At 48.9% G+C, this 115,343-nt stretch carries 110 protein-coding genes, 1 tRNA gene, 2 pseudogenes and 1 riboswitch (1 of these 114 running past the window's edge); of the genes and pseudogenes, 25 read left to right on the top strand and 88 right to left on the bottom strand.

Features of this window, described 5'->3' with window-relative positions; all coding sequences use genetic code 11:
• Positions 1-45: 45 nt before the first annotated feature.
• The 11 genes from upp to prfA form a co-directional block, all read right to left on the bottom strand.
• The gene (upp, locus tag M3193_RS08460; RefSeq protein ID WP_251626273.1) at positions 46-675 is read right to left on the bottom strand and encodes a uracil phosphoribosyltransferase; all 630 of its coding nucleotides are present in this window, start codon (positions 673-675) and stop codon (positions 46-48) included.
• A gap of 369 nt (positions 676-1,044) precedes the next feature.
• A complete protein-coding gene (glyA, locus tag M3193_RS08465; protein ID WP_251626276.1) occupies positions 1,045-2,298 on the bottom strand; it encodes a serine hydroxymethyltransferase in 1,254 nt (417 codons plus the stop codon).
• 44 nt (positions 2,299-2,342) lie between these two features.
• The gene (locus tag M3193_RS08470; protein ID WP_251626279.1) at positions 2,343-2,906 is read right to left on the bottom strand and encodes a TIGR01440 family protein; all 564 of its coding nucleotides are present in this window, start codon (positions 2,904-2,906) and stop codon (positions 2,343-2,345) included.
• Positions 2,907-2,923: 17 nt separating this feature from the next.
• Positions 2,924-3,361: a ribose 5-phosphate isomerase B gene (gene rpiB / locus M3193_RS08475; RefSeq protein WP_251626280.1), complete on the bottom strand. Its 438-nt coding sequence runs from the start codon at positions 3,359-3,361 to the stop codon at positions 2,924-2,926.
• A 105-nt stretch (positions 3,362-3,466) separates the two neighbouring features.
• The gene (locus M3193_RS08480) at positions 3,467-4,747 is read right to left on the bottom strand and encodes a methyl-accepting chemotaxis protein (protein WP_251626293.1); all 1,281 of its coding nucleotides are present in this window, start codon (positions 4,745-4,747) and stop codon (positions 3,467-3,469) included.
• On the bottom strand, positions 4,744-5,190 hold the full coding sequence (locus M3193_RS08485; protein WP_251626308.1) for a low molecular weight protein arginine phosphatase: 447 nt from the start codon (positions 5,188-5,190) through the stop codon (positions 4,744-4,746). Before M3193_RS08485 ends, M3193_RS08480 begins: the two co-directional genes overlap by 4 nt.
• Before the next feature lie 59 nt (positions 5,191-5,249).
• Positions 5,250-5,750, bottom strand: coding sequence for a manganese efflux pump (locus M3193_RS08490; RefSeq protein WP_251626320.1), 501 nt, complete (start codon positions 5,748-5,750; stop codon positions 5,250-5,252).
• Between the two features lie 188 nt (positions 5,751-5,938).
• Positions 5,939-6,976 (bottom strand): L-threonylcarbamoyladenylate synthase, encoded by a 1,038-nt coding sequence (locus M3193_RS08495; RefSeq protein ID WP_251626329.1) that lies wholly within the window; start codon positions 6,974-6,976, stop codon positions 5,939-5,941.
• A gap of 61 nt (positions 6,977-7,037) precedes the next feature.
• Complete coding sequence (locus tag M3193_RS08500; protein ID WP_251626331.1) at positions 7,038-7,607, bottom strand: stage II sporulation protein R; 570 nt, start codon at positions 7,605-7,607, stop codon at positions 7,038-7,040.
• A 43-nt stretch (positions 7,608-7,650) separates the two neighbouring features.
• Positions 7,651-8,499: a peptide chain release factor N(5)-glutamine methyltransferase gene (prmC, locus tag M3193_RS08505; protein WP_251626334.1), complete on the bottom strand. Its 849-nt coding sequence runs from the start codon at positions 8,497-8,499 to the stop codon at positions 7,651-7,653.
• The gene (gene prfA, locus M3193_RS08510; RefSeq protein WP_251627258.1) at positions 8,492-9,568 is read right to left on the bottom strand and encodes a peptide chain release factor 1; all 1,077 of its coding nucleotides are present in this window, start codon (positions 9,566-9,568) and stop codon (positions 8,492-8,494) included. Before prfA ends, prmC begins: the two co-directional genes overlap by 8 nt.
• Before the next feature lie 95 nt (positions 9,569-9,663).
• Here prfA and M3193_RS08515 point away from each other — a divergent pair, with 95 nt between their 5' ends.
• Positions 9,664-9,996 (top strand): hypothetical protein, encoded by a 333-nt coding sequence (locus M3193_RS08515; protein ID WP_251626337.1) that lies wholly within the window; start codon positions 9,664-9,666, stop codon positions 9,994-9,996.
• 32 nt (positions 9,997-10,028) lie between these two features.
• Here the strand turns inward: M3193_RS08515 and M3193_RS08520 are convergent, their stop codons facing one another.
• The 10 genes from M3193_RS08520 to M3193_RS08565 form a co-directional block, all read right to left on the bottom strand.
• Positions 10,029-10,964, bottom strand: coding sequence for a nuclease-related domain-containing protein (locus M3193_RS08520; protein ID WP_251626340.1), 936 nt, complete (start codon positions 10,962-10,964; stop codon positions 10,029-10,031).
• A gap of 633 nt (positions 10,965-11,597) precedes the next feature.
• Positions 11,598-12,617 (bottom strand): VanW family protein, encoded by a 1,020-nt coding sequence (locus tag M3193_RS08525; protein WP_251626342.1) that lies wholly within the window; start codon positions 12,615-12,617, stop codon positions 11,598-11,600.
• Positions 12,618-12,743: 126 nt separating this feature from the next.
• Positions 12,744-13,346, bottom strand: coding sequence for a thymidine kinase (locus M3193_RS08530; RefSeq protein WP_251626344.1), 603 nt, complete (start codon positions 13,344-13,346; stop codon positions 12,744-12,746).
• A 244-nt stretch (positions 13,347-13,590) separates the two neighbouring features.
• Positions 13,591-13,806 (bottom strand): 50S ribosomal protein L31, encoded by a 216-nt coding sequence (rpmE, locus tag M3193_RS08535; RefSeq protein ID WP_147054073.1) that lies wholly within the window; start codon positions 13,804-13,806, stop codon positions 13,591-13,593.
• 254 nt (positions 13,807-14,060) lie between these two features.
• Complete coding sequence (gene rho, locus M3193_RS08540) at positions 14,061-15,344, bottom strand: transcription termination factor Rho (RefSeq protein WP_251626346.1); 1,284 nt, start codon at positions 15,342-15,344, stop codon at positions 14,061-14,063.
• A gap of 142 nt (positions 15,345-15,486) precedes the next feature.
• Positions 15,487-16,452, bottom strand: coding sequence for a class II fructose-bisphosphatase (glpX, locus tag M3193_RS08545; RefSeq protein WP_251626348.1), 966 nt, complete (start codon positions 16,450-16,452; stop codon positions 15,487-15,489).
• Positions 16,453-16,642: 190 nt separating this feature from the next.
• Positions 16,643-17,920 (bottom strand): UDP-N-acetylglucosamine 1-carboxyvinyltransferase, encoded by a 1,278-nt coding sequence (locus M3193_RS08550; RefSeq protein WP_251626351.1) that lies wholly within the window; start codon positions 17,918-17,920, stop codon positions 16,643-16,645.
• A 20-nt stretch (positions 17,921-17,940) separates the two neighbouring features.
• A complete protein-coding gene (gene fsa, locus M3193_RS08555) occupies positions 17,941-18,588 on the bottom strand; it encodes a fructose-6-phosphate aldolase (protein WP_251626364.1) in 648 nt (215 codons plus the stop codon).
• Positions 18,589-18,938: 350 nt separating this feature from the next.
• Positions 18,939-19,796, bottom strand: a complete 858-nt coding sequence (locus tag M3193_RS08560; RefSeq protein ID WP_251626366.1) for a class II fructose-bisphosphate aldolase — start codon at positions 19,794-19,796, stop codon at positions 18,939-18,941.
• Positions 19,797-19,930: 134 nt separating this feature from the next.
• Positions 19,931-20,296 (bottom strand): response regulator, encoded by a 366-nt coding sequence (locus M3193_RS08565; RefSeq protein ID WP_285851862.1) that lies wholly within the window; start codon positions 20,294-20,296, stop codon positions 19,931-19,933.
• Between the two features lie 171 nt (positions 20,297-20,467).
• Between M3193_RS08565 and M3193_RS08570 the strand changes: the two genes are divergently transcribed.
• Positions 20,468-20,989, top strand: coding sequence for a DUF2529 family protein (locus M3193_RS08570; RefSeq protein ID WP_251626383.1), 522 nt, complete (start codon positions 20,468-20,470; stop codon positions 20,987-20,989).
• 421 nt (positions 20,990-21,410) lie between these two features.
• Here the strand turns inward: M3193_RS08570 and M3193_RS08575 are convergent, their stop codons facing one another.
• The 25 genes from M3193_RS08575 to M3193_RS08695 form a co-directional block, all read right to left on the bottom strand.
• Positions 21,411-23,021: a CTP synthase gene (locus tag M3193_RS08575; protein WP_251626385.1), complete on the bottom strand. Its 1,611-nt coding sequence runs from the start codon at positions 23,019-23,021 to the stop codon at positions 21,411-21,413.
• A 171-nt stretch (positions 23,022-23,192) separates the two neighbouring features.
• Complete coding sequence (gene rpoE, locus M3193_RS08580; RefSeq protein WP_353056375.1) at positions 23,193-23,771, bottom strand: DNA-directed RNA polymerase subunit delta; 579 nt, start codon at positions 23,769-23,771, stop codon at positions 23,193-23,195.
• A 66-nt stretch (positions 23,772-23,837) separates the two neighbouring features.
• Positions 23,838-24,002, bottom strand: a complete 165-nt coding sequence (locus tag M3193_RS08585; RefSeq protein WP_251626387.1) for a hypothetical protein — start codon at positions 24,000-24,002, stop codon at positions 23,838-23,840.
• Positions 24,003-24,152: 150 nt separating this feature from the next.
• On the bottom strand, positions 24,153-27,443 hold the full coding sequence (gene icmF / locus M3193_RS08590) for a fused isobutyryl-CoA mutase/GTPase IcmF (RefSeq protein ID WP_251626389.1): 3,291 nt from the start codon (positions 27,441-27,443) through the stop codon (positions 24,153-24,155).
• A gap of 360 nt (positions 27,444-27,803) precedes the next feature.
• A complete protein-coding gene (locus M3193_RS08595; protein ID WP_251626391.1) occupies positions 27,804-28,430 on the bottom strand; it encodes a TetR/AcrR family transcriptional regulator in 627 nt (208 codons plus the stop codon).
• Between the two features lie 13 nt (positions 28,431-28,443).
• Entirely contained in the window at positions 28,444-29,583 is a 1,140-nt protein-coding gene (locus M3193_RS08600) for an acyl-CoA dehydrogenase (protein WP_251626393.1), read from the bottom strand.
• Positions 29,584-29,778: 195 nt separating this feature from the next.
• On the bottom strand, positions 29,779-30,915 hold the full coding sequence (locus M3193_RS08605) for an acyl-CoA dehydrogenase (protein WP_251626395.1): 1,137 nt from the start codon (positions 30,913-30,915) through the stop codon (positions 29,779-29,781).
• A 208-nt stretch (positions 30,916-31,123) separates the two neighbouring features.
• Complete coding sequence (locus M3193_RS08610; protein WP_251626398.1) at positions 31,124-31,972, bottom strand: 3-hydroxybutyryl-CoA dehydrogenase; 849 nt, start codon at positions 31,970-31,972, stop codon at positions 31,124-31,126.
• 201 nt (positions 31,973-32,173) lie between these two features.
• Positions 32,174-33,361: an acetyl-CoA C-acetyltransferase gene (locus M3193_RS08615; RefSeq protein ID WP_251626401.1), complete on the bottom strand. Its 1,188-nt coding sequence runs from the start codon at positions 33,359-33,361 to the stop codon at positions 32,174-32,176.
• A gap of 160 nt (positions 33,362-33,521) precedes the next feature.
• Positions 33,522-35,693 carry a (Fe-S)-binding protein gene (locus tag M3193_RS08620; RefSeq protein WP_251626403.1) on the bottom strand — a complete coding sequence of 724 codons (2,172 nt, stop codon included), beginning with the start codon at positions 35,691-35,693 and terminating at the stop codon, positions 33,522-33,524.
• Between the two features lie 364 nt (positions 35,694-36,057).
• Positions 36,058-36,759 carry a hypothetical protein gene (locus M3193_RS08625; protein WP_251626406.1) on the bottom strand — a complete coding sequence of 234 codons (702 nt, stop codon included), beginning with the start codon at positions 36,757-36,759 and terminating at the stop codon, positions 36,058-36,060.
• Entirely contained in the window at positions 36,756-37,241 is a 486-nt protein-coding gene (locus M3193_RS08630) for an ECF transporter S component (protein WP_251626408.1), read from the bottom strand. The genes M3193_RS08625 and M3193_RS08630 overlap by 4 nt, the downstream gene beginning before the upstream one ends.
• A gap of 2 nt (positions 37,242-37,243) precedes the next feature.
• Positions 37,244-37,825, bottom strand: a complete 582-nt coding sequence (locus M3193_RS08635) for a cob(I)yrinic acid a,c-diamide adenosyltransferase (RefSeq protein WP_251626412.1) — start codon at positions 37,823-37,825, stop codon at positions 37,244-37,246.
• The gene (locus M3193_RS08640; RefSeq protein WP_251626415.1) at positions 37,822-38,220 is read right to left on the bottom strand and encodes a bifunctional adenosylcobinamide kinase/adenosylcobinamide-phosphate guanylyltransferase; all 399 of its coding nucleotides are present in this window, start codon (positions 38,218-38,220) and stop codon (positions 37,822-37,824) included. Before M3193_RS08640 ends, M3193_RS08635 begins: the two co-directional genes overlap by 4 nt.
• The gene (locus M3193_RS08645; protein WP_251626418.1) at positions 38,172-38,771 is read right to left on the bottom strand and encodes a histidine phosphatase family protein; all 600 of its coding nucleotides are present in this window, start codon (positions 38,769-38,771) and stop codon (positions 38,172-38,174) included. The genes M3193_RS08640 and M3193_RS08645 overlap by 49 nt, the downstream gene beginning before the upstream one ends.
• Entirely contained in the window at positions 38,744-39,508 is a 765-nt protein-coding gene (gene cobS / locus M3193_RS08650) for an adenosylcobinamide-GDP ribazoletransferase (RefSeq protein WP_251626420.1), read from the bottom strand. The genes M3193_RS08645 and cobS overlap by 28 nt, the downstream gene beginning before the upstream one ends.
• Positions 39,505-40,434 (bottom strand): cobyric acid synthase, encoded by a 930-nt coding sequence (locus M3193_RS08655; protein WP_251626421.1) that lies wholly within the window; start codon positions 40,432-40,434, stop codon positions 39,505-39,507. Before M3193_RS08655 ends, cobS begins: the two co-directional genes overlap by 4 nt.
• Entirely contained in the window at positions 40,323-40,910 is a 588-nt protein-coding gene (locus tag M3193_RS08660; protein WP_251626423.1) for a bifunctional adenosylcobinamide kinase/adenosylcobinamide-phosphate guanylyltransferase, read from the bottom strand. The genes M3193_RS08655 and M3193_RS08660 overlap by 112 nt, the downstream gene beginning before the upstream one ends.
• 188 nt (positions 40,911-41,098) lie before the next feature.
• On the bottom strand, positions 41,099-42,169 hold the full coding sequence (cobD, locus tag M3193_RS08665) for a threonine-phosphate decarboxylase CobD (RefSeq protein ID WP_251626425.1): 1,071 nt from the start codon (positions 42,167-42,169) through the stop codon (positions 41,099-41,101).
• Positions 42,156-43,112, bottom strand: coding sequence for an adenosylcobinamide-phosphate synthase CbiB (gene cbiB / locus M3193_RS08670; protein WP_251626434.1), 957 nt, complete (start codon positions 43,110-43,112; stop codon positions 42,156-42,158). The genes cobD and cbiB overlap by 14 nt, the downstream gene beginning before the upstream one ends.
• Before the next feature lie 43 nt (positions 43,113-43,155).
• Complete coding sequence (locus tag M3193_RS08675; protein ID WP_251626437.1) at positions 43,156-44,619, bottom strand: adenosylcobinamide amidohydrolase; 1,464 nt, start codon at positions 44,617-44,619, stop codon at positions 43,156-43,158.
• Between the two features lies 1 nt (position 44,620).
• Positions 44,621-45,613, bottom strand: a complete 993-nt coding sequence (locus tag M3193_RS08680) for a FecCD family ABC transporter permease (RefSeq protein ID WP_251626440.1) — start codon at positions 45,611-45,613, stop codon at positions 44,621-44,623.
• Positions 45,606-46,577 (bottom strand): ABC transporter substrate-binding protein, encoded by a 972-nt coding sequence (locus M3193_RS08685; RefSeq protein WP_251626444.1) that lies wholly within the window; start codon positions 46,575-46,577, stop codon positions 45,606-45,608. The genes M3193_RS08680 and M3193_RS08685 overlap by 8 nt, the downstream gene beginning before the upstream one ends.
• Before the next feature lie 126 nt (positions 46,578-46,703).
• Positions 46,704-46,888, bottom strand: a riboswitch (cobalamin riboswitch).
• A 207-nt stretch (positions 46,889-47,095) separates the two neighbouring features.
• A complete protein-coding gene (gene argS / locus M3193_RS08690) occupies positions 47,096-48,763 on the bottom strand; it encodes an arginine--tRNA ligase (RefSeq protein WP_251626447.1) in 1,668 nt (555 codons plus the stop codon).
• Positions 48,763-49,185 (bottom strand): DUF1934 domain-containing protein, encoded by a 423-nt coding sequence (locus tag M3193_RS08695; RefSeq protein ID WP_251626450.1) that lies wholly within the window; start codon positions 49,183-49,185, stop codon positions 48,763-48,765. The genes argS and M3193_RS08695 overlap by 1 nt, the downstream gene beginning before the upstream one ends.
• A gap of 172 nt (positions 49,186-49,357) precedes the next feature.
• Between M3193_RS08695 and M3193_RS08700 the strand changes: the two genes are divergently transcribed.
• A complete protein-coding gene (locus M3193_RS08700; protein ID WP_251626453.1) occupies positions 49,358-51,418 on the top strand; it encodes a transglycosylase domain-containing protein in 2,061 nt (686 codons plus the stop codon).
• 284 nt (positions 51,419-51,702) lie between these two features.
• On the opposite strand, the gene M3193_RS08705 is transcribed toward M3193_RS08700, so the two are convergent.
• Positions 51,703-52,230 carry a YwhD family protein gene (locus tag M3193_RS08705; protein ID WP_251626456.1) on the bottom strand — a complete coding sequence of 176 codons (528 nt, stop codon included), beginning with the start codon at positions 52,228-52,230 and terminating at the stop codon, positions 51,703-51,705.
• Between the two features lie 68 nt (positions 52,231-52,298).
• On the opposite strand from M3193_RS08705, the gene M3193_RS08710 reads away from it, so the two are divergent.
• Positions 52,299-52,487: a 2-hydroxymuconate tautomerase gene (locus M3193_RS08710; RefSeq protein ID WP_251626460.1), complete on the top strand. Its 189-nt coding sequence runs from the start codon at positions 52,299-52,301 to the stop codon at positions 52,485-52,487.
• Positions 52,488-52,967: 480 nt separating this feature from the next.
• On the opposite strand, the gene M3193_RS08715 is transcribed toward M3193_RS08710, so the two are convergent.
• Both M3193_RS08715 and M3193_RS08720 read right to left on the bottom strand, forming a co-directional pair.
• A complete protein-coding gene (locus M3193_RS08715; RefSeq protein ID WP_251626463.1) occupies positions 52,968-53,477 on the bottom strand; it encodes a YwgA family protein in 510 nt (169 codons plus the stop codon).
• Position 53,478: 1 nt separating this feature from the next.
• The gene (locus M3193_RS08720) at positions 53,479-54,774 is read right to left on the bottom strand and encodes an HD domain-containing protein (RefSeq protein ID WP_251626465.1); all 1,296 of its coding nucleotides are present in this window, start codon (positions 54,772-54,774) and stop codon (positions 53,479-53,481) included.
• Positions 54,775-54,961: 187 nt separating this feature from the next.
• On the opposite strand from M3193_RS08720, the gene M3193_RS08725 reads away from it, so the two are divergent.
• Positions 54,962-55,597, top strand: a complete 636-nt coding sequence (locus M3193_RS08725) for an RsfA family transcriptional regulator (RefSeq protein ID WP_251626467.1) — start codon at positions 54,962-54,964, stop codon at positions 55,595-55,597.
• A 164-nt stretch (positions 55,598-55,761) separates the two neighbouring features.
• On the opposite strand, the gene M3193_RS08730 is transcribed toward M3193_RS08725, so the two are convergent.
• Positions 55,762-56,598: a lipoate--protein ligase family protein gene (locus M3193_RS08730; protein WP_251626470.1), complete on the bottom strand. Its 837-nt coding sequence runs from the start codon at positions 56,596-56,598 to the stop codon at positions 55,762-55,764.
• A gap of 187 nt (positions 56,599-56,785) precedes the next feature.
• Between M3193_RS08730 and hemQ the strand changes: the two genes are divergently transcribed.
• Entirely contained in the window at positions 56,786-57,535 is a 750-nt protein-coding gene (gene hemQ / locus M3193_RS08735; RefSeq protein WP_251626472.1) for a hydrogen peroxide-dependent heme synthase, read from the top strand.
• Here the strand turns inward: hemQ and M3193_RS08740 are convergent.
• From M3193_RS08740 to M3193_RS08750, 3 genes are all read right to left on the bottom strand, one after another.
• On the bottom strand, positions 57,525-57,962 hold the full coding sequence (locus M3193_RS08740) for a hypothetical protein (RefSeq protein WP_251626475.1): 438 nt from the start codon (positions 57,960-57,962) through the stop codon (positions 57,525-57,527). The genes hemQ and M3193_RS08740 overlap by 11 nt on opposite strands.
• Positions 57,963-58,058: 96 nt before the next feature.
• Positions 58,059-58,832 carry an alpha/beta fold hydrolase gene (locus M3193_RS08745; protein ID WP_251626478.1) on the bottom strand — a complete coding sequence of 258 codons (774 nt, stop codon included), beginning with the start codon at positions 58,830-58,832 and terminating at the stop codon, positions 58,059-58,061.
• Positions 58,833-59,147: 315 nt separating this feature from the next.
• Positions 59,148-59,999, bottom strand: coding sequence for an aminopeptidase (locus M3193_RS08750; RefSeq protein WP_251626481.1), 852 nt, complete (start codon positions 59,997-59,999; stop codon positions 59,148-59,150).
• Positions 60,000-60,153: 154 nt separating this feature from the next.
• Here M3193_RS08750 and M3193_RS08755 point away from each other — a divergent pair, with 154 nt between their 5' ends.
• Positions 60,154-60,507: a spore coat protein GerQ gene (locus M3193_RS08755; protein WP_251626484.1), complete on the top strand. Its 354-nt coding sequence runs from the start codon at positions 60,154-60,156 to the stop codon at positions 60,505-60,507.
• 20 nt (positions 60,508-60,527) lie between these two features.
• On the opposite strand, the gene M3193_RS08760 is transcribed toward M3193_RS08755, so the two are convergent.
• From M3193_RS08760 to M3193_RS08785, 6 genes and pseudogenes are all read right to left on the bottom strand, one after another.
• Positions 60,528-61,586 (bottom strand): beta-carotene 15,15'-monooxygenase, encoded by a 1,059-nt coding sequence (locus M3193_RS08760; protein WP_251626487.1) that lies wholly within the window; start codon positions 61,584-61,586, stop codon positions 60,528-60,530.
• 250 nt (positions 61,587-61,836) lie between these two features.
• Positions 61,837-62,217: a DUF423 domain-containing protein gene (locus M3193_RS08765; protein WP_251626490.1), complete on the bottom strand. Its 381-nt coding sequence runs from the start codon at positions 62,215-62,217 to the stop codon at positions 61,837-61,839.
• A 60-nt stretch (positions 62,218-62,277) separates the two neighbouring features.
• Complete coding sequence (locus M3193_RS08770; RefSeq protein WP_251626493.1) at positions 62,278-62,541, bottom strand: YwdI family protein; 264 nt, start codon at positions 62,539-62,541, stop codon at positions 62,278-62,280.
• Positions 62,542-62,750: 209 nt separating this feature from the next.
• Positions 62,751-63,416, bottom strand: a pseudogene (locus M3193_RS08775) (uracil-DNA glycosylase); the annotation flags it as partial.
• 5 nt (positions 63,417-63,421) lie between these two features.
• The gene (locus tag M3193_RS08780; protein ID WP_251626497.1) at positions 63,422-64,180 is read right to left on the bottom strand and encodes a DUF4230 domain-containing protein; all 759 of its coding nucleotides are present in this window, start codon (positions 64,178-64,180) and stop codon (positions 63,422-63,424) included.
• 65 nt (positions 64,181-64,245) lie between these two features.
• Positions 64,246-64,443 (bottom strand): hypothetical protein, encoded by a 198-nt coding sequence (locus tag M3193_RS08785; RefSeq protein ID WP_251626505.1) that lies wholly within the window; start codon positions 64,441-64,443, stop codon positions 64,246-64,248.
• Between the two features lie 93 nt (positions 64,444-64,536).
• Here M3193_RS08785 and thiD point away from each other — a divergent pair, with 93 nt between their 5' ends.
• The 4 genes from thiD (at position 64,537) to M3193_RS08805 (ending at position 68,452) form a co-directional block, all read left to right on the top strand.
• Positions 64,537-65,370 (top strand): bifunctional hydroxymethylpyrimidine kinase/phosphomethylpyrimidine kinase, encoded by an 834-nt coding sequence (thiD, locus tag M3193_RS08790; protein WP_251626508.1) that lies wholly within the window; start codon positions 64,537-64,539, stop codon positions 65,368-65,370.
• 507 nt (positions 65,371-65,877) lie between these two features.
• The gene (locus tag M3193_RS08795) at positions 65,878-66,228 is read left to right on the top strand and encodes a YojF family protein (RefSeq protein ID WP_251626510.1); all 351 of its coding nucleotides are present in this window, start codon (positions 65,878-65,880) and stop codon (positions 66,226-66,228) included.
• A gap of 28 nt (positions 66,229-66,256) precedes the next feature.
• Positions 66,257-66,928, top strand: coding sequence for a bacillithiol biosynthesis deacetylase BshB2 (gene bshB2, locus M3193_RS08800; protein ID WP_251626513.1), 672 nt, complete (start codon positions 66,257-66,259; stop codon positions 66,926-66,928).
• A 171-nt stretch (positions 66,929-67,099) separates the two neighbouring features.
• Entirely contained in the window at positions 67,100-68,452 is a 1,353-nt protein-coding gene (locus M3193_RS08805; protein WP_251626516.1) for a YjiH family protein, read from the top strand.
• Positions 68,453-68,622: 170 nt separating this feature from the next.
• Here the strand turns inward: M3193_RS08805 and M3193_RS08810 are convergent, their stop codons facing one another.
• The gene (locus M3193_RS08810) at positions 68,623-69,567 is read right to left on the bottom strand and encodes an L-threonine 3-dehydrogenase (RefSeq protein ID WP_251626518.1); all 945 of its coding nucleotides are present in this window, start codon (positions 69,565-69,567) and stop codon (positions 68,623-68,625) included.
• Between the two features lie 189 nt (positions 69,568-69,756).
• Here M3193_RS08810 and M3193_RS08815 point away from each other — a divergent pair, with 189 nt between their 5' ends.
• Positions 69,757-70,413 carry a hypothetical protein gene (locus M3193_RS08815; protein ID WP_251626521.1) on the top strand — a complete coding sequence of 219 codons (657 nt, stop codon included), beginning with the start codon at positions 69,757-69,759 and terminating at the stop codon, positions 70,411-70,413.
• Between the two features lie 77 nt (positions 70,414-70,490).
• Here the strand turns inward: M3193_RS08815 and M3193_RS08820 are convergent, their stop codons facing one another.
• The 7 genes from M3193_RS08820 to M3193_RS08850 form a co-directional block, all read right to left on the bottom strand.
• The gene (locus tag M3193_RS08820) at positions 70,491-70,775 is read right to left on the bottom strand and encodes a DUF6958 family protein (protein ID WP_251626523.1); all 285 of its coding nucleotides are present in this window, start codon (positions 70,773-70,775) and stop codon (positions 70,491-70,493) included.
• Between the two features lie 156 nt (positions 70,776-70,931).
• Positions 70,932-72,122: a glycine C-acetyltransferase gene (locus M3193_RS08825; protein WP_251626525.1), complete on the bottom strand. Its 1,191-nt coding sequence runs from the start codon at positions 72,120-72,122 to the stop codon at positions 70,932-70,934.
• Positions 72,123-72,194: 72 nt separating this feature from the next.
• On the bottom strand, positions 72,195-73,301 hold the full coding sequence (locus M3193_RS08830) for a nucleotide kinase (RefSeq protein ID WP_251626527.1): 1,107 nt from the start codon (positions 73,299-73,301) through the stop codon (positions 72,195-72,197).
• 238 nt (positions 73,302-73,539) lie between these two features.
• Positions 73,540-74,178 (bottom strand): YczE/YyaS/YitT family protein, encoded by a 639-nt coding sequence (locus tag M3193_RS08835; RefSeq protein ID WP_251626529.1) that lies wholly within the window; start codon positions 74,176-74,178, stop codon positions 73,540-73,542.
• An 88-nt stretch (positions 74,179-74,266) separates the two neighbouring features.
• Positions 74,267-74,758, bottom strand: coding sequence for a Cys-tRNA(Pro) deacylase (ybaK, locus tag M3193_RS08840; RefSeq protein WP_251626531.1), 492 nt, complete (start codon positions 74,756-74,758; stop codon positions 74,267-74,269).
• A 58-nt stretch (positions 74,759-74,816) separates the two neighbouring features.
• Entirely contained in the window at positions 74,817-75,416 is a 600-nt protein-coding gene (locus M3193_RS08845) for a hypothetical protein (RefSeq protein ID WP_251626534.1), read from the bottom strand.
• Positions 75,417-75,616: 200 nt separating this feature from the next.
• Positions 75,617-77,785: a DNA topoisomerase III gene (locus M3193_RS08850; RefSeq protein WP_251626536.1), complete on the bottom strand. Its 2,169-nt coding sequence runs from the start codon at positions 77,783-77,785 to the stop codon at positions 75,617-75,619.
• Positions 77,786-77,835: 50 nt separating this feature from the next.
• On the opposite strand from M3193_RS08850, the gene M3193_RS08855 reads away from it, so the two are divergent.
• On the top strand, positions 77,836-78,234 hold the full coding sequence (locus tag M3193_RS08855; protein WP_251626539.1) for a hypothetical protein: 399 nt from the start codon (positions 77,836-77,838) through the stop codon (positions 78,232-78,234).
• Between the two features lie 3 nt (positions 78,235-78,237).
• On the opposite strand, the gene M3193_RS08860 is transcribed toward M3193_RS08855, so the two are convergent.
• Both M3193_RS08860 and M3193_RS08865 read right to left on the bottom strand, forming a co-directional pair.
• A complete protein-coding gene (locus tag M3193_RS08860; RefSeq protein ID WP_251626541.1) occupies positions 78,238-78,801 on the bottom strand; it encodes an NADPH-dependent FMN reductase in 564 nt (187 codons plus the stop codon).
• 76 nt (positions 78,802-78,877) lie between these two features.
• Positions 78,878-80,812: a cation:proton antiporter gene (locus M3193_RS08865; RefSeq protein WP_251626545.1), complete on the bottom strand. Its 1,935-nt coding sequence runs from the start codon at positions 80,810-80,812 to the stop codon at positions 78,878-78,880.
• Between the two features lie 141 nt (positions 80,813-80,953).
• Between M3193_RS08865 and M3193_RS08870 the strand changes: the two genes are divergently transcribed.
• Both M3193_RS08870 and M3193_RS08875 read left to right on the top strand, forming a co-directional pair.
• On the top strand, positions 80,954-82,009 hold the full coding sequence (locus M3193_RS08870; protein WP_251626548.1) for a PseG/SpsG family protein: 1,056 nt from the start codon (positions 80,954-80,956) through the stop codon (positions 82,007-82,009).
• Positions 82,010-82,033: 24 nt separating this feature from the next.
• Positions 82,034-82,222, top strand: a complete 189-nt coding sequence (locus M3193_RS08875) for an SE1832 family protein (RefSeq protein WP_251626551.1) — start codon at positions 82,034-82,036, stop codon at positions 82,220-82,222.
• 178 nt (positions 82,223-82,400) lie between these two features.
• Here the strand turns inward: M3193_RS08875 and M3193_RS08880 are convergent, their stop codons facing one another.
• From M3193_RS08880 to M3193_RS08890, 3 genes are all read right to left on the bottom strand, one after another.
• A complete protein-coding gene (locus tag M3193_RS08880) occupies positions 82,401-83,855 on the bottom strand; it encodes a phospholipase D family protein (protein WP_251626554.1) in 1,455 nt (484 codons plus the stop codon).
• A 102-nt stretch (positions 83,856-83,957) separates the two neighbouring features.
• Positions 83,958-84,503, bottom strand: a complete 546-nt coding sequence (locus M3193_RS08885) for an RNA polymerase sigma factor (protein WP_251626558.1) — start codon at positions 84,501-84,503, stop codon at positions 83,958-83,960.
• A 143-nt stretch (positions 84,504-84,646) separates the two neighbouring features.
• On the bottom strand, positions 84,647-85,894 hold the full coding sequence (locus M3193_RS08890; protein ID WP_251626573.1) for a hemolysin family protein: 1,248 nt from the start codon (positions 85,892-85,894) through the stop codon (positions 84,647-84,649).
• Positions 85,895-86,059: 165 nt separating this feature from the next.
• Between M3193_RS08890 and M3193_RS08895 the strand changes: the two genes are divergently transcribed.
• The gene (locus M3193_RS08895) at positions 86,060-87,457 is read left to right on the top strand and encodes a dipeptidase (protein WP_251626576.1); all 1,398 of its coding nucleotides are present in this window, start codon (positions 86,060-86,062) and stop codon (positions 87,455-87,457) included.
• 1 nt (position 87,458) lies between these two features.
• The gene (locus M3193_RS08900; RefSeq protein WP_251626579.1) at positions 87,459-87,752 is read left to right on the top strand and encodes a hypothetical protein; all 294 of its coding nucleotides are present in this window, start codon (positions 87,459-87,461) and stop codon (positions 87,750-87,752) included.
• Positions 87,753-87,940: 188 nt separating this feature from the next.
• Here the strand turns inward: M3193_RS08900 and M3193_RS08905 are convergent, their stop codons facing one another.
• Entirely contained in the window at positions 87,941-88,534 is a 594-nt protein-coding gene (locus M3193_RS08905) for a nitroreductase family protein (protein WP_251626581.1), read from the bottom strand.
• Positions 88,535-88,716: 182 nt separating this feature from the next.
• On the opposite strand from M3193_RS08905, the gene M3193_RS08910 reads away from it, so the two are divergent.
• Positions 88,717-89,562, top strand: a complete 846-nt coding sequence (locus M3193_RS08910) for a DegV family protein (RefSeq protein ID WP_251626583.1) — start codon at positions 88,717-88,719, stop codon at positions 89,560-89,562.
• A 59-nt stretch (positions 89,563-89,621) separates the two neighbouring features.
• Here the strand turns inward: M3193_RS08910 and M3193_RS08915 are convergent, their stop codons facing one another.
• Both M3193_RS08915 and M3193_RS08920 read right to left on the bottom strand, forming a co-directional pair.
• Positions 89,622-90,590 carry an NAD(P)-dependent alcohol dehydrogenase gene (locus M3193_RS08915; RefSeq protein ID WP_251627260.1) on the bottom strand — a complete coding sequence of 323 codons (969 nt, stop codon included), beginning with the start codon at positions 90,588-90,590 and terminating at the stop codon, positions 89,622-89,624.
• A gap of 113 nt (positions 90,591-90,703) precedes the next feature.
• On the bottom strand, positions 90,704-91,189 hold the full coding sequence (locus tag M3193_RS08920) for an amidase domain-containing protein (protein WP_251626585.1): 486 nt from the start codon (positions 91,187-91,189) through the stop codon (positions 90,704-90,706).
• A 285-nt stretch (positions 91,190-91,474) separates the two neighbouring features.
• Here M3193_RS08920 and M3193_RS08925 point away from each other — a divergent pair, with 285 nt between their 5' ends.
• Positions 91,475-92,545 carry a type I restriction endonuclease gene (locus M3193_RS08925; protein ID WP_435372037.1) on the top strand — a complete coding sequence of 357 codons (1,071 nt, stop codon included), beginning with the start codon at positions 91,475-91,477 and terminating at the stop codon, positions 92,543-92,545.
• A gap of 249 nt (positions 92,546-92,794) precedes the next feature.
• Positions 92,795-93,760, top strand: coding sequence for a c-type cytochrome (locus M3193_RS08930; RefSeq protein WP_251626589.1), 966 nt, complete (start codon positions 92,795-92,797; stop codon positions 93,758-93,760).
• Positions 93,761-93,853: 93 nt separating this feature from the next.
• On the opposite strand, the pseudogene M3193_RS08935 reads toward M3193_RS08930, so the two are convergent.
• The 5 genes and pseudogenes from M3193_RS08935 to M3193_RS08950 all read right to left on the bottom strand — a co-directional run bounded on the left by M3193_RS08935 (position 93,854) and on the right by M3193_RS08950 (position 98,842).
• Positions 93,854-94,636 (bottom strand): annotated as a pseudogene (locus M3193_RS08935) (alpha/beta fold hydrolase).
• Between the two features lie 535 nt (positions 94,637-95,171).
• Positions 95,172-95,297, bottom strand: a complete 126-nt coding sequence (locus M3193_RS16715; protein WP_285851867.1) for a hypothetical protein — start codon at positions 95,295-95,297, stop codon at positions 95,172-95,174.
• A 476-nt stretch (positions 95,298-95,773) separates the two neighbouring features.
• Positions 95,774-96,337, bottom strand: a complete 564-nt coding sequence (locus M3193_RS08940; protein WP_251626591.1) for a hypothetical protein — start codon at positions 96,335-96,337, stop codon at positions 95,774-95,776.
• Between the two features lie 552 nt (positions 96,338-96,889).
• Positions 96,890-98,068 (bottom strand): helix-turn-helix domain-containing protein, encoded by a 1,179-nt coding sequence (locus tag M3193_RS08945; RefSeq protein ID WP_251626594.1) that lies wholly within the window; start codon positions 98,066-98,068, stop codon positions 96,890-96,892.
• Between the two features lie 701 nt (positions 98,069-98,769).
• A tRNA-Ala gene (locus tag M3193_RS08950) sits at positions 98,770-98,842 on the bottom strand.
• A 67-nt stretch (positions 98,843-98,909) separates the two neighbouring features.
• Here M3193_RS08950 and M3193_RS08955 point away from each other — a divergent pair.
• Entirely contained in the window at positions 98,910-99,929 is a 1,020-nt protein-coding gene (locus M3193_RS08955) for a DUF2804 domain-containing protein (RefSeq protein WP_353056377.1), read from the top strand.
• A 525-nt stretch (positions 99,930-100,454) separates the two neighbouring features.
• Positions 100,455-100,925 carry a YusW family protein gene (locus tag M3193_RS08960; protein ID WP_251626597.1) on the top strand — a complete coding sequence of 157 codons (471 nt, stop codon included), beginning with the start codon at positions 100,455-100,457 and terminating at the stop codon, positions 100,923-100,925.
• A gap of 55 nt (positions 100,926-100,980) precedes the next feature.
• Here the strand turns inward: M3193_RS08960 and M3193_RS08965 are convergent, their stop codons facing one another.
• From M3193_RS08965 to M3193_RS08975, 3 genes are all read right to left on the bottom strand, one after another.
• Entirely contained in the window at positions 100,981-102,810 is a 1,830-nt protein-coding gene (locus M3193_RS08965) for an ABC transporter ATP-binding protein (protein WP_251626600.1), read from the bottom strand.
• The gene (locus M3193_RS08970) at positions 102,791-104,533 is read right to left on the bottom strand and encodes an ABC transporter ATP-binding protein (RefSeq protein WP_251626603.1); all 1,743 of its coding nucleotides are present in this window, start codon (positions 104,531-104,533) and stop codon (positions 102,791-102,793) included. Before M3193_RS08970 ends, M3193_RS08965 begins: the two co-directional genes overlap by 20 nt.
• Positions 104,534-104,702: 169 nt before the next feature.
• Positions 104,703-105,626 carry a DMT family transporter gene (locus M3193_RS08975; protein WP_251626605.1) on the bottom strand — a complete coding sequence of 308 codons (924 nt, stop codon included), beginning with the start codon at positions 105,624-105,626 and terminating at the stop codon, positions 104,703-104,705.
• Positions 105,627-105,758: 132 nt separating this feature from the next.
• Here M3193_RS08975 and M3193_RS08980 point away from each other — a divergent pair, with 132 nt between their 5' ends.
• Complete coding sequence (locus M3193_RS08980) at positions 105,759-107,408, top strand: sensor domain-containing protein (protein WP_251626609.1); 1,650 nt, start codon at positions 105,759-105,761, stop codon at positions 107,406-107,408.
• 242 nt (positions 107,409-107,650) lie between these two features.
• On the opposite strand, the gene M3193_RS08985 is transcribed toward M3193_RS08980, so the two are convergent.
• A complete protein-coding gene (locus M3193_RS08985) occupies positions 107,651-109,564 on the bottom strand; it encodes a beta-propeller domain-containing protein (protein WP_251626622.1) in 1,914 nt (637 codons plus the stop codon).
• A 139-nt stretch (positions 109,565-109,703) separates the two neighbouring features.
• On the opposite strand from M3193_RS08985, the gene M3193_RS08990 reads away from it, so the two are divergent.
• Positions 109,704-111,017, top strand: a complete 1,314-nt coding sequence (locus M3193_RS08990; protein WP_251626624.1) for a short-chain fatty acid transporter — start codon at positions 109,704-109,706, stop codon at positions 111,015-111,017.
• A gap of 45 nt (positions 111,018-111,062) precedes the next feature.
• Here M3193_RS08990 and M3193_RS08995 read toward each other — a convergent pair whose 3' ends face one another.
• The 4 genes from M3193_RS08995 to M3193_RS09010 form a co-directional block, all read right to left on the bottom strand.
• On the bottom strand, positions 111,063-112,370 hold the full coding sequence (locus tag M3193_RS08995; RefSeq protein ID WP_251626625.1) for a glycosyltransferase family 2 protein: 1,308 nt from the start codon (positions 112,368-112,370) through the stop codon (positions 111,063-111,065).
• Complete coding sequence (locus M3193_RS09000) at positions 112,367-113,146, bottom strand: hypothetical protein (RefSeq protein WP_251626627.1); 780 nt, start codon at positions 113,144-113,146, stop codon at positions 112,367-112,369. The genes M3193_RS08995 and M3193_RS09000 overlap by 4 nt, the downstream gene beginning before the upstream one ends.
• Before the next feature lie 167 nt (positions 113,147-113,313).
• A complete protein-coding gene (locus M3193_RS09005) occupies positions 113,314-113,544 on the bottom strand; it encodes an ATP-dependent Lon protease (protein ID WP_251626628.1) in 231 nt (76 codons plus the stop codon).
• Between the two features lie 116 nt (positions 113,545-113,660).
• Positions 113,661-114,698 carry an IS1595 family transposase gene (locus M3193_RS09010; RefSeq protein ID WP_251626631.1) on the bottom strand — a complete coding sequence of 346 codons (1,038 nt, stop codon included), beginning with the start codon at positions 114,696-114,698 and terminating at the stop codon, positions 113,661-113,663.
• A 181-nt stretch (positions 114,699-114,879) separates the two neighbouring features.
• On the opposite strand from M3193_RS09010, the gene M3193_RS09015 reads away from it, so the two are divergent.
• Positions 114,880-115,343: the 5' portion of an SDR family oxidoreductase gene (locus tag M3193_RS09015; protein ID WP_251626633.1), read on the top strand. 415 nt of this gene lie beyond the right edge of the window; the window shows 464 of its 879 coding nt (coding positions 1-464); its start codon is at positions 114,880-114,882; its stop codon lies beyond the right edge, outside the window.

A 115,343-nucleotide genomic window follows, 5' to 3' on the forward strand; every position in this document is an offset into this window, starting at 1 on the left:
TCTTTTTCAATCCATTCACGCCTTCCAAATTATTGTGTTCCTTTATTATTTAGTTCCAAATAGGCGGTCGCCTGCGTCACCGAGTCCAGGAACGATATATCCTTTTTCATTCAGTTTTTCGTCCATTGCGGCAATGTATACGTCGATGTCAGGATGTGCTTCCGTGAACACCTTTACGCCTTCAGGAGCTGCAATCAAGCACATGAAGCGGATGTTTTTTGCACCGCGTTTTTTTAATGAATTCACTGCCTCTACCGCCGTGCCGCCTGTTGCAAGCATCGGGTCGATAAGGATGAATTCACGCTCTGATACGTCGGAAGGTAGTTTCACAAAATACTCGACCGGCTGCAGTGTTTCCGGATCGCGGAACAAGCCGATATGCCCGACTTTCGCTGCCGGAATCAATTTTAGAATGCCATCGACCATGCCGATGCCTGCACGCAGAATCGGTACGATCCCCAGTTTTTTTCCTGCCAATACGTTAGATTTTGCTGTCCGGACCGGTGTTTCCACTTCCACTTCCGTCAGCGGAAGGTCGCGGGTGATTTCATACGCCATCAGCGTCGCCACTTCGTCGACGAGCTCGCGGAACTCCTTCGTTCCCGTATTCACGTCACGGATATGTGTCAATTTATGCTGGATAAGCGGATGATCGAATACATGTACTTTTGCCATTGCTAATCGCTCCTTTTCGGAATGTCCTGTACATTATAACAGAAAGCTACAGATTCAAACATTGTGGAGTGAGAATTATGATGGATGTTGTTGAATAGGGAATTGTTTGAGGATTGGATTAGTTAACACCATTAAAAATAGAAGAGAAATCCACTTTACATATCGCGGATGACTTCTAGTAGCTGGCTTCTTCATATCGCGCTAAGTGCTTTTGACAATTAGTAGCACTTTGACGGGGGCAGATTCGTGTTCTTGAGCGAGAGCGTGGACTTCTTGAGCGCGAATCCAATTTCTTGAGCGCGCCCACTATTTAACCATGAAAAAATCCCCGTTCTCGCGCAGAGAGCGGGGATTTCCTCAATGAATCAATTATGCATACAACGGGAAGCGGTCTGTCAACGCTTTGACGCGCTCAGCAGCTTCTTTTTTCGCAGCTTCGTCTTCGTGGTTTTTCAATAGGTTTGCAATGATGGAACCGATCTCCTTCATTTCTTCCTCTTTGAAGCCGCGTGTTGTGACGGCTGGAGTTCCGATACGGATGCCGGATGTGACGAATGGGCTTTCCGTGTCGAATGGAATTGTGTTTTTATTGACAGTGATGCCGACTTCATCTAAAACGTGTTCAGCGATCTTGCCTGTGATGCCGAGCGATTTCAAGTTGACGAGCAACAAGTGGTTGTCCGTTCCGCCTGATACGATGTCGACGCCTTCAGCCTTTAAGGATTCCGCAAGGGCCGCAGCATTTTTCTTCACTTGCTGGATATGCGATTTAAACTCAGGCTTTAGGGCTTCGCCGAATGCAACCGCTTTTGCAGCGATAACGTGCATCAATGGACCGCCTTGGATGCCAGGGAAGATCGTTTTGTCGATCTTTTTGCCGAATTCTTCAGCGAATTCCTCGTTGACGAGGATCAAGCCGCCGCGTGGTCCGCGCAATGTTTTATGCGTAGTTGATGTAACAAAGTGCGCGTACGGTACCGGATTCGGATGCTCGCCGACTGCGACGAGGCCGGCGATATGCGCCATGTCGACCATCAAGTATGCACCGACTTCATCCGCGATTTCACGGAATTTCGCGAAGTCGATTTCACGCGGATATGCGCTTGCGCCTGCAACGATCAATTTCGGCTTATACTCAAGCGCTTTTTGACGGACGTCTTCGTAATCAATGCGCTCGTCCTCTTTGCTGACGCCGTACTCGACGAAATTGTACAGCTTACCGGAGAAGTTCACCGGGCTGCCGTGCGTCAAGTGACCGCCGTGGGAAAGGTTCATGCCGAGGACAGTGTCGCCCGGCTCAAGAATTGTGAAATAGACAGCCATGTTCGCTTGCGCACCGGAGTGGGCTTGGACGTTTGCATAGCCTGCGCCGAAAATTTCTTTCACACGGTCGCGCGCGATGTTTTCAACGACGTCGACGTGTTCACAGCCGCCGTAGTAGCGTTTGCCCGGATAGCCTTCAGCGTATTTGTTCGTCAAATAAGAGCCTTGCGCTTCCATGACCGCTTCCGTCACAAAGTTTTCGGATGCGATCAATTCGATATTGGCGTTCTGGCGGTTCTTTTCCGCCATGATTGCTTCGTAGACAGCTGTATCTTCACGTTTCACATTGCTTAAATCCATGATTCCATTTCCCCTTTTCTAAGTTAATTTTATCTGCAGATCCATCAGTCTTCCACAGGAAGTTTGTAGATCGCCCGCTCGCCGCCGATCAATTTCGGACGGGTTGTCGCCACGGTGACGACTGCATCCCCGATCTTGTCGATGGACGTGCGCAGCGGAACGGCGACCGGCTTCAAGTGCATGCCGATCAACGTCTGGCCGATGTCTATCCCTGCATTCGCACGGATGGACTCGACGACGACCGCGTCTTCTAAATGCTCGAATGCATATGTAGACATCGATCCGCCCGCATGCACCGCCGGAATGACGGATACGGAGTCGAGATTCGCTTTGTCCGCGGCTATGCGTTCGATTGTCAAGGCGCGGTTGATATGCTCGCAGCCTTGGAATGCCAACGATAGGGCATGCTTCTTTGCGAATGCTTGCAGCGGTCCGAATAAAGCTTCGGCGACTTCAAGCGCACCGCCTGTCCCGATTCGTTTGCCGGCGATTTCGGATGTCGAGCAGCCGACGACGAAGAATGTGCCGGGCGTAAAAGTTGTCTGCTCTTCCATTTCCGATAGAAGCTGTTCAAGCTGAAGCTTCCATAAATTCAATACATCATCCATTGGCTTGCTCACCTCACTTAATTTTCAAGTTCTGACAATTTGGCGATGCGGCGCTCGTGGCGGCCGCCTTCGAATGAAGTGTCTAGCCAAGCTGTCGCGACTTCCCTTGCCAGGCCCGGTCCGATGACGCGTTCTCCCATGGCAAGGATATTCGAGTCATTATGCCCTCTCGTCGCCTTCGCGCTGAAGACGTCGTGGACGAGTGCACAACGGATACCTTTCACTTTGTTCGCAGCGATCGACATGCCGATCCCTGTGCCGCAAATGAGGATGCCCCGGTCGAACTTCCCGCTTGCGACGCCATCCGCTACAGGTTTGGCGAAATCCGGATAATCGACCGATTCATCGGAGTTCGGACCGAAATCTTCATAGGCCAGCCCGAGTTCCGATAATAAGTCCATGATTTCATGGCGCAGGCGGTTGCCGCCATGATCCGAAGAGATTGCGATTTTCATTGCGTCCCCTCTTTTCTTAATTTACTCACAAGTCATTTTACCATTGTTCCATAAAAAAACACAGCCCCGGTTGACTATTTCGGGCTGTGAATGAATTGCTTCTTCTCAGGAGCGATCGAATTGGCTGATTACTTTATAAAGGTCTTCGGACTGTTTCTTCAATTGGATTGCCATAAGGTCGGTCTGCTCGATCGATTTGACTTGTTCTTGCGTGGCGGCGTGCACTTCTTCTGCGCCAGCGGAGGTCTGTTCCGCAATTGCCGCGACTTCCTGCGATTGCAAGGCTGTCGTTTCGATGTTGGATAGCTGGTGTTCCACGAGCTCCGAGATTTTGACGACGGATTCGGCCATGCCGTTCACTTTCGACGCCATCGCTTCGACGTTGCCGCTTGTAGCATCTGCGCGGTTCGCTTCGTTTGCCGCCGTGTTCACTTGCTTTTCCATTTCCTTCACGACTTTTGAGACGTCGGACTGGATCATTTTCACAAGTTCGTCGATGCTGTGAACCGCCTTCGCACTTTCATCCGCCAACACACGGACTTCCTCCGCGACGACCGCGAAGCCTTTTCCATGCTCACCGGCACGCGCCGCTTCAATGGATGCGTTCAATGCAAGCAGATTCGTCTGGCCCGCGATGCTGCCGACAAGCTGGACGATTTCACCGATCTTCTGCGCATTTTGGTCAAGTTCACGGATCGTGCCGAGCGATTGTTCGCTTTGATTGGACATGTCCCGAATCCCTTTGACGAGCGTCCGGAATACTTCCGTCGTGCGCGCGAGTTCCGCCAGCATCTCTTTCGACTGCTCAGAGGAATCCTCCGCACGGCTGCTCACTTCAGCGGCTAGCATCCGCACATCCTCGATCGCCTCTGCCGTTTCCTGGATTGCGACTGCAGAAGCTTCCGCACCCGAGGAAATTTCCATGATCGTCGAAGCGACCGCGTCTGCCTGTAATGCTGCACTGCTTGTCTCACCCGATAACCGGTTGACCGTCTGAGCCGTTTTCTCGAAGTTCGTCTCGATCTCCGTAACAATCGTCCGCAAATTGATGACGAGCTGCTGGAACGCTTCCGCAACGGAGCGGATTTCGTCGGACGACTTCGGCAAGATGATCTCTGTGCCAATCTTGCCGTCCGCTACTTTGATTGCCGCCTTCTCCAAGTTCTGCAGCGGCTTCGTCAAAATCGTGCCGAACAATGCCGCCAAAATGCCTGACCAAATTATCCCCATTGCATATGTACTGATTTCAAATACAAACGGCTGAACGTCCGGAAAGAACTCCGGCCGGATATAATTGATGAACAAGGCGCTCGTCGAATACGTGATAACTGCAAGCACCGTAACAAATAAAACCATCTTTTTGCGCAAACCGAACTTCTTCTTCATTCCCCATCCTCCATCAACTTCAACTTCAATTGCTCGATCAGCCTGTCCAACTCATCGAATGTCGTACGGTAAGTGGCAAGGCTGCCGCCGTACGGATCGTGCACATCCCCGAATTCCCCGGGCGCCGCGTACTCTTTCAACGTAAACGTCTTCTCAGCGGCTTCCGGAAATGAATGCAGCAGCAACCCCTTATGTGACATCGTCATCGTCAACACGAGGTCCGCCCATGCCAGATCTTCCGCGTTGACCGCGTTGGACACGTCCGTGTACGGCATGTCCGCCTCTTCGATCAGCGTCTTGGCGTTCGTTGCAATCGGCAACCCGTCAATCGCACTGACCCCAGCCGACCGGACCTTGACGCCTTCTATTGCCTTTGAACGGAGAATCGCCTCCGCCATCGGACTCCTGCAAGTATTTCCTGTGCAAATAAAATAAATATTCATTCATGATCACCTACCTTAAGAATACCTGATATCCGTGAAGAAAGAAATAGATAATTTCATCAAAAACATGACATTATCCCCATGGCCAATAAAGCCAAGCCCGCAATGATGCGAAGCAGCCTGCCGTTTTTAATGCTTAAGAATCTTCCGAAATAAAGTGCCAAGCACGAAAAAATGAACGAAAGGAATCCGGATGCCAAGATGAACAGTATTTTATTCAAATGGAGCATTCCGAAAGAAACGCTGATTGAAAAAGTGTCCAGACTGACAGCAAGTGCAATGATGCCCGGGTGGAGCTGCTTTTTCAGCATGCTGTTGTCATCGTCATGGAGAAGCATGTGGATGCCGATCAACGCAAGCAGGACGCCGGACAGCATATGACTCCATACCGAAAATAGCTCGGCGGACCAATCCCCCATGACGAAGCCCGCAAACGGCAGCAAAATATTCAGGAACGTTATCCACAGAGCGAGGACGAGCCTACCTTTCCGCAACTGTAATAACGATAATACAACGACGACATCAATTGTCGTAACGCTTGCAGCGAATATTTCCAACAATGAATTGACCTCCCAACTTCCGCATCCATCCATCTTATGCGCACGTTTAGGAGGTCATTCATGTCCGAATATCCGTTTTTTTCGATTAGCCGAGTTTCGATTAGCCGATTTTTTATTACCTAATTTTCTAAAGCAGCTTGCCTAAAAATTGATCGCTTTCGGATTGCTGTTGAATTGTCCGCTACGCCTTATCCATCATACCGTTTGCCATCCGCCGCTTTCAGGAGGCGATTCATGACCGCTTGGCCGACGCCTTCATAATCCGTTTCCGCAGCGAGGATGAGATCAGCATCCGTCAGATCGCATTGACGGAGCGCACTGTATAGATTCACCGCCATTGCCTCGTTGTCATGAAGCGGACCTGCTGCGAAATACCAATCCGCCTCCGTGATGTCGAACTCGTCGGGACCGATGACCGCAACCCGCTTCCCTTCGGCGTGAAGTTGCTTGACCGCTTCCCGGATTGCCGCAGCGTCACGCCGGATGACGAACAGCGGCGACTCCGGGGCGTAATGCATGTATTTCATGCCAGGTGCACGCGGCGCTTCCTCATCGGCCACGCCTGGCGATTTGTCTTCAGCGCGGACGGGACCGATCACTTCCTCGATCATCTCGCGCGTCACGCCCCCTGGCCGTAGAATTTCCGGTGGATTCGCCGTCATGTCGAGCACGGTCGATTCGACGCCGACACCGGTGCGGCCGCCGTCGACGATTAGCGGAATCCGTCCATCGAGATCGGTCATCACATGCGCCGCTTCCGTCGGGCTCGGTTTTCCGCTGCGATTCGCGCTCGGCGCGGCAAGCGGGCCGTCAAGCGTGCGGAGCAAGTTAAGCGCGACTGGATGATCAGGCATCCGGATGCCGACCGTGTCGAAGCCCGGTGTGACATTTTCTGCAATGACACCGGGCTTCTTATGGAAGACGAGCGTCAGCGGGCCCGGCCAAAATGCATCCATCAGCTTGCCGGCGTTTTCCGGCACATCCACCGCATAGTTATTCACATCTTCTTTATTACCAATATGTACGATGAGCGGGTTGTCAGACGGGCGCCCCTTCGCTTCGAAGATCCGCTGCACGGCAACCGCATCCGTCGCAAGCGCTCCGAGGCCATACACCGTTTCGGTCGGGAACGCGACAACGCCTCCATCTTTCAAAATATCCACAGCCCGTTGATAACTAACCGAGTTATCCATATCGTTATCCACTGAAACAATTTCAGTTTCCAAGGTTCAAACCCCCATTTATACACAGTTTCATCCACTTATCCACAATCGTCAGTGGATAACTTTATTCAAATAACGACTTTATCCACTCCCAAATGAAGAAAGTGACCTTCTCATCGTCTGATTCTTCCACATCTTTGTCAGGAAAACAGACTCTCGGGAATAAAGAACACCACCAATTGTCGCCACGCCCGCTTCCGATTGTTAAAATATACGCGTCATACGGCGCTTGCGGCGTGATGACCAACCCGGAACGCTTCGGCGGGAACAAGGCTGCCGTTTGCTCTAAGCTTACCTCTTTCCCATCCGCCATCGATTGCGCAGTCTCTAAAACAGTCGCTTCTATCGCCTTCAAATTATCCACAATTTCTGATTTCGACTCTGCTTGCGAAATCGCTTGATTGATCATCGGCTCGATGACAACCCGGATTTCTTCTTTCAACTTCTGGTCTGCAGGCGCATTCGAATGCGCAAGAATCCGGAATCTGATCTCTTCTTCCTGTTCAGCCTGTCCCGTAAATAACAGCAACGCGGATTGGATGAGGAACAGCACGAGAATGAACTCGACGACCGCCTTCACACGCTCCATCCGCTTAGTAGGTTTTAGATTCGTAATTTCATAGTCTTGCAACATATCGATCCCCTCCTGACCACATTGTCGCCAGGGTTAGAGGGTTTTATTCACCAATCTCACAAAATATCATTCGATCTTTTCCGTTCACGTCTTTTTCAATAGAAACCCGCGCGTCCGGAAACGCCTTCTGGAACAATTCGCTCACTTGCGGCCCCTGCAGATAGCCGATCTCGACACCGATGAGCGATCGGCTTTCCATAAGCGCCGGTAATTCTTGCGCAAGCTTCTTATAGAAAAACAGCCCGTCATCATCCGCGAAAAGTGCATTATGCGGCTCGAAATCGAGGACGGTCTTCGACATCTCCTGCGATTCTTCCATTGCGATATACGGCGGGTTCGACAGGACGACATCCCATTTTTCCGTTTTTATCGGCTCCGTCAGATTGCCGAGCCTGAAATCGATATCGGCTCCATTTCTTATTGCATTCCGCTTCGCGACGTCGAGCGCCGCTTCACTGATGTCCGTCGCCGTGACAAGCGCTTCAGGCCGTTCTTTTTTGTAGGCAATCGCGATCGCGCCGCTCCCTGTACCGATATCCGCCACGCGGCATTTTCCAGGGATCCTGCGGCTCTGTTCAAGTGCGCCAAGGACGAGCTCCTCTGTTTCAGGCCGCGGGATGAGCACATATTCATTCACCTCGAACGACAGTCCGTAAAACTGTTCCGTGCCGATAATATGCTGGACAGGCCTGCCCGTAAGCAGCTCTTCGGTTTTATTCCAGAAAGCGGTTTGCTGTTCGGGTGTGAGCGGTTCACGTAAATCCGCCAGCAAGGTCGCGCCGGATTTTTGTGTCACATGCTCCATGAGCAGCTGCGCGGCGTGCGCGTCCAAGTCTTTCGATTCGAGAAGGGATTTCGCTTTATTCAACGCTTCATGGATTTTTTCAGTCATTCTGATCCAAGCTTTCCAACCGTCTCGCCTGGTCCTCGACGATGAGCGCGTCGATCACTTCGTCGAGCTTCCCTTCAATGATCTGGTCGAGTTTTTGGATCGTCAGCCCGATTCGGTGATCCGTCACCCGGTTTTGCGGGAAGTTATATGTGCGGATCCGCTCGGAGCGGTCGCCCGTCCCGACGGCGGATTTCCGCTTTTCATCGTATTCGGCCTGCGCTTCCTGCATGAATTTATCGTAGATGCGGGCGCGCAGGACTTTCATCGCTTTCTCTTTGTTTTTGATCTGCGATTTTTCATCCTGGCACGAAACCGTGATCCCTGTTGGCAAATGCGTCAGGCGGACAGCGGACATCGTCGTGTTGACGGATTGCCCGCCCGGTCCGGAAGATGCGAATGTGTCGGTGCGGATATCCTTATCGTGGATGTCGATTTCGACTTCCTCCGCTTCCGGCAGCACCGCGACAGTGGCGGTCGACGTATGGATCCGGCCGCCTGACTCCGTTTCAGGAACACGCTGGACGCGATGCGCGCCGTTTTCATATTTCAGTTTGGAGTACGCGCCATTCCCATTGATCATGAAAATGATTTCCTTGAAGCCGCCTAGCTCGGTCGGCGAGGAATCCATCACTTCAACTTTCCAATGGTTCATCTCTGCAAACCGGCTGTACATCCTGTACAAGTTCCCCGCAAACAGCGCCGCTTCGTCGCCGCCCGCCGCCCCGCGGATTTCCATAATGACGTTCTTGTCATCGTTCGGATCTTTCGGTACAAGCAATAGCTTCAGTCTCTTTTCAAGCGACTCGATCTGATCATCGAGCTCGGACATCTCCATTTTGACGAGTTCTTTCATTTCATCGTCAAGATGCTCTTCCAACATTTCCTTCGCATTGTCATACTGCGTAGTTGCGCTTTTATATTCGCGGTACGCATCAACGGTATCCTGTAAATCGGACTGCTCCTTCGAATACGTCCGCAGCTTGGTCATATCACTCACAATATCCGGATCGCTCAGCAATTCATTCAAACGCTCATAACGATCCTCCACGGCTTGAAGCCTATCAAACATAGTCATTGCACCTCTTCGTCCTCAGTCTTTTGTATGTTTATTGTACGGGAATAGAGCGCTGAAATACAGTGATTTCTTCGGGGGAGTGGTGTGTTTTGGACGTGGAGCGGCTTGCTTTAGGCGCGGAGCGACTTGCTTTAGGCGCGGAGCGACTTGCTTTAGGCGCGCGGCGACTTGCTTTGGGCGCGGACTGGCTTGCTTTAGGCGCGCGGCGACTTGCTTTGGGCGCGGACCGGCTTGCTTTGGGCGCGGACTGGCTTGCTTTAGGCGCGGACCGGCTTGCTTTAGGCGCGCGGCCGCTTGCTTTGGGCGCGGACTGGCTTGCTTTAGGCGCGCGGCCGGCTTGCTTTGGGCGCGGAGCGACATGCTTTAGGCACGCGGCAGATCGCTTTAGGCGCGGAGCGAAAGATCAAGCATGGCGCGATTAAAAAAAACGCTTTTTGACAAAGCGTTCGAACAATCACCTTATGTAAAAAGCTGTCCTGCGTCTACCTTTCATGACAAGACCTGTCTTCTTCAAAATTCTTTTAGCAACATCTTGATTTTGGATGCCCGAAAACCCACGAAATTGACGATTGGTAATACCGCTGTCCATTATATAGAACCAATCATCGATAAGAGGCAGATGACAATCAGCTGCCTGATAGGTACAGCCGTGACAACGCCATTTCTTCTGGAACCATTTCATTCCGTTTAGTTTGCATTCTGGACAAATTACACCTGTGATTATATCTTCCTTGGCTATGTTTAACGTCTTTGTCAAAGGAAATGGATTATATTCCTGGTGTGAATCCACAATATCGCGGGCAATTTTGCTGATGTTATTTCTACTCAATATTTCATCAGTGGTTGCCATGTTATACAACCTGATCGGGATTTCATGAGTGAATAAAATTTCATTATTTATTTCTTCTTCGATAAACAATTCGTTCGTGTAGGCCAGTCCAATTATTCCTTTTATAGGAACTTCTAGCCCTCTCTCTTTTAACCATCGGTCCATGAATATCATTTTACGTTCAAGCTCGGTGATTGGACTTTGAATAATTTTCCTTTCTCCTTTGATTTCCTGAATGAACTGCGTTGGACTTGCTTTGACAGTGAGTTTTCCACCAAGATTTTTAATTTCGAAGATGATAATTTTGTCTGGCTGAATCAACACTGAATCCATTTGAAAGTAAATTCCATTATATAGAAGGCAAATATCATGGATCAAGCCGAATGGATAATTTGGTCGAAATTCATTTATATGTTTGTCGAAATTCAATTCACCTCCGAATCCAGCTTTTCTTTTTCTTAGATCTTCATCGATTTTTGCATATTGGACATGCTGGTTAGGCAGCCGGTTGATCAATGATTGCAGGCCTAGCAAGGATAAAGGTTCGCTACGTTTTTTCATTAATATTTCAATCACCTCACTAGCATTGTATCAGTATGTATTTTTTTGCGAATTGGCGGAAACGTGAATTCACCCCGATAACCCGGTATAAAATTCATTTTCGGTGTCGAAAACGTGTTTAAAATATTTTTTCGGATTATTTTTGGCGAGCGGTGACTCCTCTGGGCGCGGGGCCACATGCTTTAGGCGTTTGACGACTCGCTTTAGGCACGCGGCGACATGCTTTAGGCGTACGGCCATTCGTTTTAGGCGCGGGGCCCCTGGCTTTAGGCGTTTGACGACTCGCTTTAGGCGTGCGGCGACATGCTTTGGGCGTACGGCCATTCGTTTTAGGCGCGGGGCCCCTGGCTTTAGGCGTTTGACGACTCGCTTTAGGCGCGGGGCTACATGCTTTGGGCGTATGGCTACTCGCTTTAGGCGCGGGGCCACATGCTTTAGGCGTACGGCCATTCGCTTTAGGCGCGGGGGCCCCTGGCTTTAGGCGTTTGACGACTCGCTTTGGGCGTATGGCCACTCGCTTTAGGCGTTTGACGACTCGCTTTAGGCGCGAGGCCCCTGTCTTTAGGCGTATAGCCACTTGCTTTGGGCGGTCGACTTGCTTTGGACGTGGGGCCGTATGCCTTAAGCGCTTCGTCAATTCGACTTAAAAGCGTCTACATATTTCTCCGCAGTCCTAATTTCGATTGTCAGATAGTTATCTCCGTAGATGGCTTTGATAAGAAACGGTGCGCTCGCAGTGTTTTGGAATCTGAAATCCAGGCCGCCGTATGAGACTGTTGCATCTCTGCCTTTCGGAACGTAACCGATATCTAATGAATGATGGTGACGTTCGATGTATTTCACCCGAAGTTGGTCGACCGCGTTGAACAGGGTCGAGGATGTTTGGCAGATTCCCCCGCCGATTCCCATGACGCGTTTTTTGTTGATGATTTCGGGAGCTGGCTGGTAGCCGTTCGCTTCGTCTCGTGGTCCCACGACAGTGTTGAAGGAAAATTGATCTCCTTTCCCGACAATGATTTTGTTAATCGCAACAGCAGAGAGTTCTATGTTTTTATTCCTGCTTGCGTCCGTCGGGTTGAAGTAGGTCGTGTAGGAAGCGATTGCGACTTCCTCCAAATGGGCGATGTCTTCAGGGGCGTATCCACTCTCTGTTATTTCGATTGGCAATTCAATGTCACCGCCGATGGCCGATGCTTCCATTATCCGCTCCACTAATATGCTTTCACGCAATAATACCTGTGGTTTGCCTTTGATGAGATTGCCATGTTCGTCCAATTTATCGAGCACCATGCGTTGGTCGTATCCAGCTTTTCCATCGATTCCGCGTGCAAGTTCTTTTGCAAGTTGTTCGATTTTCACTATGTACGCTGCGATGTCCATTTCATAGCCAAGATCGATTGGGGTTAATGTGTGGATAAGTTTATCGGACGTCGGGTCAATGATGTTGATAACTGGGATCGGCGCCGGTATGATTTCCGTTTTGGCAACCGGTTGCTTAGTCGATTCTGTTTGCTTTGATGTTTCCTGTTGTCCAGCAGGTTGGGCTGCGGGTGTTTCGGTGCTATTTGTATGTTGTTCGGTCTCCGATTGTTGTTGACAGCCAACCATTCCGATTGAGCATAAGAGAACAAAAAGAACAATCCATTTTTTCATTTCATCCACCTCCTGTCTTCAAAGTGTTGCCATTAGCCATAGTATTCAACGGAAGTGGATAGTGTGTTGGTATTTTTTCTGCGAATAAAAAACAGCATGGAGCTTGTCCATGCTGTCTGTTCGGTATTATTTAACTGCCACGTTGGCGGTTACGCCGTTTGGGACTTCGTGGTGCATGCGGCATCTTGCTTCGTATGCTTCCGATGCACCGACGAGGATGATCGGATCGTCGTAGCCGGCGGGTTTTCCGTTGATGAGACGTTGGGTGCGGCTTGCGGGCGACCCGCATACCGTGCAGACGGCCTGCAGTTTTGTGACGTTTTCAGCCACAGCCATGAGTCGCGGCATCGGTCCGAATGGCTCGCCGCGGAAATCCTGGTCGAGTCCTGCGACGATGACGCGGAATCCGCGGTCAGCCAATTCCATGACGACGTCGACGATGCCTTCATCGAAAAATTGGGCTTCATCAATGGCGATGATATCGTAGGAATCTTTCACAAATTGCTCAATTTGAGTCGATTCAGCAACGGGCGTGGCGATCACTGTCGTTCCGTTATGACTGACGACCGCTTCTTCACTATATCGGTCATCGATTTCCGGCTTGAACACCGCGATTTTCTGTTTCGCGAATTGCGCGCGGCGTATGCGTCGGATCAATTCTTCGGATTTTCCTGAAAACATGCTGCCGCAAATCACTTCTATCCAGCCGCCTTGCATTGTTACGTACATATTGGTTCCCCTTTCAATCGTCGCTCTATGTAAATGTGTTTTTTTCATTATCGGAATGTCTATCATACATCAAAAAACTGTGGAAAGGACGTCTTTTATTTCATAGCAGGATATGTTATGGAGGGATGTATTGGACGCGGAACGCTTCATTCGTCGCGCAAAATTGTTGTTAACAAAATTGACTCTATTTATTTTATTCCCAAATTGAAAACCCGCCAAACAACGTTGGCGGGTTGGAAGGTTCTTATTCTTGTCCTTCTTCTTTGAAGCCATATTTTTTGTTGAAGCGGTCGATACGTCCGTCCGCTGCAGCGAATTTTTGGCGTCCAGTGTAGAATGGGTGGCATTCCGAGCAAACTTCTACGCGGATGTCCTCTTTTACAGAACCTGTTTCGAATGTGTTTCCACATGAACAAGTAACTTTTGCAAGTTTGTAGTTAGGATGAATTCCTGCTCTCATCGGTCTCTCTCCTCTCGCCCTGAACCATCTGGAACAGAGTATTATTGTAAGGTGTTGCATAAGACTGATGCCTTACACGGTCCGTATATGTCAACCGCATATGCAGCAGATGGCTATAAACCATACTCAAGAATTATAACAAATTGGACGGGTACATGCAACTATTTTATTTCAAATGTCACACTGCTATTTCACTCCATAATTCCTGCTCGCAACGCCGTTCTTCGTGACGGCGTTAACTATTTCATTTCGAATCAAAGCAGCCCTTTTCCATTGCGGTGTGCTTTCATTTCTTCATTGAGCTTGTCGAAGAACTCCTCGTTGGATTTCGACTGTCGCAGTTTTTTCAGGAAGCGTTCTGCGAAGTCGTGAGCGTCGGAGAACGTTTTCCGGATTGCCCAAAGTTTTTCCAGCTGGTCGCTCGGGATGAGCAGCTCCTCTTTCCGCGTTCCGGAGCGGCGGATGTCGAGTGCTGGGAAGATACGGCGTTCTGCGAGGCTGCGGTCGAGATGCAGCTCCATGTTGCCGGTTCCTTTGAATTCCTCGTAGATGACTTCATCCATTCGCGAGCCTGTGTCGATCAAAGCGGTTGCGAGAATCGTCAAGCTGCCGCCTTCCTCGAGGTTCCGCGCCGCACCGAAGAACCGCTTCGGACGGTGAAACGCAGCCGGATCTATACCGCCTGACAGTGTACGGCCGCTTGGCGGAATGACAAGGTTATAGGCGCGCGCGAGTCTCGTGATGGAATCCATGAGAATGACTACGTCGCGTTTATGCTCAACTAAACGCATCGCTCGCTCCAATACGAGTTCAGCGACTTTCACGTGGTTTTCCGGCACTTCGTCGAATGTCGAGCTGACGACATCGGCATTGACGGAACGTTCAATGTCCGTCACTTCTTCGGGACGCTCGTCGATAAGAAGGACGATCAGTTCCGCTTCGGGATGATTCGTCGTGATCGCATTGGCGATTTCTTTCAACAACATTGTTTTACCCGCTTTCGGCGGTGCGACGATAAGTCCGCGTTGACCGAATCCGACTGGCGATACCAAGTCCATGATGCGGGTCGACAGTTTTTGCGGCACTGTTTCAAGTTTGATATGGCGGTCCGGGTAAAGCGGCGTGAGTCCCGGGAAGTGGACGCGTTCCCGTGCGACTTCCGGGTTTTCGCCGTTCACTGCTTCGACTTGCAAGAGGCCGTAGTAGCGTTCGTTCTCTTTCGGCGGGCGCACTTTCCCTGTAACTTTATCCCCGTTCCTCAGATCGAACCTTCTGATTTGTGAAGCGGAAATGTAGATGTCTTCAGAGCTCGGTGAGTAGTTGATCGGGCGGAGGAATCCGTATCCTTCCGATTGGATGATTTCGAGTACGCCTTCCATGAAGAAGAACCCTTCCTGTTCGGCACGCGTTTTCAGAATGGCGAAGATTAGTTCTTTTTTCGTTAGTTTGCTGTAATAGGAGATTTTGAATTCCTTTGCAAGCTCATATAACTCTTTCAGTGTCATATTTTCCAAGCTGGCGATTGTTAGAATTGACATAGTATCGTAAGCTCCACTCTTTATTTGATTTTCGTTTGTTTGGGTTTTTGTTGTTCAATTGGGTAGGTGAATCAATTAGAAGTATGCCCGGCATGTAGCCGGGCGTAGAGGCTTGCTATGTTTCACTTACATTAATTAATATTTAATCTTGCATTACCAAGTTAGGTTTTTTCTTCAAGCTGTGGCGTCCTTCCACGAAACGGATTGTTCCGGATTTGGAGCGCATGACGAGTGAGTGGGTTTCGCTGTAGCCGCCTTTGAATTGGACTCCGCTCAGCAGTTCGCCGTCTGTAACACCTGTTGCGGCAAAGATGGCGTCGTCTCCTTTTACGAGGTCATCCATATAGAGGACTTTCGTAACGTCGATTCCCATTTTTTCGCAGCGTTGGCGTTCTTCATCATTTGAAGGGACGAGGCGGCCTTGGATTTCCCCGCCGAGGCATTTCAATCCAACTGCGGCGATGACGCCTTCAGGAGCTCCGCCGATGCCGAACATAATATCAACGCCTGTGTCGTCGAATGCCGTATTAATAGCTCCCGCAACATCTCCGTCATCGATAAGCTTGATGCGCGCGCCGGCAGCTCTGATTTCTTCAATTATTTTCGAATGGCGTTCACGGTTGAGAACAGTTGCCACAACTTCATCGATCGATTTGTTTTTCGCTTTGGCAACGGCATGCAGATTATCCGTTACAGATGCGTCGATGTCGATCTTGCCGACTGCTTCGGGTCCGACTGCGATTTTTTCCATGTACATATCAGGCGCGTTGAGGAGGTTCCCTTTATCCGCAATCGCGATGACTGCAAGTGCATTCCATCCTCCTGATGCGACGATGTTCGTGCCTTCTACCGGGTCTACGGCAACATCCACTTCCGGACCTTGGCCCGTTCCGAGTTCTTCACCGATATAGAGCATCGGCGCTTCGTCCATTTCGCCTTCTCCGATGACAACGATCCCTTGCATCGGAATCGTGTCGAACACAGTACGCATCGCTTCCGTTGCGGCGTCATCCGCTTCGTTTTTCAAACCGCGCCCCATCCAGCGGGCAGCCGCTACAGCTGCCGCCTCTGTTACACGTACTAATTCCATCGATAAACTGCGTTCCATTATGATTGTTCCCCCCGTTTAGCGCATTTCATTATTTATTAACAAATAAACGCTTTTCATCGTCTAGCTTCAGGCGCTAGACGTGTGCCTTAATTTCAGCAAAAACCGCAGAAATACGGCAAATCGAACCCTAATGTAGTTCGATTCACTGTAAGATTCGTAACTAGTATAGCATAAGCAACGCTTCACATTAATCGGTGATGGTCGCTTTTTCAGGTACCGCCTCTTTCCGGATGTCCGCCCCGATGCCGCGGAGCTTCTCGATAAGATCGCTGTAGCCTCGTTCGATATGTTGGATTTCCTGGATTTCGGTTTCGCCGTCAGCGAGCAGTCCCGCGATGACGAGAGCCGCCCCTGCGCGCAGGTCGGATGCACGGACGGTCGCCGCTTGCAGTGGAGTCGGCCCTGAAAGAATGACCGATTGCCCTTCCACTTTTCCGTCGGCATTCATCCGCCGCAGTTCGTCTATTTGCTTGAAGCGTGCGGAATAGATCGTATCCGAAATGACGGAGGAGCCGGTCGCCTGCGTCAATAGTACAGAAAAAGGCTGTTGAAGATCCGTCGGGAATCCCGGGTAGACGAGTGTCTTCACGTCCACCGCCAGCAGATTCTCCGATTTCGGAATGAAAATATGTTCTTCCCTTTCTTCCACTTTAACGCCCATTTCACGCAGTTTTGCGGTCAACGCTTCGACGTGGAAAGGGATGACGTTGTCAATCGTAATGCCATCTCCGACTGCTGCAGCCATGATCATGAACGTGCCTGCCTCGATCCTGTCCGGAATAATCGTATGTTTCGTTCCGTGCAGTTTCTCGACGCCTTCGATGCGGATGACATTCGTTCCCGCACCTTTGATGTTGGCGCCCATATTCGAAAGCAATGTGGCGACATCGATGATTTCGGGTTCTTTCGCCGCGTTTTCGATAATCGTCCGCCCTTTGGCACGGACCGCTGCAAGCATAATGTTGATCGTCGCGCCGACAGAAACGACGTCCAGATAGATTTTCGCGCCGCGCAGTTCATCGGCCCGCAAATAGATGGCGCCGTGTTCGTTCGTCACTTTTGCGCCCAATGCTTCGAAGCCCTTGATGTGCTGATCGATCGGACGGGGACCCAGATGGCAGCCCCCCGGGAGTCCAATTGCGGCATGCTTGAACCGGCCGAGCATGGCGCCCATCATGTAATACGAAGCTCTCAGCTTTTTCACTTTACCATTCGGAAGCGGCATGGCGATCATTTCCGAAGGATCGATCGTCATTTTTCCATCTTCGAATTCCACTTTCCCGCCAATGTCTTCTAGGAGTGCTTGGAGGGTGAGGACGTCCGAGATTTCCGGAAGTCCGTCGATCGTGACAGGTGAATCCGCCAAGATCGATGCCGGGATCAATGCGACAGCACTATTTTTCGCTCCGCTTACTTTTATCGTTCCACGTAGAGGGTTGCCGCCTCTGATTTTATAAACGTCCATTTCAGTCTCCTTTAGGCGTTTCACTTGTTCTTTCTTGATTCCCAATCTTCGAGGAATTGCTGGATGCCTTTGTCGGTTAACGGATGGTTGAATAATTGCTTAAGCACGTTGAATGGCGTCGTCGAGATATGCGCTCCTGCAAGCGCCGCGTCTGTAATATGCTGCGGGCTGCGGATGGATGCTGCGATGATTTTCGTATCCATATCGTGGATTGTGAAAATGTCCGCGATTGTGCTGATCAGTTGGACTCCTTCTTGACCGATATCATCAAGTCTGCCGAGGAATGGGGAAACGTATGTGGCTCCAGCGCGCGCAGCAAGCAATGCTTGGTTCGCACTGAAAATGAGGGTCACGTTTGTTTTGATGCCTTCTTGAGCGAATACGGAGCACGCTTTCAGACCTTCGGGCGTCATCGGAAGCTTGACTGTAATGTTCGGCGCGATTTTCGCAAGTTCGCGTCCTTCTTCGATCATCCCTTCCGCGTCGAGTGCGATGACTTCAGCGCTGACAGAGCCTGGTACAAGTGATGTGATTTCGCGCAGGCGGTCGTGGAATGAAATGTTTTCTTTCGCGACTAATGATGGATTTGTTGTTACGCCGGAGATGATTCCCCAGCTATGTGCTTCTTTGATCTCTTCGAAGTTTGCTGTATCGATGAAAAATTTCATGTGTATGGTTCCTCCTCTTATGAATGGAAAAGAAGGAGAATGCATCTTGGTTTTCGATGCTTCTCCTATTTGTATGTCAGATAACACAGTTGATTTCCGTTCCGGGCGGGCGCTTTCCGGGGGCGGGCGGCGAGTCAATCGAACAACGAAGGGTTCGATTTGCCTTTATTTCTGCGCTCTTTGCAGAAATAAAGGCATCCTGCTCCCGTAGGGTCGCAAAAAATATTGCTCCCAACGCTACGCTCTTGCTCGCAAAAGCCGTTCTTCGTGACGGCTTTCCCAGGAGTCGCCGCCCTTCACTTCAATCAACAAAATATAACATCCCCTCTTATTTTAGGGGTTATTTATTATTAAGCTTTTCCTGAGCTTCCGAATTCGCGCATTTTGCTGATGACTGATTTTTTGATTGCGTCGCGCATCGGTGCCAAGTATTTGCGTGGATCGTAGACGTCCTGGTCTGCGTTCAATGTTTCGCGGACCGCTTTTGTGCCTTCGATCTGGTTTTCAGTGTTTACGTTGATTTTCGCAGTTCCTAGTGAGATGGCGCGTTGGATATCCTTTGTCGGGATGCCTGTTCCGCCATGGAGGACGAGTGGAAGGTCCGATTGGCTTGAGATTTCTTCCATTTCCTTGAATCCTAGGTTCGGTTCGCCTTTGTAAGGACCGTGAACCGATCCGAGGGCCGGCGCCAAGCAGTCGATGTCCGTGTTGTCGACAAGCTCCTTGCATTCTGCCGGGTCTGCGTAGATGACTCCATCGGCGATGACGTCGTCTTCCTGTCCGCCGACTACACCGAGTTCAGCTTCAACGGATACGCCTTTTGCATGGGCATATTCCACAACTTCTTTCGTAATTTCAATGTTTTCTGCTAGAGGTTTAGATGAAGCGTCGATCATGACGGATGTGAAGCCCGCGTCGATCGCCTCCTTGCATTTTTCGAAACTGGATCCGTGGTCCAGATGGATAGCGACGGGTACGGTGATTTTGTAATCATGCATCAACCCTTTTACCATGTTGACGACTGTTGTAAACCCGCCCATATAGCGTGCTGCACCTTCGGAAACACCGAGTATCACCGGTGAACTCTCTTCTTGCGCCGCTTGCAGGATCGCTTGTGTGTATTCAAGGTTGTTCAAGTTGAACTGCCCGATTGCATATCCTTCTTTCTTTCCTTTGATCATCATTTCTTTCATTGAAACAAGTGCCATTGCGTTAGCCTCCTCGGGATCGTCGAAATGAATTTATTGTTTGAATCGATATTTACCTCTTTTATCATAACAAAAACAGACAGTATTTACTACTGTCTGGGTTGCCGCCGCGGCGCTTCTTCGATTTCCGTTTTTCATTCCCCACGATGCAGAATCTCTCTGACCGCGTCGCGCACTTCATAGATATTGAATGGTTTCGTAAAGTATTTCTCTGCCCCGTTTTTAATTGCCTCTTCCGTAAGTTCGACTTCCCCATAGGCTGTCATCATGATGACAGGGATCCTGGGCCAGTCTTTCTTTAGCCTTTTAAGCACTTCCACTCCGTCAATACCCGGCATTTTCATGTCCAATAAAACACAATCGGGTTCTTTCTCTGTAATCAACTGGAGAGCTTCAGCGCCATTTGCGGCCAACCTCGCTTCAAACCCTTCTTTTGTGAATACCTCATTTAGTAAAAGTCGTATTCCGGCTTGATCGTCGACGATTAGCAAACTTTTCAAAAGGCCCACCCCTTTTTTATTTATTGACCCAATAGTTAATAATTTGACAAAAAATTAGAAAACCCTTCTTTTTAAAATTATTATTGCAAAATTGTTTTAATTCGAGAGACAATACTGGATAACTTGGTTTTATTCGTTGGAGAAAATATAATGGGTAAAGAGGTGGTTGGAATGAAAATATTAACGACACAAATCGGCGGGCTCGTGCAGCGTGCCGGTTCAAATAATGAAGAGGCTGTCGAGGAGACGGCACGGCTGTTGGCCCAGGCGACGATCGGGGAAGGACGTGTCATTTTCGCCGGCTTCGATGAAATGGAAGCGATCGGATTGAATGCAGTCTTTGCTGCGGAACCGTTCCGTGGCGCTGTCCGGTATGAAGACGGGATGGAGATCCATTCTGCGGACAGGGTTTGGCTTTTTGTCCGTTCGGCCGCGGATGAACGAGCACTTTCGTTCGCGCGTGTGCTAGCGGAGAGGTTTATTCCGTTTGCAGTTGTGGCTGGCGAGAAGGCAACGGAGGACAATGAGCTGGCGGATTTGTCTTATACGTATATGACGACCGGCGTTGTGAGAGGGATTTTGCCGGGCGAGGATCTCGGCAGCCGGATCGTGCAGCCGAATTTGTTGGCCGCGCTCTTTTTGTATGAGGCGGTCAAGATGGCGTATGACGAGATGGTTAGTGAAGAGGATTGACTATTTGTGGGGCGGCTTATGAGCGGTTGCAAGGATTTCTTGAGCGGGAAATCTGATTCTTGAGCGCGTTGCCGGGATTCATGAGCGCTAATCTGATTCTTGAGCGTGAATCTGAATTCTTGAGCGCTTTGCCGTTTTTTTGAGCGCGTTGACGAGTTTCTTGAGCGCAAATCCGATTTCTTGAGCGCATCGCCGGATTAATGAGCGTGAAATTGAATTTATGAGCGGAAATCTAAATTTATGAGCGCTTAACGTGTTTTATGAGCGAAAATCTGTATTTATGAGCGCAAATCCATATTTATGAGCGCCTACCGTGGTTTATGGGCGCTAGCCAAGTTTCATGTGCCCCTCCTATCCATTAATCAAAATAAAAACAGAAACCATCTGTTAATCGATGGTTTCTGTTTTTTAGTATCCACTATTACCCTTGGTGCGTCAGCGCTGCGCGGATGAATTCGCGGATGAGCGGTGTCGGGCGGGTTGGACGTGATGCAAATTCTGGGTGGAATTGAGTTCCGATGAAGAATGGGTGGTCCTTCAACTCGATGATTTCCACGAGATGGCCGTCCGGGCTTTCCCCTGCCACGATCATGCCGGCGTTTTCGAATTGCTCGCGATAGATGTTGTTGAACTCGAAGCGGTGGCGGTGGCGTTCGTACACCAACTCGTCGTTATACGCTTCTTGCGCTTTCGTGCCTTCCTTCAACTTGCATGGATGCGCGCCGAGTCTCATCCCCCCGCCAGCCAGGTCGATTTCTGCACGATCTTCGAAGTCACGGTTGTTTTCGATGACTGCATTTTCCGTTTCGCTGTCGAATTCGACGGAATGTGCGTCTTTTATTCCAAGGACGTCACGTGCGAATTCCACTGCTGCAAGCTGCATGCCGAGGCCGACGCCGAAGAACGGAACGCCGTTTTCACGTGCATAGCTGATCGCTTCCATTTTCCCTTCGATGCCGCGATCGCCGAAACCGCCCGGAACGAAAATACCGTCAGCATCTTTCAAGATTTCCTCCGCGTTTTCCTTCGTCACTTCTTCGGAATTGATCCAATCGATTTCAATGTCAGTATCGAATTCATAGCCCGCATGGCGGAATGCTTCCACTCCGGAGATATAGGCGTCTTGCAGCTCAACGTATTTACCGACGAGCGCAATTTTCACTTTCCGGGATAGATTTCTGACGCGGTTCACGAGCTCTTCGATTTGTGTTAAATCCGGTTCCTTCGTTTCGAGGCCGAGGAAATCGACGACGATCTTGTCCATGTTCTGCGCATGCAAACGGATTGGAACTTCATACAATGTCTCTGCGTCAAGCGCTTCGATCACTTCTTCCGGCTTGATGTTGCAGAAGAGGGCGATTTTGTCCTTCATTTCTTGCGGGACCGGATATTCGCTTCGGACGACGATCATATTTGGTTGGATCCCGAGTCCGCGCAATTCCTTGACGCTGTGCTGTGTCGGCTTCGTTTTCATTTCACCGGCAGCGTGCAAATACGGAATGAGCGTGTTATGGATGTACATAACATCATTTTTGCCAAGGTCTGTCTTCATTTGACGGATCGCTTCAAGGTATGGAAGCGATTCGATATCGCCGACGCTTCCGCCGATTTCCGTTATGACGACGTCGGCGTTCGTCTCTTGGCCAGCGCGTTTGACGAGGCTTTTAATTTCATTCGTAATATGAGGGATGACTTGGACCGTCGCCCCTTTGTATTCGCCGCGGCGCTCTTTGCGCAGGACGGAGGAGTAAACTTTCCCCATAGTGACATTGGAGTATTTGTTCAATTTGATGTCGATGAACCGTTCATAGTGTCCGATGTCAAGATCGGTTTCAGCACCATCTTCCGTTACGAAAACTTCACCGTGCTGATATGGGCTCATCATACGTGGGTCCAAATTGATGTAAGGATCGAATTTTTGGTTTGTGACTTGCAGGCCTCTGCTCTTCAAAAGTCTGCCGAGGGACGCGGCATTAATTCCCTTTCCTAAAGATGAAACAACTCCGCCGGTTACAAAGATATATTTAGTCATCTATAGCTCCTCCTTTGTGTTAGGGGTTCGATTGTATGCAGTAAAATGCAAAAAACGCTCCACTGTAGTCTATCTACAAGAGGAGCGCTTATACACGGATTCATGTGTCCTTTTTCAAGGAGCCCAAATAGAAGCTTAAATCCTTATACGTCCGAAGTCAAGTGGAAAGTATCAGAGAAGGTCCTCTTCTTCTTCGTCTTCCTCTTCTTCATCTTCGTCTTCGTCGTCAATATCCAATTCTTCGTCGGGAACGATTTCGAGGCCTTCTTCATCATCAATCAAATCTTCTTCGATTTCGATGATTTCTTCTTCCTCTTCCTCTTCATCCAACTCTTCTTCGTCGTCATCGAGCTCATCGAATTCTTCTTCGAACAACTCGTCCTCGTCGATTTCATCTTCCTCTTCTTCGTCTTCATCCTCATCGTCATACGCTTTTTTCTTTTTCTTCTTGCGGACTTTGACGACAGGAGCCGTTTCTTCCTCAATCTGATCGACTGGATACCATTCACGCAATCCCCATTGGTTGTTGTTAATGGCAAGGAATCTTCCATCGATATTCATATCTGTGTAGAATTGGAGGAGCTTGTCCTTCATTTGCTTCTCGGACATTCCTGTTAATTCACGGATTTCAGTCATTAGCTGTTCAAGTGTCAATGCTTCCCGTCGTTCTGTCAATACGGCAAAAGCGATATCGATCAGCGATTCTTCCTGCAGTTCTTCTTTCGTCAATTCATGTAAATTCAAATTCATCGTACGCACGTCCTTTCTCTGTACAAAAGCATACTTATCATTATATACAATGAAGTGCCTGTTATGCTACCATCTTCTACTCTTCTTAAAGCGTTGGAATTCTTTGACGCTGAGGAAGCCGAGATAAAGGGCGGCGAGCAAGAAAGGAACAGCGCCGTAACCTACACCGTATAAGGAAAAGATGAGGATGATGATCACTATGATAATCAATGCATGATGATACAGCTTCATCTCCTCACCTCTTTCCCTTTGTACTATTTATTATACGTGGAAGGAACAGGCAAAATCCACTGTTCATAATGATTTTTCAAAATGTTTTTACTGGATGTAATGCCGTTCAAAAAAGAACGCCCTCTTGCAAGAGCGTTCCCAATCATTTCATTACATATTCCGGCGGTATTGGCCGCCCACTTCGTATAATGCGTTCGTAATTTGGCCGAGGCTTGCGACTTTGACGGTTTCCATCAGTTCAGCGAAGATGTTGCCGCCGGTCACAGCGACTTGCTGCAGTTTCCGCAACGCTTCTTCTGCTGCATCGCCATGCTTTGATTGGAAGGCGCGCAAGTTGGCGATCTGCGTCTCTTTCTCTTCCTTCGTGGCACGGGCGATTTCCATATTGTCGATATCCTCTTCGGAAGGCGGGTTCGGGTTCAAATACGTGTTGACGCCGATGATCGGCAGTTCACCCGAGTGCTTCTTCATTTCATAGAGCATCGATTCCTCTTGGATTTTGCCCCGCTGATACTGCGTCTCCATCGAGCCGAGCACGCCGCCGCGGTCGTTCAGGTGGTCGAATTCCTGGAGGACGGATTCTTCGACGAGGTCCGTCAGTTCTTCGATAATGAACGATCCCTGGAGCGGGTTTTCATTCTTCGATAACCCATGCTCCTTCGTAATGATCATCTGGATTGCCATCGCACGTCGGACCGATTCTTCCGTCGGCGTCGTGATCGCTTCGTCGTAGGCATTCGTATGGAGCGAGTTGCAGTTGTCCTGCAATGCCATGAGCGCCTGGAGCGTCGTCCGGATGTCATTGAAATCGATTTCCTGCGCATGCAGGCTTCGGCCGGAAGTCTGAACGTGGTACTTCAACTTCTGGCTCCGTTCATTCGCGCCGTATTTCTCGCGCATCGCGACTGCCCAGATGCGTCGAGCGACACGCCCGATGACGGTATATTCCGGATCGAGACCGTTCGAGAAGAAGAACGATAGATTCGGAGCGAAATCATCGATGTTCATTCCACGGCTCAAATAATACTCGACATACGTGAAGCCGTTCGCGAGTGTGAACGCGAGCTGTGAAATCGGATTGGCGCCCGCTTCCGCGATATGGTAGCCAGAAATCGAGACGGAGTAGTAGTTCCTGACTTTTTGGTCGATGAAATACTGCTGGATGTCGCCCATCATTCGGAGCGCGAATTCCGTCGAGAAGATGCACGTGTTCTGCCCTTGGTCTTCCTTCAGAATATCCGCTTGGACCGTTCCGCGGACGACTTGGAGCGTCGCGTTTCGGACTTCCGTGAATTCCTCGACCGTTAGAACGCGGCCCAGCTTTTCCTCTTTCTGCTTCACTTGCTGGTCGACCGCTGTATTCATAAACATCGCAAGGATGATCGGCGCCGGACCGTTGATCGTCATCGAGACGGATGTCGATGGCGCGCATAAGTCAAAGCCGTCGTACAGTTTCTTCATGTCTTCGAGCGTACAAATGCTGACGCCAGATTCCCCGACTTTCCCGTAGATGTCCGGGCGCTCGTCTGGGTCTTCGCCATAAAGCGTCACTGAGTCGAATGCCGTCGACAAGCGTTTCGCATCGTCATCTTTCGATAGATAATGGAAGCGGCGGTTCGTCCGCTCCGGCGTTCCTTCCCCAGCGAATTGGCGCTTCGGGTCTTCTCCTTCCCGCTTGAACGGGAAAACGCCTGCCGTGTATGGGAATGAACCCGGAACGTTCTCTTTGTACACCCAGCGAAGAATTTCGCCGTAGTCCTTGAATTTCGGCAAGGACACTTTCGGAATCTTCAACCCTGACAAACTTGTCGTCGTCAGCAGCGTACGAAGCTCCTTATCGCGGATTTTTGTGACGAATTCATCGCCGGCATATGATTCTTTCAGAGTTTCCCAGTTGTTGAGAATCCGCTTCGATTCCGCGGAAAGCTCTTCACGTACGCCGTTTGCCAGAGATTCCAGTGAAGCGGTAAGCGCATTGTCAGGCGATTTTTCATTTACGGCTTCAATGGCACCTTCAAGCTGGAATAAACGGCGTGCAAGATCGACTTGCTGCGCGGACTTTTTATGGTAATCACGGATCGTGCTTGCGATTTCACGTAAATAATGGATGCGGTCGGTCGGAATGATGACGTTCTGCTTCTGCGTCTTCACGAAATCGGCATAGGACGTCTCCCAATCTAGGCCGCATTTTTCATTCAACTTCGAGACAAGTGCAGCAAACAGCGAGTTCGTCCCTTTGTCGTTGAATTGACTCGCGATCGTGCCGTATACCGGCATCGTGTCGAGGTCCTTATCGAACAGGAGATGGCTCCGCTGGTACTGCTTCTGCACTTGGCTAAGCGCGTCTTCGGATCCTTTTCGCTCGAATTTATTGATGACAATCAGGTCTGCGAAATCGATCATATCGATCTTCTCAAGCTGCGTCGGCGCACCGAATTCGCTCGTCATGACGTACATTGATACGTCGGACACTTCCGTAATTTGAGCATCGCCCTGCCCGATCCCGCTCGTCTCGACGATGATCAGATCGAAGCCCGCCGTTTTCACGACATCGAGCACGTCCTTGATTGCGCCAGATAATTCGGAGCGTGAGCCGCGGGTCGCGAGGCTGCGCATGAACACACGCTTGTTGAAGATCGCGTTCATCCGGATCCGGTCGCCAAGCAGCGCGCCGCCCGTCTTCTGCTTCGTCGGGTCGATGGAGAGGATCGCGACTTTCTTATCCGGCAATTCACGCAGGAAGCGGCGGATCAGTTCATCCGTGAGCGAAGACTTCCCTGCTCCCCCCGTACCTGTAATTCCAAGGACAGGCGTGTTTTTCGTCAGTTCCCTAGCTTTTTCGATTAGGCTAATCGCGGCCGGGTTTTCCTTGTCATACATCTCCTCCGCGTACGTGATCAGGTTGGCAAGCACTTCCGGATTGTCCGTGCCCACTTTTTCGAGATTCCTCATTTCATCTTCCACTTCGGTAAGGAAATCGCATTCCTCCACCATCCGGTTGATCATCCCTTGCAACCCCATCTTGCGGCCGTCCTCCGGCGAGAAGATCCAAGCGATGCCGTAGTCATGCAATTCCTTGATCTCCTTCGGCAAGATCACCCCGCCCCCGCCGCCGTAAATCCGGATATGCGGAGCCCCTCTTTCCTGCAGCAGGTCATGCATGTATTTGAAATATTCCACATGCCCGCCCTGATACGAGGAAATGGCAATCCCTTGCACATCCTCCTGGATCGCGGCATTCACAACCTCCTCGACAGAACGGTTATGTCCAAGGTGGATCACTTCCGCCCCCGTCGACTGTAAAATACGGCGCATAATATTAATCGAAGCGTCATGCCCATCAAACAAACTCGAAGCCGTCACAAAACGAACATGATGCCTCGGCTTGTAAATCCCATTATTGGCAACAGTACCAGTAGTAGCAGTATCTTTAGTAGTCATCCATCACACACCCCTTAACTCATTTATGGTGCTTCTTTGTGGTGCCCTCTTTTTGGTGGTGCCTGTGCAGCACACAATTCAGTTTATTAACTACAATTGTATATAACAGAACAAACAAGGTGACTTTATCGGTCATTAATGCATTTTCACTTGTATGGTTATACATCTAGGTGAATTGTTATAAATGTGTCGTGCACAGGCACCAACACAATTCAGTCTATTAACTACAATTGCATAAATAAGAGACAGGAAACTGTTTACATCAATCCTTAAAGAGTTCGAATCTGTATACTTATGCTCTTCTTTGAATTGTCATAAATGCGCCTTGCACAGGCACCGCTAAAATGGCACCGCTTAAAATCATTTGTTCCCCAAGATTCCTTTGAAGAGTTGGTCTGTTTGAACGCTGATGAATTGTTCGATGGTGTACGTGCCGCGCAATGCCCATCTGCGGAATGCCCACATTTGCCCTTGGACGACGACGTGATGCGCCGCCATGTCGACCTCTTCCTCGCTGATGCGCAGTTCGCCTGAACGGACGCATGCGGACAGCAAGTTCTTGAATAAGGCGACCATTTCCATCTCTTTCTTCAATACGTATTGAAGCGCATCCTTCGGCAGTGACTTCGATTCCTGGTACATGACGACGAATTCGTCCGACATATCGTCGATCAGGTGGAAATACGAGTCGATCGCCATCCGCAGTCCTTCGACATTCCCTTCCTGATCCATCAACGTCGACAGGCGGCTCTGCACTTCATTGTAAATGCTGTCGCAGACGAGATAGAGGACGTCCTCTTTCGTCCGGATATATTCATAGAGCGTGCCGATGCTGAAGCCCGCCGCTTTGGCAATTTCTCTCGTTGTCGCCCGGTGGAACCCTTTTTCCTTGAAGAGCTGGACCGCTCCATCGATGATCTGCTTGCGCCTCTTTTCAATCAGGCTTTCATCTTTGACCGACGATTTCACTTCGCGTTTCGCTTGCATAGTGCACCCCCGATTATTTTGTTAGCATGCGGGAGATGACGAGGCGCTGGATTTCCTGCGTTCCTTCATAGATTTGTGTAATCTTCGCATCACGCATGAATCGCTCGACCGGATAATCCTTCGTATAGCCGTATCCGCCATACACTTGGACCGCTTCCGTCGTCACTTTCATCGCCGTATCCCCTGCCATCAGTTTCGCCATCGCGGATGCTTTTCCATACGACAAGTTGTTTGATTCGAGCCAAGCAGCCTGGTATGTGAGCAAGCGGGAAGCTTCCGTCGCTGTCGCCATATCCGCCAGTTTGAAGCCGACACCTTGGTTCGCCGCAATCGGCTTGCCGAACTGGACGCGTTCCTTCGCATACTCGACCGCCGCGTCAAGCGCGCCTTGCGCAATGCCGACCGCTTGTGCTGCAATCCCGTTCCTGCCGCCATCCAACGTCTTCATCGCAATAATGAATCCTTCGCCTTCAGCGCCTAACATGTTCTCCTTCGGCACACGGCAGTTGTCAAACATGATCTCCGTCGTTGGAGACGAACGGATGCCGAGTTTCTTCTCTTTCTTCCCGACCGAGAAGCCTGGGAAGTCCTTCTCAACGATGAACGCGCTCGTTCCTTTATGCTTCGACTCCGGATCCGTCACTGCGAATACGATGTAGATATCCGCAATTCCGCCGTTTGTAATGAAGATTTTCGAGCCGTTCAGAACATAGTCGTCGCCATCAAGCTTCGCAGTCGTGCGCATGCCGCCAGCATCGGATCCCGAGCCCGGCTCAGTCAAACCGTACGCGCCGATTCTCGTTCCTTCCGCCATCGGACGAAGATACTTTTGCTTCTGCTCCGCTGTACCGAATTTGTACACCGGCCATCCAGCAAGCGATGTGTGTGCGGATAAAGTAACTCCCGTCGACGCACATACCCGTGACAATTCTTCAACAGCGATGCAATACGCAAGATAGTCGCTGCCGATGCCGCCGTATTCCTCCGGCCAAGGAATCCCCGTCAGCCCAAGCTCAGCCATCTTATTCCAGATGCCCATATCAAAGCGCTCTTCCTCATCGCGCTCCGCAGCAGTCGGCGCAACATCCTTCTCCGCAAAATCACGCACCATTTTCCGAATCATCTCATGCTCTTCCGTTAATCTAAAATCCATGTCAACTTCCTCCTCAAGGATTCTTGTACGGTGCCTGTGCACCATACAATTCAGTTTATTAACTACAATTGTATTATTTTGAAATGCAATCGTTGCTGCAACAACATTCCATAGCTTTGTATATGAATTTATATTCACTAAATCGAATTGTCATAAATGCACCTTGCACAGGCACCCACACAATTCTCACACAATTTACTTTGTGAGGTGTTTGTTGATGACGATGCGTTGGATTTCGCTTGTGCCTTCGTAGATTTGGGTCACTTTGGCGTCGCGGAAATAGCGCTCGACCGGGTAGTCTTCGGTGTAGCCGTACCCACCGAAGACTTGGACGGCTTCGATGGCGTTGTCCATTGCGGTTTGTGAGGCGAACAGCTTCGCCATTGATGCCTCTCTTCCGCATGGTTTGCCTTCCGCGCGGAGCTGGGCGGCGCGGTAGACAAGGAGCCTTGCCGCTTCGGAAGCTGTCGCCATATCGGCTAGCTTGAAACCGACGCCTTGGTTCACCGCAATCGGTTTCCCGAATTGCACGCGTTCTATTGCATACGCGGTTGCCGCTTCGAGTGCCGCTTCGCCGATGCCGAGTGCTTGCGCTGCAATGCCGATCCTGCCGACATCAAGGTTCGCCATTGCAATTTTGAAGCCTTCCCCTTCTTCGCCAAGGCGATTTTCCGCGGGCACTTTCATGTCTTCAAAAGTGAGCTGAACCGTTCGCGATCCGTGAAGGCCCATCTTTTCCTCATCTTTTCCGATGATGAGCCCCGGTGTGTCTTTATCGACAATGAAGCCCGATATGCCGTACGTCCCTTTTGACGGATCGGTCGACGCGAAAACGATATAGACGTCCGCTTCCCCGCCGTTCGTAATGAACATCTTTGAACCGTTCAGTACGTAATGATCGCCTTTGTTTACAGCTTTTGTCTTCAGCGAGCCAGCGTCGGAACCGGCGCCAGCTTCCGTGAGGCAAAATGCGCCCAAGTATTCGCCTGATGCCATTTTCGGCAAGTAGCGGTTTTTCTGCTCTTCATTCCCGAAATACATGATCGGGTTCGTGCCGACGGATGTGTGGACGGAAAGGATGACGCCCATGACCGCGCTCACTTTCGACAGCTCATGAATGGCGATGATATAGGAAACGAAGTCCATCTCCGAGCCGCCATATTTCTCAGGGACGGTGATGCCCATCAGGCCGAGTTCGCCCATTTTCGCAAGGATCTCACGCGGAAACTCCCCCGCTTCCATCCGCGGAATGAAGGGCTCGATTTCCGATTTCGCAAAGTCCCTCACCATCGTGCGCATCATCTGCTGTTCTTCGGTGAATGTTAAATTCATTGGAATTAACTCCTTTATTAAATGAAATTCCCTCTTTGCGGAAGCCAGTTCATGAATGATTATCGCTCGAATCCATGGAGTTATCTATTGAATACCGATAGTTATCTATTAAATCCTCGCTTTTATCTATTAAATAAAGGGGATTATCTATTGAATACGGAAAGTTATCACCATTTCATGACCTTCGAACTAGCGCAGTCACGCAAGATTAATATTCATAGAACCCGCGGCCGGATTTCTTTCCGAGCCAGCCTGCATTTACGTACTTCCGGAGCAATGGGCAAGGGCGATATTTTGAGTCGCCAAAGCCTTCATGGAGCGTCTCCATGATGTACAAGCATGTGTCGAGGCCGATGAAATCCGCAAGTTGTAATGGCCCCATCGGGTGGTTCATGCCGAGCTTCATCACTTCATCGATCGCTTCCTTCGATGCGACGCCTTCGTAAAGCGTGTAAATCGCTTCATTGATCATCGGCATGAGGACGCGGTTTGCGACGAATCCAGGGAAGTCATTTACTTCGACAGGCGTCTTCGATAGTTTGCGCGTCATGTCCTCGACCGCTTGATACACTTCGTCTGAAGTCGCAAGTCCGCGGATGATTTCGACGAGCTTCATGACGGGCACCGGGTTCATGAAGTGCATGCCGATGACGTTTTCCGGACGGTTTGTCGCCGCCGCAATTTCCGTGATCGGAAGGGATGATGTATTCGTCGCCAGGATCGCATGCTGCGGCGCGATGCCATCCAGTTTCGCGAAGATCGATTTCTTGATCTCCATGTTTTCAACTGCAGCTTCGATGACGATATCGACGTCATTCGCATCTTGCAGATCGAGCGATTTTGTAATGCGCCCGAGAACTGCCGTTTTTTCATCTTCCGTCATGCGGCCTTTCTCGACGCTGCGGGAAAGGTTTTTCGAAATGACCGCAATCCCTTTCGCATAGGACTCCTCTTTAATGTCGTTCAACTTCACGTCGAAGCCCGCCTGCGCACACACTTGGGCGATGCCGCCGCCCATCTGTCCCGCTCCGATGACCAGCACTTTTTTGATTTCCATAATGAAATACCTCCGTCTCCGTCTACTATGATTTGCACTTGCAAATACGCATAAATTCTCTCAAACACGCATAAAACCTTTTAAATCAGCATAAATCGCTGGAATCCCGCATATAAATCGTCACATTCGCGCATAAACGGCCGCAACGGCGCATAACTTTCGCCAATCACGCATAAATCCGAATCCTACTCGCTAGCATTCTTATTCAACTTCGATCATAATCGCGTCGCCTTGCCCGCCGCCCGAACAAATCGCGGCAATTCCGATGCCGCCTCCGCGCCGTTTCAATTCATACGCGAGCGTCAAGATAATCCTTGCCCCGCTTGCGCCGATCGGATGGCCGAGTGCGACCGCTCCGCCGTTGACGTTCACTTTTTCAGGGTCGAGCTCAGCGATTTGTGAGCTTGCTAGCGCGACTGCCGCGAATGCCTCGTTTATTTCAACTAAATTAATGTCCTTTAATTCTTTGCCGGTCTTCTTCAATAACTCGTTGATGACGAGGCCCGGCGTCTGCGGGAAGTTTTCCGGCTCGATGGCGACTTCGGCGTGACCGAGAATCACTGCGAGAGGACGCCTTCCTTCCTTCACCGCACGTTCTTCATTCATGAGCACAAGCGCGCATGCTCCGTCATTGACGCCCGGCGCATTGCCTGCCGTGATCGTGCCGTCATTGCCGAATGCAGGTCGCAATTTCGACAGCGATTCGAGCGATGTGTCGCGACGCGGCGCTTCGTCCGTATCGACGACGACCGGATCCCCTTTCCGCTGAGGGATTTCCACTGCCACAATTTCCTCGGCGAATTTCCCTTCGTCAATCGCTGCATTCGCCCGCTCATGGCTGCGCAGCGACCATTCGTCCTGCATTTCACGTGTCAATGAAAACTCGCCAGCCGTTTTATTCCCGTACGTACCCATATGGACGCGGTCCGGTGAAAATGAACAGGACAGGCCGTCATAGATCATACCGTCCACTAATGGCGCATCGCCCATCTTCAAGCCGAATCGCCCTTTCGGCAAATAGTACGGCGCGTTCGACATCGATTCCATGCCGCCTGCCACGATGACTTCTTCATCTCCCAGCCGGATGAGCTGGTCGCCGAGCGTAACGCTCCGCATGCCGGATGCACAAACTTTATTGACCGTTTCAGTTTTCACGGACCATGGAAGCCCCGCCTTCACCGCCGCCTGCCTCGATGGGATTTGCCCCTGTCCCGCCTGCAGCACCGTCCCGATGATCACTTCATCGACTTCTTCTTCCTTCACACCCGACCGCTTCAACGCTTCCTTAATGGCGACTGCACCTAGATCACTTGCTGTTTTCGTGGATAAAGCCCCGCCAAACCTGCCAAACGGAGTACGTGCCCCGTCCAAAATGACTGTTCTGCCCATTCCCTTCTCCTCCACTCCATATGATAACGTTTTCATTTTTTCATAAAGAGCGACGACTGAACGCTCGCTCGGTAACTCTTCGAAAAAAAAGGGAGTACACAGACTCCCCTTTTTCACAGGAGCTCACCCGCTCCCAATTTTCTTAATTATATCGTTCTTTCTAAACTCTCGCAATATACTTATCCTGCATAATCGGTTCTTCTTCCTCCACGACAGCCGGTTGGAAGTCCCCTCCGAAGATGGAACGCTCAAGCAATTCCGCGATGTCATACGTGCTCACTTTGTCTTCCACTTCAATCGCTTTCGTTCCGTCCGATAGCATCGTCAAGCAGTATGGACATCCGGAAGAAATGATGCCCGGGCTAACTTCCATCGCCTGTTCCGTACGTGCAACGTTGACGCGGTGGCCTGTATCTTCTTCCATCCACATGAGTCCGCCGCCCGCTCCACAGCACATGCCGTCCTGGCGGTTCCGCTTCATTTCCACAAGATTGACACCCGGAATCGCCTTAAGGATTTCCCGAGGCGGATCATAAACGTCATTGTATCTGCCAAGATAGCATGAATCATGGAACGTAATCGTTTCATTAATTTCATGGACCGGCTTCAACTTCCCTTGCATGACAAGGTCGTACAGCATTTCGGTATGGTGGACGACTTCCGCCTTGAAACCGAAATCCGGATATTCGTTCTTAAAAATATTGTATGCATGCGGGTCGATTGTGACTATTTTTTTCACGCCCGCTTTTTCGAATTCGTCGATATTGGAAGTCGCGAGTTCCTGGAATAAAAACTCGTTCCCCAAACGTCGCGGCGTGTCGCCGGAGTTCTTCTCTTTATTCCCAAGGATTGCGAATTTGACGCCCGCTTCGTTCATGAGATGCGCGAATGCTAGCGCAATCTTTTGCGAACGGTTGTCGAAAGCACCCATCGAGCCGACCCAGAAGAGGTATTCGAACTCTTCGTCCGCCTTCTTCATTTCCTTCACTGTCGGAATATGAAGGTCCGGACGGGCATCTCGCCAGTTCTCCTTCTCTTTCCGGTTAAGCCCCCACGGATTCCCTTGGCGTTCGATATTCGTCATCGCACGCTGCGCATCCGCGTCCATCTTCCCTTCCGTCATGACAAGATAACGGCGCAGGTCAATGATTTTATCGACGTGCTCATTCATGACCGGACATTGGTCTTCACAGTTACGGCACGTTGTGCATGCCCAGATTTCCTCTTCAGTAATGACATCACCGATAAGGGATGGGTTGTAAATATCGTCCATTGTCGCGCCTTCCAAACCAGCTGCAAGCGCGATTTGGTTCCCCTTCGTATTTCCGAATGCGAATGTCGGCACCCACGGCTGTTTCTTCGTAACGAGTGCGCCCGTATTCGTCAGGTTATCACGCAGCTTTGTAATCAAATCCATCGGGGACAGCATTTTGCCCGTCCCGGTCGCAGGACACATATTCGTACAGCGTCCACATTCGACGCACGCGTAGAAGTCGATCATCTGTTTCTGCGTGAAATCAGTGATTTTGCCGACTCCGAGCGCAGGCATATCATCTTCGTCTTCCGCTTCTTCAAGCGCTTCGAAATCGATCGGCGCTAGCTTGCCCCGGCGATCAAAACGCATCATGTAGGTGTTCACAGGACCTGCAATCAAGTGCGCGTGCTTCGATTGCGGCACATAGACGAGGAACGTGAGCAATGTCAGCAAGTGGATCCACCAGGCGACGAAGAACACAACCTCAGCAGCCGTCGGACTCATGAAGCTGAAAACGCTTGCAATCGCAGATGCCATTGGCTCCGTCCACGTCGTTTCATGGCCTTGCCAAATCATGTTCATGCCGTTCGATACAAGCGTCGACACCATGAGCGTACCGATGAAAATAAGGACTAATCCCGATTTCCAGCCGCGCTTCAAGCGGACGAGCTTCTCAACATAACGACGTTGGAATGCCCAGACGACCGCCACTAAAATGACAGCTACGACGATTTCCTGGAAGAATGTGAACCCTCCGTAAATCGGTCCGAACGGCAAATGCGAGCCAGGCTTTAGCCCTTTCCAAATGAGGTCAATCGCCCCGAATTGGACGAGCAGGAAACCATAGAAGAACATAACGTGGATTGCTCCACTTTTCTTATCCTTCAATAGCTTTTTCTGCCCGAAAACATTCACCCAAACTTCTTTCAGACGGCGCGAAACATTGCTGTCGAACTCTTCCTTCCGCCCAAGCTTTATGAATTGGATTCGCGTCCTGATCAAATAGGTGAACAATGCAAGCGCATATGCCACAACTGCCAGGAAAAGGATCCAGTTGACTACTAACAAAGCATCCATCTCTAATTCTCTCCTTCCCTTATCGGAACGTTATGAATAGTGTAGTAGAAAATAAGTATTATGTCGATGATCTACTTCATAGTTTAAGTTATGAATGAGCATTCAGTCAATGGATAATTTTATTTAGGGATAATTTTTAGAGCATTTAGAATGGGGTTATGGGCGGTTCTTTGGCCGTTATGAGCGCGGGGGCAGATTTATGAGAGCTTAAATGAGTTTTTAGGCGCGAGTTGGGAGTTTTTGAGCGCGAAAATGAGTTTATGAGCGCGGGGTGAGGAGTTATGGGCGCGAAAACGGGATTATGAGCGCAAGAGCACAAACTTTGGGCGCGGGGACATGCGCTCCTATACAAAACAGCCTCCGGTCATCTTTCATTCCGGAAGCTGTCAATTTCATTTATCTTATAAATACTGCCGCCAAACAACTGGCGAGCTTTTTCGATGTTTGGGATGTCAATTCCAAGGAGCACTGACGTTGAAGGACCCGCCGATGAATGAATATCTACATCGGCTTCAATCTCAATCTGCGGATCCCCCTTCAACCTTCTATATTCCGCAAAAATTCCTCCAGAACCGACCGGCCAGATTTTCCGAATCAACCCGCTGTCCAGCCCTTCCTTAATCAAACGCAACGAAGCGATTTCTTCACGCCTATCAAGAACTCCATTCCCGACAAGCGGCGTGCCGTAGACGTACCATTCAAGTTCGCAAACTTCCTCAACAAGCCGCTGCTTGCCGATCATCGTAACCGCGACGGCGGATTGCATGAGCTCCATATTCGTTTCGGTGCTTCCCGTGATTGTCGGCACATCCAGGTTTGATTCCCGAAAAACGTCCTCCACTCCCGCAACATACGCAGCCCAGCTGTCCGAACCGGTGAAGTTATGAATGAGGACCGAAACCGGTTCCGCATGCACGGCCCACTGCTCGAGCAATGCAACACGTGCGGCAAAATAAGCTGTCACCCGATCCGAAACTGCGACGGCATCATGCGGTTTCTCCCCGATGCCGCCCGAGTTATCCGTCGTAACAACGAACCCATCGCCAAGCGAAACCGCATTCCTCATCGGACGACTCCGAATCTGCCGGCAGCCGCTTTCGCCAGCACCGGCATGACAACCGACGCCACTACTGCGTTCACAGCCGTTGCTACCAAAATTGCCGGCACCGCGCCGACAAAGAACGCGGGCGAAATAAGGAAGTAGAACGGCAGCGGCGCAAGCAACCCGTTCGCGATCACGAAGAAAATCCATTTTCCGGCATGCCGTCCTGCCTTATGTAGCCGTGCAAAGACATAAAGGATGATCATCATTTCAATCGCGATTAGGACGTGGAATGGACCAAGCGGAAAACCCGCGTACATGGCGGACGCGAGATGGCCCGTCATCGAAGCGATTCCGACGAATACCGGCGGCAAAAAGGATGCCGCCAGCAGCGCCGGTACCGTATCGAGTGCCAAGGATCCGACGCCAGACGGAATCTTGATGAATCCACCGACCGCGCATAGGGCCGCGAATAATGCCGTCAACGTCAGTTTTCGAAGTCTCATCGTCAGTCCTCTTTCTTTTTATCCGTCCGGAACACTTTCGCACTGCGCACGTATTCATTATCCGGAACGCCCAGGCGCGCATTGACGATGCGTGCCGCGACGAAAAGATAGTCCGATAGGCGGTTCAAGTATTTTTGCACTGTTGCCGGCACATCTTCCTCCGCCTTCATCAGCGTCACCGTCAATCGTTCCGCACGGCGCGCAACCGTACGCGCAATGTGCAAAGTCGCAGCAGCAGGCGAACCGCCCGGCAAAATGAATTTCTCAAGCGGCGGCGCTTCATCCATCAAGGCATCGATCCGCTGTTCCAGCACTTCGATCGGCTCTTCCGACAATTTATAATGGCGCTCTTTCATGACATTCGCCAAATCCCCGCCGCCATCGAATAATTCGTTTTGAATTGCTTCTAAATCCGCAAGCAGATCCGCGAATTTATCGCCTTCCAACTCCGTCATCGCCTTGCCGATGAACGAATTCAATTCATCCATCGATCCGTACGCTTCAACGCGGAGGCTGTCCTTGTCGACCCGCCCTCCGATTAAGCTCGTTTTCCCTGTATCACCGGTTTTCGTATAGATTTTCATATGATTTCTCCCCTTTTCTTCAATGTGTGTGCAAGCCCATACCAAATCCTAGTCACTTCATCCGCCTGTGCAATCAACCGCTGATACAGCCTTCCGCATGCATCGCGCAGCTCCCGTTGGTCCGCGTCCATCGGAACGATTCCCCGTCCGATATCGGTCAGGATGAAAATGACATCCTTACCTTCGATTTCATTCAGAATCAATTCCACGGCCTCCGCTTCAGGCAGTTCCGTCCGTACTAGCCATTGTTCGATTCGTTCAATGACGACCGTAGTACCGAACGGGATCTCCAAATCGCCAGCGGAACAATTGACCCAATGAAGCTGTACGTTCGCGAGCATCCTCTTCACGTACTCCCTTTTCCCGTTATGGGCACCTCCGATAATGACATGCATCTTCCGCCCTCCTTCATTTCGTCGTAGTTTCGCCATTCGAGCTTCCAAATCGAGCCATGAGGAATTCGCCATGACCAGAAATTCCGCTGCTCCGACGAAAATCGGGTGAGCGCGATGCGGATCGGTCCGCCATGCGTGACGACGACCGCGCCATTCTGCAATGAAACCAATGCATCCATGACGCGCTTCTCCACGTCTTCAAGACTTTCGCCACCACGTGGTGCAAACGTCTGCGGATCATCCAGCCAATTCCGGTAGTCCATATCCTTTTCGAGTTCTGCATACGTTTTCCCTTCAAACTCACCGAAATGGCATTCACGCAATCGTGCATCCGCATGATAGTCCGCATCAGGCATCAAAAGCGCCGCGCTTTGCCTAGCCCTCAGCAGATCACTTCCATACACGACCCTGCAGTCCGTTTTCATAAACCGGTAGCTTTCCTCATCCTCCACAGGCACAATCGGCTCATCCGTCCACCCGATATATTTCCTTTCGAGGTTTCCAGCGGTCGGAAAATGCCTGATCAAATACAAATGATGATCACTAGCCATAACAACACCTCCGCCCCTTCGATGAACGCCCCGCATAAATCACCTGAAACGCCGCCGAAATGCTTCAAAGACCAGCTTCTAAAAAGGAATACCGCTGCCGCCGCAACAATTGCCAACACGACCGGCACGATGATGGAATGAAGTACGAAGCCAAGTGCCACGGCAACAGCGATTGCCGCAATAATCGACCAAGCCATCAACCTGCCAGCCGACAGCTTCCCTTTGAAAAAATGCGCAATCCCCTTCTCCTTCGCAAGACGCGTCGTTGAAAAATAGACGTTCATGCCTGCGCGTGCCAGAAACGGAACGGCAATGAGTAGCGGGAGCAATCCGAAATTGCGCTGAATCAGCTCTTCAACTAAAGCGATTTTCACAACGATCAACAGAATGAGCGACATCGCACCGAACGCGCCGATACGCGGGTCGTCCAATATTTCAAGCCGCTTGACACGATCGCGATACGAAAAAAACGCATCGCCCGTGTCCGCAAATCCATCCATATGGAGGCCGCCTGTCAGTGCAATGCCAGCCACAACGACAAGAACCGCCGCAAGCAGCGAGCCCGTGCCGATAACGTCCACGAACAGCACCGCAACGCCGTACATCGCGAGCCCGATAAGCCACCCGACAAACGGCAGCGAGATATACATCCCCGTAACGTCTTTCCGTTCCATCGGCAGCTCTTTGCGGATGGGGATGGAGGTGAAGAATTGAAGCGCGAGCAAAAATCCGTTCATCGTTCCACCAGCCCCAGGACAAAAGGCCAATCGAGATGCGCCTTCACATGTGCCGCCCAAGCGTCGTACACATCCGTTCCGGCTGGCGCCTCGGATGCCGGCCGGTCCGCGTCCTCCTCTTCGATCCCGTGATTCATCTTATGCGGAATGACCCCGACGACGCGAATGCCTGTGTATGATTCGATAAAGTCGACGCCTTCTTGGAATAAAGCGGCGTCTCCGTGGAATTTATTGATGATGATCCCTTTCACGCGCGCCCGGTGTTCAGGCGCCAGCAATTGAAGCGTCCCGACAATCGAAGCGATCGCGCCGCCACGGTCGATATCCGCAACGAGCAGCACAGGCACATCCGCCATGTCCGCCACACGCATATTGACAATTTCCCTGTCATTCAAGTTCACTTCCGCAGGACTTCCCGCCCCTTCGATGACGAGCACGTCGAACGTTTCCGCAAGCCGATCGAGCGAAGTCCGGATTGCTTTTATACTGCGTTCGAAAAACTGTGTCCGATATTCCATCCCATCAACCGCATCGAACGCCTCTCCGAAAAACCGGACGTCGGCTTTTCTATTGTCCACCGGCTTCAACAAAATCGGGTTCATCTCGATGACCGGCTTCGTCCGCGCCGCTTCCGCATGCAAAAACTGAGCCCGGCTCATTTCTTCACCATCTTCCGTCTTGGCGGAAAATCGCGACATGTTCTGCGATTTGAATGGAGCGACCCGCATCCCTTCGTCCGAAAGCAGCCTGCATAACGCCGTGCAGATCATCGTCTTGCCGACATCCGACGCTGTTCCCATCACCATGATCCCTTTCATCGCACAGCCACCTGCCCTTCCTTTTTCCAATACAGCGGCAGCCCGTAATCCATCTCGATGGCATCGTCCGCCAGTTTGACGATCTGTTGGTGGAGCTGTCCAATCCATTTACAATACATCCGCGTCTCTTCATAGGTTGAAGCTGGTTCGTCAAGCACTTCATTGGAGACGATGATGAAATGCGCTGCTTTTTCCCGGAGGGCGGCGACTGTTTCAAAGAGCCGCGCCGCTTTCTTTTCCATGCACCCTGTTATGTGAATGCAGTATGTACTGTTCTGTTCCATGTATAGTTCATTTGCAAGCCACGTCGTCAGGCAATCCCAGAGGACGAAATCGTTTGGTTGAATGAACGGCAATACTTCTTCCAGATCGACCGACTGCTCGATCGTCAGCCAATTTTCGTTCACGCGGTCCAATTTATGCTTTTCAATCCGCTGCTTCATTTCCTCATCGACCGCGCGACCAGATGCAATATAGACGAGTCTGCCTTCAGCGGCGGCAGCCCCCTCAACGAGCAGCTTTTCTGCATATGCGCTCTTCCCGCTTCGGACGCCGCCGCTGATGAAGGTCAGTTTTCCTCCCATGTAATTGGACCACCTTTCCTTACTTCGGTCAGTTTTGAGCATGGATATGGTTTCTTGAGCGCGATTCCACTGTTCATGAGCGCAATTACGGTTTCTTGAGCGCGATTCCACTGTTCATGAGCGCGGATATCGTTTCTTGAGCTCGGTTCGACTATTCTTGAGCGCAGTTCCGCTGTCATGAGCGCGCTTCAACTATTTATGAGCGCGCCTGCAAGCTCACTCCGCAATTCTTCCATTTCCGCACTGCTTTTCATGCCGATCCGCAGCCAGCGTCCGTCCATGCCGTGGAAGTTTTCCGAATGGCGGAGGACGATGCCTTTCGCGAGCAAATCGCTATACAACTTTCCGGCATCGCGTGGTTTGAACGAGAGGAAATTCGCGGCGGATTCGGTCACCGTACAGCCGAGTTCTCTCAGAAACTCCGACATTTTCAGACACTCTTCTGCGGCATGGCGGATCGCGGTCTCCCGGTACAATTCCTCACCGAGGCAAACCGCCCCGATTGCGGCCGCCATTCCGTTGACATTCCAATGCGGCGCGGCAGATTTCAACTCTGCTATGACATCCGGGTGTGCCACTGCATACCCGAGGCGGATGCCCGGAACCGCATACATCTTCGTCATTGAGCGGACGACGATGACATGCGGGACTTCATTCAATTCAGGAATGAAAGACTTGCTTTCATCAACGAAATCGATGAACGCTTCATCGAGGACGACTTCACAGCCTGCCTCCCCCGCCTTCCGGATAAGCGTCCGAAGATCCTCACACTCCGGCAAAACACCCGTCGGATTGTTCGGCGTGCATAGGTAAAGCACATCTGCCTGTGAAATCGATTCCAAAATGGCGTCAACCGGCAGCTTGAAACCGTCCACCTCAGAGGCGATGATACGTTCAATCTCTACTCCCTTTGCCATCAACGTCGCTTCATACTCCGAAAACGTCGGGTGGACGACGATCGCCCGCTGCCCCCGGTACCTTTCCGCGATGAGCGCCAAAATTTCCGCCGCACCGTTGCCGGCGAACACTGATGCATTCGGGACACCATGATAACTCGCCACTTTCGACAGGAATGGCTCGCCGGACGGGTCTGGGTAGGCGTGTAATCGCATCACAAGATCCGGCCACAACTCGATAACAGCCCGCGGAGGTCCCGCCGGATTGCAGTTTTCACTGAAGTCGAGTATCCGCGAAGGCGGAGTCATGCCCAGCTTTTCATAGACGCGGCGGGGGTTCGCCCCGTGTTCAGGCAATTGCATAAAAAATCACTCCAATAAATGTCATGAGCAACCAGAAGGCCAAAGACGCCGCGTGCATTTGCCGGATGGCCGATTTGATGTGCGCCGCTTGCAACGGCTTCAGTCCGGGACCGATTTCCGGCCGTTCGGAAACGATTCCCCGATATGTACTCTTTCCGCCCAGTTTCACGCCGAGCTGCCAAGCAGTCGCCGCCTCGAGATAGCCGCTGTTTGGGCTCGGGTGATTCCGCGAGTCCTTGCTCCAGCCGACAAACCGTTTCCGAAAAGAGATTTGCCCTTCATTCGGAGTGAAAACGAGTATGAAAAAACCAGTTATCCTTGCGGGAATGAAGTTCAGCACGTCATCAGCTCGCGCGGAAAATTTGCCAAATTCACGGTAGCGGTCATCTTTATAGCCGATCATCGAGTCGAGCGTGTTGACGGCTTTATACATCCATAACCCGGGCGCACCGAAGAGGAATGCCCAGAACAACGGAGATGTGACGCCGTCTGCCGTATTTTCGGATACCGTTTCGATCGCGCCGCGGGCTATCCCGCTTTCCAGCAGCTTATCGGTGTCACGGCCGACGATCCATGACAGCTTCAGCCGTGCTTCATCAAGATCGCCGGTTTCAAGGGGGTTGTAGACGTCGAGTGCGGCGTCACCTAAGCTTTTCTGGGCGAGTCCGATTGCAATGAGAACCGCTTCGACGGCAATTCCTGCAACGATATGTAGTTGATAGGCGGACCAGACGATTGCAAGCACGATCGCTGTTACGAGAAAAACCGTCATGAACAGCATCCCAGCGCCTTTCAGTACGCGGGCACGCCCTTTGTTCAGGACCGCGGTGAGCTTCGAGATGAATGTCCCGATCCAGCGTATAGGATGCGGCCAATTCGGGGGATCCCCGATTGCGCGGTCAAGGACGAACCCGATCGCGATTGCAATAAAATGGGCTTGCATGTTTAGGTCAACCCTTCCGATTCCAGAAAATGGACTTGCATGATCAGGTCCATCCTTTCGCTATTTTATACGCCCGGATCGCGCGGACGGTGCAGTCGTAAACGCCGTGGCCGATCAGTTTGCCGAGGGGGGTGATTGGACCAGCGTATGGCAGGTGCTCGCCTACCTGCGTGGCGGCGACGAGGAGGCTGTCGGTCGATGTGCCGGTTGCGATCGTCCCGGTGAGCGGGTCTTTGATGTTTTCGGTTTGGAGCGCCTTCGTCTTCGCCTCGGTTGCGGTGATCATCGCCTGGATGAACGCCTCTTCGGGCAGCTGGCCGTTGACGATGACCCATGTGTTGATCGTGCCGATTTTTCGTTCCCTGTCCAGCGCTTGCGAGACGTCGACTGCATTGCCGACGCCCGCTGTCACCATGACGAGGATGGTGCCGAAGTCGCCTTCGTATTCGCCGATTTCTGCGTGCTCGGTCGTGACGGCGGTCATCATCCCGACGGTGTCCGACAGCGGGTAGCCGTGCTGTTTGAGGTAGGCAGACATTTCCGCTTTGACGTCGTCGCAGTTGTAATTTTCGTCGACGTGGCGGTTGACGAATGCGCGGTACCAGCCGAGGCCTGCGTTCACGACGGCGGATGAGACGGTTTTCAATGGCTGGTTGACCTGTAATGAAACGCGTTCCGCTGAGACGGTGAAGTGCTCTTTATTGACAATGAATGGTTCGCTTTCCTCCGATTTCTCGGGAAGAAGCGTCATTTGCGGTTTCGGGAGTTCGGGATGCGGCTGGGTTTTGACGCGTGCGTTGTACACTTTGCCGATCATTGTCTCCCGGATGACGTCCTGCGGCTCGCCGATGATGGCAATCTCCCCTTGTTCCATGAGGAGCAGCCGATCGCAGTAAAGTGAGGCGAGGTTGACGTCATGGAAGACGGAAATGACGGTGACGCCTTTTTCGACCGCGTGATTGCGGATTGTATCGAGAAGTTGCTGCTGATGGGCGATGTCGAGATGGTTCGTCGGTTCGTCGAGCAGAAGGATCGGTGCCTCTTGTGCAAGCGCCTGTGCGACGAAGACTCGCTGCTGCTCGCCGCCTGACAGCAGTTCGATCGCCGTGTCTTTGTAGCGGGTGATGCCCGTATATGCAAGCGCCTCGGTCACCGCCCGCTCGTCTACATCGGACCAGGATGAAAAAAGGCCGGTTTGATGCGGATACCTGCCGAGTGCGACAGTGTCTTTCACGGTATGCGAGAAGGCGTGCGCATGTAGCTGTGGAAGGACGGCGACTTTCTTCGCGAATTGCTTTTGGGAATAAACCGCGGCGTCCTGCCCGTCGATCTTGACAGTTCCTTCTTGCTTCGGCAAGATGCCTGAAATGATTTTCAGCAGCGTCGATTTGCCGCTGCCGTTCGGGCCGAGGATGCCGAGGATTTCGCCTTTATTCACACGAAATGAGATGTTTTTGACGATCGGCTCTTTGCCGTAGCCTCCCGTTAGATTGTCGACTTGCAGCATATTACATGGCCCCTTTCCTTCTCTGTCTGTAGAAAATGTACGCAAACACCGGCGCACCGATGAACGCTGTAATGACGCCGACCGGAAGTTCCGAAGGCGAGATGATCGTCCGGGCGACGAGGTCGCAGATAATGAGCAGTGAGGCACCGTTCATGAATGAAAGCGTGAGCAGATGCCTATGGTCCGACCCCCACATGAGGCGCGTCATATGCGGGACGACGAGACCGACGAAGCCGATTGTTCCGGATACGGCGACAGCGGACCCCGTCAGGATGGAGCCGCCGATGAGAATCATGAACTTGCGGCGTTTGACGTTGACGCCTAAATGATGGGCGCGTTCCTCGCCGAACAGCATGGCGTTCAGTTCTCGGCGGTTCATCCAAAGAATGAAGGAGCCAATGACGACGAACGGCAGCACCATCAAGATGTAATTCCAGCCGCGCATCGAGACGCTGCCGAGGAGCCATCCGATAATCTGCCGCAGTTCTTCGCCGGTGAGGGCGATCATGAGCGACAGGACGGAGCCAAGAAATGAGCCGAAGATGATTCCGGTAAGAATGATCGTCTCCATTTTCATCGAACGGTCGACGAGCCTAGCGAAGCCGATGACGAGGAACATCGTCAGGGCGGCTCCCGTCATGCTGAAAACGGGCAATGTGTATGTGCCTAAGATTGGAATCGATAAACCGAAAAAGAGTGTCACGACAGCACCGACCGAGGCGCCGGATGACACTCCGAGGGTGTATGGATCCGCGAGCGGGTTTTTCAGCAATCCTTGGAAAGCGGCGCCGGATATTGCGAGCGATGCGCCAACCAGCCCGGCTAAGATGACGCGGGGCATCCGGATTTTCCATAAGATGTTGGTAGCGGTTGTATCCGACGAATCCCAAAATGTGCTGATCGGAATTTTAACCGTTCCAATCGAAACACCGAGCCATACCGCCACTAGAAGTGTGGCGGCGGACACGATGTAGGCAAGTGCTGCTTTATTCACCAAAAGCCTCTGGGTAGATGGCCTTCGCCACTTCTTCAAGGCCAGTTGCGAGACGTGGACCTGTACGGCTCGTCAAGTCTTCGTCGACTTGGATGACTGCGTCTTCCTTAACAGCAGTGATGTCACTGAAGCCGTCGCGGTTTTTCACGCTTTCGATGATATCCGGTACATAGCTGTACATGATGAGGATGACGTCAGGATTCTGGCTTACGATTTCCTCCGGGCTGATCATCGCCCAGCCTTCTTCCGTCACGATATTTTCCGCACCGATCATATCAAGCATTTCCTGCATGAATGTATTTTTGCCTGGAGCGTAGATTTCCGGTGCATCCGAGTTTTCAATGAGTACGCGTTTTTTATTCTCGACAGTCGCCGTTTTCGCAAGGACTTCTTCGACTTTCGCTTTCATGTCCTTGATGATTGTTTCGGCTTCTTCCGTTTTGCCGGTTGCCTGGCCGATCGTTTTGATCGTTTCATATGTTTGATCGAAATCCGCCGCATTTTTCACGACGAATACGTTGATTCCCGCGTCGCGGAGCTGTTGAAGCCCTTCGTCAGATATGCCGAGCATTGATTCATGGGCGAAGACGATGTCAGGCGTCATCGAGACGATCTTTTCCACATTGAATTCCTGTCCGCCGATTTTCTCTTTTTCGAGCGCTTCTTCCGGATAGTTATCCCAGTCGTTGACGCCGACGATTTCATCATTCAAGCCGAGCGCAAATAGGATTTCCGTGTTGCTTGGAATCATGGAGACGATCTTTTCAGGCGCTTTTTCGAGTGTAATGTCATTGCCGACCGCGTCTTTGAGTATGAGTGGGAATGCCGCTTCCGTTGTTTGCTCTTCCTTCTGTGAAGTTTCCGTTGCCGATTTGTTGTCCTTCTCCGCGCTGTCCGTGCCGCATGCCGCGAGCAGGAATGTCGCAAGGATTGCTGTTAGCCAAAATTGCCACATCTTCTTCATTCTGATTTCCTCCTGTTTGTTCCAAATAAAAATCCCCCGTTTTATGGACGGAGGAATGTGTTTAGTAAAAATACAGCGGATGTTGATATGTACGCGCCGATTTCCACCAAACCTATCCTCGTAGGGTACGGGTGACTCATGAAGGCAGGTCTCCTGGCTTGTGCTCATTGCATTCTGCGCCTTCCCGGAAAATATCCAGTGGCATGTTGCAGCTTGCGAGCACTTACAGTGGCGGGACCGCGTCGGAATTGAACCGACTTCCCTTTTAACCCCGGCGTTGACGGCGGGGCACCTTCATGTTTGGTTATGTAATTATGATTCGAGATTAATTATACTATAGATTTGTGCGATGTCGAGAGGGTGCATTTTCAGGGTTATGCGTGATTTTTAGCGTTTATGCATTTTTCCTGAGATTTATACGTATTTTTCCCGGTTTATGCTTCATTCCATAGATTTATGCGTATTTGCGCACAAAAACGCCCCTCCGCCGAACTGGTCGGCTGGAGGGGCGTATCCTATTACATTCTTTCAGGCGCTGCAACACCAATAAGTTTCAACGCGTTCGCAATCGTCGTGCGTGTTGCTGTGATCAATGCGAGGCGTGCTTCGGACAAGTCGCGGTTATCCGGGTCGAGCACTTTTTCGGCATTGTAGAAGCTGTGGAATTCCGCGGCCAGCTCCTGGATATAGATTGTGATCCGGTGCGGCGAGCGCATTCTTGCTGAATCGCTGACGGCACGCGGGAAGTCGCCGAGTTTCTTCAGCAATGACAATTCCTTTTCCGTCTGCAATAGATCCACGTGATCCGTCGAAGCCGCAAGATTTGTCTCTTCCGCCTGGCGAAGGATCGATGAAATCCGTGCGTGCGCGTATTGTGCGTAGTACACCGGGTTTTCATTCGACTGCGAAATTGCTAAATCCAAGTCGAAGTCCATCTGCGAATCGGCGGAGCGCATTGCGAAGAAATAACGGACGGCATCCAATCCGACTTCCTCTACAAGCTCACGCAAAGTGACTGCTTTTCCGGTACGCTTGCTCATTTTAAATTTCTCGCCGTCTTTGTACAGCTGCACCATTTGGGCGACTTCCACTTCGAGCGTATCGCGGTCGTAGCCGAGCGCCTCGATCGCTGCTTTCATCCGCGGAATGTAGCCGTGGTGGTCGGCTCCCCAAATGTTGATGAGCTTATCGAAGCCGCGGCGAAGCTTATCTTCGTGATATGCGATGTCCGGCGTCAAATATGTGTACGTGCCGTCGTTTTTAATCAGAACACGGTCTTTATCATCCCCGAACGTCGTCGAGCGGAACCACGTCGCGCCGTCCTCTTCATACACATGCCCGTTCTGGCGCAATTTATCGAGCGCGATGCCGATCTTTCCGTCCGTATAGAGCGACGTTTCCGAGAACCAGTTATCGAAAGGCACACGGAAATCTTCCAAGTCCTTCTTCAACTTCGCCAACTCGAAATCAAGGCCGTACTTTCTGAAAAATTCCTGGCGTTCTTTCTCTTCGACATTAACGTACTTGTCGCCGAATTCCTCCGCAAGCTTCTCACCGATATCGATGATGTCCTGCCCATGATAGCCGTCTTCCGGCATTTCCTTTTCAAGACCTAATGCTTGGAAGTATCGCGCCTCGACTGAAAGGGCCAAATTATTCACTTGATTGCCCGCGTCATTGATGTAGTATTCCCGTGAAACGTCGAAGCCGGCAAAATCGAGGATATTGCACAATGAATCTCCGATGGAAGCGCCACGCGCATGCCCCAGATGCAAGTCGCCCGTCGGATTCGCCGAGACGAATTCGACTTGGATTTTTACGTTCTCGCCATACGTCGAACGGCCATAATCCGCGCCTTGGGCAAGTACCGTTTTTACGATTTCCCCTAAATAATCGCTTTTTAGCTTGATGTTGATGAATCCTGGACCCGCAATTTCCAATGATTTGATGGAAGTTGAAGATGTGTCCAATTTCTCGAGAATAGCTTCCGCGATTGCGCGCGGCGGTTTTTTCGCGATTTTCGTCAACTGCATCGCGATATTCGTTGCATAATCGCCGTTCTCTTTGTTTTTCGGTGTTTCGAGGATGATATCCGGCATTGCCGCTTCATCTGCAAGTCCCGAAGCGAGAACTGCTTCGCGGAATGCGTCTTTAATTTCCTGTTGGATCTTTTCAACTGCGTTCATTATTGTCCCTCCGTGTATGTAATGTTCAGTTCATGTCTGCCTAGCAATGCGCCTTCTGCATGCAGTTCATAGTGTGCTGTGAATTTATCCGCCCCGACTTCCAGCTTCGTCGTTTTCACGAGGAGATCGAAAGTCGCGGGACCGTTGCCGTACGTGCCCGGGCGCATTTCTCCCTGCGTGAACGGCAGGCGCATCTGGACCGCTCCGCTCCGCATGATCAACGCGTCCCCTTCTTCCAATTTCACCGTCGTTCGAACTTCCTGGCCGTTCAGGTCTTCGACAAAACGCAAATAGGTCTTTCCGGCTTTTTCGATTAATGTCCCCTCTGCGCTCAACTCATGCCTGTCCGCCGCCTGGCCGGCATGCCGGATTGTCGATCGCAGCCGGACATCGACGTTTCGGCCTTCTTTGTTTGATTCCACTGTTGCACCGCCCTTGCCGTTCAAAATATCTATCCATTATATCGTTTATCCGCGCACTATTCCAATACATCGCGAATTGTCGGAATCAAATCTATGTTTTTACCGTTTTGCCGTTTAACTTTTGCGCGCCGGTTCCATACTGACTGCAAAGAACGGTGGGAGAAGGGATTGCATGAGACGGGTCGATTATATAAAGAAAAAGAAAAGACAGAACACGGTTCGGCGGTTTGTCCTGCTTGTCGTAACGGCATTGACGGCGGTTTTCACGATGTTCCTCGCCTTGCGCCTTTATGCGCAGATTACGGGAGCACCTTCGTTGAGCGTTCCAAAAGCGAGTGTGTTCCTTGACAAAAACGGACGCCAGGTCGGCGATAAGTTTTCCGCGGAGCGCCGGTATTGGGTCAGCCTCGATGAAATTTCGCCATTTCTGCTCGACGCAGTGATTGCGACGGAAGACCGTAATTTTTACGAACATAACGGGTTTGATTATAAACGGATTGCCGGGGCTGTGTTGAAAGACGTGAAGACGATGCGAAAAGCGGAAGGCGCAAGCTCCATCACTATGCAGTATGCCCGGAATTTATTTCTCACACATGAAAAATCGTGGACCCGGAAAATAAAAGAGTCACTTTATGCGTACCGGTTGGAAACTTTTTACGACAAGGATGTCATTTTGGAAGGCTATTTGAATACGATCTATTTCGGCCACGGAATGTATGGCGTCGAGGCGGCGAGCAGGTTTTATTTCGCAAAGTCGGCGGAGGAGCTCACTCTCGAGGAATCCGCGCTCATTACAGCGATCGCAAAAGGGCCGGCGGTGTTCGACCCGCTCGACAATCCCGTACGTTCCCGCGAGCGTCAACTTTTGATCCTCTCCCTAATGGAGAGCCAGGGATTCATCACAGAAATTCAGCGGCAGCGCGCAGCGGATGTTGCAGTGGCGCTGAAGACCGAAGATTGGAAGGACATGAAGCGGGTCGCCCCTTATTTTTTGGATGAAGTGTGGCGGGAAGCGGAGCGGATTTTAAGCAAGAAAGGTCGCTATCCGGCGGAAGGCGGTTGGACGATCCGGACAACGCTCGATCCGCATCATCAACAGACGGCGGAGGAATACATCAAGAAATGGATGCCTGACAGCGGGCTGCAGGTCGGATTCATGTCGATGGAGACCGAAACCGGGGCGATCACTTCCCTTGTCGGCGGACTTGACTACAAAGAGAGCCCGTTCAATCGGGTGACGCAGGCGAAGCGGCAGCCGGGATCGGCGATGAAGCCGATCTTGTATGCGGCGGCGCTAGAAGAAGGCTATAGTCCACTCACATTCATGTCGACGGAACGCACCATTTTCACATACGACGAAGGTCGCTCAACGTATGAGCCGAAAAATGTCAACGGCAAATTTGCGGGCCATCCCATCTCCCTCGCACAGGCGATCGCCATTTCGGATAATATTTACGCCGTGAAGACGCTTGAGGATATCGGATACAAGAAGTTCAATAAAATGGCGGATCGTCTTGGACTTGATGTTAAATTCCAGGAATCCCCCGCTGTCGCATTGGGCACTTCGACTGTAACTTTACTCGAAATGACGACAGCATATGACCGGATTGCATCCGGCGGACTCGAAGTGAAGCCGACAATGATCCTATCCATTACCGATGCGGATGGGAAAACGGTGTACGAACAGCCGAAGAAGAGTACGAAGCGGGTCATGACCGAACAGGATGCATTCGTGCTCACTCATATGTTGACAGGCATGTTCGACCCGGCTTTCAATGATTATTCCGTTTCGACCGGTTTATCGATGCGCTCCAAACAAAAACGACCGTATGCAGCAAAATCAGGGACGACCATTTCCGACCAATATTTGATCGGCTATACCCCTTCATTAACTGCGGGAATCTGGACAGGCTATGACGTCGGCCAGCAATTGACGAATTTGGAAGACAAGGGCGCGTCGAAGAAAATATGGATCGATTTCATGGAAACGGTCCACGCCGGCAAAACGCCGGAGCCTTTCATCCCCCCGAAAGGCGTCAACAGCGTCATCGTCGACGTTGAAACCGGAGGCATCGCGGTCAATGAATGTCCGAAGCAGCGGCTTATGTATTTGAAGGAAAAAGACATGCCGCAAAAACTGTGCACCGATAAGAATTTGCGCGAACAGCGAAACAACGGCGTTAAAGACGACTCGGGCACGTTCGAACTCTTCCCGTTTTCGTTTTTTGAATGAGGTGGCGGTGAACGAGAAGTCTTCGGCGGAGAACGAGAAGTGTAACGGAAATCAAAAAAGCTTTGCCCTTCTGAATTGAATCAGTGGGGCAAAGCTTTTTTACCGTCCAATGCGGCCTCTCGCATGATGGCTCAGTGCTTGGGTTGTAGTGAACCAGCAATTGACAGGGAACCGCATTATTCCGGTTGTCCTAGCTTACAATTGCAAGCTGTAATCAGTGTACTTCCTTTTCGGCAGACATTCAACTACCGAAGTCGCGGAAGTCATAACATTTCACACTTTGTTCATAATTCAGGTGAATCGACACCAAGATCGATGCGCAATTTCGGTTCACTGCGCTCCCACATTTCCTTGTTGTGAGTCAATAGGAAATCGGCAAGGATCTGTTTCGACTTGTCATCCATATGATCGACCATGATATGCCGCTTCATCGATTTGTCCATTCTATTCACATGATCCGCAAGAATCTTATAGCCTCTGCGCTTTTCACGGTTCACGACCATTTCGCACGCGGTCACGCCTGCATAATACGGGCCTTCCTGCTTAAAATCGATCGTCACCCAGACAAGCCAATACGGTTTCCCACCTTCGGAATCTTCGCGGTTCGTCGTGAATTTCACGCCCCGTTCCGTGTCGCTTCGGGCATGCATCGCCCCAATCTCGATGCGCGCTTCCCCTTCTTCGACGTCGACGATGACAGGCGAGACGTTTTCCAATGACAAAGCCCCGATCCCGAATCCTCCATGTCCATCGGTCGGATCATCTTTTATGATGGTGAATCCCATTTTCCGTTTCGGTTTTTCATTCGTCATTCCTTTAACCCCTCCCATTCTGCTATTATATACACTATACCCAAATTCAGGCGAAAGGGGGAACTAGTATGCCGATTGTAACTGTAAAAATGATTGAGGGCCGCACGGATGAACAGAAGCGCAACCTCTGTGAAAAAGTGTCTGCAGTCGTCGCCGAAACGACGGGTGCTCCTATTGAAAACGTTTCTGTCATCATCGAAGAGATGTCGAAAAACCATTACGCCACCGGAGGCAAGCGCCTGAGCGACGCCGAATAATCAAAGCGATGTGAGAATCTAACTTCTCGCATCGTTTTTTTGTTTGCTTGGGAGGACTTGGGGCGTGGGAGCTCGTTTTGTGCACGGGAGGCTCATCTTTAAGCGCGGGACGGCCATCTTGAGCGCGAGAGGCTTCTCTTTGAGCGCGGAACGGCCATCTTGAGCGCGAGGGGCTCATCTTTGAGCGCGGAACACCTCACTTTGAGCGCGAGGGGCTCATCTTTGAGCGCGGAACGGCCATCTTGAGCGCGAGGGGCTTCTCTTTGAGCGCGGAACGGCCATCTTGAGCGCGAGGGGCTCATCTTTGAGCGCGGAACGGCCATCTTGAGCGCGAGGGGCTTCTCTTTGAGCGCGGAACGGCCATCTTGAGCGCGAGGGGCTTCTCTTTGAGCGCGGATGACCTTGCTTTGAGCGCGGGCACCTCCCCCGACGCGATTCAAACAAAAAAATCCCCTTATCTCTAAAGGGGATTTCTGTACATTATGCAACGACCGAACACGCTTGCAGTTCCGCGATGAAATCAAAGGCGTCCTGCATTTCGTCGTCGGTGAAGTTCAATTTGTTTTTCACGATACGGACTTTCGCAATCTGCTCGTCCTTCGGCAAGTAATCGAAATAGAGCAATGTGGAAACCAGCTCCAAAAACCGCGAGCTCTTTCCATTCAGGCGATCGATGCAGTCCGCTAACTTTTCATGCGGCGCTGCGGCGGTTTCCAAAAAGCGGCCGCCCTCTTCCGTCACGTTATAACTGTATTGAACGTATGAGCCCTTGTCCGTGCAGCTTTCCTTTAAAAAGCCCATTTCGCACAGCTCCTCGACCCGGAGCGTCAATTCCTCCGAATAGGGGCCGTACATATGCAGCTCGTATTTTTCAGCGAATGGGAAATCCATCTTCTTCGCGATATAGATCATCTTCTGCAATTTCTTCCGTCCGCGAGCTTCTCCCGCCATAGCAATGAATTGCACAATTCTAGCATGTTCCTGCAGCAACCTACTCACCTCTCAACATTTGTAAAATCTTTTCATATAGTGGATTTCCCTCTGACTCCAAAACATCTTCAGGAAAATAAATTTTATGGTCTGTACGCCGCTTGCCTGAAATGGCATCGACGATTTCCGATGACCGGGACAGCTCGCTCAGCTCGCCGTTCGTTAGTTGCAAATAAATCGGCACGCGCTCGTTTTCCTCACCGGGCCGGTAGAAGTCATACGGCAAGTCGGACGAGGAATCCGTAACCAGATAGTACTCCGGATCGAGGCCGGCTTCCTTGAACAGCCTTTCGAGCTCGCCGATTTTCCGATATTCCTTTGCCGGATCGAACTCGGCGTATTGGAACAGTCTCCGGTTGAGGAAACGGTCGCACAAGTCCGCCAAAATGGCATCCTCTTCTTTGCGCCACCATTGGAAATACGTCATGAGCACGCCTTCGTCCAATGATAGATAGTCCTCGAGGCCGAATGTGCGGTCGAAGAACGACTTGAAGTGGACAGGCTCATACTTAAACGGATAGCTAGTAGTATGTAGATGTTTTGCGCGATGCAGGATTTTAATTAGAATGACTTCCGCGCTTCGCGAAACTGGGTGAAAGTAGACTTGCCAATACATTTGGTAGCGGCTCATTATGTAATCTTCCACCGCGTGCATTCCGCTAAACTTGATAACTACCTGCTCCTCCGCCGGCCGCATGACGCGCAAAATCCGCTCCATATCGAAATGGCCGTACGAAACACCGGTATAGTAGGCGTCCCGCTGTAAATAATCCATCCGATCCGCATCGATTTGGCTGGAAATGAGGCTGACGACAAGCTTGTCCGGGTATGTTTTTCCGATGACATCCGCCACTTGCTGCGGAAAATCAGGCGAGACGCGGCGCAGCACTTCATTCACTTCCGTGTCCCCTGTCAAGATCGCCTGGGTGAATTTCTCGTGGTCAAGTGTGAACACCTTTTCGAACGCATGCGAAAACGGACCGTGGCCCAGGTCATGGAGCAATGCGGCGCACAGCGTCAACAACCGCTCTTCGTTATTCCATTCCGCCCGTCCGTTGAAGCCGTCATCAATGATCCGCCTGACAATTTCATAGACGCCGAGCGAGTGCTGGAAGCGGCTATGCTCCGCTCCGTGGAATACGAGATACGTCGTCCCGAGCTGCCGGATCCTGCGAAGCCGCTGGAATTCCCGCGTTCCGATGACGTCCCATATGACTCTGTCGCGCACATGGATATACCGGTGGACCGGATCCTTGAATACTTTCTCTTCGAAAAGCTTTTCATTTTTATAATCCACTTATTCATCCACCTCCGTCGATGCATTTTCTTAAGTATATCAAAAACCCAGCGAGAGAAAAGAAAGGGTTTCATTGAATTGATTGCAATTATTTTGACCTACGTTTCAGTTTGGATGAATAAAAGGCTTTCACACTGTACACACTGACCGTAAGAAAGAGACTATGAACATGGCAGGAGGCAAGGAGATGGTGAAAGTTAGACAGGATGCTTGGCTTGAGGAAAATGATATTTTATTAGCCGAGACGGTGCTTAGGCACGTCCGGGAAGGCAGTACACAGCTCAGCGCATTTGAAGAGGTAGGAGATGCACTCAACAGAACCGCGGCAGCATGCGGTTTCAGATGGAACGCGGTCGTCCGGCGCGAATACGAAAAAGAACTGGCAGAGGCGAAAAAAGAACGGAAGCAGGCAATGCGGGTTTTGGGCGCAGACTTCAAACGACGCAGCCAGCAATTATACAACCCTGCACAAGGGTCCGATCAGGATGAAAAGACGGCAGTTCCTTTATCCGCCTTATCGCTTGATACAGTTATCGCCTATTTAATTCGCCTGCATCATACGGGCGGCGGAGACTCCGAATCACTCAGATGGAAACAGACTGCGAAAATGGCAAACGACAAAATCGAATCTCTCCAAAAAGAGATCGACAAACTGCAGCAGGAGAATAAAACCCTCCGGAACGACTACGAAGCGTTCGTACAAATCATGAACCGGGCGCGCCGCCTTGTCACATTGGATGACGATTCCGACCGCACAGCCCCCGTCTTCACGATGGAGCGAAACGGAAATCTCGTATCCAAAGAACCGCCGATCAATCACTGATCCGGCGGTTTTCTTTTGATAAAAACGCATAAACGTAGATTCCCGCGCATAACCCGCTGTAAAAGCTCATAAATCGATGCAGAAGCGCATAAATGCATTTTCTCACGCATAAATCGCCGCAAACCCTCATAAATCAATCTTTCCACGCATAACTGCGAAACTCTTCAACGGCCTCTCGCAAGCATCTTCTCATTCCGCTCGACTACCCGATTCAAATAAAACAAATAAAGCTCCATCTCCTCGGGCGTGAACCCGCCCATCTGGACTTCCTCCTCGGAAAGCGCACGCAGCAGCTGCTGGACGCGGATGCCGACTTCATTCACAGAAATGGGCTCGCCGATAAGCTCCGACAGCGACGCCATCACTTCCGGGCGAATCTCCGGATAGGTAAATTTAGTCTGCTCACCTTGCAGACCGGTTTCGTATAAATCGCGGATGAGGCGAGCGCGCTCAGCACCGCTGCCTTCCACGCACAAGTACACTTGGATCGCGACGCCTTGGCGCAATCTGCGCTGCGAAATCCCCGCGAACTTCCTGCCGCCTATGCTCAAGTCGTATGAGCCCGGGCAGTAGGAACCGACGATTTCATACGCCTCGATCTGCTCCGCGACTTCAGGGAACAGCATGCGGACGAATTCCACCATCGCCTCGTACCCTTCCGGAATATCGATGGACCCTTCCTGCTCGGAAAGGACGATGGAAATGTTGAGCACGCCTTCATCCAAGACAACCGCGAGACCGCCTGAATTCCGGACGATCGCCTTATAACCGGCTTCCTGGAATAGCGGAAGCGCTTCTTCGATATGCGGCAGCCGATGGTCTTGGATGCCGAGCACGACTGTTTCATCATGCACCCATGTGCGGACGGTCGGCACTGTCAGCTTCTGGCCGACGAGATGGCAAAGCGTATCGTCCATCGCGAACGATTCCAATGCGGATCTATTTCTAGCGGTCATCGATTCGTCGATGAAACGCCATTTGGGGAGTTGTAAATTGGACATTCCTTATTCTCCTGATGATCTTTTTACTTTTGTTTTTTCTGCTATAAGCATACACCAGTTCCACGTTCGGGAACAGTCCTGCATTCTTGAAGATTGTATGACTTCTATGCTAAAGAACCGTGTTTTGCTGTCCGTTATGCTACACTATGGGAAGAAGTAAATCACGTTTAAAGGAGTTTGAATTCATATGAACGAAGCAGCAATTACACTCGATGGTTGGTATGTGCTACATGATCTGCGCTCGATGGATTGGGCGTCCTGGAAGTTGATTTCCAAAGAGGAACGCAAAGCGGCTATCGACGAATTCATGGCTTATTTGGATAAACTTCAGCAAGCAGATGATGCGAAGACGGGCAGCCATGCGTTTTACACGGTCGTCGGGCAGAAAGCGGATTTCATGCTCATGATCCTGCGCCCGACAATCGATGAACTGCAGGAGCTCGAAGCTGAATTCAATAAATTGACGATTGCGGATTATACGATTCCGGCTTATTCCTATGTATCCGTCGTGGAACTGTCCAATTATCTTGCGGGCGAGTCGGACGAAGATCCGTATCAGAATCCGTACGTACGCGGACGTCTGTATCCGGAACTGCCGCGCAACCAGTACATTTGCTTCTACCCGATGGACAAGAAGCGCGAAGGCGAAGACAACTGGTACATGCTCAGCATGGACAAACGCAAAGAATTGATGCGCAGCCACGGCATGATCGGCCGCGGGTATGCAGGCAAAGTGAAGCAAATCATTTCAGGCTCCGTCGGTTTCGACGATTTCGAATGGGGCGTGACATTGTTCTCTGATGATGTTCTCCAGTTCAAGAAATTGGTTTACGAAATGCGCTTCGACGAAGTAAGCGCGCGCTACGGCGTATTCGGTTCATTCTTCATCGGTACGATACTGGATGGAGAGAAGAAGCAGTCATTTTTCACAGTATGATGATGGAAAAGAGCCTCCTTGTGGGGGCTCTTTTTTCATTCCAACGGTCCGTTGCACGCTGACCGCCTAAACGGACGACGTGACCGCCTAATGTCGCACGCTTACCGCCTAAACGGACGACGTGACCGCCTAATGTCGCTTGCCATCCGCCTAAACGAACGACGCGAACGCCCAATGTTGCACGCCAGCCGCCTAAACGGGCGACGCGAACGCCTAATATCGCTTGCCTACCGCCTAAACGGGCGATGCGAACGCCTAATGTCGCTTGCCTACCGCCTAAACGGACGACGCCACCGCCTAATGTCGCTTGCCTACCGCCTAAACGGACGACGTGACCGCCTAATGTTGCACGCCTACCGCCTAAACGGACGACGCGAACGCCCAATGTTGCACGCCTACCGCCTAAACGGGCGACGCGACCGCCCAATGTCGCACGCCTACCGCCTAAACGGACGACGCGAACGCCTAATGTCGCTTGCCTACCGCCTAAACGGACGACGCGAACGCCTAATGTCGCTTGCCGTCATTCCAAAAAGTTCGAGACGACTTCGATGAATAGGTCAGGTTGTTCGACATTCGGTGCGTGGCCCGATAATTTAAACTCCAGGAAGACACCTGCCGGAATGAGCTTGGCAGTCTCCTCCCCGTATTCAGGCGGATTCAATCCGTCGTACATACCGCCAATGACGAGCGCCTCGGCACTGATCCGATGCAGGTCCTTCCTGAAGTCGAATCCTTCCAGCGCTTTCGAAGCGATCGCCTGCTCATGCAACGTCAATTGCTCACTGTTTTCGGCCGTTTCGTGCAGCCATTTCCCGACCGCCTTCTGGTTATGGAACATGTATTTCGAAGCAGCTACCATTTTATCAATAGCAGTCATCCCCTCCATCTCGTCGGCGTGCCGCTCATAGAGCTCTTCCATGGAAGCCTGCTCGCCATGGGATTTCGTCGCGACAAGCACAAGCTTCTTCACCCGTTTTCCGAGTTTAATGGCGACTCCCTGCGCGATGTAGCTCCCCATCGACACCCCCATCAAATGGAATGAATCCAGGCCAAGATGATTGACGAGAGAGACCACATCCTGAATATGGTCCTTCAACTCATATTGCTCCGGTTTCTCAGAATTCCCATGTCCACGGGCGTCCGGCGCGATGACCCGATACTTTTCTTTGAACTGGTCAATCTCATGCCGGAACATTTCACTGTTGCTCGTCAAACCGTGAAGCAGTACAAGTGGAAAGCCCTCCCCCTCCTCCTGGTAATAAATCTCCGTCCCGTCCGAGTTGAATGTCGGCATCTTACCACTCCTCCGTAATAGCACTTTGCTCATCCATACCCTAAATACGATTTTTAAATAAACCTTGATTGGTCAAGAGCATTCCTCGCGACATGCGGCTCTTCATTCACGCATAAATCCCGCGAAACACGCATAACGGCAATTTCCCGCGCATAAACGGCCGTAAATACGCATAAACAGCTGCATCCACGCATAAAACTCGGAATCCACGCATAAAACGTACTATCCACGCATAAATCCCTATAATCACGCATATCCCCAATAGAAAACTTTTCCGCAAACAAAAAAAGAGCCATCCAAGACGGCCCTCACCTTTCATTTCTCCAACCACTCCAAAATATCCGCCTTCAAGTCATTCCCATTCCAAAACGTCAGTGCGGCATCCTCGCCGATCCGCTCGACAAGTTGTTCAACATAATCCGTACCAAGAGTGTAACCGATCCGGTTATAGCCAAAATAGGTGCCTCCGGAGAGACGGAACCATTCCTTCTCCTTCACCATATCCCACTCGCCTAATGCGTCTTCCAAAAATCGCCGCTTCACTTCGGCTTTATTCTCCTCATAGCACTTCACCCATGGGGCGCCTTCGTTATCGAATGAAAGATAGACAGGCTCCTGAAGCCCCGGCACAATCCGCTTCGATAAATACGTGGCGGCGCCTTCCGTAAATAGCGTCGTCAAGCCATGCTCCCAATCGACAGTGGACCAGTCAATCCCAGCTCGGGCTGCAAGCGCAAAATGCGTGACGTGGCCGATTTCATGCGCAGTGATTACCTTCAAATGGTCGCGCTCCGCGGAAAGCTTTTCAACGGCAAAGTAGATTTCACGCCGATTATCCCTCGTCACAAACGCATTCGAGCCGAACGTGCCGACCATCAGTTTGAATGATAGATCCAAGCCCAGTCCGAATGTCCGCTCATACTCCTCATCCAATTCCTCAATAACGCCTGGCAAACTGGCTGAGATGGAACGGATGTCGCCGATCTTGCCTTCATATTTACGGAGCGCTTCTGCTAGTCGCTCTTCCGTCTTCGGACAATGGATCGGAAAATACTTTTCATAGATTTCCGCATGCTCATTAAGATACGATTCCAAGTCTGCAAGCTTCGGCTGTTGATGGGATTCCCAGAACTCCAAGAAAACCGGAATGCTATTTTCAATACGCATTTATTCTCCCCCCTCCCACCAGTATACATATTTTTCAGTCATCATTGAAAGTTCTAAAGCATATGGTGGAACCGAGGGGTTTATCCCGTAGCTTATCGCTTCTCCCCTACTGAACAGGATTGCCCGCAAGCTTAAAAATGAAAGGATGAAAAACATGGTTCAATATTATTATTATCCAGGTTTTCAACAGCAACAAATGCAAATGCCTGCAACACCGCCGCAGATTCCTGCCAGTGACAGTGGAAGACTTCCTTTTCGGGAGCAGTCGTATATCGAAAACATCCTCCGCCTCAACCGCGGCAAACCTGGCGTATTCCACTTCTCTTTCGAACATGCAATCGAGGCCGGGAAAAACACACTGGCAATCCCCGGGATGGTGGAAGCGGCAGGACGCGACCACGTCATTTTGAGCACAGCTACAGGCAAACGCTATTTATTGCCAATGATCTATTTCGACTATGCGGAGTTTAACGAAGAACTGAATTACTTCAACCAACAACCAATGTAAAAAAAGTCTTCCGTTGCCTATTACGGCTTCGGAAGACTTATTTTTTGTTCCAGCGCCAGCCGGAAACGATCCGGCTCATCCAAGCGAATAGCAGCCAGATCGTACTTCTTTTCCATCCCCATGAAAAGCGTTGCCTGCAGCGGCCTTCTGAAATGAAGAACGCAATTCGGTTTAGCCTCCTCCATATCCTTTGCAATGAAATCAATTATCCGTTTCGACTTCAAGTTGCACTGCGCCGCCTCTTCAAACCATTCTATTTTTTTAATCGCGTCATAAGGAATTTCCATGCGCTTCCCGAGACCAAGGGAGATTTGCAGTCGATCATCTTTCATTGCCAAAGGGTTAAGGCGCACTGTTTGTATATCCGCAATAAAATAAATGACGGAGTAGACATTTAAGATGAGCAGAACAATGGACAAAATGACGGATTTCCCATGGAGCCACCAGTGGATGCCAATCGTCTCAATGACGATTGCATGGATCAGCATGATGTGGAAGGCGAGCATACTTGTCTTTTGGTGCAAGGAAAAAAACGTTTCCCCGGTAGGCGGTTTCCGCTTCCATGAAGCGAATGCATAGAAGAACGTGAGCAATTCAGCAGTCATTATGGAAATAAGCGGATGGGACGATACCCGTTCTTTGACAAGTGAAGGAAACGAGAATAAACCATCATTCCTAGCTCGTTTCACCTCTTTTAGAATTCCGGGTAAATGTTTAGCCAACAGGAACAGAAGCCCTAGTTCTGCGAGTACGATCAATCCTTCAAGCACAATTGCTGCATAAGGAACAAATTTGAATGGCTCAAAATATTCGCTTGGAATAATGAATCTCGCTGCAACTAGCCCGATCACCATAAACGTAATGAACCGTTTCAGCGTGAAGCCTTTCTTGCGCGTCATCGCCACTAGTAGGAGCGGCGCAACAATCGCCAAATCCAACAGCGAGCCGATAACAACCGCCCGGGAATCATCCGGCATCGGGATCGCATGCAGCCGGTAGGCAAAATAATTACTGACAAGCACAAGCAGGAGCAATGCAGCAAACAAACTTTGCATCGAACGTCGACGGGTCAACACCATGGAAACTCCCCCTTTTCTATAGTTTACTCAGAAATGCGAATAGCCGTACAGGGTAGTTTTGACAGTATTAAGGAGTTTTATATTTGTTTAATTGTGCTGGAGGTGGATTCCTGGGCGCGCGAGGATGATTCTTGAGCGTGGATTCGTTTTCTTGAGCGCGGGACGCTATCGCTTGCACTTCTCCCCCTCTCCATGTCGCGATTCAAAAAAAACGGTCTGAAGAACTGATGCTCTTCAAACCGTTTCGATGTTATCTTCCGAACTTGACCGCTGCGATGATGAGCATGATCCAGCCCGCGATGAAGGCAACGCCGCCGATCGGGGTGATGGCGCCGAGAATGCCGATGCCGGATAGGCTCAGGATGTAGAGGCTGCCGGAGAAGATGATGACGCCGGCGAGCAGCAAGTAGCCTGCCCAGGACAATGCGGTAGATGGCCCGAAGAGCGATGTGCTCATGAGGATGCCGACCGCGATGAGTCCGATTGCGTGGAACATTTGGTATTGGACGGCAGTTTCCCAAATGGCAAGGTACCGTTCGGATAAGCGCTCTTTCAGTGCGTGTGCGCCGAATGCGCCGAGCGCAACGGCGATTGCCGCGTTGACGGCGCCTGCGATGATGAAAAATGGCATATGATTTCCTACTTTCTGCTGGTGTAAATTCTCTCTATAAACATTTTCGCCTTACAAAGATTAGAAGTCAAAGATTGAACCGCCGTTCGCGTCTTCCTCGTCCAGCGGCCTGCCTTCCAATGACGAAATCCGCGGCTTATGGGAGATTGCCATCGTCCGCGGCGTGATGATTGGCTCGTCTTTCTCTTCATTGCTGACGAGCACGACTTGGCAGAGCGCCCGAATCGCTGTCAGCGCCTCGCGGACGGCTTGCTCGTCGTCGGCGGTTTTCGCGTAATTGAGCTGGCGCTGCATTTCCTCGATGATCCGTTCAGTTGAAATCATTGTCTAGCACCCCCTTTCTTCGGTTCGTATTTCATGCATTCCATGCCCGATGATCGCCTCACAACAATCGACGGCAGTTCTCGGGTCTTGAAGCCATATGCCCTGCAACCGCGCGGGCTTTTCGGATCCCATGTTACGAAGAAGTATTGACATTGAAAACAATTAACAGCCATGCGCCCACCTCTTCCTTTACAGCCCGTCCGTAGTCCGCACCAGTCGATCGGCGCTTCATTCCACTCTTTCAAAATGGCGTTCGCCTTGGAATAGGGCTGACTGCCGAAGAAGCCCCGGCTTGCGCTGAGCGGGCTTGGATGAACCGCTTCGATGACGGCGTTTTTATTCAGATCGATCAGTTTCTTCTTCTCCTGCGCTGGACGCCCCCAAAGGATGAATACGACCGGCTCGTCCCGTTCGGACAAACAGCGGATCACCTCGTCCGTGAACTGCTCCCACCCTTGCTTCCGGTGGGAATGCGCCTCCCCTTCCCGTACTGTCAATACGGTGTTCAGCATAAGCACGCCCTGCTTCGCCCAGCCCGTAAGCGTCCCCGTTTCCGGAATCCCGCACCCGATATCGGACTGCAATTCCTTGAACATATTCCGCAAGCTCGGTGGAATCCTGACGCCTGGCTTCACCGAAAAGCTGAGGCCATGCGCTTGGCCGGGCCCGTGGTACGGATCCTGTCCGAGAATAACCACTTTCACGTCCTTGAACGGCGTCAGTTTGAAGGCCGTCCACATATCCTCCATGAGCGGATAGACTGCGTGGCTTTCGTATTCTTTTTTTAGGAAATCGCGAAGCTGCAAGTAATACGGTTGATGGAATTGCTCCGCAAGCACTTCATCCCAATCGTTGCCGAACCTTATTTTTTGCAAACATCTCACTCCTTGAATTCAATCGTCACGTTGTAGCCAGCGAATGAAAACATTTCCTTAAATGTTTTCTCGGCATTGAATTGCGCCGTCTTCAGCACGCCTTGCCCGGTTGCCTCCTCGATGATGAGGTTCTTCGCTTCGGCAGCCAGTTCGTATGCCTCTTTGATATCCGCCTTTTGACGGAAGGCGCCTTCATAAGAATATACTTCGACTTGGTCGAAATAGATTTCCGCCCCTCCGAGGAAGGTTGCGGCCGGTAATGTAAGTTTCGCGGTCTTGTTTTTTTCATTTATGACTACATCTTTTTCTGTTAGCTTGGACAAATCGACGCCGGCCTTCACCGAGCCCGGAATGACGACGAGCAGCTGGCGCTTCGTCCCCGGAACATTAAGGCCGATGCTTTGGCCGAATAATTGGTTGTCCTGCCGTTCGATAATGACTTTTGTGTATGCTTCGGCTGTCGCCATTTCGTTCAACTCTTGTATTTGTTCAAGGAACACGCCTTTCTGTTCCGTAAAGGTGCTCCCTAGTTTTAAAAATTGGAAGGCGATGAACGGAAGTGAAATGACGGCAAGCAGGAGGAGTACCGCCAGCAGGATTGCCGATCGTTTCCACACCGAAAGGAATCTAAATGGCATGCGCGGACGCCAGGATTTCCTCGTCCGACCGAGCGCTTCTTCAACGGTGACAGCACTCTCGGAATCTGACGCCTTCAATTCTCTCAGCAGTCTTTCAATTTCCTGCAATTTCTTTTTATCTTCCATACCCTATTTTCACCTTCCTTCGACACTCGTAATCGCATATTTTTACATATAGTTGTACGTTTAGACTAGCCGAAAGTTTCGTAGTGGACAACAGATAAGCATACGGCAATCAGCCTTTCATTCCGCAAGCCGCAAATGCGCATAAACTCGTCGATCCGCGCATAAAATCTTCTATTCACGCATAAACCGCCGCTGATGCGCATAAATCCCCATATCCGCTCATAAATCCCCGCAATCACGCATAAACGGCGATCTTCACGCATAAACCGCCACCCGGTTGGAATAATTGTATTCTTTCATCAATTTGATTAGTATTAACTTATGAATGCAATCCATTAAAAAGGAGAAATCCAGCTATGACTTTGAAAAAGACATTAACAATTGCAGGATCAGATACGTCAGGCGGCGCGGGAATCCAGGCCGACTTGAAGACATTCCAGGAGCACGGCACATACGGCATGACAGCTTTGACGGTCGTCGTGACGATGGATCCGGACAATAATTGGAGCCACAACGTCTATTCACTTCCTGTTGATGTATTGAAAGCGCAGATCAAAACAGCGCTTTCAACAGGCATCGACGCGATTAAGACAGGCATGCTCAGCACAGAGGAAGTCATCCAGACCGCAGGCGAGGCGATTGCGGAATCTGAGCTCGACCACGTCGTCATCGATCCCGTCATGGTATGTAAAGGCGAAGACGAAGTCCTCAATCCGGGAACTGTCGACGCAATGGTGAAATACTTGCTCCCGAAGGCGGAGATCGTGACGCCGAACTTGTTCGAGGCGGGCCAGCTGGCAAGCATGAAAACACCTTCGACAATCGAGCAGATGAAATCGGTGGCGGAGAAAATCCATTCGCTCGGCGCACGCAACGTCGTCATCAAAGGCGGCAAGCAGCTCCAACACGATAAAGCGGCGGATCTGTTCTACGATGGCAATACATTCACATTGCTTGAAGCGGAAAAAACGGCTACTCACTACAACCATGGCGCGGGCTGCACATTCGCCGCCGCCATCACGGCGAACCTTGCAAATGGCCTCGGCGTGAAAGAAGCGGTCATCGAAGCGAAGAAATTTGTTTCCGCAGCGATCGCAAACGGCTGGAAGTTGAATGAATACGTCGGCCCCGTCATGCACGGTGCTGCGAATCGTGTAGGCGCACCTGAAATAACAGCGACAGAGATTTAATTGGTGGAGGTTAGAAGCGTGAGTGATGCTTCTAACCTTTTTTGTCGGGAAAACCGGGGGTGGATAAAAGTTATCGGTCACTTCGGAGGGGTTATCGGTCAATTCCACATAGTTATCGGTCACTTCGGAGGAGTTATCGGTCACTTTTACATAGTTATCGATCATTTCCTAAGAGTTATCGTCATTTCGTGACCTTTGACCTACTCCATCGCAACCCGGCAGCCACCCTTCGCTATTGTTCCGTCTAGGCTCCGGCGGCCAGAAGGGATGCCTTAATTTCTGCCAAATACGCAGAAATACGGCAAACCGAACCCTTCGCAGTTCGATTCGCTCGGGTCATAAGTCAGCCATGCTACACGGCAAAATGCGCCGTTTCGCATGTCCGCCTTATGCCTGTCGCATCTAAGCAGGCCACCTTCGCTTTTGATGCAAGCACCTCAATCGCATTCAGCCGCATATTTATATATACTTACTTCACGTGCATTTTGTAAGAAGGAGGATTCATTCATGGAAATTGTGAAACCGGACCGGTTGCAGGAATTGCTGAATTCCTATGCGAATAAAGACGTATACATCCATCTTGAAACAACCAATGGCTCGTATGCCGCCCATTTCAATGAAGGATTTTTCAACGCCGGGGCATTCATCCGGAATGTCGTCGTCAAATATGAGCTCGGCAAGGTGGCGGGTGAATCGCCGCATCGGGTCGGCTTGAAGCTCCCTTCAGGTTGGATTTATGCGCAAGGAATTACCCACTACACGGTCGACGAGCACGATCGGCTGCTCATGGCAGGGCTCGATCCTGACGGGAAACTTGCCGTCGCGCTCGAAATAAGCGAAACACCGTTTACATATTAAGCTGTTTGATTGTTAAGGAGGCTTTTCGATGATTAAAGAAGAACGCCATGTACTCGTCATTTTCCCGCACCCGGACGACGAAGCTTTCGGCGTGTCGGGTACGATTTCCACATATATCGAAATGGGGGTCCCCGTCACGTACGCCTGCCTAACGCTAGGCGAGATGGGCCGGAACCTCGGCAATCCCCCTTTTGCGAACCGTGAAACGCTGCCGCAAATCCGCAAGCAGGAACTGAAGAACGCCGCAGCCGCCATGGGTCTGACGGACCTCCGGATGATGGGCTTGCGCGACAAGACAATTGAATTCGAGGACGACGAAAAGATGATCAAGCTTGTCACCGATTTGATTGAGGACACGAATCCGTCCCTCATCATCACATTCTATCCGGGTCTCTCCGTCCACCCTGACCACGATGCAACGGGACGCGCCGTCACCAATGCAGTCGGACGGATGATGGAAGCCGACCGACCGACGATCTATACAATTGCATTCGCGAATCATACGGCGGAAGTAATAGGTGCACCCGACATCATCCATAACGTTGAAGGGGCTGCGCAGAAAAAGCTCAACACATTGAACGCGCACGCTTCCCAGACCGTCTGGATGATGCGTGACATGGAAAAAAGACTGGCAGACAAAGACCCTGAAGCATTGAAATGGCTGCACGAAGAGAGATTTTTCACTTATCGTTTTAAGTAACCAAAACAACCAGGCCCCGTTGGCAATTGGGAACGGGGCCTTTTTATCATTTCAACCGAAGACAGAATAGTTCAATTTCCCTCTATTGTATTTACAATCAAATGAAAAATAGATAGTATGTATGATTATACAAGTATATTGATATCTTACTCATAAAGGGGCAAAAATGAGATGAAAAAACATCATTTATCCACATGGCTCTACTTTCTAATTCCATCTATACTCGGCGTCATCCTTTTCATGATCCCTCTCAAATTCGGGGAAGAATGGAAGGTTCCAATCGCAAAATTCGCGGATATCTTGTCCGGCTGGCTCGAACCTGCGATGCCGATGACTGCAATGATCATTATTATAATCGCGGCGATCGGCTCGTTGCTGTATGCCTTCATCCCGCGTTCAAGTTCCAACCCTTCTCTTATGGAAGGATTATTCAAAGTAACACCGTTTTGGACAGTTACCCGTCTACTCGGTGCTGCATTCGCCATCATGGTCACATTCAAAATCGGGCCTGAAGCAATTTGGAGTGAAAACACGGGCGGCTTGCTGTTAGCGCCGGATGGCCTTGTATCATTCTTATTCACGATTTTCCTTTTTGCAGGTCTTTTATTGCCATTATTATTGAATTTTGGTCTGTTGGAGTTTTTCGGGACGATGATGGTGAAAGTGATGCGTCCTTTATTCAAACTGCCCGGACGTTCTTCCATCGATGCACTCGCTTCATGGATTGGCGACGGAACGATCGGCGTCCTGTTGACGAGCAAGCAATATGAGGACGGGCATTATACAGAGCGGGAAGCGGCGATCATCGCAACGACGTTTTCAGTCGTGTCCATTACGTTTTCACTCGTCATTATCGACACGGTCGGCATGTCGAACTACTTCCTGCCATTCTACGGAACGGTGCTGTTGACAGGCGTCATTTTAGCGCTCATCATGCCGAGGATTTATCCGCTCAGAAGCAAGAAAACCGAGTACATAGACGGCCGTCCCTTCACCGGGAATGATGAGAAACTTCCTGAAGGCTATAATGTGTTCAGTCACGGACTTGAAAACGCGCTGGATACCGCTTCGAAGAACCGTTCTATCGGTAAGATCTTCACGGACGGCATGCGCAATGTGCTCGACATGTGGATCGGCGTCGCGCCGGTCGTCATGGCATTCGGTACTGTGGCGCTCATGCTTGCGGAATATACAGGCGTCTTCACGTTTTTAGGAAAACCGTTTGAACCGATCCTTTCCGTATTGGGCATTCCGGAAGCTGCCGCTGCTGCACAAACGATGGTCGTCGGTTTTGCGGACATGTTCCTGCCGGTCATTCTGGCTGAAGGTTCGATCACGTCACCAATGACGTTGTTCACGATCGCAACGATTTCAGTTGTACAGCTCATTTACATGTCCGAGGTCGGCGGTTTGATTCTCGGAACGAAGATTCCTATCAATATCTTGGATCTGATCATCATTTTCCTATTGCGTACGCTGATTGCCCTGCCAATCGTTGCAGGCGTTGCACATCTATTATTTTAATTAAGAAAAGCGGAAGCGACCGCTTAAGCCTGACAGGCATAGGACAACCCAGCGTAGTGGCGCTTTTTGCCGCTTAAGCTGGGTTGACTTATGACCCGAAGGCCTGGTCGTTGAAGCTAGACATTAACGAAAAGCCGCAGATCCCAAATTGGATCAGCGGCTTTTTCATATTACGCATTCAATTTCTTTTTCAATTTCTCGAGCATATCCACAGTCATCGCATCCAAATCATACGATGTCTTGAATCCCCACTCCGCGACAGCCGCTGATGGATCGATGTGATCAGGCCAGCTGTCTGCGATCGCTTGGCGGACCGGGTCGACATTATACGTCAATTCAAATTCCGGAATATGCTTTTTGATCGACGCTGCGATCTCGCCCGGCTCGAAGCACATCGCTGTCACATTGAACGCATTGCGGTGAATTAATTTTCCAGGATCCGCTTCCATCAAGTCGACGATTGCTTGCAAGGCGTCCGGCATATACATCATATCCATGCACGTGCCTTCCGCAATGAAGGATTCGTACTTACCGTCTGTAATTGCTTTATAGTAAATATCCACTGCGTAATCGGTCGTTCCCCCGCCCGGTTGTGCCACGTAGGAAATCAATCCCGGGAAGCGCACGCCGCGCGTGTCGAGGCCGAATCGGTGGAAGTAATAATCGCATAACAGCTCACCCGCGACTTTATTGACACCATACATCGTCGTCGGCCGTTGCAATGTGTCTTGCGGTGTATTCAGCTTCGGTGTTGAAGGGCCGAATGCCCCGATTGAGCTAGGCGTGAAAAATTGCATGTTGAGCTCGCGAGCAGTTTCGAGCGCATTCATTAGCCCACCCATGTTGAGGTTCCAAGCAAATAATGGTTCCGCTTCAGCTTTAGCCGAGAGGAGCGCCGCCATATGCATAATCGTATCCGCGCCAAAATCCTTCGCTACGTCATGCATCTTCTTGCCATCCGTCACATCGAGGACTTTGAACGGTCCCGCAATCGGTTCAAGCGGCTGGCGGATATCTGTCGACAACACATTCTCTTCGCCATATTCCTTTTGCAGCTTGCCTATCAATTCGGAACCGATTTGGCCAAGTGCTCCGGTCACCATGATTTTTTTCAATCCTGACTCCTCCTAATATTCAAATGTTTTTATGGAAAGGACATATTTTTAGAATAATTACATAAACCCTTTTACATCAATATAAAAAGATTATATTATGTGTGCCTGTAAAACACAACAGCTTTTCCTTCCTTAACATCTTTTCCCTTAATTTTTCTGGTATACTATAGAAAAACGCAGAGGTGCACAATGTTCAGCAAATATGCCAATTTCATTTTAATCATAATCATCAGCGCCTTGTTGGCTGTTGCATTATTTTTGTCAGGTATGCAGATATGGCTCGTTTTCACGATTATTATGGCGTTCACATTCATTTTGACGATGGGCTATCCATTCTATATCATCTACAGATCGAAAAGTTTAAAACTGATCGACCGTTATTTGGCAAATCACCGGAGTAAACCGATCTTCAGCTATGCATATGCTTTGGCCCATGGAACGGACAAGGAGATCATCGAGTCACTGAAGAAGATCTTGAAATCCTATCCTCAAGCGGAAGTGCAAGATATCTATAATGCCAATCTATTAGTGTTCCAGAAGGATTGGAGGCGTTTGATCGACACTTCGAAGTCGATGGCGACGGCTTTCTACCGTGATTATTATGCGGGTATCGGGTATACAATGAGTAATAATAAGGAGAAGTCTTCCGAATCGTTATCGAAGGTGGGGACTCCGTGGATGGTCCATTCCTTGAAAGCGGTCATTGCCTTGAAGCAGGGACAGAGGGATTTATTCCAAAAAGAAGCGGCGCTGGCGACGAAACAGGCAGTCGGCATGCAGCGCTATGTTCTCCATCATATGTTGAAGCGAATGGCGGAGGACGTTTTTCCCGCCGAAGAGTTGTAAGTAGGAGGAGAATAATGAAGAACGCAAAGAAAGCCGATCTTTAGGTAAGATTGGCTTTTTTCATCTATAAAAATTGCTTATCCTAAAGACTTCACGAATAATTTACCGTTGAGCATTGAGCATTCCAGCTGGCCTCTCGCATCGAGGTCCGTCACAATCGCTTCCATGTACCATCGATTGTTCCCATCGAACGGCGTCAATCTTTTCAATGTCCTGTTCGACAGTTCTTCGAATGAAATGACGTCAGCCTCGCGGATGATTGTGAGCATTATCTTTTTGATCTTCTCATATCTAAACTTCACAATCGACGCTCCGGCTCTGCCATTCGATTGCAAAAGTTGGACGCTTTCGTTATATCGCATTTGTGGCCCACCTTTTCAAAAGTGTTATGCTCTCTATCTATTACCCTTTTTGGCTAGAATTAATCCTACTTTCGATAAAAAAGAGTAGAAGTTCTCGTTCTTTCATTAAAAAACTGCCGCATCGACTCTACGCCGACACGACAGCTATTGTTTAGATTATGAAATGACACCAAGTTCTTTTCCTACTTTTTCATAAATCGCGAGCGCTTCATCGAGCATTTCCTTCGTATGGGAAGCGATCGGCATATTGCGCACGCGCCCTTTGCCCTTCGGAACGGTTGGGAAGACAATTGACTTCGCGTAGACGCCTTCTTCGATCAACCGTTGCGAGAATTGCTGCGTCAGTTTCTCTTCGCCGATGATGCATGGCGTGATCGGCGTTTCGGAAACTCCGATATCAAAGCCGAGTTTTTTGAGGCCTTCCTTCAGATAGTTCCCATTCTCCCAAAGCTTGTCATGCAGCTCCGTCGACTCCGAGATTTTATCCAACGCGCCCATGATGGCCGCAACGTCGCCTGCAGGCAATGCTGTCGAGAATAGAAACGGACGGGAGCGCACTTTCAGCCAGTCGATCAACGCTTGAGTCCCGGCAACATAGCCGCCGACAACGCCGATCGCTTTCGATAATGTCCCGATTTGGAAGTCGATCTCTTTTTCGAGACCGAAATGCTTCACAGTCCCTTTCCCTTTACCTGTTACGCCAGATCCGTGCGCATCATCGACATACGTGATCAGGTCGAATTCCTTCGCAATCTCAACGATTTCAGGAAGCTTCGCGATGTTGCCGTCCATTGAAAACACGCCGTCCGTAATATACATCAGCTTGCCGTATTGGCCGGACTCCTTCGCCTCTTTCGCTTTCGCGCGCAGATCGTCCATGTCCTGGTGCTTGACGCGAATGATCTTCGCACCGGATAGACGGCAGCCGTCGATGATCGACGCGTGGTTCAATTCATCCGATAGAATGGCGTCTTGTTTATTCATGACCGCGGAAATCGCCGCCATATTGCAGTTGAAGCCGGATTGGTAGGAAATCGCCGCTTCCGTCCCTTTGAATTCCGCAAGTTTTTTCTCAAGTTCAATATGGATATCGAGCGTTCCGTTGATTGTCCGGACAGCACCTGCACCGACGCCGTATTTTTCCGTCGCTGCGATTGCAAGCTTTTTCAAATCTTCGTCTGTCGCCAGCCCTAAATAGTTGTTTGAGGAAAGATTGATCAAATCTTTTCCGTTGATTTTAATTACTGGACCATTCGGACCTTCTACCGGGTCAATTACATTGTAGAGGCCTTGGTCGCGCAGTTCCTGTAAATTTTCCTGTAAAAACGCATCGAGAACTTTTGACAAAATGATCTTCCTTTCAAACGGTTGATGCCCCCATTTTAGCATATGCGGGCGAAACTCGCAGAAGGAACTGTTTTACACGTCCATCCATTTTGAAAGTTGACGTGTTTTCTCCTCGAAGGATTTCCTGATGATTGCCTGATCGACGACTTCGCGCAACCTGTTTTCGCTATGCGCATACGCATGCATATAGCCTGTCGCGTCCATGATTTTCTCTTTATATCTACCACTGATTTCACGGATCTTCTCTTCCGCTTCCGCATCTTCCGTGCACATCGAAACGAGATCGAGAATTTCATCCAATGGACTCTCCGGATCATATTCATGCGGCTGGGTCGCGTCGAACAGGCAAACCGACAGCTCCGGTAACAGCAGGATGTCGACGCTTTTCGGATCTAGTCCGCACCAGCCGTAGAGGACATCTATCCCCCGACGCTCCGCCTCCTTGCCGAGCGCCTTCAGCATCGTCGATTTCCCCGTCCCGGACAATCCTTTCATGAGGATTCTCCTCTTCGTCCAGCTCGTGATGGAAGGAATGAAATCACGTGCACCGCCCGGCGATAACGAGCCGGCGATCCGATGTGATACTGTCGATTTCTTACGCAGCTTCATCGTGCCGAATAGTTCTTCCTTCAAGGAAACGATCATCTGCTCATGTTCACTCCACATCATCCTGACGATATTCACTTGCTCCCACTCGTCGTGGATTCGCAATGCTTCGGACATGGATTGCATCATTTTCGTAAATACGAGGTTTGATTCTTCCACAACATCGGTCATTTCTGTCGATCGGCTTTGCAGTTTTTCCTCGTCGTACGCGTCATAAAAGCTGATGACGTGGTGGCGGCCGCCGATTTCAGTCGGCTCGAGCGAAACGGGGTGGGATGCTTGGAGAATGAATAAGCTGATGTCTTTCACAAATATGGCATCCGTATTGTCAGGCAGGACGGGATTGTTGAAACGGTCCACGTCATAGCCCCTTTTAATGAAATATGCTGCCGCGTCGTTCAACACATTGGATATTGCATTCGACGGCGGCGCTTTCAGAAAGATCGTTTTGTCAGCGGTGGCAATCAATGTATCGTATTTGTGCGCGACCCCTCGCCCTGTATAGGCTGTCCCCATGTATTCCGTTATTGTCCCGTATATGATGACCATCCTTTCCCAAATGACTACTTGCATTTCTACCATATGCCCAGACAATAAAAAAAAGCACGGCTTGTCTGCCTGTGCTTTCAAACTTTATTAAATACTAATATAGTTGATTTCCGCTTCAGTCGGACGCTTTCCGCGGCCGAGCGGTGAGCCTCCTCAGTCGCTTCGCTCCCTTCGGGGTCTCCCCTGTCTCGCTTTCCCGCAGGAGTCGCCGACTTATGCTCCAATCAACGGCTACTTGAAATCAATATGATATTTAACCAAACTAATTTTCAAATAAAACCTGTTCGTCTTCCTCGCCGGCAAGTTTCAGTAGCAGCTTGCGGCATTGCGGCAATGAATAATGGACGATTTGGCCGAGGAGGAGGGCGATGATGACTGTGCCGATGCCGACCGGGCCGCCCAATAGCCAGCCAGCGATTCCGACAATCACTTCATTCATTGTCCGCACCATTTTCATGCTAATTCCGAGCTTGTCGACGAGGATGAGCATAAGGCTGTCTCGCGGGCCTGCACCGACATTCGGCGCGACGTAAATGCCGACGCCGTAAGACATGACAATGACGCCGAGCGTGAAGATGATCACTTGCGCTGTCATCGATTCGAATTCCGGTAGCATCCAGTTGAACAAGTCAATGAATAGGCCGAGCAAGATCATGTTCAGCCAAGTCCCGAGCTTTGGCCATTGTTTCATCATAAGGGAGGTTAAAGTGATGAGGGTCAAGCCGCTGATGATGCTCCACGTCCCGATTGTCAGCCCGAAGTGTCGGGATAGGCCGATGTGCAGGACGTCCCACGGGCCTACGCCAAGGCGCTGCCCTTTGATCGTCATTGTAATGCCGAGCGACAGCACGATGACGCCGACAATAAAGAATGTCCATCTCCATATAAAAATCTTTCTCATTTACACTCTTCTTTCCATGCTACTCCACCGTGGATAGCTAATTCTCTGTTCCATTGTAGCACGTGTCAAGAAGGCAAGATATATGCGATTAGTCTTTTATGATGTCGTTGAAAGACGCTTCGGCAATTCGGGCCAGATCCGTCGGAGCCAGTTTCATCTGTAATCCGGGCTTTCCTGCACTGACGACAAACTGCTCCAGCTTTTCAGCAGAAGCGTCAATCACGGTCGGATATTTTTTCTTCATGCCAATCGCGGAGCAGCCGCCACGGACATACCCTGTTTCTTTCGTCAAATCCTTCAACGGCAGCATATCGAGCTTCTTCACACCCGCTGCCTTCGCGGCTTTCTTCAAATCGAGTTCTTCCGCAACCGGAATGATGAATACGAACAGCTCGCGCGGTCCGGCGATCGTCACGAGCGTCTTGTACACCGACTCCGCAGACTGCCCCGTCTTTGCAGCAACTGATACGCCGTCCAACTGCCCATCGTTTGTATCGTATTCCATCAGCTCATACGGCACTAGTTCATTTTCCAATAGCCGCACAGCGTTCGTCTTCACCGATTTCTTCTGCTTCGCCATTTACTCACGCCTCCCAAGAATTAAAGAAAAGGCCGCCATCTAGCGGCGACCTTTCCTATCAGGCTGTCTTACTAATACTCGGCCATTCGGCAATGAACCCATTGCGCTTCCCTTCCACTTGGATAGAGTAGGCGGAAATCGCCTTTGCAAAGCGTTTTTGTTCCAACAGTAATTCCCGTTCAACATCGGACGGGAGATCCATGGATGCCACCTTGAACGCTTCCGCCTTTGCCCGGTTCTCTTCTGCCTCTATTATTGATTGCTCACGCTTAAGAAGGGCGAGTCTCGCTTCCGTTTCCATGATCTTCGCGGAAGCGTTTGCTGCCAGCTGTTGATCCGCGATTGTCGGTTCTTCGACGGATATCGCTTCCCTGCGGACTTCCCGCCACGCATCGATCGTCTCTTCCAATGTTTTGCCGAGAGGAAGGATGACCTGCTTCACTAGCCCGGCATCTAGCTTCTTGAACTCACGGTTTTCGGAACCTGTTTCCGGCTCCTTCTTCCCTAACAGCAGCGCTTCCAAATCATCGAGCGTCTTCTGATTCCGTCCATTGTAATCCGCCTGTCGATGATAAGCTTGTTCGGCATTTCTGCGCCGCACTGCGTCATACCGCTGCATTTGGTCTGCAGCGGACGCGAACGTCATAACAGCATTCATTTCACTCACCTCCTGATACGTGTCCACTTTCAGTTATGAGTATTATATCCGTTTATTGCACATGGAAACATCCAGCCAAAGGTCCAAAGTCTGATTATTCGAAAGGCATTTCAGCCTGGCTGTTTATGCCTACTTATTCGACAGTTTTTTTCTTTTATCGACCATTACTATATGAGCAGGTTTGGAATTCCACTGTCGCATCATTTCTCGAACATCTTTTTCAAAGCATCCGCCAACGCCGTGTTGACAGGCTCTTCCTCCTGCTTTTTCATATACTTCTGGACGTCGCGCTTGTCCGCCTTCTTGCCGCCGGACTGCGCGCGGCGTTTTTCAAATGCGGAAAGTTTTTCCCGATGTCCGCATTTGCAGACGAAAATCCTTCCGTCCCCTTCTCCGCGAAGTTCAAGCTTCTTCTTACAGTTCGGGCATCGCGCATTCGTCAATTGAGAGACATTTCGGCGATGGCCGCATTCCCTATCTTGGCAGACGAGCATTTTGCCCCGTTTGCCATTCACTTCAAGCAACGGCTTTCCGCAATCAGGGCACATTTTCCCTGTCACATTATCGTGTTTGAACTTTTTATCATCGGTTTTGATTTCTTTGACGGTCTTCTTCGAAAAGTCCACCATCTCTTTCATGAATGCTTCTTTCTTCAATTTTCCGTTGGCGATTTTCGTTAAGCTTTGCTCCCATTCAGCCGTCAAAGCAGGGGACTTCAAATCTTCCGGTACAAGTTCGAGCAGCTGCCGGCCTTTCGACGTTGTGAAGATGTCATTCCCTTTTTTCTCGATCACGAATGAGCTGAAAAGCTTCTCGATAATGTCGGCTCTAGTCGCAACCGTTCCTAAGCCGCCTGTCTCGCCAAGCGTCTTGATGAGATCCTTTGATTCACCCGCCATGAACTGTGCAGGGTTTTCCATCGCCGCAAGCAATGTCCCCTCATTGAAACGTGCCGGCGGTTTCGTCTGTCCATCCGTCATGACGACAGCACGGATTTTCACTTCTTCCCCTTTCGAGAAAGCAGGCAGCCGGTCCGTATCTTCTTCCTCTTCATCCGTGGAATAAACCGCCTTCCACCCATCGTCCGTGACCGTTCTTCCTTTCGCCTTGAACATCTCTCCGCCCACATCGAGTTCCGCAGTCACTTGCTCATAACGGAACGGGCCGAAGAACACAGCGAGGAACCGTTTGACGATCAGATCATACAGACGTTGTTCCTTATCGGAAAGGTTTTGATAGATCGGCGTCTCTTCCGTCGGGATGATTGCATGGTGATCGGATACGCGCTTGTCGTCAATGACGCCTTTTTGCGGTTTGATCGAACTCGAGCGCAGCAACACATTGACCGATTTCCGGTACGGTCCGATGTCGACAGCCTTAATGCGTTCTTTGAGCGTCCCAGCCATATCAGACGTCAAATGCTTCGAGTCGGTCCTTGGATAGGTCACCGCCTTGTGCCGCTCGTATAGATTCTGCAGCGTGGACAGCGTCTCTTTCGCAGACCACGACCATCGTTTATGCGCTTCCTTCTGCAATTCCGTCAAATCGAATAAAGGAGGAGCCGGCTGCTGCTTCGGCGCCGTTTTCACGTCGATCACCTTACCGGAATGAACCCCGTCGAGCTTCTTCAATAGGTTTTCAACCGCTTCTTTATTGAACGATTGCGTTTGACCCGCTTTATCGGACCAGGTGAATCTTGCCGTTTCGGTCAACGCCTGCAATCCGTAATATGATTTCGGCTTGAATTCGCGGATCTGCCTCTCCCGCTCGGCGATCATGGCCAGTGTCGGTGTCTGAACACGCCCCGTCGATAATTGAGCATTGTATTTCACCGTCAAGGCGCGTGTCGCGTTGATGCCGACGACCCAGTCCGCCTCTGCACGCGCAACCGCCGCTTCGAATAAGTTCTCGTACTGGCGGCCGTCCTTCAAGTTATTGAAGCCGTCTTTGATCGCTTTATCAGTGACGGATGAAATCCATAGCCGCTTTACAGGCTTGCGGTTCTTCGCCATCTCCAAGGTCCAGCGGGCGACGAGCTCCCCTTCCCGCCCTGCATCTGTCGCGATGATGACTTCGTTCACATCACTGCGCCGAAGCTGCGCCTTGACTGCATTAAACTGTTTCGTCGTCTGGCGGATCGGCGTCAGCTTGAAGGGCTCCGGGATGATCGGCAAATGTTCAAGCTTCCATTCCTTAAATTCGTTCCCATACCCTTCCGGATCGGCGTGCGTCACAAGATGCCCGAGCGCCCAAGTGACGATATATTTTTGGCCTTCTAAGAAGCCGTTTCCTTTTTTATTACAGCCGAGCACCCGCGCAATATCCCGCGCAACGGATGGCTTTTCGGCCAACACTACTGATTTGGACATAAAAAAATCCCCTTTCTACATACTTTTATTATAAAGGAGAATGCATTCCGTTGCATTCCCTGCAAATTCCGCGTGTATTGGACGAGGGAAGGGCGACTTTGGACGCCAAATGGCTTACTTTGGGCGCGGAAGCAGCGACTTTGGGCGCGATACGCCTATCTTTGGGCGCGGAAGCAGCGACTTTGGGCGCGATACGCCTATCTTTGGGCGCGGAAGCAGCGACTTTGGGCGCGATACGCCTATCTTTGGGCGTGGAAGCAGCGACTTTGGGCGCGGTACGCCTATCTTTGGGCGTGGAAGCAGCTACTTTGGGCGTGATATGCCTATCTTTGGGCGCGGAAGCAGCTACTTTGAGCGCGGAACACCTCTCTATGAGCGCCGATCGCTTTCCCACTAAAAAAGCTGCCACAGATAGTCGATTTCCGACCTTCGGTGACAGCCACTACTGAAATTCAATTCGTGTCCAATACATCTTTCGATAGATCTTGGCTCATCTCTGTATACTTTGCAAACACCCTTGCCAACTCGCGCAGGCGGTTATGCACATCTTCATCAATGATGCGGTTATCCTGGTCGAAATGGCCTGAATGGGTGTAGACGAAATTCGGTGTTACGAGACAGCGGAAGTAATCTAGAATTGGCTTCAGCTGAAATTCAGGAACGAGATGATGCTGGTGCGTGCCGCCATTCGCGACGATTGAAACCGGCTTGTATCGCATTGCATGCGGATGCAGCATGTCGAATGCATTTTTCAACACCCCCGGAATGGAGCCTTGGAAGATCGGCGTTGCAATGATGTATGCATCCGCCTCTTCGAACTTCCGAACCATTTCCTGCATGTCTTCGTTATATTGTGCCGACGGACGTCCATCGACGAATTGATGATCGTAATCCGCCATATTCATCCGTTCAATTTGGAAATCGCCACTTGCTTCCTTCACATATTCCGCGACCGCGTCAAGCACCGCGCCCGTTTTTCTGCCGATAATGGTCCCGTCCACAAACAAAACTTTCACTGGTCCATCCTCCTTAAAGCTGTGTTCACAATGACAATCGTACCATAACATTTAGTGCAATTGCCTGAAAATGAGCTTACTTTAAGTTCCCATTCGACTTCGGTGCCTCTCCCGGGATGTCCCGCTTGCCTGTAGCGGGGTCTTCGGCGAACATCTCTTCCAATTTTTCATATGGTATTTCCGTTTCACCATTTACCTCTTCTAGCCGCTCCTTCACCCGCTCGATCGTTTTCGCCGGAGAAGACAGGGCGATCACCGCATCTCCTGCATTCGCCTGCAATTCAACATTCGGCGTGAAAAATTCAATGGAGCCGTCAGCCCGGAGAATATATAGCAGAATCGACTTATCATCCCGTTCGCGCAAATATTGCGTGTAGCTGTATTGCTTCGTGATGGGCGTCTTCCGGATGACGTGCCTAGCATGCATCCGCTCCTCCAGACTGTAAATCGAGATGGATGGTGAAAATAACGTCTGCCCGCCGATAACCGTGAATGCTTCGACGTCTTTTCCGACGTGGAAAGCCGTTTGGAATAAATGATCCCGTCCGAAATCCGGCTCAAAGTCCGCACAAACATGTGCGTTGTATAAATCAGCCTTTGTCATCGCCAGCATGTACCGGTAGGGCGTCAAGTCGATATGATATTCAACCTGCTCTGACAGGATATCCCCTATATAGCTCTCAAGCCCGCGCTTTCTAGCATCTGCAAGCGCTGCCCATGACTGATCGATGAGCAGGACCTCATTCCCTGTATCTTTGATTGATTGTGCCAGTTCAGCTGCGAACCGCGTTCCGCCTATGATGGCGACACCTGATTCGTCCGTCGTCGTCAAATTCAGCTTTTTAGCGATGAAACCGATTGAAAATCCGTGCAGCACGACCGTCGAAAGGACGAGCGCGAACGTCAGCGCGGTGAGCAGCTCCGCATCTTCATAGCCGTTCTCGAGCAAGATGCCGGCAAAATATCCCGATACGGTCAGCGCGACAATACCCCTTGGCGCAATCCAGCCGATCAGCAGTTTTTCCCGGACATTCAAATCCGTTCCGATTGTGGAGATCCAGATCGACAATGGCCGGACGACAAATAGCATCGCCGCCACATACAACATGATGGCCGGATTAAAAATTTCAATTAATATTTTCGGATCAAGTGACGCGGTCAGCATAACGAATATTCCTGAGATAAGCAGTACAGAGATATTCTCTTTAAAGTGGCGCACATCATTCAATGTCGTCAGGCGCATATTCGCCATCTTCATCCCCATTGCCGTAACGGCAAGCAAACCTGTTTCATGCATGATTTCATCCGCAAAGACAAAGGTGAACAGCACAATGACGAAAAGGATCGGCGCCTTCAGAAACTCCGGGATGCTTCCCCGCTCGAAAGCGTTCCCGATAAACAATGCGGCGAACCATCCGAGCAAGACAGCAAACGCGGAAGCCGCGAAGAACAGCAGCAGCGCCTTCAACGTCACTTCAGCATTGATGAATCTAATGAATTCAAACGCAAATACGGCGAGCAATGCACCGAACGGGTCGACAACAATCCCTTCCCATTTCAGGATTGCAGCGGGCCGCGGTTTCAACTTCGCCTGTCGCAATAAAGGCAAAATCACTGTTGGGCCGGTCACGATGAACAGTCCTCCGATGATGAAAGCGACTTCCCATGAGAGACCCGCCAAATAATGCGCCGCCAACGAGCCGGCGATCCATGCGATGAATGCCCCGATTGTGACAATCCTCCCGACCGGCTTGCTGAAGCTTCTAATTTCCCTGACATCCAGATTCAAGCTTCCTTCAAAAAGGATGATAGCGACTGCAAACGTGATGATCGGGCCAAATAGATCCCCCATGCTTTCTTGTGGATTGATCAATCCGAATACCGGACCGACGAGCAATCCCGCGAGCGCCATTACGACGATTGCAGGCATGCGGTATTTCCATGCGATCCATTGGGAAAGCATGCCGATCAAGATGACGAGCATCAAGTCGAACAATAAAGAATCGAACAACGGAAAAACCCCGTTTCATTTAAGAATAAGTGATAGTTTATCACAATTCCTTTTTCATTCAACGTATTTGTACATAACTCGTTTTTTCCAAACATAGGGTGAAAAGGAGAGTAGTTTAGTTTACACACAGGAATAGAAAGGGTGATTCCAATCGAAAACACAAAAAAGAAAACTGTAGCATTTTACATTGCAAGGACGGACGGCAAAGGTTCGTATCCTGCAAAACGGGCGTCCGTTCTCGCCAAGGACATTGCGAAAGAAGTGAACGTCCTATTCATCGTCGGTGAAAACTCCCCTTCACCTCCAGATGGCTTCAAATCGATTACGATCGGTAGGAAGGCCAATCTCATACAGACATTGACGCTTATCCGTCCGGACCTACTCATCCGTGATACAGGCCCTACAGTTTCCGAAGAAGTGGAGAAAATCCGCAATATCGTCCCTTCCCTTTTGCATTTCGATGATTTCGGGGACGGAAAGAATCAAGCGGATTTCGTATTTCAGACACTCTTAGAAGAGACGATCGAAGAGCATGCGGAACATATCATTATAGATCGCCAGCTTTTCATTGCCGATCCAATATTGAGATCTGTTGAAAAATCCGGTCTGCGGAAAACCGCCCCTGGCCCCCTCCCGCATCTCGTCATCTCGTTCGGCGAGGAAGATGAAGGGAATTTGACTTACCGCGCACTCCGGCATGTGTCCCAGCTGCAGATTCCGCTGAAGGTGACGGTCCTCGTCGGGGAGTGCTACCCTCATGACGTCAGCACGCTTCGGATGATGGCGCTCGGAAGACGCAATACGGTTGTCCAGCAGCCGCCGTATAATATGGCCGAAGTCTACGCGACAGCGGATGTGGTTTTATGCGCATCGGGCTATATGCCTTATGAAGTCGCAGTCATGGGCATTCCGTGCGTCGTACTCTCCCAGAACGATTTCGAGCTTGGACTTGCATTTCCGAAAGAACAGCACGGCTTCGTCCATCTTGGTCTCGGCAGGAAGGTGAAGCAGTCGAATCTTCTGAACGCAATCATGGAGCCGCTGCTGCATGAACCTTTGCGAAAACGTTCAATTGAACGCCAACTATCGCTTGGGCTTGGCAACGGGAAAGATAAAATTGTCGAGACGATCCATTATTTATTGGAACACCCGAAACGCGGAGCGGGCGGAAAAGCGCTGTCGGATATGCTACACTAAGGAAAAAAGATAGGGGTTTTCCTTATGAATAAACGACAGATCGAATCAGCCATCGCTGAATTGAAGATGGATTATATCAGCTTACAAGGCGACGTGGAGAAACTGGAGTCGACGGGACACGCGGATTCCGTGCACAAAGCGGAGCAGCGTCTGGCCGTGATGGAAGAAAAATTGGCTGAACTGAACAAACAGCTTGCTGAGCTTTCCGAATAAACAAAAGCGAAAGCCGTTACGAAGAACGGCTTTTGCGAGCACAAGCGTAGCGTTGCGAGCACAATTACGCAGTAGCTTTGTTTCATAATCCCGAGCTGCGAGCGCCCGGAGCCTAGCCGAATAAGAAAAAGGCTGTCGACGAACGGGATCCCTGTTCGTGGACAGCCTTTTCGGGCGTTTAGTAGGTTGTCAGTTTCAATAGTTCCTGAAGGCGGTAGATGCCCCGCTGGAAGAATGTAAAATCATCTTGGTATTCCTCGAAATCGAGTGTGTAGAGGGCGTCTTCATTGTTCCAGAGGCGGTCGAAATAATCATCGATATCTTTGGACAGCTCGCTGTCATTCAGCGCGATGACCCTCAGATTCGCCTCTAAGTTATAATTGTCCAGCGTCCGATCCGTCAAATTCGCAGAGCCGTTCGTAATATACGTTTCCTCCTTCGTCTGAACGACGACGAGTTTCGTATGGTATTGTCCGACGACCGTATTGTACCACCGTACATCGAGCTTCCCATCCGTCTCGTCCATCATCTTTTGGACAACCGGTCGATTCGGGAGACCCGACTTCTCATTGCCGAACGAGTTCTCATTCGGATCCAAAATCATCTGGACATGGACGCCGCGATTCGACGCATCGACAATCGCTTGCACGATATCGGGCATTGCAATGAAAAACATGCCCATCCTGATCGTATCCCCTTCTCTGGTTGCGGCAATATCGCCGAGAAGCGCATCGTGGATCCTCTTTTCCGTCAAATATTGGACTGCATAATCGCCGCCAGGCTCCTCCCTAGCCTCCACACGCGGCAAGGAACCGCCATTTGTATAGCGGACGACCGCTTCTTCCGCTTCTAAAATATCGTTCAAAATGCCGGCGCCTTTCACTTTCAAGGCGACATTGCCATGAAAGCCGCTCGCGTCATGCGGATTGCCCGACGTTACGATCGCCGACTTGTCCGTCACGACCGTCTTCCGATGGTTCGCTTTCACATTCAAGAGGATCAAATACGACCGCAGCGTCATTTTCGGCGCATTGCTCGCCATCGCATTGGCGATCCAACCTTCCTTCTCGAAATTCACAAAGCGGAAAATGGTCCGGTAGAGACCCGAATAGATAGGCGTCGAGTCCCGCAGTTCATCGAGATCGGTGTAGACGACTTCAATGCCGGCGTCCTCCATTTGGCTGAACCATTTCGATTCATAAGAGCCATAACCCGTGTTAAGGGGGTCGGTAATAAAGATGATCGGCATTTGCGGATTCTCTTTTTTCTTTTGAATCAATTTCCCCGTCAGCGTTTCTGCGATTTTTGGGAAGTCGATCTTTTCATCCGTGTAATGGTCCATGAGGAAGAAATCAAGGACGATGAACTCCTCTGCCTCGTCAATCATTTTGTAGACTTCATCAAAGATGGAGAGCTCATGCACCATCCCATCGCCTTTTTTGTTTTGGGCATACGTCAGATCGGTAAACATCTCGACATCGTCTGTCCAATGGATGTCGCCCTTGTAGTTCAGATTGTCCGGAAGCGGTTTATATGTATGCCAAACAATCACACCTACATATAGGAATGTGAATAATAGGATGGCCATAAGGATGATCCATTTCGGACTCACCCATTTTTTTATTTTTTCCATTCAATCAACCCCGTATTCTAGTTGCCGTTACAAGTTCCCCTAACTTGCTGGATGCAAACAAAAAAATGCCCCTATCGAGAGAGGCATTTCATTCTGATCCGATCAGGCAGTGACGTATTCCCTCACTGTTGTGTCGTCCATCATTAATTCCTTCAAGTATTTCTTCGCGCGGAACAAGCGGGATTTCACTGTGCCGATCGATACTTTCATCAACTCCGCGATTTCAATCAACGAATATTGGTAGACGTAGAAGTATTCGATCGTTGTCCGGTAAATGCCGTCCAATTCGCCAATTTTCTGCTGCACCATGAGCTGGATGTCGTTCTGCTCAATCAATTCGCTAGGCGTTGGATTGTCACTGGGAACCAAATCGAGTATCGGAACGTCCAATGTTTCAGGTTGGTTCATAACGTGTTTGCTTCTTCTGACATCCTTGCGATAACGATCGCGGAATGTATTCATGCAGATTGTCGTCAGCCAAGCTTTCATGCGGTCTACACTGTCCATCTTCCCGCTGTAGCGGACAACTTTGACCCAAACGTCCTGCATGAGGTCTTCAGCTTCCTCTTTATTGCGGGTCAATTTCAAACATAAATGATATATGTATCGGCCATATTCATCGTATAGCTCTGTCAAGTCGATTTTCATGCAATAACTCCTCCGTTTTGTACCTGTTGTCCTCATTATCAATCAATCTTCCATTACAAACTATCGACTTGTCTTTCACTAAACTTACAAATTTGTAAGTTCCACTCATAAAAGAACACCCCGCAATTTTCTGCGGGGCGTTGTCATTCTTGTTCAGTTTCTTGATCATACCGTTTTGTGATCTTCATCTTGACGATTCGGCTGCGATCCATTTCCTCAATTTCGAAGTACAGGTTTTCGTATGTAAAACGTTCCCCTTCTTCAGGTACATGGCCGAGCTCTTGCATGACGAATCCACCGATTGTTTCGTGGTCGGTCGGCAATTCAACGTCGAGCAAGTCGATGGCGTCGACAATTTCAAGGCGCCCATGACAGATGAGCAGGTCCTCGTTCTTTTCATAGACGAGCACTTCTTCATCAAAGTCGGTTTCATCCTCGATATCCTGCCCGATCATCTCTTCGATAATATCCTCTTGTGTAACGATGCCAAGCGTTCCGCCGTATTCATCAAGCACGATGGCCATATGTTTTTTCCTTGCAAGCATGAGTTTGAACACTTTTTCGACGCTTGCTGTCTGGACTACGAATAAAGGCTCTTCATCCATCAAATCGGCAAGCTTCTTGTCCGGATGCATCGACCATTCGATCAATGTCTTCGAATAGAAAATCCCAACGACCTTGTCGATGCTTTCCTCATAAATCGGATAACGTGTATAGAAGTATTCAAGTATCGTATCTCGCACTTCTTCATACGTGGATTCGATCGGCAGCCCGATAACATCGGTACGGTGTGTTTCCAGAACATCAGAGACGTCTTTTTCGGGAAAATCGAGGACGCCTTTCAACCGGAGCGATTCCTCCTGTTCGAATGTCCCTTCCGTCGAGGCGATGTCAACCATGGAACGGAGCTCTTCCTTCGTCAGCGTCGCTTCCGTTACGGCACCTTTCGAAATGATGCGGATGAAGATGTTTGTAAATAAAGAGAGGAGAACCGTCAATGGCGTCAACAGGACGACGAATATCGAAATCGTCGGCGCTACGACATAGGCAATCCGATCGGCAAACGTCGCTGCAATTGTCTTCGGCAGCACTTCCCCGAATACGATGAGCACGATCGTTAAAATTCCTGTCATAAGTCCGACTTTCAATCCTCTATCAATCGCAATCATCGTGACGATTGTCGGCATCATAATATTTGCTACGTTGTTTCCAATGAGGATGGCCGTGATCATCCGGTCCGGCTTTGAAATCAAGTTTCGCAGCTTAATGGATTTCGGATCGCCTTGCTCGGCGCGAAGCTGGACTTTCATGCGGTTGACCGCAGTAAGGGCCGTCTCACTCCCTGAAAGGAAGAACGACATTAGTAAAAAGAACCCTAGTGCTATAAACAAAAGTGATTCCTCCCGGAGTTTCTGTACTTCAACAGTTCGTTCACTTAGTAACTTTTACATATCATAACATACTCATAGCAAATACGTCCTTTTGAATAACTTGAATCCTACCAACATGATATAATACTTTCATTCACGAAATAATTTTGAAATGAGGGGTTCATTTTGAGTCAGCTGGAAAAAATCGACACGTACTTCACATCCAAACGCGAAGAGCATTTGGAGCAATTGAAAGATTTCCTCCGTATACCGAGCATCAGCGCGTTGTCCGAGCACAAGTCTGATATGCAGAAAGCGGCTGAATGGCTGGAGGATTCATTCCAAAAAGCAGGCTTGGAAAATATTTCGATCGACCCGACGGAAGGCCATCCTGTCGTCTACGGGGACTGGCTTCATGCAGAAGGAAAACCGACAATCCTGTTTTACGGGCACTACGACGTCCAGCCTGTCGACCCGTTGAATCTTTGGGAAAGCGGCCCGTTTGACCCTGAAGTACGCGACAATAAATTGTATGCACGCGGGGCAAGTGATGACAAAGGCCAAGTGTTCATGCATATTAAAGCCGTTGAGGCGCTTATGAATGAAAACGGAAGTTTGCCGGTGAACATCAAGTTCATCATTGAAGGTGAAGAAGAAATCGGCAGTCCGAACCTCGAGAAATACATCGAGGAGAATAAAGAGAAATTGGCCGCCGATATTATCGTCATTTCCGACACGGGCATGTACGGGCCCGGAAAGCCGGCGATCTGTTATGGACTGCGTGGGCTTGCGGGCGTCCAGATCGATGTCAAAGGCGCGAAAGGCGATTTGCATTCAGGCATCTACGGAGGCGGTGTGCAAAATCCGATTCACGCGATTTCGGAAATCCTGGCGTCATTCCATGATAAGGAAGGGACAATCGCTATCGACGGATTTTACGAAGATGTGCGTCCGTTAGCGGATGAAGAGCGCGCTGCTTATGAAGCGCTCAACTTCGACGAGGATGCATTGAAGCAGGAAATCGGCGTCGGCGAGCTGTTCGGCGAAAAAGGCTATTCGTATTTGGAACGGACGTGGACACGTCCTACTTTGGAAGTGAACGGCGTCTTCGGCGGTTTCTCGGGAGAAGGCATCAAAACGGTATTGCCTTCGGAGGCAGGCGCAAAAATCTCATGCCGTCTCGTTCCGGATCAAGATCCGGAGGACATCGTGAAGAAACTGAGGGCTCATATCGAAAAGCATAAACCCGCCGGCGTAACAGTGACGGTGAGCGAGTTCGATAAAGGAAAGCCTTTCATCACGCCTTTCGATCATCCAGCCATCCAAGCTGCAGGTAAATCATATGAAAAAGTATATGAAGTACCGACCGCTTTTACGCGTATGGGAGGATCGATTCCGATCGTGGCGGCGTTCGATGAAATTTTGAATTTGCCAGTTGTCCTTATGGGCTTCGGTCTGTCTAGCGAGAATTTCCATGCCCCTAACGAGCATTTCCACTTGGAGAACTTCGATAAAGGCTTGCGCGTCATCGGGGATTATTATTATGAGCTAGCACGGTTTTCGAAGGAAGAGCTGAAGAAGTGAGTTGACGGAGCGGCTTGCTTTGGGCGCGAAAGCGGCTACTTTGGGCGCAGGGCAGCTTGCTTTGGGCGTGGAAGCGGCTACTTTGGGCGCGGGGCGGCTTGCTTTGGGCGCGGATGCGGCTACTTTGGGCGCGGGGCAGCTTGCTTTGGGCGCAGAAGCGGCTACTTTGGGCGCGGGGCGGCTTACTTTGGGCGCGAAAGCGGCGACTTTGAGCGCGGGGCGGCTTACTTTGGGCGTGGAAGCGGCGACTTTGAGCGCGGGGCGGCTTGCTTTGGGCGCGGAAGCGGAATCTTGAGCGCGGAGCGGCTTGTCTTGAGCGAGAAAGCCAATACTTGAGCGCGGAGCGGCTTGTATTGAGCGCTAAAGCAGAATTTTGAGCGCAAAGCGGCTTGCCTTGAGCGCGATTGAGCGTTGCACTCCTTTATTACAAAAAAACGAGCTGTCTCAGAAAGTCATTGGTCGACTTTCTGGACAGCTCTTTTCTTATTCCTCTACCTGTTCGTCTTCCTTGCCATAAAACGTAACGATGTCTTCAAGCGGCGTACGTACGCGGTTTTTTGGAATATCGTCGTAATAACCGAATTGCAGCATGCTGATAATTCGCTCGCCCGGCTTCACGCCTAGCTCTTCGCGGAATTTCGGATTGTCGATGAAAGGCGGTGTTTTCCAGCATGTCCCGATTCCCTGATCCCACGCTAGAAGCATTGCATTCTGAATTAATGCGCTGGCCGCTGCAAAATCTTCCATCCGCTCCTTCTGACGTACATCCTCTTTCACGACGACGAAAACGACAGCGCCGGGAGCACGGAATTTCTTCATTTGCTTCTCCAAGTCCTCTTCAGACAACTCTTTCCACTTAGGAACGCCATATTCCTTTAGGACATCCTGGAACTTTACGTATTCCTGGTTGGCCGCAACGATGAAGCGCCATGGATTGCGTAGCCCATGGTTAGGTGCCCATCTAGCATCTTCCAAGACGGACATTATATTTTCAAGATCGACCGGCTGCCCATTAAAGTTTTTAACCGAGCGCCGGTTAATGATTGCTTCTCTTACCGAAAGTGCCTGTTCATTCATAACTATGAACTCCCCTTTGTATCATACTGACGACCATTATACACGATAAGCAAGCGATTAGGGAAATCCTCCTCAGTTTCAGCGATCTTCAAATTTATTCTACTCAAATTTTCATTCCGTAGAATTGCTTTCTGTAGTATAGTAATTAAAGAAGCGAATTTTTAGAAAAGGATGACTGCCAAATGACGAAAAAGCCGATAGCATGGATAACAGACAGCACTGCCTATATTACGGATGAACTGAAAAATCACCCTGATTTCTATTCGATTCCGTTAAATATACATTTTGGGGAAAAGCAATATGTAGATGGTGTTGATCTGACGCCAGCGCAATTATACGAAAATATTAAAAACGCGACAGAGTTCCCAAAAACATCCCAACCGTCAGCCGGTGAATTTGCCGAGCAGTTCAAAAAAATCGCGGAAAACTACGAGCAAGCAATCGCCATCCATGTGTCCGCCAAGTTGAGCGGCACTCTCTCCTCTTCCATGGCCGGAGCTGATATCGCGGGCTTTCCTATCACCTTCATCGATTCCCTCTCTTTGTCATACGGGATCACCGGGTTGATTGAGAAAGGGATGGAATTGCAAAATGAAGGAGCATCCGTAACGGAGATAAAAGAACAGCTCGAAAAAATGACGTCGACATTGAAGAATTTCATTTACATCGGTCAATTGGAACAGTTGTACAAAGGCGGCCGAATGAGCGGCGTCCAATTCTTCCTCGGCAGCTTGTTGAAAGTGAAGCCGATTATCCAAATTACGTCTGATGGAAGATTGGAAGCGATCGATAAAGTCCGTTCCGAAAAAAAAGCGCTGCAGTACTTAGTCGATAAAGTTGCGGAAGGCCATCCGAAAGGCACTGGAAAAGTCTATTTGATGCAAGGCAATGTACCGGAACAGGCCGAGCAATTAAAAGCGATGATGCTCAGCCAAGTGCCGGGTCTCAGCGTGGAAATCGGCGATATCAGCTCCACACTTGCCGTGCACGCTGGCGAAGGTACACTTGCTGTATTATGGTATGAATGAATTTGCAAAAGCTTGAGATACCTTTCTATCTCAAGCTTTTTTTATATAAGAGTAAAACGTTATACAGTAATTACCACTTTACCTTGAGCGTGACCTTCCTGAAAATAGTTGAAAGCGTCGATTATTTCACTAATTTTATACCTTTTATCAATTATTGGTTTCACTTGGCCAGTTTCAAGTAGCTCTTTTACATAATTTAAATCTTCTTGGTTTGCTCTCTGTAATAGGCTGCTTATTTTCTTGTGTCCAGTCATCGAAATGAAAGGTCCAAGAAATAGAGTTTGATATAGTTGGGCCTCTGAACCTCCTACGTGAACAAAAATCCCATTTGGTTTTAGCAGCCGTTTAAAAGCTGAAATCGAATTAGACCCGTTCACACCAAGAATCAAATCGTAACAATCCTCAACTTGGGTGAAATCCTCTTTTGAATAATCAATGATATGATCGGCACCTATTGAACGCAAGATTTCTACATTTCTTGTACTACATACCCCTGTCACTTCAGCCCCTAATGATTTGGCAATTTGCACCGCGAAAGTGCCGATGCCACCGGATGCCCCATAAATTAATACTTTATCTCCCGACTTGATCTTACCTTTATTACGCAATCCCTGTAAGGCAGTTACCCCTGCCATCGGAGTCGCAGCAGCTTCCTCGAAGGAGATATTTGTTGGCTTTATGGCTAAAGCACTTTCGGGGACAGTTACATATTCAGCAAAACCGCCCCATCCACAACGAGAGAGGTCGCCGAATACTTCATCACCAATATGAAATTGCTTAACATCTTTACCTACAGCTTCAATTGTCCCAGCTATGTCGCCTCCTGGAATAGAATATTTTGGTTTCGTTAGTCCGAAGGCGAAACGGGCTAAGAGTGGTTTTCCTTTCAAAAGAACCAAGTTGCCAAAATTCAAGGAAGCTGCATGAACCTTAACCAACACTTGATTTTCTGTTGGTAAAGGCTTTTTTATCTCTTGTAATTCAAGTACATCGGGTGAACCATATTTGTCACAAACTACTGCTTTTATAAAAACGCCTCCTTTAAGATAAAATTACAATTGAAAAAGCACCCGAAATCGCAATAGGACAATAGCTATTGCCATGATGTTGTTTCGGGTGCTAGTTTTGGTATATTTTCTGTTCAGGAAAAATTATCATTGACCTTAAAAAATACATACTTAGCATTTTCCCGCCATGCATAAGAGTCTTTATAATCCCACGTCCGATGATATGCATCATACGTATGGGCATTGACAAGAGGCATGTTACCGTCCTTCGCCGTGACGATCGTCGTATGATCGAATCGCCCGTCCCCTTGGAAGTCATAGCAAATGAGATCGCCTAGATCGAGCTCTTCAGGCGAAGAAACTTGTCGCGCAGTCAATCCCTTCTTGGAGCCTGCCAAATACCATCGCATCGAATGCGCAACCGACCAACTGAAGCTCCACGTGCCCCCTTGCATCCACCAGCCCCGTGCACGGTTCGGATAACCGTACATCGGTGCACCGCCCGCGCGCAAACATTGCGAAATGAAACTCGTACAGTCGACATCAAATGAAGGATATGCAGGATTCCTTTTATCCCACCATTCATCCGCGTACCGGACCGCCGCCTCCCGGTTATACATTTTTCATGAACACCCCCGTATTCTCATCGTATGAATACGGGTAAGGTGCCATTCCGAACGAGCAAGATTTCTTCGATAAATCTATGCTTCGAAGGATTTCTATCTGTTAATGTATTTCCGTGTAAGTTTTGATGTACTTTTTTATAGATTTATCGTGAATTTTCCCCCTATAACTACCGAACTAATGAGTTGTTCAATTTTTCTTTCTATTATTGGTAGGTATTTTGAAACCATTGTCGAATATAGGCTTTATAAGGAGTCAACACTTATCAAATCCAGAGGGGGATTTCATTGGAGAAATTTGTCGAACAATTAAGATCCTTGGCAAAGAGGGTCGAAACATTAAAAGCGTCTATTGAAACGGAGGAAGCTACAAAAACAGCTATCGTAATGCCATTTTTTCAAATCTTGGGTTATGACATATTTAACCCGCTAGAATTCACACCTGAATTTACGGCGGATGTCGGTATTAAAAAAGGTGAAAAAGTTGATTACGCTATACTTCACGAAGGATACCCTGTTATTTTAATTGAATGTAAAAGCATAAACCAACATCTAACAAAACACGACTCGCAATTATTTCGATATTTTGGTACAACCACAGCAAAGTTCAGTATTTTAACAAATGGGATTGAGTATAAATTCTTTACTGATTTAGAGGAACCAAACAAAATGGATAGTTCACCATTCTTTTCATTCAAAATCAACGAACTAAGAGATGTGCACATTGCTGAAATTTCCAAATTCAGAAAAGAAGCATTCGATGTAGACAAAATCACTAGCAATGCTTCTGAATTAAAATATCTTAATGCATTAAAAAGCTATCTGGTGGAACAATTCGAAAATCCTTCCGAAGATTTCGTAAGATACTTGGTCGGAGAAATATATGAAGGTGTCAAAACAAAGGCGGCAATCGAAAAATTCACGCCTATTGTTAAACGCGGGATAAAGCAAATAGTAAATGAGCAGGTTAACGACAAATTGAATGCAGCTTTAAAATCGACTAGCGATAATAAGGTAACCATTGAGGAGCCGATTGAAGAGGTCTTTGAGAACGATGGAATTATTACTACCAATGAAGAATTAGAATGCTATGCAATTGTTAAGGTGGCACTTAAAGATTCCATTGAACTTGAGAGGGTTTTTTATAGGGATAACAGAAGTTACTTCAATATCTTAATTGATAATAATATTCGCAAATGGGTTATGAGGGTATTTTTTGATAGGAATAGAAACTATATTATCCTTAACGATGCCCCGAATGATAAAGAAAGAACTTTGATAGAATTTAGCCAACCTATAGACCTGTTAATGTATCAAGATAAAATTATTACTACTGCTAGCTTGTTTAAATAGCAGTACTAAATCTAAATTGTACTAGAATTACATGATTACGCCCTTGATGGGCTTTTTTTCGTTGTATATACGAACGTACAATTCTGGCGCGACGTAAGTCTGAGTAGAAATTGGCTGTATTCATCGAGTATCGTTATCTAGTCAACAATAGTTGTTATGACAGTTAGTGTTTTCACTCGCCCTTCACCCGTTTATGAAAATATTCACAGGGTAGTAGAGTAATACAGTTAGAGAAAGAGAGGGAGGCAAATGAAAAGATCAACTACCCTAACCATCGGATTCTTATTTCTTTTATCCCTAGGAGTCATCGTTTTATTGGCGAACCAGCTAAAGACGGACAAATCCCTCATGCAGGAGGGATCGCCAGCTGCAACAGAAGAGAAGAGCGGAGAGATTGCGTATAATCCGCCTTCCATCGACGATGTACCTGAAGGACCAATGGGAGATGCAATTTTAAGAGGTCGCGAGCTCATAAATGATACATCCAATGCGATTCGCGAAAAAGCTTCCTCAGTTGAGGATGGGGAAAATCTTGTGAATCAATTATCATGTACAAGCTGCCACGCAGGAGACGGACTCGATCAAGACACTTCATCTCTTGTAGGCGTTGCGGCAGTTTATCCACAATATAATGAAAGGGCTGACAAAGTCCTTACTCTTGAAGATCGCATTAACGGATGCATGGTGCGCAGCATGAATGGCCAACCATTTGAAGAAGACGATGAGGACTTGAATGCGATGGTCGCTTATTTAACGTATATTTCTGAAGGAATACCAATGGGGGCAGAGCTTAAATGGCTTGGCAAAAACGATATGAAAGACGTCCCTATTCCTGACGTGGAGAATGGCGAAAGAGTGTTCCAACAATCATGTGTCGCCTGCCACGCTTCAGACGGATCAGGCACCGGACCAAATACAGGGCCGGCGCTTTGGGGAGATGGCTCCTTTAACGACGGTGCCGGGATGGCGCGCATGTCCAAAAATGCTGGATTCATCAAAAACAATATGCCGCTCGGCCAGCCGAATTCATTGACGGACCAAGAAGCCGCCGACCTCGCAGCATTTATCCTTTCCCAAGATCGACCTGAATGGAAAGGCCATGACAAAGACTGGCCGAAAGGAAATCGCCCAACGGATGTCATGACGAAGGAGCTTCGCGATCAAGTCAAGGACGGGACGATTGATTGGGAAAAAGTGCTTGGGAAAGATAAATAGCAGGAATGAAAATCGCCCTCAATATACGGTTGAGGGCGATTATAACATTGGAGAATCAGTAGCATTCCCGGACTTGGGATGGCCTCAATATTCTTAATGAATAAATTGCGCCAACAGCCTGTTGAACTTTTCACGCTCTTCCCTGAAAGCGCCATGCCCACTATATTTGAACGGCATTAGCTGCGAATTTGGGATTAATTGATTCATTTCCTTAGCTTGTGAAAATGGAATAACTTTGTCATGGACGCCGTGTATAATTAACGTAGGGGCGACAATTTTTGGTAGATCGTCATACAAATTCAACTCTCTTAATAAGACAATAATTGCGGCAGTCGACCATCCTGCAGCTTGCATTCCCATTTGAAAGAACCAATCCGAGAATCGAGCGGTTATATACTGAAAGAAAAAACCATCAATGACATCCTGCATCATTTTAGGTCGGTCATTTAACGTTTGTGCAAGGTATCGATCAGCTGTTTCTGCTGTAAAACCTGTGGGAGCCGCCGCGTCGACAAGCACTAGTCAGGATACGCCGTAACCGTTATATCTAGTCATATACCGAATCGCAATAGCACCGCCCGTCGAGTGACCTACAAGCGCAAAGTTTTCTAATTGAAGTGCAGCGACAACAGCACGGATATCATCCGCCAATCTATCTATATTATAGCCATCCAAAGGTTTATCCGAATTCCCAAAGCCCCTCCAGTCAATGCCGATACATCGATACCCCATCTTCGGAAGGACATCAAACTGATATTCAAACTGTTTATGACTCAACGGCCACCCATGTATAAATACAATGGTCTTGCTGCCTTCCGGGTTAAGATCTTCGACGTATAAATTTACTCCTGACTCTACAGTGACAAAATATCCGATAGCAATTCCTCCGTGGTTATAATGGTTTCGCCTATAAGATATTCATCTCTATAGTCACATGTGCTAATTTGCCGAGCGGAGCTGAGTAAAAAAAGAAACCCTGCCAAATGTTAATTTGACAAGGTTCCTATTGATGGAGCATACCGGGTTCGAACCGGTGACCTTCACACTGCCAGTAAAGCAGTCACTTTATCGTGATAAATTGTAGATGTTGTTATATCAAGATTCGTTAACAATTTTCAAATTCAACTTACCCTGCTCTCAATGCTTGTTTCGGTATCACCAATGAACCGATCCGTATGCTGCACGAATAACGATTGACGCACCATTCGCATCTGTTGCATTGTCATCAGCATAGATGATTGTCGTTTTAAGCAATGAATCAAGTTGAATACCATCTTTCGTTTTAGCTTCTTTAAGGGGAATGTTTTTGCATCAATCAAAAACAACATCTCAAAGTTAGTCTGTGCTACTTACACTTTCCTCTATCATTAAATAAGATGTGTATGGAACTAATCTGCATCCAAGACACTATTTACACTTCTTTTTCATGTTCTTCCGTCATTCCTGGGAGTTCTTCATCCGCTTTACCAACGTGATAATCAAAACTGCTGACTGAAAAAAGCATAACGATAAGCGCTGCCCATATCCATCTTTTCAACTCATCTCGTCCTTTCCTTCAAGAATAAATTATTGCAGTTATTTTGTAAGCGGCTTACAAATAAGAAAGCCAAGATATAAAATAGAGATATAATTAATACAAAATAATTGTATTCTGTATTAATAACGTAATTGATTCCGAAAAAGGGTGTATAAAACAGCAAATAGATTGGGTACTGGATTGATGAAATAACATCCAATATTGTGTTTTGAATTAATGTGTCCTCAAAGATTTTTATAATAAAGATTATTAAACCTGAAATAAATCCTATTATAAAAAAATACCTTAAGATTTCCCTTATACTATTAGTTGTTCCCTTTTTGACGAAAGCCACCAAAGTCATTATTAATAAAGACGAAGCAATTATATTAATAATACTCAAATTTGTGTCAGGATACTTTATAGAAGGAATTAAATTAACTAGAAAAGCAGTCAAATACACACACAAAAGTATTATAATTCTTCTGTTTTTCATTTTACTTCTCTCCTTTTGTATTAGCTTCATAGTTTAACAAAATATCCTTTGGTATAGTATCTTCAAATTCCAGCTTATATTTCTTTAATTCCAAGAAACTTTCATCTAATATTACAACTTCAAAAGTGTTTTCTTCAGGATCTCCAGAGAGTAAATAAAATTCTTTATTAACTACATCATATTCAAAATCAATAAGAGTCCTGTTATTAGCATATGCTACCTTCAAATTTTCGAAATTATCACTCATTGTAATAATGGAAAAGTTATTTAAGATTATTTTTTGCTTGTCTATATTTAATACTTTACTTACCCACATCGCCTTATTTTCCGATTTAACTCGCAAAGTCTTTTTTCCTGTATTTAAATCAATTGAATATACTGTAAGATCTTTCTCATCCTCATTTGAATTTCCGTATATAACTAATTCGCCATTATTATTTTCAAGATAAAAACCATATGTTAGGTCCTCAAGTTCAGTAAAATTCTTCAATAGGAGATTTTCAGTATCTAAAGTATATATTCCAACAGTTCTATTCCCATCTTCTTCATATACATTAGTCAACACATGAATAAATCCTTCCGTAATAACGAAGTAATCCTCAAACTAAGACATAGTTTGAAATGCAGAAACCGAAAACTTAGATGGTTACCAACAAGAGTGCTAATTAAAAATTTCTTAATCAGCTACACCTGACTGGTAAATGTTCTTTATTGGGGATCCTCACATGATTAATATTTTAATTAATGAACATATCCCCAAAATGAAACCTATATTGAAGAACATCGGCCGATAATTCTTACAATTCAATTATTACATGTATTTCCATGTGTTGTCTACTTCTTTTTTTTGCACAAACATAAAGAAAAACATGCTATTAATAGCATGTTTTAAACTACTTTTTGTGCAAAAAGGCACTATTTACATTTTAAATTCATTTTCTTGCTTAATTGCTGGGAGTTCTTCATCCATTTCACCAATTTGTTATTGAAATCTGCTGACTGAAAAAAGCAAAACAATTAGGACTGCCCACATCCATTTTTCAACTCAACCCTTGTCCTCGACAATCATCTTGTAATAGCTGACAGCCTTTTTATACCTTCCAGTCCCTGTATATAGCTACGCAAGCCTTCTCGCATAATCCTTCCAAGATTTGTCGTGCCCTATTTTTCTGAAGGTACGTACAGCGGCAATAAGCACCTCTTCTATTCTTTTATCGTTTAAACATAAAGCTTGATAGACATTAAAATGGGTTGCATAGTATTCCTTCTTGACATCAGATAATTCCGTCAAAAGACATGTACCTTTATTTACCCAGTGTGCAACAGTATCCCAATTCTCTAGCCTTTCATTTTCCTTCACTAGCGAAAAAATAGAATACATCAAATCACTAGGCTTTTCCTTTTGATCGACTGCTTTCTCGAAATACGATATCGCGCTTTCCGACTCTCCCATTGTTGAGTAAACATCTCCAATATTTTGATTTAGCATACCTGAAAATGTGTGTAAACCGAATTGAAGGCAAATTTGTTCAGCAAGTTTAAACACTTGGAGCGCTTTTGAAAGCTGTCCAATATTTTTGTAAGAGATACCTGAAATTATATGACATTCCGCAACTCTCCGTCCCGCCATAATCTTTTGAAAGTATGGAAATGCTTGCTTTGCCTTTTCAAGCGCTTCAAATTTTTGACCATCCGCCATCAAAGCGACAGAGCTTACATAGGCAAAATCAGCCTCTTCAAACGGAGAAAGGGATATGTGTTCCATTTGTTTTATAGCTTTATCAAATGCAACCATACATCTTTTCAAATCGCCATTTGAATAGGAAGCCATTCCTTCTATTTGAAAAATTCGGAACAACTGTACAGGCTCTAATCCATGCTTCATCTCAAAATACGGCGATAGTTCCAGCAAAACATCGTTAGCCAGACACGACATGACTAACTGTAAGCGCAATACCATTAATTCCAAATCAATTCGCGTTCGAAAGTTAAACCGCCCTTTTGCAATAAGCTCTAAAAGTTCAAAAATGAACTTTTCAGCCCCTTCCCGATCTCGCAAATTAATAATATGTTCAAAACGTTCCTCAAAACTCTCGATCCCTAACTGCTCCTGCTCTCCGCCTGATATCGATATCCCTAAGCGCTCCAACAACAGAGCCACAATCTCATCACTGGGTTCGCTCTTTCCATTCTCAATTCTACTTAAATGTGAGGTGGAACATATATCTTTGGCTAATGTTTCTAGTTTTATATTTTGTCTAGTTCGCTCAAATTTAATTACGAGGCCAACATTCATAATTCTCACCTCTTCAGAGAAATTTAACAATATATTACCATTGAAATAAACAGAACAGAAGGGAATTCGATGAAATTCCTGAGACTATTATAAAAGGGTAAGTTGGTAGATTTCAAAATCTTGTTTGAAGCTTAAGCGCAAATCGAACTCAAATACTTTGTTATATAAAAATGCAACCCAGAAAGCTTACGCTAAACTGTGTTGCACAAATCTTGAAAAGCAATTATTATTTCTAACACTATTGAATTAGCTCACAAATTAATATTCCCACAAATCTATAATCAACTTGAAGAATATTATTATCGATGGAAAAAGATCGTTTTATCTTCTTCAAATAAAAACATAATAAGCGAGTAAAAGAAAAACGGCAAGCCTAGGAAGATATCCAATCGCTTCACCGTTTTTATTTCTCTTTGCCTAAAGAAGAAAATATCCATGACAGTTGGCATCTCAAGGAAGGAATGTTTGAGTATGACGAAAAATTATATTGAAATTAGGCTCCTTTACTTTTTGCAAATAGTTTTTTCGGATACAAACTTGCAACGTAATACCAGACATTACCAGTCGGCTTGCCGATCATAAAGTTACAACAAATTTACATCATCAGTCACTTTTCAACATCACTTTCAATCCAATGAATAATTCCTTAAAAAGAAAAAAAGAACCCTAATATACCAAGGGTTCAGTCAGTATTTTATTGATGGAGCATACCGGGTTCGAACCGGTGACCTTCACACTGCCAGCGTGACACTCTCCCAGCTGAGCTAATGCCCCGTAAATCTGCTACAATATAGATTATAACATGTCATAGAAAAAAGACAATAGATCGGGGGAGATCTCCTTGCAACATGCTGAAAAGGAACTGAAGGATACGGTGTTTCTGTGCGATCAGAAAGGGATGCTGAATCCCGAGGCGATCGGATTTGCCCGCCGTCCGTTCATTATAAGCAATTTAAGTGGCCATTTTATGCGGAAGAAGAAATGGAATTATTGGTGTGTGTTCGGTGAGGACCTTCTATTTTCAGCGGCGATCAGCCATTTGGATTATGCAGCTGTCTGCTTCGTCTATATGCTCGATTACGAGACGCAGCGCTTCTATGAGAAGCAGGTTGTGCTTCCTTTCGGCCGGAAGGTGAAGATGCCTGAAGACGTACTCGGAAGTGTGAAGTTCGTCAATGAGCGGATTTCCGTTCAGCTCGTGCATATGCAAGGAGAAACCCATCTATCAGTGACAATTCCGGATTTTGATAATGAAGTACTGCATGCCGATCTGCATATAACACACCCGGAAGAGGACGATTCATTGAACGTTGTCATCCCCCGCAGCCGGGATCGTTTCCAATTCACAGCGAAGCATCATACATTGCCAACTGCGGGGTTCGTGAAGATCGGGGAGAAACGGTATGATTTCAATCCCGATTATAGCTTTGCAGTGCTCGATTATGGACGCGGTGTCTGGCCGCGCGAAGCGGAGTGGAATTGGGCGCTGGCTTCCCAGCGTTCAGGAGGACGACGGATCGGACTAAACTTTGGCGGTAAATGGACTGACGGTACGGGCATGACGGAAAATGCGGTGTTCGTGGATGGCGTCATGACGAAACTGCATGAGGATGTCATCTTTTCGTATGACAAGGACAATTACATGCATCCATGGCATATCGGGACAAAGTTTTCCGACGATGTAAATTTGACTTTCTCTCCGTTTTACGAACGGGTTTCCAAGACGAATGCACAGCTTGTACAAACGAACGTCAACCAACTTGTCGGCTATTTCAATGGCCGCGTCAAACTGCACGACGGTTCGACGCTCAGAATCCGGCAAATGCTCGGCTGCGCGGAAGACCACCGCGCGAAATGGTAGACTGGAACAACCGGCGATAGCGCCGGTTGTTTTTTATGCGCAAAAGTGGTTGTCACCGACCGACTCGACAAGGGTTATCACCGATTCTCGGCACTTTATCACCGACTCGGGAGAGGTTATCACCGATTCTCGACACTTTATCACCGACTCGGGAGTGTTTACCACCGACTCTCGACACTTTATCACCGATTCGTACGAGTTTACCACCGACTCAGTTAAATTTCCCCGTTCCCCGACGCCATAAAATAGGTTATCACCGGTCAACAGCAATTTATCACCGCTTGTCCGCTCGCTAGTTATCACCGATCACTCCATGTTTATCACCACATAGACAGACTTTATCACCGCTTGGCAGGAGGTGATCACCACTTACCCACAATTCCAATGGATTTTAATAGATTCACGCGGACAACTCCCCTTTCCACCCAGCCCCATGTCGCGATTCCTCCGAAACGGCCTTTGTGTTTAATTTTGCGGAATGAAGGAAATTACTGAACGGAAGACTACAACAGGAGGTTTGCGATCATGAGGAACAATGTGAAGGTCATCATGCTGTTTTTAGCTGCTGTGCTTGTGTTGGGCGCGTGCGGGAATGCGAGCAAGAATGCGGATAATCCGAAGCGGGAAGATGCGACGCTGATCTATGAGAATGAAAAAGAAGGCGGCACGATGAATACGGGTGACGGGTATGGCTTCAATAAGTTCGATTTGGAGATTGAAGTCGAGGGGAAAGAAGTCATTGATGTGGAATATGAAGTAGCGAAAAATCATAGAGCCAAGTATGTGAATAAGTTGGCGGGCTTGAATTTGAAGGATCAGGAAGCTTTCAATAAACTGGATCCGCTTTTCGTGAAGTTCGCGTCGAAAAAGAGTTTATCGGAACAAGATATTAAGCAGAACATTATGGAGTGGTTTGGTCTGGACACCTATACGAAGTTCGATTTGGAAATCGACTTTGATGACGGCACGAAGATGGATATTGAAGATAGAAAATGATTATGAAACGATAAACAGGCGAGGGAATGTGATGTTCCCCCGCCTGTTTTTTTGTTCAGATTTTCGAGTCCTTCAACATCGTATAGTAAACCCCTTGTTTTTCAATCAATTCCTCTTGGCTGCCGGATTCGATGAGCTTCCCTTGCCCCATGACGTAGACGGTGTCGGCTTTGCGGACCGTGTTCAGCCTGTGGGCGATGACGAAGCTTGTTCTTCCTTCCATGAGCCGATCGAGCGCTTCCTGGATTGCAAGTTCGGTGACGGTGTCGATGCTGCTTGTCGCCTCGTCGAGCAGAAGCAAGACGGGGTCTGCGACGAGCGCCCTTGCGATGGAGAGCAGTTGCTTCTGCCCTTGGGAGATTTCGCCGCCATCCGCTGTCAGGATCGTGTCGTACCCGTTTTCGAGCCTTGTTATGAAGCTGTGCGCGTTCGCCTCTTTTGCAGCCGCGATCACTTCTTCGTCAGTGGCGTCAAGCTTGCCGTACCGGATGTTTTCCATGACGGTCGCTTCGAATAAAAACGGATCCTGCAAAACGAATGCCGTCTGGCTACGCAATGTTTCGCGCGGCAGTTCCTGGATGGGAATCCCGTCAATGAGGATCTGCCCTTCATTCGCCTCATAGAACCGGGCAAGAAGCTGCATGATCGTCGTCTTCCCTGCCCCAGTTGCTCCGACGAAAGCCGCCGTCTCGCCAGGTTTGACGTGGAAGGAAATGTCTTCGACCGTGTAGCCGTCCGTGTCGACTGCATAGCCGAATGATACATTCCTGAATTCGACGTCCCCTGCAAGGATTGTGTCCGCATGCTGCGTTGTGTCGTCCTGCTCGATCGGCTCATCCATGATTTTGAAGACGCGTTCCGCTCCCGCAATTGCCGAGAGGACGGTGTTGAACTGGTTGGATAGATCATTGAGCGGCCTTGTGAATTGGCGTGCGTACTCGGAAAAGATGACGATCGTACCAATTGTGACGATTCCGTCCCCCTTCAGTGCAAGCAGCCCCCCGACGCCCGCCACGATGGCGAATGCCGCATTGTTGAGCATATTCATCACTTTGGGAATGAACCCTGAATACGTCAGCGCCCAGAATCCCGTCCGGCGCAGCCGATCACTCTTTTCCGCAAATTCTTCCATAACGCGCTTTTCCTGCGAAAATGCCTTGATGATCCGCTGTCCTGAAATCGTTTCCTCGATCATCCCGTTCAATTGTCCGACCGCTTGCTGCTGCTCTTTGAACAGCAATCCCGTCCGGCGGGTGATCCACCGAATCGCGATGAACATGACAGGGACGATGATCATTGTCAGCAATGTCAAAATCGGGCTGAGGTACAACATCACCGCAAGCGTCCCTGACAATGTCAGAATGCTTGAGAATACTTGGATGAACGATGAATTCAGCGTCTGGCTGACGTTTTCAATGTCATTCGTCACACGGCTCATCAACTCGCCATGCTGCCGCTTGTCAAAAAACGTGACGGGCAGCTTTTGCAGATGGGAAAACAGACTCGTCCGCAGCCTAAAGATCGTCTGCTGTGCAATGCCGACCATCCAGAAGCTTTGGAAATAGAGAGCAAGGGATAAACCCGCGTAAATCGCAATCAGCATGCCGATTTTTCCGCCCAAGCCGGCGAATTCTATCGGGATGATATGCACATCGATGATTTTCCCAATCAGGAATGGACCGATTAGCGCGAGGGCAGAACTGACGAGCACGAGGGCAAGCACAAGGATGAGCAGCCCCCGCTGTTCATCGACGAGCTTCCAGATTCGAAGTAACACCGATTTCCAGTCACTCGCGCGCTCCACTTTCTTTCGTCCAGGACCTTTTATGTCCTCTTTCTTGATGATCGGTTCATATCCGAACGGTTTACGAATTGTTCGCAACATCTGCGCCCACCTCCTCTTCCGATTGGGATTCGGCTATTTTCCGGTATAATGCCGACTGCTCCATGAGATCGGCGTGGGTGCCATATCCGACGACCTTTCCTTCATCTAATAATAGGATCTGGTCCGCACCTCTAGCCGTCTGCACTTTTTGCGTGACGACAAGCATCGTCGCCGCTTCCCCCTTCAACGCTTCCCACAACGCATTTTCGGTTTTAACGTCCAATGCGCTCGTACTGTCATCGAGGATGAGGATGGAAGGCTTCCGGACAAGTGCCCGGGCGATCGAAAGCCTTTGCTTTTGCCCGCCTGACAGGTTGACCCCTTTTTGTCCGACCCGCGTTCCGTACTTCTGAGGGAATAAATCGATCGATTCGTGGATCTGCGCTTTCATCGCCGCCTCGATCAGTTCATCAGGCTCCGCATCGCTGTCTCCCCATGAAAGGTTTTCGAGGATGGATCCCGTGAACAAGATCGATTGCTGCGGAACAAGTCCGATTGTGTCTCGGAGATCCTTCAGCGCCCACTCTTTCACTTCAATTCCGCCGACGTAGATCTTCCCTTCGGTCGCTTCGAACATGCGGGGAATGAGATTGAGAAGCGTCGATTTCCCCGACCCGGTCGCTCCCATGATGGCGAGCTTCTCCCCAGGCGCCACATGGAAAGACACGTTATCCAAAATAGGTGCCGGCTTTCCTTGATAATGAAAGGAGACATTTTCAAAACGGAGATCCCCCTCCAGGCTGGCGATACTGGAACTTTCCATCGTATTCTCTTCAAGATCCTCGTCCGCAAGCAGCACTTCCTCCATCCGTTCGGAAGATGCCTTCGCACGGGATAGTGCACTGATGATGAATGCAAACATTGAAAATGCGCCCGTCATCCGCATTGCATAGTTGACAATTGCGACAAGCTCCCCGACTTGTGCGTTCCCATCACCGATTTCGATTGCACCGAACCAGAGGACAGCCATCAAGCTGACGTTCATGATGAACAGAAGGACAGGCAAAATGAGCTCCATCATCCGCATCGCTTTGACGGTGTCTTTTCTTAGCGCTCCTGCCACTTGCGAAAATCGGCTCGCTTCGTACATGCCGCGTAAATAGGCTTTGATGAGACGGACCGCCTGCAAGTTTTCCTGGATGACGCGATTCACCCGGTCGAGCCTGCGTTGCACCGTTGAAAAGTAGCTGACCCCTTTCCGCGCCATAACGAACAGGAAAATGAGCAGGACCGGCGCACCGATGACGAGGTAGAGTGCGAGTTTCATATTGACGAGAAATGCCATGATAAGACTTCCCGCCACGAGTAAAGGTGCGCGCATCATGATCCGCAGGGACATGAACAGGACGTTTTGCACCATCGTTACGTCGCTCGTCATGCGCGTGATCAATCCAGCTGTCGGGAACCGCAGAAAGGTCGCCATGGAAAATGACTGCACTTGGCGGAATAGCGCTTGGCGCAAGTCGAACGCAAAGCTTTGAGCGGCGTGGGCTGCGAAGAAGGAATTGATTGCACCGGATAAGAAGGCAACGAACGCCAGACCCATCATGACGCTCCCCCATGTCCAAATGACGCTGACGTCTTCCGCCAATATGCCGTCATCGATGATTTTCGCTATTAACAATGGCTGGATAAGCTCTACCGATAGTTCCGTCAGCATGAGGAACAAGGCAATGATTATCGGCCATTTATACGGCTTTGCAAAAGAGAAAACTGTTTTCATCTTACCGGCCCCCCAAAAACTCTTTCGTAATACGAATTATTTTTATTGTCACCATTATGACACAGGCAGGGATTTCTGTATAGGGCATATATTGATTAATCCGGAAGTTCAGACATCTGCAACTGTCGGCAGGTCCGCATGCAATTAATCCAAAGAACCGGAACCCCTTTCAGGATTCCGGCAGTATTCCTTCTTCTGTTTTTACTTTGCTTCCCGCCACCGAGAGCCCCGTAACGCCGAGGAGCATAATTGCGCCTCCGACCATTTGCCATATGCCTAATACACTGCCAAACCAGAGGACGGATATAATCATTGCCGTCAACGGTTCAAAGCTCGAGAGGATGCTCGTTTCTACCGGCGATATGTATTTCATGCTGCCAAGGAATAGAAGGAATGCAACCGTTCCGACGATGATTATGAGCAACAGCATCGCAGACAGCTTCACGTCGGCAAGCGAGCCGATTTCCTTGCCGAACCTCAAGGCATTTAAAAGAAGAAGCGTGAGTCCTCCGATGAGCATCCCCCACCCTACGGAGAGGAGGACACCCCATTCATTCATGAGCCGAACTGGATAAAGTGTGTAAAATGCGAATGTGAATCCGACAGCGAGGCCGAAGAAGAGCCCCACCCTCGTTAACGCGAAGTCGGTGAGCGTCCCATTCGTCAGAAGCAAGAATAGACCTGCCATTGTGACCGCCATTCCTACCACTTGGGATGCTGGCGGGCGCTCCTTTTGCCTGATTGAAACGAAAAGGATGATATAGATCGGTGCCAGGAATTGAAATAGCGTCGCAACGACCGCATTGCTCGTGTTTATGGAGCCCGCAAATGTAAACTGAACGCCGAGCATTCCGACAATGCCGAAAATAGCCATTTGCCGCAGCCATACTTTATGGCGAAGAGGGCGTGTAATTTGCACGCCTTTCATTTTCAAAACTAGAAGGAGTCCCAACCCTGCAAGCACCAGACGTACGATTAGCATGAAGGAGACGGACATTTTTCCTGTGTTCAGAATCCATTCCATCATCGGCCCCGTCGCACCCCAAAGCATAGCCCCGATGATAATCATGATAATTCCTTTTGCTCTTTCCATACCATTCCACCGCCTTTTATAGTTGTTTAGTAACATCATAGATTCGCCCAATCCACCATAAAAGATGTACTGTAAATTCACTGAACTTCCTATATAATAAAATAGATACAACATCCGAAAGGGGACAAAAAGATGAAATCGGCAAACCTAGCGACTAGAACAGAGCTGCCGCTTGTCATGGACAGTCTCGTAGAGTTCTTAATGGTGACCCGTACGGATGGTGAAGGCTTGATCACTTATACGAATCATAACTTCCTAGCTTCAAGCAATTGGACACCAAAAAGAATTCTCGGAAAGTCCTTTTGGCAAATGTTTTCCGAAGATGAACATAGCCAAGCGCAGGCACATGCAATCTGGAACCGGGTGACGAACGGGAAACCCTGGTTCGGCAGAGTCGAAAAGCTTACGCGGCACGGCGAACCCTATTACGTGCAAATGATGGCAGTTCCCGTCCTTGACGACGAGGAAACACTTACGTCATGCACGTTTTTGGAACTCGATATAACAGAAGAGGTAGAGCTGAAGGAGAAACTCCAGCAAATCGCCTTCATCGACTTTGAAACGGGTTTGATGAGCCGGCATAAATTGGAGACGTTGGTCAATGAATATATTGAAGAGGACCGGCACTTTTCGTTCGTCTACATAGCAATCGATCACTATTATACACTGAAAGATCTTCAGTCGTATGATTCGGAATCGGTTTTAATCCAAGAATTCACAAACCGGCTGAAACGGTTTTTCCAAGGAGATCCAATCGCAAGGGTCGGTATAAGCCAATTTGTCGTTTTAACATCCTTCGGGGATTGGTTCGTCCAAGGATTCCTGGAGTTCTTGAAGGAGCAGCCGATCTATGTTAAAAACCACTCATTGCCGTTATCGGTAAGCGGCGGAATTGTGCGCTTTCCGGAGGATCAGTCCTCCTATTCACATCTGTACAAAGCGGCATTGGCAGCAACAAAGGCCATTACCGAGCAAGGCGGCGGACGCATTTCCTCCTTATCCGCGGAGTCTCATAAGGAGTTGAACCGCCGCTCCCTCATCGACAAGAAGATGCTAACAGCGCTTGACCACAACAGCTTGCAGGTCGTCTATCAGCCGCAATTGGATATTGCGACAGGCAAGGTTCTCGTGTACGAAGCGCTTGTCCGCTGGAATGACCCTGAAATCGGTCATATCCAACCGGATGAACTCATACCGATCGCTGAGGAGAACGGTTTGATTCATGCCATTGGGGCCTACGTTCTTGAGGAAGCTGCATCGCTCGCAGTGAAGTTGATGGCCGATCGTCCGGATATCCGTATTTCAGTCAATTCATCCGTGCGGGAGTTCGGCGACTCTTCACAAATGAAGGAAAAGCTGACAGGCATTCTGGAGAAGACGAAGTGTCCGGCGGATAAGCTTGAGCTCGAGATTACGGAGAAATTCGCTTTCCAAGCTGAGCAAGAACACGCAATCATCCAACAAATGAAAGCGTTTGAAGAGACGGGCATCCGCTTCACTCTTGATGATTTCGGAACGGGATATGCCTCTTTCCGATATATGCAGCAGTTGCCGATTTCCAAAGTGAAAATCGACAAAGTGTTCATCAATTCCCTGTTGACGATGCCTAAAACTCGTCAGCTCGTCGAAGGGATGATCCAATTCAGCAAATCGATGGGCTTGTATGTTATTGCAGAAGGCGTAGAAACTGAGGAGCAGTTCGAAGCATTGAAGGAAATGGGCGTCAATGCGGTACAGGGATATCATATCGGAGGTCCTGTAAAATGGTCTGAGCTTTCATAAGGAACGGAGCCGCTGGGGTGCGGCTCCGTTTTTGTGCGAATAATTGAGCGTTTAATCAAATAATTAAGCCCTTGTATGATTAATTAAGCCCTTGATGAAAAAAAGGAGCCCTTTTTAAATTAATTGAGCTTTTAGCGGATTAATTGAGCCCTTGCGCGATTAATAGCGCCTATGATTTATAATTGAGCCCTTGCAGTTTTCAAATAAAGAGGGAGCGCATGCGCTCCCTCCCCCTTCTTCCATCACTTCATCTTCAACGTGCTGATTTCCTTAAACGAGTCGAGCTGATAGCTTTTGACTTCGTCCATCGACAGTGTAAATACGCTGTCGCCGCTGTACAGCAGACGTTGAATCTGTTTCTCCCATTCTTCGTATTGTTCTCCAGACGCTTTCATTTGAACCAAATCGCCCTTCAATACGATTCCGCTTTCCGGTGTAATTTCATAAACGAGAGCTCCGGAACCTTTATAGTCCACTTCGAACTCCTTCGCTCCTTCTTCATAAATGCTGACCGGGAAACCGAACAGGTTTTTCTTTTTATGCTGGAACAGCGCTTTATGGTCGTATTGAAGTGGCGAGTATGTGCCCCGGCCTCCAATGATTTCCGTATCTTTCTCTTTCGGATTATGGAAATCGGTTACGTCAAATAGTGAGATTTTCATTCCTTTGGTCAGGATCAACGGTTCGCCTCCCGACGGATTTTTCTGTGCGACTGTGTCATATCCGAAACCGATCATATGATTTTCATCCAACGGGTGCAAATAATTTGAGAATCCCGGTATTTTCAACTCGCCCAACACTTTCGGCTTCTCCGGATCCGCAACATCGATGACGAACAGCGGGTCAGTTTCCCTGAACGTCACCATATACGCCTTATCCCCCATGAACCGCGCTGAATAGATGCGTTCCCCTTTCGCAAGGCCTTTCACCGATCCGGTCATTTCCATCTTTTCATCCAAAATATACAGATGGTTTTTTGACGGGTTTTTCTCGTCCCACATATTCCCTTCCGTCATGACAACACGGAAATTCCCTTTGTATTCATCCATTGAGAATTGGTTCAAAATCGTTCCGTTCAACTCGGCAGATTGATAAAAATCAACGTCCGTCCCGTCGAGCTTGAATTTGAAGATCTCGGTATCGGCTTTGCCCGGATTCCAGATCATGGTTTCAGCCCCACGGGAATTCGTGCTCGTTTCATATTTCAATGCCGTTAAGTAAAGATGATCTTTCGTCATATACATCTGGTCGCTGCTGCCGAGGAATCCTTTCGTTTTAAGCTCTCCCGTTTTCGGCGTCGTCAAGTCGATTGCAGCGATGACGGAATAGGAAGGATCCACCGCTCCAGGCAAAATGGAGATGTCCTTGAATTCCATGAATTTCTCTTCTTTTTCATTCGAATCAAAAATGCGCGGACGCAGTGCGTCTCCTTCGATTTCTTCCATCGCCCAGAAATTCGGGAACACATTTGTCACGAGATAAAGCATGCCTTCCGTCTTTCGGGCACTCTTCAAATAGCCTTCCACTCCGATTTCACGAATGAACACCGGTTTATCCGGCTTTTCAATATTGTACAAACGGACAGTCGTCATGCTGTTCATCGGCATCATTTTATCCATTGCATTTGATTTATCCATAGTGTCTGTTCTATCCGGATAACGCTGCATTTTCTCTCCGAGCACAATGAGCAAGTCATCATGTAAAAATAGCTGTGACGGGTAATAGTCGTCATCCGGTTTGATTTCAGCTGCAACTGTCATTTTTTGGGAGTTTCGGATATCGATGATTTTCACGGATGTGCCTGCGAAAATGGAATAGACATATTCGCCGTCCGTTTTCACCATATCCGATTCATCGACGCCTTCCACTTGGATATTCGTCGATGAATGATCACCTCCGCCTACCGCATTCGATGACTCCGCACTATCCATGGAGGCTTTTTCCGAAGATTCTTCAACCGCATCGTACCTCACCGATACGGACTGCATATCCTTCGCCCTTTCAAAATATGCTTTCAAATCTTCCTTAGAGTTGATCGAATCGATAGCGACATACGCGGAAACATCCGCCTTCTTCGTGAACATCGCGATCCCCGCAACGACCATGAACAAAATCATCGCCATAATCAACCATATTGTCGGTTTCCTCATTTTCATCACCTTTCCTTATCTGCTTCTTTACTAAGTAGACTTGTTGGAGTCAGTTACGTTTCATATTTCGGAAAAAACATTTTTATGGATCATTTTGAATATGGTAGTCTAATAGGGTGGGTAAAATAACATAGGGGGTATGGGAATGAAAACACTTACAAGATGGTCGAATAGGATCATGGAAAGGTACTTGCCAGATCCATACATATTCGTTGCCATTCTGACACTGGTCGTGTTTTTACTTGGCGTCGGCTTGACGGATTCGGGTCCGCTCGAAATGACCGTTCACTGGGGCAATGGTTTCTGGGGGCTTCTCGCATTCACGATGCAGATGGTCATCGTATTAGTTGCGGGACATGTATTGGCAAGCAGTCCTTTTTTCAAGAAGGTATTGAGTTCATTGGCAGGACTGGCGAAGTCGCCAGGTACAGCGATTCTGCTTGTGACCGTTGTATCTCTCATCGCTTGTTGGATCAACTGGGGATTCGGTCTCGTCATCGGGGCTTTGTTCGCTAAGGAAATCGCCAAAAAAGTGACGACTGTCGACTACCGGCTATTGATTGCAAGCGCTTACTCTGGTTTCATCATCTGGCATGGAGGGCTTGGCGGATCGATTCCATTATCCATCGCGACGGAGGATCATCCGTACGCAAACATGATGGGTGTCGTCCCAACGTCCGAAACGATTTTTTCAACGTATAACCTATTCATTATCGCAGTTCTCTTCATAACTTTACCGTTGTTAAACCGTTTCATGATGCCAAAACCGGAGGAAACGGTCAGCGTCGATCCGAAACTGCTTGAAGATGAAATCGAAGTGGAAGAGGCTGAGGAAAAAACGCCTGCTGCGCGGCTTGAAAACAGCGTAATCCTTTCCATGCTGATCGGTGCGCTGGGCGTCGTCTATCTTGTACAGCATTTTGTCACTAAAGGATTCGACTTGAACCTGAATATCGTCAACCTGATCTTCTTTATTCTCGGCATCATTTTCCACGGCACGCCGAAGCGTTTTCTCGCAGCAGTTGCAAATGCAGTGAAGACGTCAGGCGGAATTATCATCCAGTTCCCGTTTTACGCAGGGATCATGGGCATGATGGTGGATTCAGAACTGGCGAAAGTCATGTCACAATGGTTTGTCAGCATTTCCACCGAAGCGACCTTCCCGCTTTTCACGTTTTACGCGGCGGGACTTGTTAACTTTTTCGTACCGTCAGGCGGAGGGCAATGGGCAGTACAAGCACCAGTCATGCTCGATGCGGCTCAAACGCTCGGCGTCAGCTACTCGAAGACTGCGATGGCCATCGCTTGGGGCGATGCATGGACGAATATGATCCAGCCGTTCTGGGCATTGCCGGCGCTCGCAATTGCAGGCTTGCGCGCGAAGGACATTATGGGCTATTGCGTATTTGTCTTGTTGTTGAGTGGGATTGTCGTAAGTGTAGGACTGTATTTATTTTAATCAATCAAAAAGCTGGGAGAGCCATTCTCCCAGCTTTTTTCTGCATTATTTCGATTTGAATCTGGCCGTTTTATCCCAGCCGATCATTTGGCGGTTTTTCTTCGCCTTTAGATAGAGAATCGAACTGCGGATAAATAAATAGGTAAAGAGCTGGGCATAAGTGAAATACATGATGACGCTAATAAATACATTTATCGGCGTAAATGTCCGTTGTGTCGCTTGGGCGGCAAAAAGTTGCGCCGTGTAGATGATATAGGATAAATACCAGATGAACAGCAACGGATAGCTATATTGCACGGTGAAAATATCGAGAATGCCAAGGATGAACCATACATATGACACGATGAGAAAAAGCCAAAAGATGACGTAAACAGCCAACTGTTGCACGGAGTGGACCAGCAGCTTCCCACGGAAATAGCCGGACTCCGTCAAAATCTTCTCGACGATATACAAATTCCCCTGGAGCCAGCGCGTTCGCTGCTTTACATAAACGGAAAGCGTTTCCGGCTCCTGCTCCCAAGTGATGGAATCAGGAACAATCGGCAAATAATACCCCTTTTGGGTGATGCGCAACGTCAATTCCGCATCTTCCGCAATTGCATACGGATCATAGCCGCCCAGTTCGTCAATGACGGACCGTTTGACGAGCATATTTGTACCTGTCAAAGAACCCGTTTTGAACAATTGCCATCTACCCGATTGCATGAGCAGCTGGAATACTTGGAACTCAATGGAGATCATGCGGGTCAGCCAATTCGTAGATTCATTCATCGTGCGCACATACCCTACCGCCCCTGCCGACTCCTCGTTCTGCTCGGCCGTTGCAACGAGTTTGATCAGCGCATCGGGCTCAGGTTGATTATCCGCATCATAGACGCAATAATATTTATTCGTAGAAATGCTTAAACCATAGTTCAACACCCGTGATTTGCCCCGCGGTTCGCCGGCAGGAACTCTTATATGATGCACATTTTTATACGTGTCATCAAAGGCTTGGGCGATTTCTGCCGTTTCATCTTTCGAGTTGTCGTTCAATATATAGATTTGCAGATCCCCCGGATATTTTATGCCTACCATCGCTTCTATTGTATCTTTAATGACAACCCCTTCATTATGGGCCGGAATGAGAATATCGACTCCGGGATAGGATTCAAGTGATGGAGTGGGCGTTTTCTCCATTTTGAGGCGATTATAGAGACCCGCCACGAGCAATAAGGAATAATAGGCCAAGAGCAGCAGGAATAAGGCAGTCGTAAACAATAGTACATAGAGGATATTATAGAGTGCGCCTATAATAATCGCTGCTATGAACAGGAAGAACGTCAGAAATAAGAGGACGGTGCGGCGCTTCATGTGAGCACCCCTTCAGGCAGAGCCGTCTGCCCCTCTATCTGAGTTGCCGACCACTTCATTTTCTCCAGCACATTTTCATGAAACGTCTCCTTCAGTCTCTCTTCGATTCGTCCTTTTACAATAGCCATTCCTTCAGCATCCGTGTTTTGCAGGAGAATCGTCAGCTTGAATTCACCCGTTTTCCCTACAATGTCAAAGTGCATTCTACTTTCCGTATGTAAAATGCTTCCCGCCGTCAATAACGCGGTTCGTTTTGTCATCCTCGGCAATTCAGATAAATCGATTTGTACGAAATAGCCGGTCTCCTTCCGCCTCGCCATTGTCGCTAATATGAAAGATGCCTGTTTTTCGAATTCCAGCCGAGGCAAAACACCTTCTTCTGAAATGAAACCTTCCAAATGCAAAATCCGCTCCTTCAGAAAATAATTTTCACTACGAAACTCGTAAACATATTTGGATAAACTATAGAGCGCAAACAGATGGACGAGCAACAGAAAATGCAGTCCCATAGCTAATCCCTGAGTAAGCGGACTCCAGTTATCGCGGAACGCAACGACGAGGAGGGCAAATACAGTCCCTACCGTTAAAACGACGTAAAATAGAAAGGCTAGACGATCAGATCCTATGAAAAATAAAAGTGCAATTACCGCGAAAACGGAATAAGCCGCAATCGGAATCTCATTATACGTACCCATAATGAGAACAACGAGTGAACTGAGCCAAACAATTGACACGACAGGCATTTTCATTTGCCCCCAACTTGTGGTTCTTTGCATGAACACACACCCCCTATTTACTAATTCCCTTTTGCTTTTAATTAAGGCTATGTTAAATAATAATGTTGATAACTCCTCTTTGATAAAGAAAAGGACCTAAACAGGTCCTTTTGGTTTGGAATATCATTTATTAATTAACGCACCCCTTAGTTGAAGAACATCGTACATTAGTTTTCCGTTTCTTTTTCGTCTCTCTCTTTAATATATCTTTCGTATGCATCTTTCACCTTGTCATTACTATTAGGTGGTACTACTTGCTTATGAACTTCACTAATTAAAATAAATGACCTAAAGATGACTCCAACAATAATTGCACAAAAGATGTAAAGTCCAATAGGACCGAGGAATGCCAAGATGCCTAAAAGCCCAGCTAATAGAATGGATAACAATAACTTCACAAAAATCCCCCTTAATCTGACTACCTGTACTGTATTCCACTTAAAGACCCGATTGTTGACCATAAATTAAGAAACACTCTTCAACTAAACTGCCACGTTAGTTGACAACAACAGCCCTAATATTGATACGTTCTGAGCGAGTTGTAAGTTTCATTAATTGGAAATAAACAACTCTCTACTATCATTTTGCTTATGGAACCACCATCACTTCTGTGCTTCACAATTTCGAGGAATTGAAACCAACTTAAATAATGGTCGAGGTATTTTGTCGCCACGCCATTGAATCGTAGTATCCAGCTCTTTAATCGACCGTGATAGCTATTCACGTTTTGGATATGGTAGATGCCCTTTACTCGCTCAATTCCATCTGATTTGAAGCGGTAATGCTCCATACTTTTGCTTTTTGCATAGGTAGAAAAAGCTCTCCAAGCATCAGTGCAGAGCGTATTGTCTGATGATAACTTTGAGCCTATGGCTTTCTCTAACTGAGTCTTAGCAATACGTCCTCTTCCAAGAACACCTGAATAAGTGGTTTTTTGTCGGTCTCTTGCAACGAGTACACAAACCTGCTCGTGACTGATGCCACGGAACCTTGATGAACCACCACGTTTCCGTGGTTTACGGTCCTGAATATTTCGCTTTCCCTTTTCGGAGTAAAGGAAATATGTCTCATCCATTTCCACGATACCTGAAAATGCATTAAAGTCCATTTGCTCTAGGGCAGACAAGACTTTGTGCCTCCAGTAAAACAAGGTAACATAATGAATGCCACCGATAAGTTCTGCCGATTTACGAAGAGAAAAGCCCTCCAACATACATTTGATGAATTCTATCCATTTTTCAGGCTTATGGGTGCGATAAAGCGGAGTATTCGTGACATCTGTAAATGTTTTTCTGCAATCTTTACAACGGTATCGTTGGCGTTCGACATCTTTTGTTCCGAGCTTAACTGTATACCTGCCAAACCTGACCACTTGTTTGGAATTACAATGAATACAAGTGTATCCCTCTTTATTTTTACGCTCATTTATTTCTTGGAATATCGGCTGACTCGGATAAAATGACGCAATTGAAGTAATAAAGAATTCTTTTAAACGCTGTTGCTCAACGGGTTTTAACCTTTTGATTTCTGCTATTATCTCGTTTAACGTCATATCTATCCCTCCGAATGGATGTTCTCACTCCTCATTATAGAACATTTAATTCCATTTTAATCAAAATCAACAAAGATATTTAACATAGCCTTAATTAAAAACCGCGAAAGTTTTGGACGTTTATTGATTTCCTGACAGGGAATACCCATTGTAAAGGATTTCTTGAAGGAGGAACATAATTATGGAAAATAAATACGAAAAAAAAGATGAACAAGTGACACCCCAAACACAAAATCAGCAGCCTGGAATCGAAGCAGAGATGGAACCGCTTCCTATCTACGATGATGAAAATTATAAAGGCTCTGGCAAGCTGAAAGGGAAAAATGCTTTAATTACCGGCGGAGACAGCGGAATCGGGCGGGCAGTCGCAGTTGCGTTCGCGAAAGAAGGAGCGAATGTGGCAATCGCCTATTTGGATGAGGCAGAAGATGTCGATGCGAATAAAACCGTCGAGCTCATTAACCAATATGGTGGCAAAGCGAAGAAAATTCGTGTCGATATTAGTGAAGAGGAAAATTGCGAGCAGCTCATCAACGATGTCATTCAGGAATTCGGCAGCTTGAATATTCTCGTCAACAATGCCGGAAAGCAGTTTCCGCAGGACGACATCTCCCAAATTTCCGGCGATCAGCTCCGCGAAACGTT

The sequence above is a fragment of the Sporosarcina luteola genome (assembly GCF_023715585.1).
Lineage (GTDB): Bacteria > Bacillota > Bacilli > Bacillales_A > Planococcaceae > Sporosarcina > Sporosarcina luteola_D.

What these genes read in the sequence shown, in the direction of transcription:
- upp (WP_251626273.1), bottom strand. Translation starts at nt 675, where the DNA reads ATGGCAAAAGTACATGTATTCGATCATCCGCTTATCCAGCATAAATTG.
- glyA (WP_251626276.1), bottom strand. Translation starts at nt 2,298, where the DNA reads ATGGATTTAAGCAATGTGAAACGTGAAGATACAGCTGTCTACGAAGCA.
- M3193_RS08470 (WP_251626279.1), bottom strand. Translation starts at nt 2,906, where the DNA reads ATGGATGATGTATTGAATTTATGGAAGCTTCAGCTTGAACAGCTTCTA.
- rpiB (WP_251626280.1), bottom strand. Translation starts at nt 3,361, where the DNA reads ATGAAAATCGCAATCTCTTCGGATCATGGCGGCAACCGCCTGCGCCAT.
- M3193_RS08480 (WP_251626293.1), bottom strand. Translation starts at nt 4,747, where the DNA reads ATGAAGAAGAAGTTCGGTTTGCGCAAAAAGATGGTTTTATTTGTTACG.
- M3193_RS08485 (WP_251626308.1), bottom strand. Translation starts at nt 5,190, where the DNA reads ATGAATATTTATTTTATTTGCACAGGAAATACTTGCAGGAGTCCGATG.
- M3193_RS08500 (WP_251626331.1), bottom strand. Translation starts at nt 7,607, where the DNA reads ATGTTGCAAGACTATGAAATTACGAATCTAAAACCTACTAAGCGGATG.
- prmC (WP_251626334.1), bottom strand. Translation starts at nt 8,499, where the DNA reads ATGACTGAAAAAATCCATGAAGCGTTGAATAAAGCGAAATCCCTTCTC.
- prfA (WP_251627258.1), bottom strand. Translation starts at nt 9,568, where the DNA reads ATGTTTGATAGGCTTCAAGCCGTGGAGGATCGTTATGAGCGTTTGAAT.
- M3193_RS08520 (WP_251626340.1), bottom strand. Translation starts at nt 10,964, where the DNA reads ATGAAAAAACGTAGCGAACCTTTATCCTTGCTAGGCCTGCAATCATTG.
- M3193_RS08525 (WP_251626342.1), bottom strand. Translation starts at nt 12,617, where the DNA reads ATGAAAAAATGGATTGTTCTTTTTGTTCTCTTATGCTCAATCGGAATG.
- M3193_RS08530 (WP_251626344.1), bottom strand. Translation starts at nt 13,346, where the DNA reads ATGTACGTAACAATGCAAGGCGGCTGGATAGAAGTGATTTGCGGCAGC.
- rpmE (WP_147054073.1), bottom strand. Translation starts at nt 13,806, where the DNA reads ATGAGAGCAGGAATTCATCCTAACTACAAACTTGCAAAAGTTACTTGT.
- rho (WP_251626346.1), bottom strand. Translation starts at nt 15,344, where the DNA reads ATGTCAATTCTAACAATCGCCAGCTTGGAAAATATGACACTGAAAGAG.
- glpX (WP_251626348.1), bottom strand. Translation starts at nt 16,452, where the DNA reads ATGGAACGCAGTTTATCGATGGAATTAGTACGTGTAACAGAGGCGGCA.
- M3193_RS08550 (WP_251626351.1), bottom strand. Translation starts at nt 17,920, where the DNA reads ATGGACGTTTATAAAATCAGAGGCGGCAACCCTCTACGTGGAACGATA.
- fsa (WP_251626364.1), bottom strand. Translation starts at nt 18,588, where the DNA reads ATGAAATTTTTCATCGATACAGCAAACTTCGAAGAGATCAAAGAAGCA.
- M3193_RS08560 (WP_251626366.1), bottom strand. Translation starts at nt 19,796, where the DNA reads ATGGCACTTGTTTCAATGAAAGAAATGATGATCAAAGGAAAGAAAGAA.
- M3193_RS08570 (WP_251626383.1), top strand. Translation starts at nt 20,468, where the DNA reads ATGAAAATATTAACGACACAAATCGGCGGGCTCGTGCAGCGTGCCGGT.
- M3193_RS08575 (WP_251626385.1), bottom strand. Translation starts at nt 23,021, where the DNA reads ATGACTAAATATATCTTTGTAACCGGCGGAGTTGTTTCATCTTTAGGA.
- rpoE (WP_353056375.1), bottom strand. Translation starts at nt 23,771, where the DNA reads ATGAATTTGAATTTACATGAATTGACGAAAGAAGAACTGCAGGAAGAA.
- M3193_RS08585 (WP_251626387.1), bottom strand. Translation starts at nt 24,002, where the DNA reads ATGAAGCTGTATCATCATGCATTGATTATCATAGTGATCATCATCCTC.
- icmF (WP_251626389.1), bottom strand. Translation starts at nt 27,443, where the DNA reads ATGACTACTAAAGATACTGCTACTACTGGTACTGTTGCCAATAATGGG.
- M3193_RS08595 (WP_251626391.1), bottom strand. Translation starts at nt 28,430, where the DNA reads ATGCAAGCGAAACGCGAAGTGAAATCGTCGGTCAAAGATGAAAGCCTG.
- M3193_RS08600 (WP_251626393.1), bottom strand. Translation starts at nt 29,583, where the DNA reads ATGGATTTTAGATTAACGGAAGAGCATGAGATGATTCGGAAAATGGTG.
- M3193_RS08605 (WP_251626395.1), bottom strand. Translation starts at nt 30,915, where the DNA reads ATGAATTTAACATTCACCGAAGAACAGCAGATGATGCGCACGATGGTG.
- M3193_RS08610 (WP_251626398.1), bottom strand. Translation starts at nt 31,972, where the DNA reads ATGGAAATCAAAAAAGTGCTGGTCATCGGAGCGGGACAGATGGGCGGC.
- M3193_RS08615 (WP_251626401.1), bottom strand. Translation starts at nt 33,361, where the DNA reads ATGGGCAGAACAGTCATTTTGGACGGGGCACGTACTCCGTTTGGCAGG.
- M3193_RS08620 (WP_251626403.1), bottom strand. Translation starts at nt 35,693, where the DNA reads ATGGATGCTTTGTTAGTAGTCAACTGGATCCTTTTCCTGGCAGTTGTG.
- M3193_RS08625 (WP_251626406.1), bottom strand. Translation starts at nt 36,759, where the DNA reads ATGAGGAATGCGGTTTCGCTTGGCGATGGGTTCGTTGTTACGACGGAT.
- M3193_RS08630 (WP_251626408.1), bottom strand. Translation starts at nt 37,241, where the DNA reads ATGAGACTTCGAAAACTGACGTTGACGGCATTATTCGCGGCCCTATGC.
- M3193_RS08635 (WP_251626412.1), bottom strand. Translation starts at nt 37,825, where the DNA reads ATGAAAATCTATACGAAAACCGGTGATACAGGGAAAACGAGCTTAATC.
- M3193_RS08640 (WP_251626415.1), bottom strand. Translation starts at nt 38,220, where the DNA reads ATGCATGTCATTATCGGAGGTGCCCATAACGGGAAAAGGGAGTACGTG.
- M3193_RS08645 (WP_251626418.1), bottom strand. Translation starts at nt 38,771, where the DNA reads ATGGCTAGTGATCATCATTTGTATTTGATCAGGCATTTTCCGACCGCT.
- cobS (WP_251626420.1), bottom strand. Translation starts at nt 39,508, where the DNA reads ATGAACGGATTTTTGCTCGCGCTTCAATTCTTCACCTCCATCCCCATC.
- M3193_RS08655 (WP_251626421.1), bottom strand. Translation starts at nt 40,434, where the DNA reads ATGGATTGGACAGCTCCACCAACAGATCGTCAAACTGGCGGACGATGC.
- M3193_RS08660 (WP_251626423.1), bottom strand. Translation starts at nt 40,910, where the DNA reads ATGGGAGGAAAACTGACCTTCATCAGCGGCGGCGTCCGAAGCGGGAAG.
- cobD (WP_251626425.1), bottom strand. Translation starts at nt 42,169, where the DNA reads ATGCAATTGCCTGAACACGGGGCGAACCCCCGCCGCGTCTATGAAAAG.
- cbiB (WP_251626434.1), bottom strand. Translation starts at nt 43,112, where the DNA reads ATGCAAGCCCATTTTATTGCAATCGCGATCGGGTTCGTCCTTGACCGC.
- M3193_RS08675 (WP_251626437.1), bottom strand. Translation starts at nt 44,619, where the DNA reads ATGCTGCAAGTCGACAATCTAACGGGAGGCTACGGCAAAGAGCCGATC.
- M3193_RS08685 (WP_251626444.1), bottom strand. Translation starts at nt 46,577, where the DNA reads ATGAAGAAGATGTGGCAATTTTGGCTAACAGCAATCCTTGCGACATTC.
- argS (WP_251626447.1), bottom strand. Translation starts at nt 48,763, where the DNA reads ATGAACGCAGTTGAAAAGATCCAACAGGAAATTAAAGACGCATTCCGC.
- M3193_RS08700 (WP_251626453.1), top strand. Translation starts at nt 49,358, where the DNA reads ATGAGACGGGTCGATTATATAAAGAAAAAGAAAAGACAGAACACGGTT.
- M3193_RS08705 (WP_251626456.1), bottom strand. Translation starts at nt 52,230, where the DNA reads ATGACGAATGAAAAACCGAAACGGAAAATGGGATTCACCATCATAAAA.
- M3193_RS08710 (WP_251626460.1), top strand. Translation starts at nt 52,299, where the DNA reads ATGCCGATTGTAACTGTAAAAATGATTGAGGGCCGCACGGATGAACAG.
- M3193_RS08725 (WP_251626467.1), top strand. Translation starts at nt 54,962, where the DNA reads ATGGTGAAAGTTAGACAGGATGCTTGGCTTGAGGAAAATGATATTTTA.
- M3193_RS08730 (WP_251626470.1), bottom strand. Translation starts at nt 56,598, where the DNA reads ATGTCCAATTTACAACTCCCCAAATGGCGTTTCATCGACGAATCGATG.
- hemQ (WP_251626472.1), top strand. Translation starts at nt 56,786, where the DNA reads ATGAACGAAGCAGCAATTACACTCGATGGTTGGTATGTGCTACATGAT.
- M3193_RS08745 (WP_251626478.1), bottom strand. Translation starts at nt 58,832, where the DNA reads ATGCCGACATTCAACTCGGACGGGACGGAGATTTATTACCAGGAGGAG.
- M3193_RS08750 (WP_251626481.1), bottom strand. Translation starts at nt 59,999, where the DNA reads ATGCGTATTGAAAATAGCATTCCGGTTTTCTTGGAGTTCTGGGAATCC.
- M3193_RS08755 (WP_251626484.1), top strand. Translation starts at nt 60,154, where the DNA reads ATGGTTCAATATTATTATTATCCAGGTTTTCAACAGCAACAAATGCAA.
- M3193_RS08760 (WP_251626487.1), bottom strand. Translation starts at nt 61,586, where the DNA reads ATGGTGTTGACCCGTCGACGTTCGATGCAAAGTTTGTTTGCTGCATTG.
- M3193_RS08765 (WP_251626490.1), bottom strand. Translation starts at nt 62,217, where the DNA reads ATGCCATTTTTCATCATCGCAGGCGCCGTCAACGCGGCAATCGCCGTT.
- M3193_RS08770 (WP_251626493.1), bottom strand. Translation starts at nt 62,541, where the DNA reads ATGATTTCAACTGAACGGATCATCGAGGAAATGCAGCGCCAGCTCAAT.
- M3193_RS08780 (WP_251626497.1), bottom strand. Translation starts at nt 64,180, where the DNA reads ATGGAAGATAAAAAGAAATTGCAGGAAATTGAAAGACTGCTGAGAGAA.
- M3193_RS08785 (WP_251626505.1), bottom strand. Translation starts at nt 64,443, where the DNA reads ATGCGTGAAGATCGCCGTTTATGCGTGATTGCGGGGATTTATGAGCGG.
- thiD (WP_251626508.1), top strand. Translation starts at nt 64,537, where the DNA reads ATGACTTTGAAAAAGACATTAACAATTGCAGGATCAGATACGTCAGGC.
- M3193_RS08795 (WP_251626510.1), top strand. Translation starts at nt 65,878, where the DNA reads ATGGAAATTGTGAAACCGGACCGGTTGCAGGAATTGCTGAATTCCTAT.
- bshB2 (WP_251626513.1), top strand. Translation starts at nt 66,257, where the DNA reads ATGATTAAAGAAGAACGCCATGTACTCGTCATTTTCCCGCACCCGGAC.
- M3193_RS08805 (WP_251626516.1), top strand. Translation starts at nt 67,100, where the DNA reads ATGAAAAAACATCATTTATCCACATGGCTCTACTTTCTAATTCCATCT.
- M3193_RS08815 (WP_251626521.1), top strand. Translation starts at nt 69,757, where the DNA reads ATGTTCAGCAAATATGCCAATTTCATTTTAATCATAATCATCAGCGCC.
- M3193_RS08820 (WP_251626523.1), bottom strand. Translation starts at nt 70,775, where the DNA reads ATGCGATATAACGAAAGCGTCCAACTTTTGCAATCGAATGGCAGAGCC.
- M3193_RS08830 (WP_251626527.1), bottom strand. Translation starts at nt 73,301, where the DNA reads ATGCAAGTAGTCATTTGGGAAAGGATGGTCATCATATACGGGACAATA.
- M3193_RS08835 (WP_251626529.1), bottom strand. Translation starts at nt 74,178, where the DNA reads ATGAGAAAGATTTTTATATGGAGATGGACATTCTTTATTGTCGGCGTC.
- ybaK (WP_251626531.1), bottom strand. Translation starts at nt 74,758, where the DNA reads ATGGCGAAGCAGAAGAAATCGGTGAAGACGAACGCTGTGCGGCTATTG.
- M3193_RS08845 (WP_251626534.1), bottom strand. Translation starts at nt 75,416, where the DNA reads ATGAATGCTGTTATGACGTTCGCGTCCGCTGCAGACCAAATGCAGCGG.
- M3193_RS08850 (WP_251626536.1), bottom strand. Translation starts at nt 77,785, where the DNA reads ATGTCCAAATCAGTAGTGTTGGCCGAAAAGCCATCCGTTGCGCGGGAT.
- M3193_RS08875 (WP_251626551.1), top strand. Translation starts at nt 82,034, where the DNA reads ATGAATAAACGACAGATCGAATCAGCCATCGCTGAATTGAAGATGGAT.
- M3193_RS08880 (WP_251626554.1), bottom strand. Translation starts at nt 83,855, where the DNA reads ATGGAAAAAATAAAAAAATGGGTGAGTCCGAAATGGATCATCCTTATG.
- M3193_RS08885 (WP_251626558.1), bottom strand. Translation starts at nt 84,503, where the DNA reads ATGAAAATCGACTTGACAGAGCTATACGATGAATATGGCCGATACATA.
- M3193_RS08905 (WP_251626581.1), bottom strand. Translation starts at nt 88,534, where the DNA reads ATGAATGAACAGGCACTTTCGGTAAGAGAAGCAATCATTAACCGGCGC.
- M3193_RS08910 (WP_251626583.1), top strand. Translation starts at nt 88,717, where the DNA reads ATGACGAAAAAGCCGATAGCATGGATAACAGACAGCACTGCCTATATT.
- M3193_RS08920 (WP_251626585.1), bottom strand. Translation starts at nt 91,189, where the DNA reads ATGTATAACCGGGAGGCGGCGGTCCGGTACGCGGATGAATGGTGGGAT.
- M3193_RS08930 (WP_251626589.1), top strand. Translation starts at nt 92,795, where the DNA reads ATGAAAAGATCAACTACCCTAACCATCGGATTCTTATTTCTTTTATCC.
- M3193_RS08945 (WP_251626594.1), bottom strand. Translation starts at nt 98,068, where the DNA reads ATGAATGTTGGCCTCGTAATTAAATTTGAGCGAACTAGACAAAATATA.
- M3193_RS08960 (WP_251626597.1), top strand. Translation starts at nt 100,455, where the DNA reads ATGAGGAACAATGTGAAGGTCATCATGCTGTTTTTAGCTGCTGTGCTT.
- M3193_RS08965 (WP_251626600.1), bottom strand. Translation starts at nt 102,810, where the DNA reads ATGTTGCGAACAATTCGTAAACCGTTCGGATATGAACCGATCATCAAG.
- M3193_RS08970 (WP_251626603.1), bottom strand. Translation starts at nt 104,533, where the DNA reads ATGAAAACAGTTTTCTCTTTTGCAAAGCCGTATAAATGGCCGATAATC.
- M3193_RS08975 (WP_251626605.1), bottom strand. Translation starts at nt 105,626, where the DNA reads ATGGAAAGAGCAAAAGGAATTATCATGATTATCATCGGGGCTATGCTT.
- M3193_RS08980 (WP_251626609.1), top strand. Translation starts at nt 105,759, where the DNA reads ATGAAATCGGCAAACCTAGCGACTAGAACAGAGCTGCCGCTTGTCATG.
- M3193_RS08985 (WP_251626622.1), bottom strand. Translation starts at nt 109,564, where the DNA reads ATGAAAATGAGGAAACCGACAATATGGTTGATTATGGCGATGATTTTG.
- M3193_RS08990 (WP_251626624.1), top strand. Translation starts at nt 109,704, where the DNA reads ATGAAAACACTTACAAGATGGTCGAATAGGATCATGGAAAGGTACTTG.
- M3193_RS08995 (WP_251626625.1), bottom strand. Translation starts at nt 112,370, where the DNA reads ATGAAGCGCCGCACCGTCCTCTTATTTCTGACGTTCTTCCTGTTCATA.
- M3193_RS09000 (WP_251626627.1), bottom strand. Translation starts at nt 113,146, where the DNA reads ATGCAAAGAACCACAAGTTGGGGGCAAATGAAAATGCCTGTCGTGTCA.
- M3193_RS09010 (WP_251626631.1), bottom strand. Translation starts at nt 114,698, where the DNA reads ATGACGTTAAACGAGATAATAGCAGAAATCAAAAGGTTAAAACCCGTT.